We start from the raw sequence: 115,343 nt of genomic DNA, 5'->3' as shown, positions 1-115,343 counted from the left end.
CGATAACGGCCCCTCCAACGAAGATAAGGAGTCAGCGTGATGCGCGTCGCACTGGGAAGTGATCACCGTGGTGTCCAAGTCAAATCACGTTTGATCCAGGCCTTACAGCAAGCCAAGTACGAAGTCTTCGATGAAGGCACTTTGGGCGATCAATCTGTTGACTATCCAGACTTTGCCGAAGCGGTTGCCAAACGTGTCGCCAGCGGCGAAGCACAACGCGGCATCTTGATCTGCGGCACTGGAATCGGCATGGCCATCACGGCCAACAAGTTCCGCGGTGTCCGAGCAGCACCCTGCTATGACGAAGTCATGGTTGAAATGAGCCGCCGCCACAATGATATCAATGTTCTTTGCTTGCCTGGTGATCTGATCGGCGATCGCTCCATTGATGACATGGTCTTGCGATGGCTACAGACAGAATTCGATGGAGGCCGCCATGCTGACCGGTTGGCCAAGATTGACAAGATCGAAGAACAAACCACGGCCACGCAAGACATCTCTAGCACATGATCGCCCACTGGGATGACCTGATTGGTAATCCACAACTGAAGCCTCGTTTTTCTAACGCCATCGGGCAACAACGACTTGGCGGCAGCTTGCTGTTCACAGGTCCACCTGGAATTGGAAAACGGAGTGTCGCCACCCTGCTCGCTCGCACCTTGCTGTGCGAGCGATCCCAACCGAAGGACATGTCGCCATGCGGTGAGTGCCCCGCCTGTGCTCAAGTGGACGCCGAAACGCATCCCGATGTGATTCGCGTCCGGAAACCAGATGACAAAACGCTGATTCCAATCGACCTGCTGATCGGTGCTCCAGACGTTCGGATGCAAGAAGGCTTTTGCCGCGATATTCGACTGAGTCCATACGCTGGAAAACGCAAGATTGCGATTCTTGAAGACGCAGACTTCTTAAACGAAGAAGGCGCCAACTGCTTGCTGAAAACTCTGGAAGAGCCGCCCAATGATGCTCTGATCATCCTGGTTGGCACCAGCGAACAAAAGCAACTTCCAACGATTCGATCGCGCTGCCAAGCCGTTCGCTTTCAACCGCTTTCAAATGAACAAGCAATTCAGCTCATCATCGAAAAGCATCAGATCGAAGCTGGCAATACAGATGTTCAACAAGCCGTGGAAATGGCAACCGGAGACATTCCCGTTGCACTGCGTTTCCTAGATGCTGAAACGCGAGAATTCGCAAAGACGCTCGGCAACACGCTTTCCAAACCAGCACCCGATCCGATTTCTCTGCGCCGACTGATCAATGATCGAGTCGAACAAGCCGGCAAAGAGCCACGCGTTAAACGCGCCGCGCTGCGCGATATTTTCTCCATCTGCATCCAACATTATCGGCGCCTGGTACGGCACGAAGCAAGCCACTACCAGTCGCGGCCCATCACGCTGGCGCGGCTCGACCGCAGTGTTCGTGCCGTGCGTGAACTCGATCGAATGGCCAATGTCTCAACGCTGATCGATTGCTTTGCTGCCGACATCGCCGCCGGAACCACCGGCGACCGCGGAGACATCGGTTCCTAGTGCTCTGAATCCCTTTCCATCCGCGTCACCGATTGCGATAAGCTCCATCCCTGAATCCGGAATCACCTGTCACCAATTGATCCAGGACCAGGATCCAGTGTCTTTTCCAAACGCGGCTTTCCAGCGAATCCATTCCGCGACGCGAGTCCCAGCCCAGCAAAGCTTAAACTCCAGACAACACTTGATGATTTTCGGAATCAGAAACCAAGTACGTGTCCTGAGTCACATCGACTGCACTACCGGCCGGAATCACTGCCACTCCATGAGGGCGTTTTAACCGGTAAGGCGTCTGCAACAGTTCGACGAGATTCTTGCGTTGATCGATCCGGCGAATGGCATGGTTTTCCGTATCGGCGATCAGCACGCGTTGCTGAGAATCGAGCGCGATTCCCTTGGGGCCGCGAAACTCTGCTTCAAGCGGATCGCCTCCGTCACCTCGAAAGCCCTTCTCGCCCGTGCCAGCGAAATGCACAATCTTGCCGGTGACGCGATCAATGCGCCAAATACTATTGCCTTCACGCAAAACCAACCAAATAGACTTCGGGCCAATCGCTAGAGAACGTGGGCCAAAAACCGGTTGCAAGTTGGCCGTTCGATGACTGGTGGGCAACGCTCCTCTGCCTGTGCCGGCAAGGTTCCGCACCAGTCCGCTGCGCAAATCGATTCGCCGCACGCGATGATTCAAGGTGTCGGCAACAATACAGCCTGTTGGATCGAGCACAATACTGTGCGGCTGATTAAAACGCGCCTGCGTCGCAATGATGTTGTCCCCACCGTAACCTGGCTTGCCATTACCAGCCAAGGTGATCACCACACCGGTCTTGGCATCAATGCGACGGATGCAATGATTGCGAGTGTCAGCAACAAAAAGGTTCCCCCGTGAATCGGCGCGAATCTCATGAGGCGCATTAAACGTCGCCGATAGAGCGGGCCCTCCGTCACCGCTATAGCCTTGCTTGCCAGTGCCAGCGAATCGACGAATGGTCCCCTGCTTGCGAGACAGTTGCCAGATCGAATGATCATCAACGGTACTAAAATAGATCCAGTTCGGCGTCACCTCAATGCCGTAGGGATTCCTCATCGCGATCTCGAGTGGATCACTGGGCTGATCAGCGCTTGGTGAATCACTGGACCCTGTCCCTGAAAAAACCTCCCAGCGGATCCGCGACGCGTCATCGGCAAGGCTGACGCCCGTGGCAGCCATCGAGGCCATGGCGACCAGACCGGCCTGAGATAAAGAGCGTTGCCCAAACGTGCGTCGCGAAATCATTTCACCTGCTCCGTGCATGAACTGGTGCAACCACCAGCGTAAGAATTGAGTGCTAATGCTCGACAGTCTACTCGATTCTAGACGGCTTGTTGATCAGAGAGAGTGGAACCGATGGCTGCGTTCACAAGATGAAAGGCGATCTAACAGGTCGCCCAAATACACCGTTAGCCGACGGTGAGGCAAACAAAAACGCCAGCTTGGCTGAATGACCAAGCTGGCGTGAGTTGTTTGACGAATCAGCGATGAAGCGGCAGATTCTGCGATCAGGAAAACCGGATTACTTTTTGCTAGACAGCGAGGTCGCTGTGGTCTGCGTGTAATTTGACTCGGATTCCGACTCTGATTGCGAACCTTCTGAAGCGGCGTTCGCCATGCGAGTGACTTCGCTGACAACCGCTTGGGCAGCACGCAATTCCAGAGGCGAGAACCAGCGGATGTTGCCGGTGTACTTGCTTTCGGCCTTGTTCATTGATGCCAACTTTTGCCAGGACAGGTCGTCGGTCAGGTGCCACGCAGCAGCTTGTGCAGTGTTTTGAGCAATTTGACCGCTGCCCAATGCTTCGCATAGAGCGTGCACGCGACCGTCCTTGGTGACTTTGTCCAAGGGGATGATGGTGTAAGCCATCTTTGGGTTGGGATCGGGACGACCATGCTCCAGGCAAACGGTCGTCAGAGCGCGTTTGAACTCGCGTTTGGGAGCAATGCGGAACATGCCGCCTTGCATTCCCATGCCGCCGCCGCCCATGCCACCCATGCCGCCGCCCATGCCACCGCCCATGCCGCCGCCCATACCGCCGCCCATGGCTTGACCGCCGCCGCCCATGCCTCCCATGCCGCCGCCCATGCCTCCCATGCCGCCGCCCATACCGCCCATGCCACCACCCATCCCGCCGAACTGGCGATTGATTGGTACACCGGCGAACTTCTCAGGAAGCTTCACCGTCAGTGGCTTATCGGTCTTATTGCGAACGATCAAGTTAGCCTTTTCAGGTCCCAGGGGGATGAACTTAACGTCAACCTTGCCTTCTTCCATGGCATTGAACAAAGTAGCCGAGGCTTCAGCTTCTTGCTTGGCGGGAGCTTCTGCTATTGCGACCACAGAGCCCAACGCAAACGAGCAAGATAAAAAGCCCGCAAACAAACGGCGAGTGATCAGTTTTCTGGAATGAGACACGTTCAATTTCCTTGTGCGATGAGGCCAAATGGAGCGTCTTGTTGGGCTCCGTTTCGCCGTGGAATTGGGGATGCAATCACCGATTAGTCAGCAACCAAATGGACAATGCTTCAAATCGTCTGCCAGCGGTTACCGGAGGTGAAACAGAACTTATGAGGAAGAAGGCGTTTGATTTGCGTCCCGAATTCCCCAGGGGATTTTCGCAAATCTTTCCTCAAAGTCACTTTCAGCATAGTTCGGCAGCATGCCCACACCAAGTGAAAAGCGTCCTGAAGAAGTTTGGGAAACACGGATTTTTCGAAATTTCACGATGCGGTCAGGCAGTTCCCCGTCGCCAACCCCGATCTTGACGGTTTTGACGGTTCGTTCCATGCCCTTCTGAGGTCTTGATTTCCCAATTCGGGGCGGCTGGAGAGACTTTGGTGGAGTGGCAGGCGGGGCGGGCGGTGGAAACAAAAAGCGGTTGGACTTCTCGAGTGATCGAAAGCCCAACCGCTTGTGCAAAAACCAAAGCACGTGGTCGCCCACGGAAGACAAGCGAACTTTCATCTTCGTGGCACAATCCCACTCAAAGCAGCATCGAGCTGACTGTCGAGCCAACTCGAGCTGGCAACACCTGTTTTTCGGCAGCCAAGGAAAGTTCTGTCGAGTTGAAACGACCAATCCGCAGTCCGTGAAGCAGCCTGAAAATGGTCGATTCACCTGGGCTAACTTTGCCGCTTCAACAAACGTGAGACGCCGCCTCTGACCGCCGTCGACGGCCGCGCCCACACCTCGTCCCGAGCGAAAGCATGAACCGCGCCCAGAAATCCCCACCGCTTTGAAAACCAGACCGAAATTAGCCCGAACGCAAAGCCTAAGGAACCCAGGAGCCCTGCGAAAGCTAGGCAACTCCGCAGCAACCGGGACCACCCCAGCAACCGGGACTGTCCCCATCCTGAACTCAAGAAACGCCTGCGGACAGCCTCGCGAACACATGTCCTCGCCGCATCGACCACCGGGACTGTCCCCATCCTGAAATGATTCGCAACCGGATTCGCAGCGGGGACTGTCCCCATCCTGAAATTGATTCGAGGCGGGGACTGTCCCCGCCTTGAAGCAATGCGAGGATAGACAAATGGCGAAGTATGGAGGCCCTGCAGGAAAGGGGAAGCTTCCGGCAACGGGGACTGTCCCTGTCGTGAAAATCATGCCGAGACGGGCTGATCCGGCCACGCCCCGGTCGGCCGGGACTCTAGAACGCTCGATTCCATCCCAACTCAACGGGGCACTCACGGCGGTGATCCACTGCTTTGACGACGCCCCGCTGCCAGCAAGTACAAGTTGTCGCACCCCTTGTCCCAGGCCCTTCGCCCCCCGAATTCCCTCACTGCACAGGACACGACTGAATCTTTTACATCACCGTTACAAACTTTGGTCGTCGGCGTGACAGAGCAGCCGCCTGCAACCGATAGAATTCCTGCACCTTTGAAACGCCGCATGCTACTGTCGTGCGGGCGTGACCAACCAGACATCATGCAGGAAGTACACCCCATGGCCAACGCGATCGAGCCAAAAACTGAGTCTGAACAAGACCCGGTTGCTCTGGAAAATGAACTCGACGGCGGACCGACTCAGACAACTCTGAGCCCCCCTACTCAAGATGACGTTGTTGACCCATTGACTGAGCCAGCAGACGATCAGCCTAGCAAACGATCAGCCACTTCAACTGAGCCGCCAGCTTCTTCGCGCCGCCGCAAGAACAATATTTCTTGGGCCGCTGCCATCTGGCTGACGCTGGCTCACGTGGTCGTCATCGCCGCAGCCCCCTTCACGTTCACCTGGGCTGGATTCTGGACTGCCGTGGGATTTCACTGGCTAACCGGGAGCATCGGAATCTGCCTGGGCTATCACCGACTGCTGACCCACTCAGGAATGAAAACCAAACCATGGCTGCGTTACACCTTGGCAACCATCGGCACCATGGCCGGTGAAGGCTCGCCACTAAGCTGGGTCTCTGATCACCGCAAACACCACAAGTTTAGCGACTTGCAAGGTGACCCGCACTCGCCTCACGACGGCGGCCTGTGGAGCCACATGTTCTGGCTGGCCTTCCACACCTACGATGACGATCGCGAAGCGTACATGAAAAAGTGGGCTCCAGACTTGTATCGAGAACGCGGCATGCGAATGCTGGACTACTTGTTCCTGCCACTGCACATTCTGAGCGGTCTGATCCTGCTTGGCATCGGCTGGGCAATCGGTGGCCCAAGCTTGGGTGCTTCACTGTTGGTCTGGGGACTGTTTGTCCGCTTGGTCTTCGTGTTGCACGCCACCTGGATGGTCAACAGTGCCTCTCACATCTGGGGCTACCGAAACTACGAAACCACAGATGACAGTCGCAACAACTGGCTGGTTGCAATCGTCGCTTATGGTGAAGGCTGGCACAACAATCACCATGCTTGGCCACGTATGGCAAAGCACGGCCACCGCTGGTGGGAGTTTGACATCACCTGGCAAGCCATTCGTGTCTTGCGAGCATTAGGCCTGGTCTGGGACGTGGTGGATTATCGTACCGCAGCGGAAAAGAAAGCCAAGCAAGAAACGAACAAAGCAGCGAGCTAAACTCCGCGGCTTCGGTGGGGTGCGTGCTTGTCACGCACCCTTTTTTGATGCGTCTTGAGTGCCTTGGGCTGTTCGCCAGACCACCCTTGGCCTGCGTTTTACATCTGCGAATAAGCCGCAGGCTGCAAGACAAACAGGTCAATCTTGCTGACCGTGCCCTTGTACTTGGCGACCTTCTTCAAGACCTGCCAATCGGGATGCACCCGAAAAGCATCCCAGGCTTTGCCACGAGCTTCTTCATTGGGATACACCGTCAAGTAAGTCAAGTTGGGTGTCTGAGGTCCGATCAAAGCCTGGCCAATGAAGATCGGCGTGATGCCACAATCCAAGAAGATGGGTACTTCGCCGTTGTTGAACATCTCAACCTTAAGATTCCCGCGACGCTCGTTGGCACTTTCATACAAACGCAACTCATAAACGCGATCTTTGTTCTCCAGCACATTCTTCTCCACCGTCACCTCCGGCCAACACTTCATCCCCACCAACAGCTCGCTTGAAATCCTGGCAAAGGGAGCGTCTCTTGGTTCTCGATTGAGATAGCTTTCCGCATCGGCCTGATAGCGTTTGTCACCCTGCAGCTCCATGGCAACCTTGGTCATCTGATCAGCACTGTCGTAGGGAATCGTGACCACAACGATTTTCTGCTCGTTCTTATCCGCAGGCGCTTGCGTGAAAACACCGACGGGACGGATGCCCTGTCGGTTCAGGGCCGGCAAAAGCGCCATACTCAAGTATTGGTCAACCGCCTTGGCGTCTCCGTTTTCGCCCAAATGATAGGTGCGAACTTCAACGTACTGCTGCTTGGCGTCCGATTGTGCTTGGGCCTTCGACCCCACCGCAAACACAGACAAAGCCGCCAGAGCCACGACCAGGGGAAATCGAGAAACGTTCATATCTAGGAAAGTCCATCAAGTGATGCAAGAAGAAAACGACCAGACTCAGCGCTGATCACCGTTTCCAATGATAACACGCAGGCCTCTCAAGTTGGCCAGCCTCCATTCGCAGACGCCAGAAGAACTGTCCGCTGGACAACAGCCGAAACCATCACGGAACTCTTCACTCCGTGCAGCAAATCGCAATCAGGATCCCAGGGCAAAATCGGGGCGCTCCCCTGGATGGATTGGCTAAAAACTGCCATCCTGCACTGCGCCCCAAGTGACGGCAGTTTTTGCCTTGAACGTTTCGCCTTGATTCTTCACTGCTTGCGGCGTCTTTGCGGACGTCCCTACTTCACCAACACAGCCATCGAGACCATCACATGATCGGGTTGGAGCCAGACATCCTCAGTCAATTGAATCTGTCCCTGCAATTTGCCGATGCCACGCAGTGGCTGAGCTCGCTCAGCTGGAATCATTGGCTGCCGCTGGCTGAAGCCACCGCGGGCAGCGCCGAAGCCACGGCCGAATCGCTCTTCAGCATCGGTGGCATCATGACCCTACTGATGCTGGTCTTGCTGCAAGCCGTACTGGGCTTTGACAATCTGCTTTACATTTCCATTGAAAGCAAACGTGTTCCCGAAGAACACCAATCCAACGTGCGCAGATGGGGCATCGGCCTGGCGATTGTATTTCGCATCGTCCTGCTGTACATCGTCCTCGCGCTGCTGGAGATCCTGGAGGAGTCGTTCTTTGACTGCAACACCAAGGCCATCACGATGCAAATGAGCGGCCACGCACTGATTGTGATCGGTGGTGGAGCATTTATTCTGTGGACCGCATTGAAAGAAATCTATCACTTGCTGGCGATCCCGAACCTGGACCAAGACGAACCTCACGCAAAGAAAGGCAACTCGGTCGGCAAAGCCATCGCCTTGATTGTCACCATGAACTTGGTCTTTTCATTCGATTCCATCCTCAGCGCCAAAGCGTTGACCGACAACAAAGCCATCATGGCCGTCGCCATTGTCATCAGCGGCTTGCTGATGATCTTCCTTGCCGATCATGTCTCCGCGTTTCTCAAGAAGAATCGGATGTATGAAGTCCTGGGCCTGTTCATCCTGTTTATCGTAGGCGTCATGTTGGTCAGCGAAGGTGGTCACTTGGCAAAGCTAGAACTGTTTGGCTATCACGTCGAAGCAATGGCCAAGAGCACGTTCTACTTTGTCTTGTTCGTCTTGATCGTGGTCGACGTTGTCCAAAGCCGGTACCAAAAGAAGTTGTTGATGCAACAAGAGCGACTGCGTGAAGCCGTCACAGAGGAACCAGGACCCACTGAATCCAACGAGTAACCTGACTAAGCCAACGAGGAAGCAAATGCCGCCAACGACAACCCTGTGCTCAAAAACATCGAGCCACGCGTGCGGCGGCTGATTTCATTCCCCGGAAACATTTCAAAACACTGCCTGGTAAGATAGACTCACCAGCCCATTCACTCCCCTGCCCCATCCTCACACATTGACGCGACGATCGCGTCCAGGAGCTCCCACATGCGGCACTTCCTCGCTTCAGTTGTTTGTTTGGCAGCGGCCACATTGATTGGCTGCAATCAGTCGTCTGATCTTCCCGAATCGCCAACGGAATCGGGTGCGCCGACGGAAACAGGCACACCAGCAGACGAGACCTCCACCACCGACACACAGAAGACCGGTATGCTTCGCCACGCAGTTTTCTTTGCCTTCAAGGACGAATCGACTCCGGAACAAGTCCAAGAAGTCGTGGATGCCTTTGCAGCCCTGCCCAGCAAAATCGACGCGATCACGGATTTCCAGTATGGCGTCAACAACAGCCCCGAAGGCTTCAACGATGGATTCACTCACTGCTTCCTGCTGACCTTCGCAGACGACGCGGGCCGCAAGACTTACCTGCCGCACCCAGCACACAAAGCGTTCGGAGACGTCCTGCGTCCCCATATGGAAGACGTGTTTGTGATTGATTACTGGGGTGACCCTAGCCAACAGCATCCAGAGAAAGCATTGCAGCACGCGGTGTTCTTTCAGTTCAAAGCTGACGCGGACCCAGCCAAGATCAAGGAAGTCGAAGACGCGTTTGCAGCCTTGCCTGGAAAGATCGACGCCATCAAGGCCTTTGAATGGGGCCAGAACAACAGCCCAGAGAAACACGACGACGGGTTCACCCACGCCTTCCTTGTCACCTTTGACAGCGAAAAGGGACGCGAGACGTACTTACCACACCTGGACCACGAAGCGTTCGTGAAACTGATCGGCCCCGTGCTGGAACGACCTCGCGTGCTGGACTTCTGGGCCTTGAAACCGGGTGACGAAAACGCACCCGCCGCCGAGTGAATCAAGTCAGGCAATGCCTCAACCAGGAGACAAGCAACATGCTTCATGCAGTGATTATGGCAGGTGGTAGCGGAACGCGTTTTTGGCCAGCAAGTCGCAAACTTGTGCCGAAACAACTGCTGCCACTGGCCGGCGAAAGCACCATGATCCAAGCGACCAGCGAGCGAATCGAATCGCTGATCCCCAGTGATCGCCAAATGATTGTGACAAACGAAATTCTGGTGGACGCAATCGCCAAGCAACTGCCCAACATGCCACGGGAGAACTTAGTCGGTGAACCAGCCAAGCGAGACACGGCACCCTGCATCGGCTTGGCTGCGGCGCTTGTCGCAGCAAAAGACCCCGAAGGCCTGATGGTCGTCATGCCTTCGGATCACGTGATTGGAACCAACGACCAGTTTTGCGATGCCATTAGCGCCGCCGAAACGTTGGTCAACGAAGATCCCACTCGGATCGTGACGTTCGGCATTCAGCCCACGTATCCCGCTGAATCGTTCGGCTACATCCAGCGCGGCAGCGAACTCGATTCAAGTCACCAACTGGCGCCCAGTTTTGACGTCGAACGCTTCCGCGAGAAACCCGATCGCCAGACGGCAACGCAGTATCTTGAGTCAGGCGACTTCTATTGGAACAGTGGAATCTTTCTATGGAAAGCCTCCACCATTCTGGATGCTCTGAAGCAAAACCAGCCCGCAATGTTCCAACACATCCAAACCATCGCCCAAGCGATCGGCACTCCGGAATACGAGCAAGTGCTGAAAGACGAGTTCTGTGCCATCGAAGGCACGAGCATTGATTACGCCGTGATGGAAAACTATCCCAATGTTTGTGTGATTGAAGCTCCATTCAAATGGGACGACGTCGGCAGCTGGCAATCACTGGGTCGTTTACATCCCAGTGATCCAAGTGGCAATACGGTGGTGGGCGATCACCTAGGCATCGACACCCGTGACACGATCGTGTACTCCAATCCAGACCACACGGTCGTCACGATCGGCGTCAAGGACTTGATCATCGTGCAAACCGAAGGAGCGACCCTGGTGGCTCCCAAAAGTGAAGAAGAACGGGTTCGCGAGGCTGTCAAAGCGCTACAGTCCTCCGGCCGTGATCACTTGCTGTAGTCAATCATGCCCTGCGAGAGAGTCACTGAAGTGGCGGGATGCCGCTTCGCCTGGCCTCGTGAGGTGATTTCCCGTCGCGCATGACGGAAAACCAGGGCTCGACGTGACAGTGGGCGCAATTTCTGAGCCAGGTGATTAAGATACAACGCGCTAAACGCCGAATCTAAACTCACCGCCTCTTCGGCTGTTCCATCGGTTCGGCGGTTCAATCGGCAATTTCCCGAGAATCGCTCGCCAAGCCACCTTCGCCCCTTCTGGATCCGTCATGCGGCTGCACCTGATTTTGCTCGCCTCCCTGTTGATTTTGGTTGCCTCACCGCACGCGGTGGAGGGCCAGGCCCCTGATGAAACTCAGTCGCCGAGAGCAGAATTGGTACGGCAACTGGATTCCACGGCCTCGGCCGGTGGTCGAGATCGCGCCTTTGCAATTGGCGCCCTGGCTCGGATCGGAAGCTGGTCCGAAGTGGACCATTGGCTGGCCACCTACAGCACCATCAAAGAGAACGACAAACTGGCCGAAGCAGCCGAATTGATTGGCAAAGACACCCTGCTGCGAATCTCACTGCATGACGGATTAACGGATGGTGGCCGAGCGGGATTGGACAAGATCCTGCAAGGCACGGACGACTTTCTGCACGATCGGCAACGTCTCTCCGCAGCACTGAAACAACTCGCTGGCGACAGCGTCGATGAAACTCTCAGTGCTCGACGCACATTGATCAGTGGTGGCAATGCCTCCATCGAAATTCTCTTAGAAGCGATCGGCCAGGGAATCCAAGGCAATCAGTACAACCAAGCGGTGGGATTGCTCAAGAGCTTTGGTGAACAGTCCGTCAATGCAGCCGATCAACTTTCCACCTACGGCAACGAAACTGTCCGCGGCAACGTCTTGCGCGTCCTGCAACGACTCTCATCAGAGGCTGCGGTAAACAATTCACTCAGTGCCGCGTTTGCGGTTGATGCCAGTGACAGCGAAACTCAAGTGGCTCGGGCACTGATTGGCAACGGAATCACACGTGACCTCGCTCGGCAACAACTCGTGCGAGCCCTGAACACGGCTCAGCAAATTGCCGACAACACGCCGCGCGATTTGAAACCAGCCATGCTGTGGTCGGTCAACGCACAACGTAGCGCCGTGACCGAGGCAGCAAGCACCGAATTCTTCTTGCGTTATCGAAATGTCTATGACGCCGCCCAACGTCTGCGACGCATTGGCGAGCTACCCATTTCCGATCAACGCCAAGTGTTGGCCTGCGACTTGGCTTACCGGTTGATCGCCGATCCACAATGGGGCGACCCGGATCAAATCAAAACGGTCCAGGGCCTGTACCCTGGCCAGCTGACCACAAAGAACTTGCTGGCGGTGATGAGTCAGGCCAAAGACAACATGCCGGCCGTGCTTGGCATCCTGCGTTTATTGCAAAACACCATCGATCCGGCGAACCCACGCGACTACTTGGTTCAAGAGTCCGGTGGTGGATCAAGTGCGTTGGTCGATCTGGTGTCCAACCCGTATCCCATCATTCGCTTTGAAGCAGCAGCACTGATCCATCAGGTCTTGGAGCAATCCCCGGAGTTTTCATTCCCACGCCAAAGCTTCTATCGCAAGACGCTTAGCGAGATGTCTGCACTGACCGAGAAGCCGATTGCCATCGTGTTGGAGACTCGCCCTCAAGTGATCAGCATCGAAGAATCGATCTTGGCCGAAATGGGATACCACGTGAAATCTGCGTCAAGCATGACACAGCTTGAAAAGCTCGTGGGCCAAGGCGGCGACATTCGCTTGATCGTCTGCAAGCTCGCACCGCCAGACGGAAGCTCCATCGAAGCGGTGGATCGGACTCGGCGACTTCCTGCAGGTCGCCTTGCTTCAGTCATTATCTTCCATGACGACACGTCGCCGCAAAAGAGCATCGACCGAGTGCAGTGGCAGCTGAATGAAAATCGCTGGCAAGCGAAGGATGCCGCCGGCGTTTACCTCATGGATCTCCCCGGCTCAGGAGCGGCGTACTATCCCGTGCTGACCGATCAAGTTTCCTTCCGTCGCGTGCCCGCCATGACTGAGGTGCAACGCAAAGTTTTCCAGCGTCTCGGCACTGACGCCCTGCAAGGCGCTCAATCAACCCCATAATGACATGGGTCGCTACGCAGCGACGCCGTTTTTAGCTATGGTGGCAATGACTGCTGCGACGGAGGCGTGTCCTGAACACACTGGCCCCTCAACACACTGGCCCCTCAACACACTGGCCCCTCAACACACTGGCTCCTGAACACACTGGCCACTTTGCCGGATCTCCCCCTCAGGGCGGCCGGCCTTCGGGGCTTTCTGAGGTTCTACGCCATGGTCACGACGCTGCTGCGTTGACGACTCGTGAAGCGCCGGACAAAATGAACCAAGGAATGGCGATTTTTCAATGATTCTTTGCCGCTCGTTGCGGTCCGTTGAAGACAGCGCTCCATTCAATCGACGTGCCGATGCTAGGTAATGCTTCAAACAACCGACAAGACGCCGCCCCAGCGGGGATCATCGGCACCTGCGATGCGATGCGGAAAGTGTATCGCATCACGCGGCGAGTGGCCGTTAGCAACGCCTCAGTCTTGATCCTCGGTGAAACCGGTGTGGGAAAAGAGCTGATCGCTGGCGCCGTTCACCAACTTAGCCACCGTAGCGGCCGACCTTTCGTTCGAGTGAACTGTGGTGCTCTAAGCGAAAGCCTGCTCGAAAGCGAACTCTTTGGGCACGTGCGTGGAGCCTTCACCGGAGCGGTCAATAACCGTACCGGTCGCTTTGAAGCTGCCGAAGGCGGCACCATCTTCTTGGATGAAATCAACAGCACCTCACTGACACTGCAAGTCAAACTGTTGCGTGTCTTGCAAGAAAAGGAATTCGAACGCGTTGGTGACACCAGCACGCTCCGCACCGACGTTCGAATCATCGCAGCGAGTAACCGTAACCTGATGGACGAAGTCCGGGCAGGACGCTTTCGTGAAGACTTGTACTGGCGACTGAACGTCGTGCCCATCGAGATCCCACCGCTGCGTGATCGTCGCGAAGACGTGCCAGCATTGGTTTCGTTTTTCCTGGATCACTACAACGAATTGAACGATCGCTATGTCGCTCATATCGGCCCAGGCACGATGGAGGCAATGCAGGATTACCACTGGCCGGGAAACGTCCGTGAACTGCAAAACTATATCGAACGCGCCGTGGTGATGGCCGAGACCGATGAACTGCTCATCGACTTGCTGCCCGAATGCGTCACCTCTGGCAATCCCGGCACCATCATGTCCCCCTCCGGTGAACAACCCATTGACCTTGATTCGGCAACCAAATCGATGGTGTACATGGGGTTGAATCAAGCCGGCAAAGAATCCAACGATGTCTATCGAGAAGTCGTTGATCATGTCGAACGTGAATTGATCGCTCAAGTCCTGCGAGACTGCGGCGGCGTTCAAACCAAGGCCGCCACGCGCCTCGGCATGAACCGCAACACGCTGCATAAAAAGATCAAAGAGCTCGGCCTGGACGGATAGCCCAGCCAACAAGGCCACTCACCAAGAGTGGCGTCTCGTGTTGAAAATGCGCAAGCGGCAAGCTGCCACGGCGTGCGACGCTACTGCAACGCCTGTGCAATCAGCGCGATCGCAGCGCTTTGCATCGGAATGCTCATGCTGGGAAGCGCCGAACCATCTGCCGCCACTTGGGCTGGCGAAAGCGGCAAATGCACAAACAGGCACTGAGAGCGACCGCCTGTCATCGCCGAGAAATGCTGGCTTAGATACAACGTCGCGTTGCACAAAAACGTGCCCGCGTGATGCGAGATCTTTGACGGGATTCCAGCGTCACCTAATCGCTGATGGCAGGTGTGCAAATCACAATTGCTGCGGTAAGCGACCGGCCCATCAACTTGCAACGCGGTACCATCGGAACGTGTGTTGAGCCCGGTGCTTTCAAGTTGAACCACGCTGGCACCGGGGGACTGCCCGAGGTGAATCACGGTATCGAACCCTTGACTCAGATCGGCCTGCAAACGCTCTCGCATGACGGCCAAGTCGACCGGATAGCGGCGTGTAACCAGCTCCAAATCGCCGTCGTACCAGCTGGTCAAATCAATCAACGCCAACCAACTGGAATTCTCTTTCCAGCGATCATACGGTTCAAAGGCAGTTAATAAGATTCGAGTCACGAAGGTTAACCATCAGAAAAGAAACACAGTGCTGTCACCAAGCTCGTCGTATCAAACGGCGCCGAGACTTCAGGCCGCCCATCTCGGGCAACCCAACCTCGATGCGTCATGCTTGGAATACGGTTTCGCAGTTGGTAACAAGATAGTTTACCGTTAAGTGAAGGGTCGTGCTCAAACAACGTTGCAGCGATTGTTCCGATCATGTGGATTGGCTTCGCGGTTGGCCGAACGCCGAATGCTGACCGGATAGATGCAATCGATACAAAAGGTAAATGAGGAAGATTTGAACGACTGCGATGACCAACGGCGGCGTGCTGCGGACTCCAGTGAGACAGCTCTGCAGCCAGCCTCGCTCACGCTGCTGCTGAGCCACCATCAAGGCGCCCACCGAGCGTTTTTCGACCGGGTAAGGCAGAAACCAGTACGTCGTGTCCTCCCAGCCATCTGCTGTCCGCCGAAAACCCGTTGGCGATTGAGCGTTGGAATCGGCCGATGCGTCTTTGATGGTGAAATCAACTTCATCGCGAAACCGCGAAGGCGCGCATCCAGAAAACAAGCAAACAGCGCTGAGCGCAACGGTGAGAATTAAAATCTTGGCAGGGAACATGCCCTGCTTGAGTAGCAACCCTCATACCGGCCACCCAATCCAGCTAAACAAGCGTTTTTTGTCGCGTCCACACCCATCGCGTTGCGTCTAGACCACACCGGCATGTTGCCAAAATGCAACGTCCCAGCAAACCAGTCGCCTCAAGGCAGTCGAGCAACGCTCCCCAGCGACAGCACCAGACGGCCATCACCAGACAGCAGGACCGAAGGCGTTCCATCCTTGGCCGGGAAGACGCGTCTTGCCTGGGGTGGCTCACGCGTCAGCCGCTGTTGGTGGAAGAGTGATGCCGTTAATAACCCAAGCCCAGTCGCAGCATGAATGCGGTGCCCAGATTCAAGTTATCCTGCGGGTTGTAGCGATACACAATTTGACGTTCAAAGGCGACACCCAAGTCAAAGAACCAGGATCGCTGGCCTGCTCGCATTCGCTCCGTTGGCCCCCACTCCCAGCCACCACGAAAGCGAATGTCGTTGTAGTCGAACTGATCTTCACGCCCATCGTCACGATCAATGGTCCAAGAACCTCCACCGTATTCGCCTTCCAAGTACCACCAGACATCGTGCGTCCCGATCGTCGCGAGGTAACGTGCGTACCGTGGTTCAGGAAAGAACAGATCGATCTTGGTTCCTGGATTGGGACGACAGAACACACCGAATGCTGGCAACATCTTGATGTCCACGCGATCGTAGTAAATGATCCCCAGCTTAAACGTCGTGGTGGGCGTGAGCCGGACGACACCGAGTCCCCGTCCCCGAAACAGAATCCCGTCGGAGCGTGCCAGATTCCACTCCGAAAACGAACCAACGCTGAACAACAGTTCAGCACCGATGATCTGATCCGGATTCGAACGCCAAGAGAAATCCAAGGACGCACCATAAGTGCTGCCTGGCAAGTCTGCACCGGTGGAAGCCTCGGGCCCAGAAAACGTATTGACGGAAAACGCTGGAGCAATGTACAGCGGTTGCTGTGACCACAGAAAACTTGGCCATGCAAACGCTAACGCCACGTCGGTCATGTTGATCTCAACACCATTGACCGAATTGCTGTCGTAGATCCAGGAGTGACGAAAACGCAGTCGCTGGACGATCCGTGTTGGATTGAATCCAGAAAATGCCGGCATCGGTGTTCCATTGATGCCTCCTGGGAACAACGTTCCAGGCATCGCACTGGGATAGATCGAGTTAGCACTATCGTAAGGTGCTGGCGGATAGCTTGGCGGATAAGCGGGCGACGGATAAGCGGTTCCACCCATCGCAGGAGCTGGCATCACGGATCCGCCGACGTTGGCGGGCGCTGCAAGGGGAACGCCTGTAGGACTGGCTAGGCCGCCGAAATTAATCAATGGCGGCGGTTGAGTTGCCAAGCCGCCATAAGCTGGCGCTCCCGGAACAGAATACGGTGTTGCCGGTGCAAACATTCCACCGCTGCCTTGACCGGGACCAAACACCGTTCCCGTTGGCATGCCGCCTGCCGCAGGAGCCCCCAGAGTCGTTGGTGCCTGGGCTGGAACAGCATAGGGATCAAACGTAGAAAACGGTGGCGGGCCCGCACTGATTGCTGGTCCGGCGGGCGGTACAGTATTGAATGGTGTGGTCGTGATCGCAGGCTGTCCGGCGGGCGCAGCAACGCCGCCTGGCACCAAGCCCACTTGCGCATGGGCGATGCCACCGAACAACTGCGTTGTGAGCATTCCGACCAAGAAGACACAAGCGACCAAACAACGGACCAAGGCACGGCCGGATCGCTTGCTTCGCTGTGGACGACGCCGATCTGTTTTCGTTCGTGATGCAATCAAGGATGAATTCATACCGTTAACAATCAACGTTCGACTGCATGCCGATTTCGCTGAGAATAGAGGTGGATTGACACGAGTGATTTCTTCTGGAGCGAACTGCCCCGGATTCAAGGTTTCCCTGGTGGTCACGATTCCGTGCGTTCAGAAAGACTTCAACTCCAGTGTCTTCACTGCCGTTAAGTGCAGTGGCACACATCAGCGGGAATAACGGTTCAAGCACGGGCCGGTCAAGATCGCCCCGGCATTAGATCCCTGAAACTTGAGCCTTTTTAGAAAGAATCAGCAAATGAGGGACCGCCCTAGCGACGGAACCAATGCTTGCGCTTGACGTTGCAAGGCCGAGTGAGGTCAAAAAAGGGCGACATTCGCTTGGCTTGAAACAAACTCATCCATTTGTGTAGCCCCTCGCTTTCGATCAATTCCGTCTCGGCCCGACTGCTAGGAACCACCCAGTAAAGCTGCAGAGCAACACCTGGAGTGGCCTCTGACACCAATGGCTGGGTGTCGCTGGACACAGTGGACATCAAAACCACACAGTCACACAGCACGTGCTCCGCTTCCCAGCCCGGCATCTGTTCACATCGCAGCACGGTTCCGATTCCGAACTTGCCGTCATGATCGAGCGCCCCCTGCCCCGCTGCACTAAGAAACCGTGCCGCAGCGTTATCGTGATGAGTGGTGTACAGAACCAGCTCGGACCGCAAGAGACGCCGATCCGTCGTTCCAACCAAATCACGAACGTTCAAACCGTTGGTGACCATCGTGGTAAAGTCGCGCCCCTGACGAGGTGAAAAGCAGTCCACCGAAAGGCCAACTTGGCCAGCAACCGAGAATGCCTCCGCCGACCCCAGCAATCGTGTTAATGCGTCGCTACGCAGTCGCCCAACCGCTGCTTGATCAACTTCGGATCTCTCGGGTGATCGATCCGCTGGGACCCGCCATCGATTCGACGAAGTCGTTACCGGCGTTTCACTGGAGTCTTCACCGGCTTGCTCGCGACGATCTCGCCAAGAGCTACTTTGCGCCAACGGGGACTCGGCGGCCAGAGTTTCAGGTGACTGATCACCAGCCTGCTCGGCGGCCAGAGTGGTTGCTAAGCGAGCTCCCGAACCCTGGTCCTGGCCTTGAGCCTCACCAGGACTCAGCCCCAAAGCACGCAACGTGGGCGGATTCGCGGCCGCCTCTGAACTTGAAAACAATGGCATTTCAGTCTCAGACGCTTCCTGCTGGCCGCGCTGCTTGAGTTCCTGATGCAAGCGATCGATCAGTTCGGTCTGAGCTTGCATCTGCTGATGCATGGCCTGAAACGTTTCACGCAGCGAATGATTCTCACGGGCGAGCTGTCCGGTTTGCTCGCGCAACGACTGCAATTCCTGATGCACGGGACTTAACAGTTCCGTGATCGATGACGCGACTTGATCACGCACCTCGGCTGCTGGATCACTTGCCCGGGCTGCTGGATCACTGGGCCCGGTAACTGGATCACTGGGCAGCGTCGAAGCAGCATTGGCTGGAAAGGTTAACGAAGTCACCGTCCCCGCGGCAATCCACACACCTTGATCGGAACGAATGGACGATTGCTGGCGCAAAACGCGCGCGTCAACATAGACTTGCAACTGCTGCAGAGAGAACGGCCCTTTTTCGCCGTGTTTCGTCCTGATATACCACTGTTGACTCATACATAAAACGCCAAGCTACATTCTGGTGCTGGTTCCTTTGGTCAATGCCATGAAGGCTGATTCCAAGTCAAGTTCTTCTTCAGAGAATCGTTTCAGATCCACATCGTTCTCAATCAACAGTTTGGCAAGATCCCCGTACTGCTGGACGTCTGGTTTCAAGACCACGCGAATCGCGGCATCGCCGGGCTGACACTCCTGGACCTTTTCGTGATCGCTCAACAAATCGTTGATCAACGAGAGTTGTGAAGTCTCGTTTGGTGTAATGACCAGCACAACGTATTGCCGAACCATTCTCAACACATCGGTGACCTTGGCGTTGTGAACTAGAACACCTTTGTCAATGATGCCAACTTTGTTACATACATCAGCAAGCTCAGGCAGAATGTGACTACTGACAATGATGGTTTTTCCCATCTGGCCAAGCTTTCGAAGCAAGTTCCGCATCTCGATCCGTGCTCTCGGATCCAAACCCGACAAGGGTTCATCAAGCAATAACACCTGAGGATCATGCAGCAGGGTTCGCGCCAAACCGAGCCGTTGTGTTTGACCTCGAGAAAGCGTATTGGCGAACGCGTCACGTTTAAAATCTAAGTCAACGATCTCCAACATTTCATTGACGCGTCGACGGCGATCCTCGCCCATGATGCGATAGGACGCCGCAAAGAACTCAAGGTATTCCACGACGGTCATGTCATCATAAACGCCGAAAAAGTCGGGCATGTAACCAACCAATCGGCGAATTTCCTTCGGAGCGGTGTGAACTGAATGACCACACACGTAGGCTTCACCGGAAGTCGGTTCCAGGAGCGTGGAAATGATCCGCATGGTGGTTGTTTTTCCAGCACCATTGGGTCCGATGAAACCGAACAAGTCACCGGCTTCTAAATCCAAATCCACCCCGCGAATCGCGAAGGCATCACCATACTTTTTTGTTAAATCGACTGTTTTGATCACGGCTAGCTCGGAAAGTCTAAATTAATCGAGTCGTGTTTCGCGAACGGGCAGAACAATGCGGACAAAGGAGATCGTTTGGCCAGCGGGAATCAGGGACTCTGATTGACTGTGATCTTTGATGTGCAAATCGTAAACCGGTTGCTCCGTACGGCCTATCAAGAGGCAACGATCACCGGCCAGCAATGAAGATGCATCCCAGCGACTGAGCACGTCGTCGCGCAAACCCGTGTACAGTTCACCGCCAATCAAGTCATAAAACATCAACATCTCGGCAACTCGAGTCGGATGATTGAAATCACCCGCCTTCCAGGCCTCGGTTTGCATGCCCTCTTCGCCCTGCGAAGATTGCTGAGTCAATTGCCAGCGGTAGTTCTTCCGCCGCAGCTCTTCCAAACCCGGAATCCCTTGGCCGGCCAAAATCCTGGTCGGCAACTTATAGGCAACGTTCCCGTAGACCAAGACTGCATCCACCAAATCAACCGGCAGCGGGTTGGTCAACGTCCCACGCAAAATCTCACTTTGCGGACGCCGAGTGATTTCCAGTGAAGGATCCACTTTGGTCTGGAATGCCGTCTGTGAAATCACAGACTTACTGCTCCGCGGAGCCAGCACCAGTCCCGTGAGCGAAGAAGTGATTTGACGAAGATCTGCATCGCTGGAAACGTTGACTCCATAACGTGGAAAACCAATCGCATCGGTCGACAGAGGAATCCCACCGAACGGTCGCCCCACGAAGCCGAACGGATAAGCCATCGATTCAGCAACCGCCGGTGCGACGTCGGCCTGATCGGAAGCGGAACTCGGACCGCTGACCGACCGCGTCACCGTTTCATAGTCGGCTCTCTGGCGAAATCCGACATCGATTTGTCGCGCCTGATGTGTGTAAATGGATGACCACACCAAGGATCGTCCCTGTCCCTGTACCAAATCAAAATCAGTGATCTGCAACTGATTGGCACGCAACGATTCTGACTGAGCATCAACTGGGATGTCGCCCTGAACATTGCCCTGATTATCGGATGGACTCTCGCCGGCCCCTGAGGTTTGCGTCGCCAATCGTGGTCGAGCTTGGAAAAGCAGCAATCCGGAAAGCACGACGCAAACGAGCGGAAACGTCAGCCAACCCAACAGCGGTCGCCCAAAGAAACGATTGATCAACAGGTAATCCAATGGACCGATCAAGGCCACCAACACCAACACGATCAACGAGAGAAAGGCAAACGAAACCGAGGCTTTGATGGGAAACTGTTCCAGCGTCGATCGCATCTGGCCTGCCAAGTCGTCAAACGACTGTGACGTATTCAACTTGCTCAACCCGTCTTGATTATCCACATCCAGCAAATCGCCTGAAATCCGAGTCAAGCACTGCAACCGTTCGGGCCAAGTGTCAAACGGGGCGCGATCAAAGTCCGCCGTGATCGCCGTTAACACTCCAAATCCGTACACGTAACTGGCAACCAAGGGAGCCGAGACGCGACGAGTGGTCTTACCAGAGACCAACATGCGACCGCGTTTTTTAGGCAAACGCACACCTTGGAACTCCGACAAACGCGTCGAACTGACGGTGAAGGACTCGAAGTCTGCGGGATCATATCGATCCATTCGAAGGTCCGAGAGACCGATCGCATCTCCAATCCAGGGCGCGACCTTCAGCAACTCGGGCGCGTACTGCCCCAAGCAAACCATGACTCGACCGCCCTGCCCTATCCAACGGAACAATGCCTCATGCTGCGCGGGCTTCATCTGCTGCAAAATGCCCAACCCTGAACTGTTGATCAGCACCATGTCGACTCCGGAATAACCCACAGCCGACCAAGGCAATGAAGCGGCTGACTGAACGTTGGTCACCGCAACCGAACCCAGCTTGTCAACCATAACGTTCGAGGTCCCAAGCTTGTCGATCCCCAACGGATCACCGATCGAAACCACCCACGGTGTTTGCGAAGGGATCAGCGCAGGGCCCCGCAAGGGGTTGCCCGCCTCTGGGAACCGAGTCTGCACCACCACTTGCTCAGCAGATGAACTCAGGTCGCTTGCCGATGCCTCGTCTGAATCACTGTCACCGTTGGAGCCAGCGGCATGAAGGGCCAAGGGTGCCGCTTCAACACCGACCGCGACGTAACCTAATTCTCGGCCGGCATCGACCGCGACGTCAAAGGGAGGATAGCTGCTGTAGCTAACGTCATTCCCGTCCCCATCTCGCGTCACGATCCGCAATTGGCCACGCTGCCAATCTTTCGATGCCTGATCCTTGGATGACATCCGGATGGCAGTCAAATGCCCCAGGCGATAATGGCCCTCGATCCCAACCACGACGCCTTGTGAATCGCTAACGGCACGTTTTGATTGCGTCTCTGGCTGCTGAGCAAAGGCAATGCCGGCAAAAGCCAACGCAAAAACCAAGCAGATCGATCGAGTAAACAATGGAATCACAGAACTAATCAGATGATGAACACGAAAGTAAAGGCAATTCTAAATGACTGGAACCGAGTCAGGGCTTCTCCGAGTCAGGACACTCACAAACCAACTTGCTGCAACCGGGACAACCCTGGCCGTACTTGGATGTCAGTGCTGCGTTCAGATCGATGTCGGCCACGTTGGCGATGGTTGTCAGCCAGGCAATCACGTCGGCAAATTCCTCCGCCAGATTCTCCCGATCATCGCCGCGCAAGGCTGACGCCAGCTCTCCGACTTCCTCCATCAACCACATGAAGGTTCCCTCAACCCCTCGCGCAACGTCTTTCTCGTAGTACATCTGACGAATGTGTTGTTGCAGGTCGGAAAAGGTTAAGTCTTTTGAATCGCTCATTATCGAGAAAGTTTAGGAGAAAGTGACGAATTTCATGCAGCAGTCGGGCCGACGTCAACAGCTTAGTCGGACAAGCCCAAGCTCGATCCAACATTGTGATAATCGCCGGCAGCTAATCACAGGAGGAAATCAGCCGCTTTACGGATCACTTCATAAACTCAGCTCACCAAGCAGGGCTAGCCGGACCAGGCAGGGCTCCAATCAGTGACCGCCGGCCCGAAAAACGCGGCCTCAGAACAACCGATGGCGTGGACCTTCGGCGGCCAGCGACCGCACATTCCGAACAGAACGCATCACTATCGGTCCAGTACAGCGTCCTGAAGGTTTTGGTTCCGAGGATTGAGCCTGATTCTGGCCAAAAACCGATCTTCATCTGCAGCGGCAACGGACTGCCTGGACGATCATGCAATGCTGGCAGCAGAAAAGAGCCCTGGCCAATTGCCCGGAAAAACCCTGCCAGCAAGTGGATCGTTGCCGTTTAGAAATAAAACCGTTCCCGGCGACGATCCCGGCGGCAGATCTTCTAACCGGTATGCAGCAAGCGAGCGGGTGACAATAATAACGAAGATTCCGAAAATCTCCGATGTTGCCAACCCAGCTCTCCAAGCTACCTAAACTGGCGTCCGATCCGGAATTTGGCCCCACATCGAATACGATAAGGCGACCCGTTGTCTGAACCCTCCCAACCAAAATCCGAAGCGTCTAACGATCACGCCGCCGCCCAACAGCCGGCAGAGCAATCCAAAAACGATTCCGGACGCAAATCGGCAAGCTTTCACCGATACCCGCTTTATGCGCCGCGTTTTTGGCACGGAATGCGTCCCAAGACTTGGTGGCGTTTGCTGCGTGATGGCAAATTCCGAATCTACCCCAGTCGCTGGGGATTTCTGATTGGCATCTCCTTTGCCACCCCGTTCAACACCTTAATGGCGTGGGTGCAACAACTGTTTTATGGTCGCAAGCTCAAACAGACGCAACTGCACGGCCCACCGGTGTTCATCATTGGGCACTGGCGCAGCGGCACGACATTGCTGCATGAGCTGATGGTGCTGGACGAACGTTACAGCAGCCCATCAACATTCCAGTGTTTTGCACCGCATCACTTCCTGATCACCGAATGGATCTTTCGTCGCTTCTTCAAGTGGATGCTGCCAGGCAAGCGTCCGATGGACAACATGGCGGCCGGCTGGGATCGTCCTCAGGAAGACGAGTTCGCGCTGATGAACCTGGGCATGCGATCACCCTATCGCAGCATTGCTTTCCCGCGACAAGACCCCATGGATCTGGAGTACCTGGATTTTGAAGGGGTCAGTGATGAAGATGTTCAGACGTGGATCGACGGCCTGCGTGGATTCTTAAAAAGTGTCAGCTTCACCACCGGTCGTCCTCTGGTCATCAAGAGCCCCACGCATACCGGGCGTTTGGCTGCACTCGCCGAAGCATTCCCCGAAGCTCGTTTCATTCATGTCGCGCGTGATCCACGAGCGCTGTTCCCATCCACGGTTCGACTTTGGCACAGCTTGGCTGATATCCAAGGTCTACAACCTCCCTTCCGACCGGAAGACGATCCAGACCGAGACCAGCCAGAGCAAAGCCGGCCAAAGCAATATGTCGTTCAATGCTTGAAGAAAATGTACGACGCGTTCTTGCCTCAAAAGGAAGCTCTACCCGCCCAACGCATCGTCTGCATTCGCTATGAAGACCTGATCGCTGATCCAGTAAAAACTCTGGAACACATTTATTCATCACTCCGGTTAAGTGATTTCCAAACCGTGCGTCCGGTGATCGATCAGTGGGTGAAGAACGAGCACCGATCGTATAAAACCAACAAGCATCAGCTTTCCGCTGAAGATGAACAGATGATCCAGAAAGAGTGGAAACACTACTCTGAAGCCTTTGACTACTAACGCCCAGTGGACGAACAACACCATGCGTGCTGCCTGCCCGAACACCTCCGTCACACTAAACCTGCTGCTCGTTTTGGCCTGTGTCCTCTCGGGATGCAACTCCGAAACCGCCCCCCCAGCCAAAACGCCATCACAGCCAGTCGCGTCACAGCCCGCCACCAGCGCCTCTGAAACGAATGCTGCCGACACGCATCGGCAACTGAGTGACGAACAGCTTGCTGCCCTGCTCCAAGCGCGGCTTCCCGATGATCAGCTTTCCCAAGGCTGGGTACGCCTCTTTGATGGCGTCACCTTGATGGGCTGGCAGCCACAACCGAACGCCAATTTCCATGTCGAAGACAACGCCCTCGTTGCAGACGAAGGCAAACCATGCCTGCTGACCACCGATTCCAGTTGGAAGGACTTTGAACTGCAGGTCGAATTCCAAGCCGAAACCGACACCAACAGCGGCGTCTTTGTACGAACCCCCGCCACGCAAACCGACCCCGCGAACAACTGCTATGAGATCAACATCGCAAACGATGAAAACCCCTTTCCAACCGGCAGCATCGTCAAGCGTCAAAAAGTAGACGCCACAGCCGCTGGTCCACAAACACCTGATCAGTGGCGGCAGATGACCATCATCGCCAAAGGCGATCAAATCACCGTCAAACTGGGCGATCAAATCGTCTGCGAGTACCAAGATCCCAATCCGCTGCCCGCCCGACAGATCGGACTGCAATATCGCTTTGGGCGGATCGCCTTTCGCAATGTCCTGATTCGGCCGCTCGACTTAGAGTCCCTGCTGGACGCCGAACTGACACAGTGGAAACAGTACCCCGAGATGCCAGGCTCCTTCACCATCAATGAAGACCAACAACTGCACGTCCAAGGCGGACGCACACAACTGGAAACAAACGACCGCTATGGCGACTTTACTTTGCTGGCCCGCTACAAGATCGATCAACCAAACATGAATAGCGGCATCTTCTTTCGCTGTATTCCAGGGGATGAAATGATGGGTTACGAATGCCAGGTCAACAATGACTATGAAACGTCTCGCTTACAGCCAGCCGATCACGGCACCGGTGGCATCTTCCGCCGCCAAGAGGCTCGCTTCGTCGCCGGAGACAACGGACAATGGGCAACCGTGCTCCTGCAAGCGAGCGGCAACAAGATCGCCGCCTGGGTCAACGGCATTCAAGTCAGCCAGTGGCAAGACCAACGCGAACCACATGAAAACCCACGCAAAGGCCTACGCACCGATCCGGGCACGATCATGATCCAAGGACATGACCCCGGCACCGATGTCCTGTATTCACATCTGGAGATCAGCACGCTGTAACCAATCAACAGCATGCGCACGGAACAATTGTCATCATTTGGGCCTGTCACAGATCAGGAAGAAGAAACACACACAGGCCCAGCGACCACAGAGTTTCCTTCCGGCGTGATCTCTGCGCCTCCGTGTTTTAACATTTCGAGTCCGGAGAATTGAGCCGACACGGCAAACGTTTGTCGATCAATCGGCCCATCTTGGCAGCGAACCGGCGCGCACCATTCGTCAAACCGTCCGACGAACACTCTCTGTCCCTATTCCCAGGTCCTGCCCAAACATTGCCCCTGCCTGCAATCGTAGTGAAACCAAGAGTAAACCACGAAGCACGCGAAGTGCACGAAGGAGGAGGACAAAATCATCCTCCCTGGACTGTCCCCGAATCGTCAATGTGCAGCAGAGAACACTTGCTCTCCGGTCGGTGTGCCCCAAACCGCATGTGGAACACCTACGGCGTTCGGCAGGTTTGATGGTTCCAGTGACCCAAGGTGCGCTTCGCGACCTTGGGCTGTGAAAATGGAACACCTACGGCGTTCGGCAGGCCAGGCTGACGTTCCTTCGAAGCACATGATCAGAGAAACGCCCAAGCAACCTGCCAAATCCAAGGCGGTGGCTTTCACAATCGCATCCAGATTTCCGAACGCCGAAGGTGTTCTACCCCATAGCCCAGGGTCGCGCAGCGCACCCTGGGGACAGGCCCCACACACATCGTCTCCGAACGCCGAAGGTGTTCTACAAATGGAGCTGGTAAGCCCATGAGAACACAAGCAAGTACAAGGCATCTCGCCCAAACCCTTGCACTAGAAAACTGACACCAGCGCCGCTGGCCATGCAAACGCTCATAATCTGCCGGGGACAGTTCACCGAAACTTGCAATCGTCGCAAAACCGGGAATGAACCACGAAGGACACGAAGAGCACGAAGGAGGTAATCACAATCATCCTCCGCTGCAAAAACTGTGACGGGCGTGTGCAGTTACATGAAACGCTTGAGCGGTACATCATGAAACCGCTCATGGAGATTGCCGAGCGGGCGCTGGATCAGCTTGAGCGTTGGCAGGACTTAGAAGACTGGGAGCACTGGCGGCAAGCGGTCCAAGTGGCGATTGTGCAAGCGGAAAGCTCGAGCACGCTGATTGAGAGTTTTCAACGCGGGGTGATGGTGCTGGATGACGAGTGGCTTAGCCGAGTGCTCCAAACGATGGAGTTGCTCGACGAGCTGCGGCCAGCCAACCAGGAGCGACCACCCCCATGATTGACAACAACGGGGCCACGACTGATGAGCAGAAACTCGAGCCGATGAAACTCGATCCGGCTAGTGGCATGCCATTACCAAATCTAAAGCCCTCAAAACCAAGCCATTTCAATCCACCGGGCCAATCAAACGCACTCTCACCGCGTCAACACACTGCCAAGTCGTCAAACGCACGGCCCTTCTAACCCAGCCGCCCAATCAAAAACGCCTTGGACACCCAAGTAAAACCAGGCAACCCATCAAGGCTCAAACTCCGTCCCCACATCAGAACTCGGTTCATGGCTTACTAAGTCCAGTAGATTACGAGTTGCGTGGTCATTCAATCGCTTCGTTCGTCTTGTCCTCGTCCGTCGGTTTCGGCTGGAAGCCCAAATCCGGGACAGCGCCGAGAGAAGACTTGCCGAGCGATGAGCCATCCAAGTTATTACGAATCTCATACGAAACTCTCATTGACCTTCTTAAACGTTGGAGTCTGCGCAGCACAGACCTTTGCGTAGATTGTTCTGTCGCCGTCACGAGCGACTCAATAAAATCAATTTCTGCTTTCTGAATCGCAAATCTATCATTCAAAACTTGCTGGTACCAATTGCCTGAGCAAAACACAATCACTAAAGCGGCCAAAGCAGCGGAGGACACAAGCCTGTGTATCAAGCCAAGTTTAACCTGCGCATACAACCATACTAGGGAAAGAAACGCGAATGCAACTAAACCGACAACCAAAATCATACCACGACACCACCTTTCCCTAACGTCCACAAAGCTTCAAACCACACTCTGGGATCGCATTGTTCTTCACATAGTCGATGCAGTTGTTCCAATACCACGCAAAGCCGCTTTTCTTAATACTCTTCATGCAATGCAATATTTCATTCGGTGTAGCATCAAAACCAGTCTTATTTCTACCTGGGCCATGCCTCAATCTGTTCCCACTACGACAAAGTGATTTGCATCCACGAGGCTTGAATGACGACTCCCACTGAGGTGGCCCGCCCAACCAATTCCAAAAGTCCCTTCCAACGAATCTAGTTTCGGCGGTACGTTCCAGTCAAATGGAACCGTTCCATCATGCGGGCCAATCATATTAGGTTGTGTTGGTAAACCATCGCTACCTAATACACCCCACATAATGAAACTGTGTGAGCCGCACTTGTTGGCAAGGGGACGACACAGCGTGCCTGGGTCAAACTCTCGCCAACACCATTGAAAACCGTGGCTTCGATTTACAATGTTGCCATTTTCACATTTTGAAACCGCTCTTTCATATCTTTTTCCATTGCAACAGCCAAAACGAGGATTTCTAACATTGTCTTCATATCTCAACGATCCGCATGTACGCCGAACTTGATGCCCTTGCAAACCAAGGGGATCTAAGTAACTGGTGGGCGACGAATTGACGAATTCGTGCAGATTCCATTGGCTGCCGTTAAACCCAATCGGATCTCTTCCACAGAACCTTCCTGACTTTGGATCGTACATCCGTGCGCGGTAGTGATAGAGGTCCAGGTCCTCGTCCCACTCGCGGCCGGTGTACGTGTAGCGGTTACTCAACTGGCTGCTGCCGCGAGAGACGCCTCCGCCATCGAAAATCGACACGCTGCCGTAGGCGTCGTAGCTGTAACGCTCTTTGACGCTCCCTGTGTGGTTGGTCAGCGCGATCACGCTGTACTGTTGGTTGCGGTGATAGAAGTGCTTGCCGCCACCGGCATGGCCAATGCGCACTACAGGCTCGTCGATGTAGCTTGCATACAGGTATGCAGTACGTCGGGCTGGTCGCGGCCGCTCCGGACGCGTAATCGACGACGGTCTGTTGGCCGTTTTGGACGTAGACCGTGGCCGCGGTCCCATCGTCTCGGTAAACACGTCGGCCCAAGGCGTCGAACTTGTACTGAACATCCGCCATGCCGTCCCCGTCGGTATCGGCCAAGGACAACCGGTTGTCAAAGTCCCAGCTCATCGCCAGGGCGTTGCTGCCTGGACGAAGCACTGCCGGGATCGAGGTCATGTTCCCCTTGGCGTCATGGGAGACACTTTGTGAGGCCACTGTCAACAGTTCGTGAGCCGAACCGTGAGTGCGACTTTGCACGCTAGCGTTTTCGGTGTAACTGGTCCAGTCACCGACAAGAGACAGGTTCCAGGACTGATCCAGGTTGCTGTCATCTCGCGACCAGTTGACCAATCGGTCCTCGTCGTCGTAACCAGAAACCCCGACATCGAACCCATAGTTGCTCATCGTGCCGGTGATGGTTTCACTGGTCTTGTTCTTGTTGGCATCCCAGCCATAAGAGAGGTTACCGATCGAAGCACCAGTGAAACTGATCCCCGAGAGCGTGTTGTCGGTATTGTAGGCTCGAGTTTCCACGACGCCATTATCCAAGGTACTGGTCAGTAAACGCCCGCCATGATTGGCGCGTGTCCTTATGGTAGCAGAGTTTCGTGCGCCGATGGGCGAAGCATCTAGAACACCGACAGCTTTCGGTATCGACGGAGGGTGCCGCGTGTTCATTGGTGCGTGCAAGCACGGCAAGTTACGATTTTTGGTGCGTTTCTAGTCGAGCCAACGCCGACTACTTCGTCGCCGGCAGCACGGCGCGGAGTGATCGAGGTAGCGGAAAGTGCACGGACTCTTCACGAACCGTGGCCACTTCCACTGTGCCATCAAAGTTCTCACAGAGCCAAGTAATCGTGTCCTGCACGACGTTTTCTGGCGCGCTTGCTCCAGCGGTGACCAACACGCGATCGTCGGCACTGAAATCACTTAGCGAGAGCCCTTGCGGACCATCAACAAGAAAGGACTTGGTGATTTTTTCGGCAGCAAGCTCTCGAAGCCGTGCGCTATTGCTACTGTTTTGACTGCCAACGACAACCACGGCATCAACGTCCTGGCAGAGCTCGCGGACGGCATCCTGTCGGTTCTGAGTCGCGTAACAGATATCACCTTTGGCAGGGCTCTCCAAATCCGGGAACCGCTCTCGCAAACGGGACAGGATGCGATTGGCATCATCAACGCTCAGTGTGGTCTGTGTGAGGACGGCGACCTTTGAATCATCGGCCACTTCCAACGAGTCCACTTCATCAGCTTCTTCGATCAAGACAATCGCCTCGGGGGCCTCACCCATCGTACCGATCACTTCATCGTGTCCCTCGTGGCCAATCAAGAAAATGGTGTATCCACTTTTGGCATACTTGATCGCTTCCAAGTGCACCTTGGTCACCAGCGGGCAGGTGGCATCGAGCGCGTGCAGGTCCCTGGCTTTGGCTTGGTCGCGGACCGCAGGTGAAACACCATGAGCGGAAAACATCAGCACCGAACCATTGGGCACCTCGTCGACTGAATCGACAAAGACAGCTCCTTTTTCACGAAAACTATTCACGACATACTGGTTGTGGACGATTTCATGGTACACATAGACGGGCGTACCAAAATGTTGTAGCGCCAAGTCCAAGGAGTCGACCGCCATATTGACTCCCGCGCAAAATCCTCTTGGGGCTGCCAATACAATTTTCATGATTCGTCATTCCACGTCTTGTAAGTTCTGGAGCACATCCGTTGAAGTCGCCGCTGAAGCCGCAACCGGAGTGGGAGGAATCGCCCACAGCGGCCCCCCGATCCACTGACGCCGCCCAGGCAGCGGCCCCCGCTAAGCAGCAAGCAGCGATGAGCGTTGCGTCGAGCGAGCGGTATTGTCGCCAGCTGGCAACTTCCCATTACGAAAACTTTGTCGTCGCCTCCGTTCTGCTGCCGGCGGCCATGCGAGCTCCATTCTACAGCCTGTACGCGTATTGCCGCACCGCTGATGACCTTGCCGACGAATCAGCCAGTCCGGAAGCCGCGTTGTCCGCACTGGATCGTCTGGCCCAAGATTTGGACAAAACCTTCGCAGGCCAACCGCCGCAACGCGAGTTCTTTCCCGCCTTGCACGCGACCATCAAACAGTTCGCGATGACGCGTGAGCCCTTTGATGATCTGTTATCAGCGATGCGCCAAGACCAGACGGTGACGCAGTACGAAAGTTATCCGCAACTTCTCGATTATTGTAGCCGATCGGCATCCCCCGTCGGACGCATGGTGCTGCAACTGGCCGATCTCCGCGAGGGCATCGCGGTTGAGCAGTCAGACGACATTTGCATTGGCTTGCAACTGGCGAACTTCTGGCAAGACGTCGCTCGAGATCATCAAATCGGACGCATTTACCTGCCGGAACAAATGCGAAACGAGTTCCAAGTCACTCCCGACATGCTCCTGCAATCCAGCACCGCTCCGGAGCTCAAGCGCTTGCTGAAACACCTTTGCCAGGATGCCCGGGAACGTTTTCAACGTGGTATGTTGTTGGTCGAATCGCTCCCGCGTTGGCTGGCATCGGACGTCCGTTTGATGGCGCAAGGTGGCGTGGCGACCCTGGATGCAATTGCCAAGATGGACTACGACGTGCTGCGGTGCCGCCCAAAAGTCAGTCTCTGGAAACAGACAAAATTATTGATGCGGGCAGTGCTAGGACGAATGCTTTGAGCAACAACACCGTGAATCTTCCGCAAAGCTACCGCAGCGTCCGACGCATTACTCGGCGCAGTGGAAGCAACTTTTATCGATCCTTTGCCTTGCTGGCCAAAGAGAAACGCAGCGCGATGGAAGCGCTCTATGCGTTTTCGCGCATCACCGATGACTTAGGTGACTGCAACCAACCGCTGGCGCTACGCAACCGTTGGCTGGAGCACTGGCGTCAGGCCACGGCGCTCAACTTGATTCGCAATCCTAACTCCGATCAAGTCTTACTGCCACCGGGATTGCCTGATCGCACCGACGATTGGCCGATTGATTTAGTTTCCCATGCACAACAGATCATGCCTGCGCTCGCAGACACGGTGCAGCGTTTCAATATTCCGTCACGTTATTTGCTGGAAATCATTGACGGCGTTGTCGCGGATCAGCAGAAAACTCGCTTTGACACCTTTGAGCAACTCGAACATTACTGCTATCTGGTCGCTTCCTCGGTAGGCTTAGCCTGCCTGCATATCTGGGGCTTTCGCGATCCACTGCCCGAGCAAGCCGCCATTGACTGTGGCGTTGCCTTTCAGCTGACCAACATTGTTCGCGACATCAGCGAAGACGCTCAGCGCGGCAGAATTTATTTACCACGCCAGCATTACGCGCAACATGGCCTGCACGAAGATGACCTGCTTCATCCACGTCAAGATGATCGCCTGGCCTGCTTGATCGAAGATGAACTGAAACGCGCCGAAGCCTTGTATCTCAGTGGCTGGGAAGTCTACCACTCGCTGGAACCCGACGGCCAACGTGTCTTTTCCATGATGTGGCGCACGTACCGGAAACTGCTCGAGAGACTGAAAGAGAACCCACGGCAGATTGTCACACGCCGAATTCGACTGACATTCCTTGACCGGCTGACGATGGCCGCCAATCATTTCATCCCCCCTCTTTATCGCCGCCTTCCCTGCCCGCCTAACGAACTGAATGCTAGCAATCCAGCGAGCACCGTTGTTCGCTCTCAGGCAACACCTAACGACACGACCCCTAAGAATAAGGATCAGCAGTGAGCTCGGTCGACTCTCGAGACCAACCGCAAGTGGTCATCGTCGGTGGTGGACTGGCTGGGCTTGCCGCCGCTGAAGCTCTCAGTCGTCAATCGGCGAACGACGGTGCCCCAAATGTTGAAGTGGTGTTGTTGGAATCACGCCTGCAATTCGGTGGCCGAACAGGATCGTTCAGCGATCCCAACAGCGATCAGCAAATTGATTATTGCCAACACGTGGCAATGGGCTGCTGCACGAACTTCCTGGACTTGATGCAGCGCATGGACTTGCTCAAGTTCTTTCATCATCACCAGGAACTCAACTTCCTACACCCCGACTACCAAGCCTGTCGATTCCGTCCAACGAATTGGCTGCCCGCACCACTGCATCTGTTGCCAGCCTTCAGCAAACTGCGGCATGTCAGCACCCGCCAAAAAGCTCAGATCGCCAAAGGCATGTGGCGATTGTTTCGCACGCCCTCCCATCAGCTTGGCAACATCAATGCTCAGCAGTGGCTGATTGATCAGGGACAAGACGCCTCCTGTCGCGAACAATTCTGGGATGTCATTCTGATCAGTGCACTAGGCGAAGCACCACAACACGTTTCGATGCAAGCGGCGCGGAAAGTGTTCATCGATGGTTTTGCAGCAACGCATGCAGCCTGCGATCTCTACATTCCCGGCAAACCGCTGGCGGAACTGTTTGGCCAAAACCTGATTCAGAAACTGACGGATCGCGGGGTGCGTCTGATCAAGCGAATGTCGGTGCAGAACATCAGCCACCAAGGTCATGTGATCACCGCGCAGCAGACCTGGCAACCGGACGCGGTGATTTGCGCCGTCCCCTGGCATCAACTGACAAACCTGTGTGACGACGATTCACTGTGTTACGCAAGCGGAAATCAGAATGCCTCGGCGGAGCGACTGTCACCGAAACAGTTTCCAACCTCGGCAATCAGTGGCATTCACCTGTGGTTTGATCAACCGATCACCGAATTGGATCATGCGATCTTGGTCGGCACTCAGTCCCAATGGCTGTTTCGTGATCCGACCAATCAAAATCCGTCTGCCGATGGCGAGCACTATTACCAAGTCGTGATCAGCGCCTCAACAGCGTTGCGGGGGGCAGACCAGCAGCAGCTAACAGAGACCATTTTGGCAGAATTAGCCACCATGTTTCCCCAGACGAAACAAGCGCGATTGCTGCGTCATCGCCTGGTCACCGACCCCAAGAGTGTGTACGCGTTGACCTCGCAGGTCGACCAGTCTCGACCACAAACCCGCACACGCAACGAGCGTTTATTCTTAGCTGGTGATTGGGTGCAAACAGGTTGGCCAGCGACGATGGAAAGCGCGGTGATCAGCGGCCGGCAAGCAGCCCAAGCTTGCCTGGAGAGCTTGGCCAAAAAGAAAGCGACCTCATCACGCACGATGAAGTCGCTTGTCGTTCCTCAGCAACAGCCCAAACTTCTTTCTCGACTGCTGATTCGCTCCTGATCGCGAGCCGTTACAACTTCTTAATCACGTCGGCGATGGTTGCGGGATCGGCTTTGGCTTTGACCGCGTCGTCTTTATGAACGACCTTTCCGTTGCGATCAATGACAAAGGTCCAACGTTTCGCGGTGGCAGTGCGCAGCAATTCCGTTGCGCTGCCGTCAATCACTTTCTTGACGACTTTGTCGCCCAGGTTCACTGGGACGCCAAACGCGTTGGCAACTTTGCCATCACCATCGGCCAGCAACGTAAAGTTCAGCTGATGAGCTTTCTTAAAGATCTGATGGTTTTCGACAGAGTCACCACTGACACCGATCACTTCGACACCTGCGGAGGCCAACGATTCCATCTTGTCCCGATAGCCGCAGGCTTGCGCCGTACAGCCGCCGGTCATGTCGGCCGGATAGAAGTAAACCACCAGGATCTTTTTGCCGACATGGTCACTGGACTTCCAGAGTTTGCCGTGATCGTCCTTGGCTTCAAACTTCGGCGCGTCATCGCCAACATCAATCGCATGCGAGGGCGCGGAACCTACAAACAGAATCGATAACGAAGCGATCAGGCCAGTAAACAACTTCAGTCGCATGACAGAGTCCTTGATTGGTGGGAGGCAAAAGGTGGGAAGGAAGCTTGATTGTAATCCCTCACTCAGATCGAAACCCGACCGGTTGGCAACTCAGCCGTTTTACTTTCCTTTTTTGGGTCGGCGACCGCGCGGCAACGGTTCCGGATAGGTCGCCAAAATGGCTTGAAGACGCTGTAAAACATCAGGAGATTGACCCGCCACGTTCACCTGTTCGACTTGGGAATCCTGGTAGTCGTACAACTCGTACTCGGCTTCCTGGTCGCTTTGTCCGGCCCGTTTCCACTGGACCAGACGATAGCGATCGGTCCGTATCGCGCGCCCCATCATTTGTTTAGGGTAGGCATGGAAGGCGTGATCGCGAACTCGCTGACCAGGATCCTTCAGCACCGGCACCAGTGAGACGCCGTCGATCGGCTGCGGCCCCGTTGGCGCGGGCAAGCCAGCCAACTCTGCTAACGTCGGAAACAGGTCAACACTTTCTGCCAACTGGCCGGTTGCCAGTCCTGGAGAGGTGATTCCCGGAGCCACAATCAGAATCGGAATTCGATTGGCCTGTTCATAGTTAGTGTGTTTTGTCCAGACACCTAAATCACCAAGATGAAACCCGTGATCGCCCCACAGAACAACGATGGTGTTGTCAGCCAGGTCGAATCGATCGAGCGCCTGGATCACCTGACCAATCTGAGCATCCACATAGGCGGTGCTGGCGTAGTAACCATGGATAAGATTGCGTTTCAATTCGATGGGATAGTTCTCGTGAACCTTTTCCGGGACGGGGCTGTAATTGGCAATTTCGCCACCACGCTTGTGTGCGACGGCAGGCGACTTAGCAGGCAACTTCTCTGTTTCTGGTAGCGGCAACGCCTGTGGATCAAAGAGGTCCCAGTACTTCTTGGGTGCACTAAACGGCAAGTGTGGCCGAGCAAATCCTGCCGCGATAAAAAACGGAGTCCCTTCTTCGTCACGGCGTTTCTTGGCAGCCATCAAACGATGAATCGTCTCCCTGGCAACTCGCCCATCAGCGTAGGCTTGATCCGGCACATCGGGTGATTCATAAGCCGCTCCACGAGGCAAGGACTTGATTCGATCCAACTGTTGGTTGGTAAAGAAAGCCTCTTCGCGAGTTAACTTGCCACCTTCTGTGCTGGCCGGATCAGCGTACTCGATCACCTTCTCTTTGAAGTGTTCAACGGAAAATGATTCGGGGTCGCCATGATTGCCATGTCCAATGTGAAACACTTTGCCCAGCGATTCCGTCCGATACCCATGGGCAGCAAAATGCTGGGGCATCGTGACCGCCTGTGGAAGGATTCGCCGTAACTGGCTACCAAGCCCATACAGTCCGGTGCTGGTTGAGTGTGACCCCAACATCAGAGTGAACCGCGACGGAGCACAAACCGCCTGATTGCAGTAAGCCCGATCGAATCGCATGCCGCGCCGTGCAAGCTGGTCCAAGTTTGGGGTCTTGGCATGCGGGTCTCCATAACATCCCATCGCTGGCTTCAGATCATCCACCAACAGCAGTAAAACATTGGGACGAGCAACGCTTGCCGAATCCGCATCGGGCTGCTGCGCCGCACCGACGGTGACAAAACAAAACGTGTAGCAAAAGGCAAAGAATGGAAACGAACGCTGGTTTAAACCACTTAGCATTGAATCGCTTGGTCAAAAGAATACGAACAGCATGATGCTCGACAGCCACCCGAACGTCCGTTTTTGCGTCCCGGCCGACTGTCCGTGAACCCTCATTACACTCGATCGACCGCCGCTGTGCTAGGCAATTCCTGTTCATCCGAAGAAGAGATTTTGTCAGCAGCCAGCGCATTCGTTCCGATCTGCCAGTCAGGCGAGGCGAGCCGCCTGGGGCCTGTCGACGCGGCGTCTGGACTTGGCTCCCGTCTGGACTTGGCTCCCGTCTGGACTTGGCTCCCGTCTGGACTTGGCTCCCGTCTCACACTGGCCTGTTCGGCCGTGATGAATCCAGGCGGTTGCAAGCGGCAGGCTGCCGCTGCTCCGGGCGCCACCTTGGCGTTGAATCTGACTACAATGTCGGGCCCGTGTCTCTGCTGCTGCTTCATTTCACTTGGATTCGATTCATGTCATTGCGTTTGCTGGCCTCGGCGCTGAGCGTGCTGTTCCTCTTGCTGACCACGTCACCTTTCACGATCGCTGATCCGCCGACTGGCAAGTCCGATCAACGCATGAATGTGTTGATGATCTGCGTGGATGACCTGCGTCCTGAGCTGAACTGCTTTGGCAAGAGCTACATTCACTCACCGAACATTGACCGATTGGCAGCATCGGGGCGGGCCTTCACACGACACTATGTGCAATCACCGACCTGTGGCGCGTCACGCTATGCGTTGCTGACGGGCACTTATGGTGGATCAAACAACGACGCCTTGTTTCGTCGCGCCGCCCAAATGGACAACGGCACGGACATCACTCCCAGCATGCCGGCGTGGTTTCGCAACAATGGCTACACCACGGTGTCAGTTGGCAAGGTCTCGCACCATCCTGGTGGCCGTGGTGGAGCGGACTGGGATGACGACACCAAGATCGAGATGCCCGAGTCGTGGGATCGGCATCTGCTACCCAGTGGTGATTGGCAGCACCCGCGTGGGGTGATGCATGGCTTGGCTAACGGCGAGATTCGCAAGAACGCCAAAGACATGGACGTCTATCAATCCACCGAAGGCCCGGACGAAATCTATCCCGATGGCCTGATTGTCAACGAGGCACTGGAGCAACTTGACCAATTGTCAGCCGACAAACAAAAGCCCTTCCTGTTGGCCGTTGGCATCATCCGTCCGCACCTTCCCTTTGGCGCACCTGCCAAATACATGCAGCACTATCAGGATGTGAAACTGCCAGCGATCGAACATCCGGCAAAGCCGACGGGCAAAACCACCTGGCACGGATCAGGCGAGTTCATGAAATACAATCGCTGGGGGCGAAATCCAAATACCGATGCAGAATTCGCTGACTTAGTACGCCGCCACTACGCAGCCTGTGTCACGTATGCAGACGCACAGGTTGGCAGATTGCTGGATCGATTAAAAGCCAATGGGCAAGCGGAACGAACCATCATTGTGCTATGGGGTGACCATGGCTGGAACCTGGGTGAACACGCCATTTGGGGCAAGCACTGCCTGTTCGAAGAATCGCTACGCTCGCCGCTAATCATCCATCACCCAACCATGAAAGGCAAAGGCAAACCCAGCGACGCAGTGGTTGAAACCATTGACATTTTCCCCACGCTCTGCGATCTGGCTGAACTGCCCGAGCCCAAGTTTGCGCACGGCATGTCGCTGACTCCGTGGTTGCAATCACCACAGAAACCGGGCTTTACCGCCATTGCTTATCGCAACAATGCGAAAACCATCCGCAGCGACACCCATCGAATGATTGCTCATCAAAACGGTCATGTGGAACTTTATGATCACCGCAGCGAAGCCGGTGAAACGAACAACATTGCGAAGAACAATCCTGCGCTCGTCAACCTGCTGAAGAAAGAACTGGCACGTCGCTTGGAATATCCGCGGGGAAAAAAGAAGCCCAGTCCCAAAGCGTTTTCCTGGGTCAATCCTTTGCCAGCGAGCGCTCATCCACAGCTCCAACATCACACCTTCCCCAGCAAACTTGTCGGCAAAGACGTTGGCTACGTAACGCTGCTGCCCGAGAACTACGACCAGTCCAATCAGCGATATCCGGTGGTTTACTACCTACACGGTGGCCGCCCGGGCGGAGAAACCAAGAGCATCAAACTTGCCGATCATCTGGTCCGGCTGAGTCAAGAAAACCAGTTACCGCCGATGATCTATGTGTTTGTCAACGGTGGCCCGGTCAGCCATTACAACGTCCCCGATCAAATTGGCAAAGCGGGTGCCCCGCAAGCGTTGGGAGCGGACGTGTTTATCAAAGAGTTGATTCCACACATCGACAAGAATTTCCGCACGATCGCCGACCGAAAAGCGCGCGGACTGGAAGGATTTTCGCAAGGCGGTCGAGGCACCATGCGTCTCTCACTGCGTTACCCGGAGCTCTTCTCCAGCGTTGCCGCTGGTGGCGGGGGCTATGAAACAGAACACAACATCAGCCTTTCACCCGATGGAGCCGAATCGCCCCATCTGAAATTCGCAATCGGGGACAACACCTGGGATCTCGCTCGATCCTATGCCAAGCAGGCCAACGCTCCCAAAATCAACTTGATGATTTACGTTGGCACCAAAGGGTTCAACTATCAGAACAACTTGCAGTACATGAAATTTCTGAAAGAGCAAGGCATCGAACATCACGCCCTGGTTGTTCCTGAAGTGCCGCACAGTGCGACAGGCATCTACGAGAAACAGGGCTTAAAGATCATGAAGTTTCATGCGGAGAACTTTTCAGCCGCTCCTTAGCGACAAAAATTCTCGATCAGCCCCACCCCTTTGATTCCCAGTTGTTGCAACATCTGCGCAGCGGTTGCAACGTCTTGATCTTGGGTCTGCCGTTGATCTTTGACCATGAAGCACGAGTCCAGGGACGTCGCCAAACGACGTGTGACGGGTGATGCAATCGGCCCAGCATCGAACAACACTAGGTCAAACTTGCCACGCAAGCTTTCGACCAACTGATCGACTTCCAGAGGAGTGACGGGATCTCGCTGCGGGTGATTGGCTTCATCGAGCAACGGGATCAATGTAAAGCGATCTTGGATCGATGCAATCGCCACTTCCTCCAGGGGTTCACCACTGCGAAGCGCATCTAACCAATCTGACTCGATATCCAAACGCAAAGCGTCCACCAAGTGTGGGTTCCCCGTGTCGGCATCGACCAAGGCAATACGCAGCTCATTGGCGGCGGCGGCCAAGACGGTTCCGATGGCGATCGTGGACCGCCCTTCCCCGCGATTGACGCTCGTGATCAGGGCACTCTTGAGCCCATTTTCAACCGCCGCACCCAGCTTTTGTGCGAGTGACTGAAAGAAAGTCGGATCGAGAAAGGTGTCAATGGCTGAACGTGGAATATCAAACGCATCCACTTCCCAGCCAGCTCCGGCCCACTTTGATTCCACCAACACGGGCTCTGACGCCTGCGTGGCGGATTCCTGCGTGGCGGATTCCTGCGTGGGGCTCTCCAACTGCCCGTCGGTCACAGGTTGATCGGCAACGGTGTCGGTCGTTTCGAGAGCCGACGGCAGTTCACTGGAGTCAACTGAATCGGCTTGTTGGTCCGCTGGAGCGGCTTGAACTTCGTGAGTGTCCGATGGCGTCGGCTCGACTGCCGCATCCAGTGGCTCCATCGTCACACTGTCGATGCGAAGGACTTGATCCGACGTCTCGCTAACCCAAACTTCACCGCTTGGGCTGGGTTGAGACGGATCGACCACCGGCTCCAGGTGCGGACGAATCTCCGTTGGATTCATGGTATCAATCACGAAGATTGAATCATCGTGCGCGCCAGCATAAAGGTTGGCGACATCGATCACTGCTGGCTCCGGCTTGTGAACCGCTTGCGCGTCCTCCGATGCAGGTGCTTCCTGCTCTGGCTGAACGTCTGGTTTTGCTGCAGCCGGCGCTGATTCTGTTTCGACCGGTGTGGGGGCGGGTGATTCGATGGTCCACTCAACCTGCGCCGACTCTTGATTGGCGATCACGATCGGATTGTCTTCTGACGCGGCTGCCTTGGCTGGACTAGCAGATGGCCGACGACGAGCGTAGGCGCCGATAAACGACTGCTTGGTATTCATAATGTCTTAGTCAGTGAAGTCGATTGGGAAGAAGCGTGTTGCAAATCGAGTCGCTTAACGTTGTTCGATCGTACGACGAAGAAAATCTTCAATCCCATTGGGTGTCGTGCTGTAACGGATTCCTGAATGACTGGAAGGCGAAACTTCGGCGGGACCAGCATAGGATGAAAGCGTTGAACTGTGGCCGGCAGTGCTCACCGAAGGATCCACCAGGCCGGTCTCGTTGCCTGGGCTGGAACTCATGATGGCTCCGGCGGGAACAACGTAGCTTGCATCAGGATTTCCATTGGCGGGTGCGGTTGCTGGCTGAAAAACAGATTGATGTCCGAGGATTTCCTGAGGTTTAACGCTGACGCGCTCTTGCCTTGTCAAGGGTGACTCAGTCGCTGGTGCTGGTCCAGGAACGTCTTGCTGAGCCATCACGTCGGGCTGTTGACCTATTGCTTCGGTGGGAATACCCATGGTTGCAGGCAAGTCATTGATGTCGTTGGTTTCCTTCGGATCCAAGGAGACGCTTGCGTTGTCAGGTTGATCGCCATCGTGAGACGAATTCATGATGCCGTTGCGTCCAAAAATGAATGCACAGGGAATCAAGATTAAAAACACGGCTGCTAACATCACGTTGGTCGACGCTCTTCCGGATGAGCCACTGGGACCTTTGTTGGTCAACCATCGCTTGACAGTTGCCAGCACTGGCGTTTCAGCCTGGTGACCAGAAGTGACTGCGGCAGGCGTTTCGCGGACCTGTTGGTCGGAGTTCGTGTTGCTTGCGGATTGGCTGGCATTATCGGCCGCCTCAACATCACGTCGGCTGACTGGCGAATCCACTCGCTGTTCATCCCAGAGCCGGGAGGCCGAGTCAAAGCCTCGATCGGAGCCATCTTCGTCAGCTTGCTCTTGCCGCGAGACCGCCGTGCGATCCCATGGCGGTGCTGAATCCGCCGCAGGCATCTGGGCAAAGGCGCGATCCACCGAGGGCACATCCGGCTCAGCGGATTGCTCGGTTGTGCTTTGAGCTTGCTCGGCAACCTGTTTGGCATTGGCGACATGCGACTGCGGTGCATTGTGCCCGTTATCGTAACGGTGCTGCAGCGCTGCAATCGAACCAGGCACGAGTCCCGAACCGGGCACGGGTTCCGACATTGGCCGAGCGATCGATTGAGCAGACCGATCGGGCAACTGAAACAAGGTTGGTGGGAAGCTACCAACCCGAGGCCCTTGCGAAGCCGCTGCGTTGACAGCAGGCGGGGCTGGGTTCACGGCAGGCGGAGCTGGGCCATCGGCAACTCTGCCGGCTTCCTGCGTCAAGGCCTGTGAGGGACGACCAAGTTGCCCAACACGAGGCGATGCCGTTGAATGGCGAACTTCTTGGTTTTGGGGCGAACGTTTCGTTGCTGTAGCGCTGTCGTATTGCTGTTCCATCAGTGCAATTCCAGGACATTCAATCCGTCAAAGGAGGAGCAGTCTTCAGGTGAGGCATCATGCGCCACCCTCGGATTCCCGTGGAAAACCGCCGTGTTCTCCCGAAAATCGGCTGCAAAAGGCGACCTTGGTCTGACGCGGCGAACGAGCGCACCTCTGGCGGACCGTCCCGTTACGGGATGAATCACGCGGAAGCGATGCGAGGGCTGTCCAGTTTGTTAACAGCCCCGGCGGTTGCGGTTGACCTAAATCGGCGGTTTTGGAATAGCTAATTTCAACCCACTAAGACAAGGCGGAAAACACTCAATTTTGATCTTACGCTTCACTTTTCATCCGCTGCTGCCCACGCCATGCTCAGCGAGGCAATCCAGCCAACGATCCATTTTCCCAGTATGGCTTGAGGATTTCCTGGAATCGGCGACAATAAAAGCTACCTAAACAACTCACTTCTACGTGCTTCACCATGCTTCAGCCCAATCCCACCGTCAGTCATCTTCCCGAACTGGTACGCGAGCGAATCCTTCTGCTCGATGGCGCCATGGGCACAATGATTCAGCGTCTAAAGTTGGATGAGGCGGCCGTCCGCGGCGAACGATTTTCCGGGCATCACAAAGACTTAAAGAACTTCTCTGATATCCTCTGCCTGACCCATCCTGAAAAAATCACGGCAATTCACAGCGCTTACTACGAAGCCGGTTCGGACATTGTCGAGACCAACTCCTTTGGTGCCTCACCGCTTGGCATGGTGGAGTTTGCTCTTCCCAATGAATTGGTCAAAGAGATCAACTACGCTGCGGTGGCCTGTGCTCGAAAAGCGGCCGATGAGTGGACCGAGCGGACGCCCGAGAAACCGCGATTTGTGGCAGGTTCCATTGGCCCCACAACGATGCAGCTTGCGATCAGCACCAATGTCGATGATGCGGCTTGGCGTCCGACCACCTTCACAGCGCTGCGGGACAGTTACCGGGCTCAGGTCGAAGCATTGGTCGACGGCGGAGTTGACATCCTGCTCCCAGAAACCGCCATCGACACGCTGAACTTAAAAGCGTGCCTGTTCGCGATCGAGGATTTCTTTAACGCCGGCGGCCGTCAGGTTCCCGTCATGATCAGCGGTACCTTTGGTGACGGTGGACGGACGTTCGTCAGTGGACAATCCGTCGAGGCCTTTTTTACCGCAATTGAGCATTTCCCCATGTTCTCTGTGGGCATGAACTGCGCCCTGGGCCCCGACGTCATGCGGCCACACATTGAACAATTGGCCAATGCCACGCCCTGCCCGGTGAGTTGCCACCCCAACGCAGGACTGCCCAATGAAATGGGACAGTTTGATCTAGGTCCCAAAGCGATGGCGGACATCGTTGGCGAATACGCTGACAACGGCTGGGTGAATATTCTCGGTGGCTGCTGCGGCACAACGCCGGACCACATTCGCGCCATCGCAGAGCGGATTGAAGGCAAAAAGCCCAAACAGGAAACCCCAGGCCCTGTCTACACTCGGCTGTCGGGCCAACTGCCCATGGTCATGCGCCCGGAAGTCCCCTTCACGATGATCGGCGAACGCACCAACGTTACCGGAAGTCGCAAGTTCGCTCGTTTGATTCGTGAAAAAGACTACGAAACCGCCGTCGAGATCGCGCGGCAACAAGTCGAAAACGGCGCCAACATCATCGACATTAACTTTGATGATGCGTTGCTTGATGGTGTTGAAGCAATGTCACGATTCCTGCGATTGATCTCCGGTGACGATGTCACCGCAGCGGTCCCTGTCATGATCGACAGCAGTCGTTGGGAAATCATCGAAGCCGGCCTGCAGAACGTACAGGGCAAAGCGATCGTGAACTCGATCTCACTGAAGGACGGCGAAGAAGCCTTCCTGAAACGCGCTCATCTGGTCCGTCAGTATGGTGCCGCCGCCGTGGTCATGGCCTTTGACGAAGTCGGCCAAGCGGCAACAGAAGACGAGAAAGTGCGGATTTGCAAGCGAGCTTATGACCTGCTTGTCAACAAAGTCAACTTCCCGCCCGAAGACATTATCTTTGACCCCAATATTTTGACGGTCGCCACCGGCATCGAAGAACACAACAACTATGCCGTTGACTTCATCGAAGCCGTCCGTCGAATCAAGAAAGAATGCCCCGGTGCGAAGGCAAGTGGCGGCGTCAGCAATATCAGTTTCTCGTTCCGTGGCAACGACCGCGTGCGTGAAGCGATCCACAGCGCATTCCTCTTCCACGCCATCGAGGCTGGCCTCGACATGGGCATTGTCAACGCTGGACAATTGGAAGTTTACGAAGAGATCCCCAAGGACCTCTTGGAACGCGTCGAAGACGTGCTGCTCAATCGCCGCGACGACGCAACCGATCGATTGTTGGAAATCGCGGAATCCGTCAAAGGCACCGGCGGCAAGAAAGCGGCCGAAAACCTTGAGTGGCGCGATGCTCCCGTTTCTGACCGCATCAAATATGCGTTGATTAAAGGCATCGATAAGTTCATCCAAGAGGATGCTGAAGAAGCTCGCCAAAGCGTGGAGCGATGCCTCGAAGTCATCGAAGGCCCATTGATGTCCGGCATGCAAGTTGTCGGCGACCTGTTTGGGGAAGGCAAAATGTTCTTGCCCCAAGTCGTCAAATCCGCCCGCGTGATGAAAAAGGCCGTCAATTACCTTGAACCATTCATGGAACAAGAAAAACGTGACGCTGGACTCGAAGGCTCTTCGTCACGTGGCAAGTTTCTGATCGCGACCGTCAAAGGAGACGTGCACGACATCGGCAAAAACATTGTCGGCGTGGTGCTGCAATGCAATAACTTTGAAGTCATCGACCTGGGAGTGATGGTCAGCTACGAAGAGATCCTCAAACAAGCCGTTCAACACGGCGTGGACATGATTGGACTCTCGGGCCTCATCACCCCTAGCCTTGACGAAATGATCACCGTTGCTCGCGAAATGGAACGAGCAGGCATGCAGATTCCATTGCTGATCGGTGGGGCGACGACAAGCGCTAAACACACTGCGGTAAAGATCGCACCGTCGTATCAATCACCGGTTGTCCACGTGCACGATGCCAGCCGCAGTGTCGGGGTGGTCGAAAGCTTGCTAAGCGATGAACTGCGACCCGACTTCGTCAGCGAGAATCTCAAGCTGCAATCCGATCTTGTTGCCAGCTATCAGCAACGTGAGCAAACTCTGGTGCCATACAAACAGGCGCTCGAGCAACGCTTTGCAACCGACTGGGCAAACGTTCAGATCGATACACCTGCGTTCACAGGTGCACGTGTCCTGAGTGACATTTCGATCGAAACCCTTCGCCCATATATCGACTGGTCCCCCTTCTTCATGACCTGGGAATTGAAGGGCAAGTATCCCAAGATCTTTGATGACCCAAGACTTGGCGAACAAGCCAAGACGACGTTTGACGATGCCAATCACTTGCTGGACAAACTGGCCGCAGAAAAGCTGATTCAGACTCGCGCTGTTTACGGATTCTATCCGGCTGCCAGCGTGGACGATGACGTGATTCTCTACACCGATGAAAATCGCAACGAAGAACTGACCCGGTTCCATTTCTTGCGCCAGCAATGGCAGCGGAAAGGACAGACGGAATTCCGTAGCCTAGCAGATTACATCGCGCCGCTCGACAGCGGACGCCAGGACTATCTGGGCGCCTTTGTCGTCACCACAGGTATCGGAGCGCACGAACTGGCTGACAACTACAAGGCTGCTGGCGATGATTACAACGCCATCATGGTGCAGGCCGTCGCCGACCGCTTGGCAGAAGCCTTTGCCGAATACCTGCACAAGCAAGCCCGCCAGGACTGGGGCTTTGGCGCAACAGAAGGGCTTAGCAACGAAGAACTAATCAAAGAGAAATATCGTGGCATCCGGCCCGCCGCAGGCTACCCAGCTTGCCCCGATCACACAGAGAAACAAACTCTGTTTGATCTGCTCGATGCGACGAACCAAACCACCGTCGAATTGACCAGTTCGTTTGCCATGATGCCGGGCGCCTCGGTCAGTGGCCTGTACTTTGCGCACCCCGAGGCGCGATACTTTGCCGTGGATCGAATCACCAAAGAACAGGTCGAAGACTATTCCAAGCGAAAAGGTCAAGCACTGACTGACACCGAACGCTGGCTGACTCCCAATCTGGCTTATCAGCCACAGTAGTTCGTGCAAAGGGCTAGCCGTTTGCGGATTTAGCGACTGCGATGGTCATCCAGACACTCTCCAGCGTGTGCCCACAAGGACACAGCGTGCCCATGCGGACAGTCCCCAGAGGCTTGATCGGTGAATTCGATAAATTGGTTTCACTGATCGAATGATACCGCCATTGGGCAGCGCGCAATTTCGTACACTGGCAGCTGTTCCTCATTCTGGCGAGCTGGACCAGCAAGACTGTAAGTACAGCCTCTCGATCCGTCGCCACAGTAAAAAAGGCATGTCATATGAGTAGTTTGTTTGAGCGCATTGGTGGCAAACCAGCTGTTGAAGCAGCAGTCGACTTGTTCTACGAAAAGGTCTTGGCCGACAATCGCATCAAACACTTCTTTGAAGGTGTTGATATGAAGCGTCAAGCCAACCACCAAAAGATGTTCCTGACCTACGCCTTTGGTGGCGCACCAAACTATCCCGGCAAATCGATGCGACAGGCCCACCAACGCTTGGTTGATGACCTGGGCCTAACGGACGAACACTTCGATGCCGTGATTGAGAACCTGGGTGCCACGCTCAAGGAACTTGGCGTCGCCGATGATCGGATCGGTGAAGCCGCAGCCATCGCGGAATCGACTCGCAACGACGTGCTGTGCCGGTAGTCGTCAGTTAACCCAATCCAGCCGCTGGCATGAAACGCTAGCGGCAGGTTGTGCTTTGGCACGACGTGCCAGCGGTGGGCGACCTGATGATTGATGTTGTGTTCAGGCAGACCGGCGGTGAACGCCAACACCGCGATTCGACCCGCTGGAGCACATTAAATGACTGCGTTTAGGGCAAGGACTTTTCATCAGGCTTGGCCACGGCAGCCTGTGAGAGAAACTCGATTAAATCCGCCATCCCCTGTGGTGTAATCGATGCCTCAAAACCTTCTGGCATGATCGAACGCTGCGTGTTCTTGATGCGTTCAATTTGATCGTTTGCGATGACATGCCTCTGGCCTTCTCCGACGGTCAATGTCAGGCTGTTCGCCGTCTCGGAAACAATCATGCCGCTGATCACCCGCCCGTCAATCGTCAACACGTTGTACTGCAGGTACTGTGGGTTCACTTCCCGATTCGGATCCATCACATTGACCAGGATCGAGTCCGCTCCGCGCGTCACGGCGGCAAACAGGTTCGGGCCGATGGCATGCCCCGATTCACCGAGCTGATGACAGGCAGCACACTGTTTCTGAAAGACCACACGGCCGCGATCATGATCACCCGTTAGATCTGCAATCACTTGATAACGCTGCACAACGGCCTCACGTGATGCTTCACGCTTCTGCTGAAAAATTGCTTTTGCACGCCTGGCCAGCCCGGCATCGCGATGACCAACCAGTGCCGCGTGCGAGGCCAGCGGTACATCCGAATGATCAATTTGATTGCCTTCGATTGCCGTGAGCAAGGCATCGACGCGCGTTGCATCAGCCAGCAACCAACCGATCGCTCGACGCCGTACAGCGGGACTCCACGACGGCCAACGCTGCAACAGGACGTGCTGAGCATCATCGGCGGGCAATTTTTTGATTGCGTCAATCAAAGCGATTTCCAGCTCAATCGGTTCCGGACGCTGCAACAGACGAACAAACCGATCGGCAATCCGTTCGCGGCTTGAACGCAAGTTGCTCAACCGCTGGACGGCCTGGACTCGAACGCGACTCTCTGACGACTGATCCTCTGCGACTGCCAACGCCAGTTGGACCAGCGAGTCGATTCGCTGCTGAGTTTGATCCGCCAGCGACTGACTCACTTGCGGCGACAAGCGTTGCAGACTTTCCAACAACGCCAAGTCAGGATCGCCAGCGAGCAAACTCTGCAAGACCGACGTTGCCTGCGGCAAACTCAATGTTTCGCGGTCCGCACTGGCAACCAATTGATTGACCAAATCAGCTGGCAAAGGCGTCTGCGCCCCCTCCATCATCGCAATCAATAACGGTGCCGCCTGCCCGGCGGCCGAACTGAGGACGGCTGCCTGGATCCACCGATCACGCGGTGTTTGCAGCAAGATCTGGGCCAGGTAGTCCGCCCGTTTTTGGAACGACCACTGGCCCAGTGAAAAGGCCAGTTGATAACGCAATTCCAAGGAGGGATGGTTCAGCAACGCAGCGACCGCAGCTTCCAACCTGGGGAACTCAGGCTGTGACTCGGCACACCGAAGTGCGTGCCGAATGACGTTCGGATCGGCATCACCTAGCGCCGTGAACAGATCTTCAGCGTCCAGCGAAGCGAGCCCCTGCAGCGCGTACATTGCATGCATGCGTCCCAGTGCGGAAGGCGAGGTTCGCAGCAAGTGCTTCAGTTCTGGCACTGCGGAATCATCCTGACGTTGAAACAGCAACCGCGCTGCCGTTTCTCGATGCCAAGCATTTGAGTGTGCTAACAACTGCACCAACTCTGGTGTGCTGGCGAGCATCAGATTTGGCGTGACACGATGTTTGTAGCCGTTGGGTACGATGCGATAGATCCGCCCTCGGTCTCGCCCAGCATTCAGATCCAAGTGGCGTTTGATCTCGGGCGGCAAACTCTTGGGATGCTCAATCACTTCGCGATAGACATCGACAACCGTCAAAGCACCATCAGGGCCACAGGCAAACTGCGCCGGGCGAAACCAAATGTCGCGGCTGGCAACCAATTCAGAACCCTTGTCCATCCGCGAACCAGAAAACGGGACACCAACTTGCGTCATCAACTTACGATGAATCAATTGACTGCCCACGTCACCAACAATGGCTTGGCCTTTGGTCGCTTGCGGCCACGCGTCCCCACGATAGATCGTGACCCCGGTCGCACCAGTGAAATAGCCTGTCGCTCGACCTCCCCCTTCAACCGGTCCACCAACCAAGCCCGCCACCCGCAAACGGGTTCGCACTTTCCGCCAAGGCTCAACGGGACTGATGCGATACACCTCCGCCTGTGGCCCGTCGGTGGCAATCGACAGACGAGACGGCGGCGCCTGGTTGGTCGTGCCACGGCGAAAGTACCGCTTCTCATACATCACTTGCTGCAGATGGTCACTATTACTTGAAACGAACTTGCGTCCCCAGTCGTCGAAACACATGCCATGCTGTGCGCCGCCGCTGGTTCGTTCGAAGGAACCATCACGAGGATCGAACGCCAAGTCATGCCCACGCACATCAACGGCTGTGCTGATGTGATCATTGAACCGCCGAACTCGTCCACCGGCGGTTCCGCACGCCAAGTGAATTCGGTGATCCAGGCCCCAACGGAAACTGTTGACCAAGCCTTGAACATTGGACGTGGAAAACCCCGTCAGCACCGTTGTCTGCCGATCAGCGACGCCGTCACCATCGGTGTCTTGGAAGTAGTAAACATGGGGTGCGTCGGCGACAAACAACCCGCCATCGTAAGGAAAGATCGCCGTCGGCCACAGCAACTGATCGGCAAAGACGGTTTTGGAATCGTAAATTCCGTCGTCATCGGTATCGACTAAGCGTGACACGCGTGAGAGCTTTTCATCCCGATGCTCGCTATAGCCGCGCATCTCGCAGACGAACATGGCTCCCTCCGCATCCCACTGAACTTCAACGGGTGTCGCGATCAACGGCTCGCTGGCGATCAATTGAATCTGGTAGCCCTCCGCAACTTGAAAGTCAGCCGCGGTTTGTGACGGATCCGTCGGCATGATTCGCGGCAATTGGCTCGCAAAATCATCCCCTGCAGCGTGGGCTGCCAGCAGAATCAACAAGACTGCGATGCAATGAATCCGAAACACAACCATTCTCCAACTCTTCACAAGCTCGCTCAATGTTTCATCTCAACTGATTTGCAGGCTTACTTTTCTGGTGCCTTGACATCCAACAGTGTCTCAATCGCACCGATCAAGATGGCTTCACTTTTAGGCGAGACGCGTGAGGCACGTGCACTGGTCTCGTAACCGCCCTGGGAGTAAGCAATCTCTGTCCCAATATATCCCGGACCATAATCCCCGTACGCAGCCAGGGTGACGTTCAGGTCTGGACGCATCGCTTTGGCGGCCAGTTGAAACTCCACAAAGAGCTCACCAGGCAAATGCAGGATCCGAATGTCTCCGAGCTGCAAACAGCTGACATCGATCTTGTGTTCTTCCTGACAGCGTTTTAACCAAGCGAGGTCTGCAGGAGTGTTTGCGACAACGGCGGGAGTTGGATCGGACAACAATTCCAACAAGGCGTCCTTGTTCAAGTGTTCAGCAGCAGGCAGCGCCACGGCGACAGATTGCAAGTTCACCGCGTCTGCAGGCAGCGGCATCGGCTTTGCAGATTCCACTGCCTGTTGCATTGCAGAGGCCAGTCGCCCCGCCAAGACCAAACGATTCGCCTTGTTGCCGTCGTTGTACTTTCCCGCACCAATGTTTCCACCCGCACCATTGAAGTGCATGTGAAAGGTCTCCGGTGCATCTTCACCGCGAATGATTCTGGCCAGGCCAGGAAAGTCAGGGCTGGGGACTCCGGTGCGATAATAGCTTTGTGGGTGACAGGCATAGTACGTCAGGCTCGCCACCGGCTTGTCGCCAGCGTAAAAGACAACGGCGTTCAAATCGGGGTCAATGGTGCCCTCTGGAACGGCTCGTAGTTTGGGGTCTCGGCAAGTGGTGTAGCGAGTTGCGTAGACTTTGCCGTTGTCGTCCAGCAACCGGCGATTACTGGCGACTTGCTGGACTTCTGCGGTTCCGAAACCGATGTGAGTCACTTTCGTTGCCGAGCCAGCGGCTTGCCGAACGGCCTGTTCCAAGGAACCCAAAAACTGGCGTGCATAGGAATTGTCGAATGGGCCCAGGCTGGCCGAACCGACGTGGTTCAAGATCGCTTCGGCGGTGAAGTCACATCGCGGCGCATCATGCTGATGCAAGCAGTGCAATGCGACTCGCCCAGGATCGGTGCCAGCCGCCTCGGCCAGGACGTTTCGGAACGCATCATGAGCTTCGTTAGAGATTCCGATCCAATCCATGGCGCACAAGACAATCGGCTGACCGGCCCCCTGAATGACCAACCCCTTGCAACGCAAGCCAATTTCACCGTGTCTTCGCACAGGATCATAGGCCAGCGGAGCACCGACCGGTGGTGTGGCATCCAAGTCAAATGTGGCAATCCGGATCTCGGTGGCAATACTTTCGCCAGATTCCGGGGTTTGACTGGTGGGCTGTGCCTTTGAAGATGGCTGCTGCGCCGCGACTTGGCCAGCGGTCATCGCCACCGAGAGCACCGCCAAAATCGCGAGAGAAACCAGACTGAAAACCGAACGCCTGACCGCCTTCAGCGGGGTCACCGCTGCGACTGGCAACCGAGCGGTTGGACATTTGATGCGGGAGCGGGATTCATGGTGTTTCAACATCGAATTGCCTCTTCAATCGCGACTTGCGGAGTAAAAATCGATTAAACTGACGTTCTGATCGCGTTTACGTTAACAGCTTCCTGAGTGCAGTGGTTTGCGTCAGGAAGCTCCGGCCAAACATTTTCATTGAATAGAAATCACTCATTCCCCATCCACGGTAGGCAAACACATGACCGAAATGAACAACCCCAATCGTCGTCATTTCCTAAAAACAGCGTCGGCTGCTGCGGCAACGGGCGTCGCTGCGACATCGCTGACCGGACTGGGGTCGGTTGCCAGCGCTAAAGATGCGGCTGCACCCACAGCGGAAACACTTGTCAGCAAGCTGTATGGCACACTGTCAGAAGACCAAAAGTCGAAGGTTTGTTTTGCCTGGGATCATGCCGATCCTAAACGGGGACTCCTCCGCACCCGTGTCCAGAACAACTGGAACGTGACTCCCTTCGAGATCAACGGCAAGTTTTACAATGACGATCAGCGTGACCTGATCACATCGATCTTCGAATCCATCATTCATCCCGATTGGCACGATCGCTACTACCAGCAACTGGACGATGATGCCGGTGGTTTTGGCAACGAGCAGTCGTTGGCGATCTTTGGCAAGCCTGGCGATGGCAAATTTGAAATGGTTCTCACGGGACGCCACATGACGTTGCGTTGCGATGGCAACACGACCGATAACGTCGCCTTCGGTGGTCCGCTGTTCTATGGTCACGCTCCGGAATTCAACGAAGGCCACAAGCACACCGACAACGTGTTCTGGCACCAAGCCGTTGCTGCCAACAACGTGTACAAGATGCTAGACGGCAAGCAACAAAAACAAGCCTTGGTCGCCCGCACTCCACGTGAACAATCCGTCTCTTTCCGTGGCCAGAACGCAATCCCCGGATTGTCTGTCGCTGACATGTCTGCGGATCAAAAAGAAGAGATGCAAAAGACGCTCGGCCTGCTTGTCGAGATGTACCGCACCAGCGATCAAGCCGATGTGATGTCTTGCCTGAAAACACAAGGCGGACTCGATGCCTGCAGCCTGGCCTTCTACGGTGACAGTGACATGGGCAAGGACGGCGTTTGGGACAACTGGCGTCTCGAAGGCCCCTCGTTTGTCTGGCACTACCGCGGCAAGCCTCACGTGCACGTTTGGGTCAACGTCGCCGACGATCCAAGCGTCAAACTGAACGCCTAAGTGTGACCGAGGCATTTGCCAGAACAACCGTTACCGACCAAGCCAGTGCAGTCCCCTGCACTGGCTTGGTTCGTCTTATCCCATGGCTCGCTTTTCAATTCGCGACCTCCCTCACAACGACCGCCCAACGTTCAACATGCGTCTCGCTCCCCACATCACTGCTTTGCTGCTGACCTTCACTGCCTGCCTGGCTGGCCTTTTCAACCACCACGCTGCGGACGCAGAACAACCGCCGAACATCGTCTACATCATGTCAGACGAATTGGCCTATTACGAACTTTCTTTGATGGGCAATCCTTACATCAAAACACCCAACATCGATCGCTTTGCCGCCGAAGGCCTGCGATTCACCAATGCCTTGGCAGGCGCACCGGTTTGCGCTCCGTTAAGGTGCAATCTGATGACTGGCAAACATGCTAGTCACGCATCCGTGCGCGCCAATGGTGGTGGAACACCGCTGCGAGCCGAAGAGAAAACCATCGCCTCGCTGTTGAAGCCTGCTGGCTACGCCACGGGCGGATTCGGCAAATGGGGATGCGGTGGCCGCGATTCAACCGGAGTGCCGGAGAAACATGGCTTTGACACCTTTTTTGGCTATTACGATCAAGTCCACGCACATGGCTTTTATCCCGCGTACTTGATCGAAAACAGTGAAGAAGTGCCCCTGGCTGGCAACCACGGCAAACGCGACGGCGAAACCTATTCGCACTATCAGATCATGGATCGAGCGTTAGAGTTCATTCGCAACCATCAAGAGCAACCTTTCTTCTGCTACTTACCCATCACACCTCCACATGGTCGATACGACATTCCCGCTGATGATCCAGCTTGGGAACTCTATCGTGACGAACCATGGATCAAAGACCCTAAACTAGGCCAGGATGCGAAAAACTACGCAGCTATGGTCTCCATGGTCGATCGCAATGTTGGCGAAGTGGTTGCGTTGCTCAAAGAGTTAAACCTGGAAGACAACACCATCGTCTTCTTCGCCGGTGACAACGGTGGCCAAGATCGCTTCAAAAGCAAACAACATCCACGTGGCTTCTTTGGTCCAAACGTGAACCCCAAAAACGGCGTTGAATTCCGAGCCGGCAAGGGATCGCTGTACGATGGCGGTTTAAAGATCCCTTCGATGGTACGCTGGCCAGGAAAGATCGAACCTGGCACCGTCAGCGACTTGACGTTCTATCACCCCGACTTGCTGCCGACCATCGTTGAAATTGCTGGCGTCGAAAGCCCCCAGGATATCGACGGGATTTCGATCGTGCCCACTCTGCTTGGTGAACGCGCAGCAGGTCGTCAGCAAAGGCTGCATGATTACTTGTACTGGGAATTCCGCAACCAAGTCGCTGTACGGATCGGGAACATGAAAGGCATTCAGCCCAAGACGAACTCCAAATGGGAACTGTATGACTTGTCCGCTGATCCGTCGGAACGCGACAACCTTGCCGAACAACAGCCTCAACTGCTGGTCAAAATGCAAGCCATCGCCCAGGAGGCGCACCAGCCTGTTCAACCCGGCACCTACAGCGACCCTGATCAAAAACGCCACCAGCGAGACCGTCAAACCAAGAAATAGTGCATCTCGCTTGATCACCGTTCTGCTTGCCTTGGCAACTGCTCTGTCCGCAAACCCCGCATTTGCAGAACGGAATGGTTCGTAGACTGCGTGCTTGCACGGCAAGCTAGTTGCGTGGGTTGTTTTGGGGATTGGTGCGTGCAAGCACAGCACCCTACAGCTTGTTGGGCATTGGTGCGAAGCGTGACAGGCGTTCCTCTCAACAGCAATCCTGACCCGTGCAGCCGACTTCACCGCCCTTGGTCACACGTGGATGCCGCTGAGCCTGGGCACCTGTGCAGGCAAACGGCTTCGCATCTTCGGGATGAACGGGCTCGGCAGGCGAATGAGTCACGAAGTCCTGCGCATAAGGCGGGCTGCTGATCTTGTTGAAAGTCTTTCGGCACACGGCAGTGCGCACGCCGCGTCTAAATTCATGTCCATCGTCGTCGCGAACACTGCTATAGGGCCCACGATACATCACGGCATCGAAGTGTTCCCAACACGCTTCGTCAGGAAATTTGTAGGCGATCACCGTCGCAGACCGAAACTCGATGCCTTCAACGACCTGCCACGGCAGGGGCTGATACACAGGCATCTCGACACCTTGGAAACCTGCTTCAACAAAGGCATCAAGGAAGACTTTCTCTTGGAAAGCGCCACTGATGCAACCGCTCCACAGATAACCATCATTCTGCATTGCCGGTGGAACGTGCTCATCACTGACAATATCGCTGATCACGGCTCTGCCGCCGGGTTTGAGGACACGAAAGATCTCGCGAAACAACTGCTGCTTTTCATCCGCATCAACCAGGTTCAAAACACAGTTACTGACGACAACGTCAATTGAATTCGAAGCGATTAGCGGCGTCTGCTGGCGCATGTCGGCGACAAAACGCTCGTACCGCTGCAGGGCTTCTTCGCTATCGATTGGCGACTGCTGCAAGTACAGATCCAGGCGATCGCGATCCACTTGCAGATCCTGAATCCTGCCCTTCACAAAACGCAGGTTGTCAAAGCCAATTTGCTTGCTGACTTCAGCCTGGCTTCGGCGTGCCAAATCCAGCATCTCATCATTCATGTCCACGCCAATCACACTGCCCTGGGGACCGACAACTTGAGCAGCGATGAAACAGATTTTGCCACCGCCACAGCCAAGGTCCAGAACGGTTTCCCCGGCGCGAACCGACTTGGATGGATCACCACACCCATAGTCGCGGTCGATGACCTCCTGGGGAATGACCTTTAGATACTGTGGGTCATAATCGACTGGGCAGCACAACTCGGGTTCGCGCTGGGCGGCGGCATCCGAGTAACGCTCTCGAACAGCCGTTTCAGGATTGAGCTTAGACGATGGTTTGGGAACAGCATTCATAAATTCGTTCAAAGAGAAAAGGGACGCGAACGTTCATCAAGCCTGGTGCATGGTCACCCATATGGCTCCTGCGTCAGGTCAACGCTCCACCACAACTGCTGCCGGCACCGGCGGTGCAGCCATAACAGTGGTCCGCCACCGAAATCGGACGGTTGGCAAATGCGTCCAGGCTCTGGATGTCCCATACCGTGACTGCCTGGGAATCCTGAGCTGGCAATTGCGGTGGATGCAACTCAATCATCTGATTGAAATCACAGTCATAGATTTCGCCATTCCAGGCAATCGAAACTAAACTTCGACACATCACCGATCGGGCTGCGGCGGGATTGAAATTACTTTCCAGCAAGTTCATGTACTCAGGGAGTCGACCTCGCTTGGCCAAGAACGTGGCATAGCGTTTGATGGGCAGGTTCGTGATCGTCAGCAAGCGATTGAAACGAATGCCATAGTGTTCCCACAAATGATGCTGATAGTCCGCCTGGAGCTTCTCTTGGTCGGGCGGCAACGAAGGCCCCGTCGGATTGAAGACCAAATCCAGCGTCAGCTTCGATCCCCCCTGACCATAACCCAGTTCATTGAGCTGTCGCAGACCGGCAAGACTCTTTTGGAACACGCCATCACCGCGTTGCGAATCAACGTTGTCTTCCAAATAACAAGGCAACGAGGCCACGACATCAACGTGTTGGTCGGCCAAAAAAGGAGCCACCCACTCGTAACGGGGCTCCTGTAGAATCGTTAAGTTACAACGATCGATGACTCGCAAACCTTGGCGACGAAACGTCTCCACCAAGCCGCGAAAGTGTGGATTCATTTCCGGGGCACCACCGGTCAGATCGACGAGGCTCAAATCGTTTGCCCGAGACGCTAATTCAACAATCCGCTCAGCAGTCTTGGCGGACATGTTCTCCCGCGTCTTGGTTGGGCCGGCTTCAACATGACAGTGCGTGCACGTTTGGTTGCAAAGCTTGCCCAAATTGATCTGCAACTCGGTCACCGCATGACGCGTCAATTCAATGGAGTGTGCAGCCAAGCCATCGGCAAAGGGGCGCACCACACCGGTTGGTAAAGCGGCATCCAATACCGGCAAAAGCGTTCTATCGGTCAAGTTTACTGTCCGTTATTTTGAATGAATGCGGATTCTATCCGTAAGGATGCTCATTTCAGACGCTGTCCCGCCAGCCACCCTTATCGTATCGAGACTCACGTGCCTTTACATCACATTCAGCACTGGATCGCTGGACAAGCCGTCAAGTCAGCAGACAACGCAACCGCGTCCACCCAGCGTCCTGAGGACAATGAACCTTATGCGAAAGCCTGTGCCGCATCCACCTGCGAGGTCGAAGCCGCCGTGGCAGCTGCCCAGGACGCTGTAGAAAGCTTTCGGCAAACCTCACCCGATCAACGTGAATCGATTTTGCTAAACGCCGCGAAATTGATTCAACAGCGCAGCGATGCGATAACCGAAATCCTGATCGATGAAATCGGCTCCCCCATTAGCAAAGCCAAGTTAGAGATCGCAATCTCCATCGGGATTTTAAAAGCGCACGCGTCGCTGCCACGTCGAATGACAGGTCGCACCTACCCAGACGACCAAACCGGACGGCTCAGCTTTGCCAAACGCCAGCCATTGGGCGTTGTTGCTGGGATCACTCCCTTTAATGTCCCCTTGATCAAAGGCGTCAAGCATAGCAGCGTGGCGCTGGCCACTGGCAATCCGTTTGTATGGCTGCCTTCGCAACAGACTCCAGTCTTGGCCAACGCCTTGGCAGAAATCTATTCAGCAGCGGGGCTCCCTGAGGGCGCGTTGAACATGATCCACGGAGACGGGAAACAGATCGGTGATGCGTTGACCTCGCACCCCGGCGTGCGCATGGTCAGCTTCACAGGTTCAGCCGCCGTTGGCAAACACATTCAAGCGGTTTGCGGACAGCATGGCAAACGCCTGACCCTGGAACTCGGTGGCAGCAATGCTTTGATCGTCCTGGCCGATGCTGATCTAGATGCAGCGGTTCACGCGGCTGCTTTGGGAAGCTTTCTGTACCAAGGACAAATCTGCCTTGCAACCAGTCGGATCATTGTGCACCAAGCCGTGGCGGTAGAGTTCCGTGACAAGCTTGTGGCCAAAGCCAACGCCCTGCCCTACGGTCCGCTGACCGATCCCAGCACCGTCATTGGCCCACTGATCAACCAGGCATCCAAAGCAAGCGCGCAACAAGCCATTGACGATGCCATGGCAAACGGGGCGACGGTCGAATGCGGCAACCGGTGGACTGGCAATCGATTGCACCCAACGATCTTAAGCCAAGTCAACGCATCGATGCGCATCGCACAAGCAGAAGTCTTTGCACCCATTGTCAGCCTGCAGACGGCGGACGACTCTGAGCACGCGCTGCAGCTTGCCAACGCGGGGCCCGGAATGCTGGTTGCTGCCGTGTTCGGATCCAATCTGCAACAGGTCTTCGCGCTGACGGACCAATTGGAAACGGGCATGGTTCACGTCAATCAGATGACCATCCAGCAAGACCCGATGGTTCCCTTTGGAGGCGAACCACCAACGGGGTTTGGCCGCGAGGGCGTCGAAACGGCCATCGACGACTACACGACCTGGAAGTGGGTGACGGTGAAACCTTGAATTTGTGTTTGCCGGTTCGCGCGAGCCCCCGTATTCTTGGGGCATGAAAATCTCTCAAGAATTAGCCGATCGGGTCATGCGGCTGGTGGTCTCCCCCGAGTATCGCCCCAGTAAACCCAAACAAATCGCCGCCATGCTGCAGCTAGAACCCGATGACTATCGGGAACTGCGGCGCACGATTAAGCAATTGGTTCTGGAAGGGCGTCTGCTATACGGCGGCAACCACTTAGTCATCAGCACCGGAGCCATCGGCGGCCCTCAAGATCGCGTGCGCGGAGTCTTCCGAATGGCCGCCGGCGGCCAGTTCGGTTTCGTTCGCCCCGGCGACAGTGGCGATGGAGCGGTCAGCGAAGACATCTTCATTCCGCCCGGCCAAACTGGCGGAGCCTTGGAAGCTGACCAGGTCGAAGTCAAAGTTCGACCATCACGACGCGGTGGCAATGAAGGCGCTGTCGTGGAAATCTTGCAGCGTGCCAGACGACAATTCACCGGCACGTTCCAGATGGTGAATCAACGTGCGGCGGTTTATCTTGATGGCACACCTCACGAAGAGCCCGTCTTTATCGGCGACGTGCGTGGACTGCCACTGGAACCGAACGACAAAGTCTTTGTCGAAGTCGTGTCCTTTCCCGATGAACGCCAGGAGGGCGAAGCGGTCCTCCTGGAACGCTTGGGCAGCAATCGCAACCCTGGCATCGATACCCTCACCATCATGCGCCAGTATGGGTTGCCCGATGAGTTCCCCGAAGAAGTGATTGCCGAGGCACGTCAGCGCGCCGACGAATTCGAAGCCAGCGATCCCAAGGAGAACCGCAAAGACCTTACCGATCTGTACACGCTTACGATCGACCCCTTTGACGCCCGGGACTTTGACGACGCGATCTCGTTAGCCAAAGAAGAGCAAGGACGCTGGCGGCTGTGGGTGCATATCGCGGATGTTGGGCATTTCATTCACCCCGGTGGCCAACTGGACCAAGAAGCCATGCGGCGGGCGACCAGTGTTTATTTACCAGATCGCGTGATCCCCATGGTGCCGGAGATCATCAGCAATCACTTGGCCAGCCTGCAACCTGACAAAGTTCGCCTGACAAAAACAGTGGAGATCGAATTCGATCAAGCTGGCGTTGTCCTGAGCACAGAAGTCTACAACGCCGTGATCCGCAGCGACTTGCGGTTGCACTACGCTGCTGTTGACCAGTTCCTAGAGCACCCTGAAAACTTCATCGAAAAATGGGGCCATGAAGCCTGTGACTTAGTCAGCCAAATGCATGATCTGGCAATGACGATTCGTCAGCGGCGTTTTCGCCGTGGAGCCATCTCGATGGACATGCCAGACATCAAGCTTGATCTGGATCGCAATGGTAAAGTCAAAGGCGCACACAAAACCGTCAACACAGAAAGCCACCAAATCATCGAAGAATTCATGCTGTCCGCCAACGAAGCAGTGGCAACGTTTTTAGATGATCGTGGCCTGCGATTCCTCAGGCGGATCCACCCCTCGCCTGAACGCCGCAAACTGCGACAACTGTCGATGTTTGTTCGCGACCTGGGACTGGGCATCGACACGATCGAAAGCCGATTTGAAATTCAAGCGGTTCTTGATCGGGTTGCCAAGACATCGCTTGAGGATGCGGTCAACTACGCCGTACTCAGAAGCATGAGCAAAGCAGTCTATGGCCCGCAGACCGAAGGACACTACGCGCTGGACAAGGCCAACTACTGCCACTTCACCAGCCCGATCCGTCGCTTCCCCGACTTGACGGTGCATCGCCTGATCGATCGCATCCACCAAGAAGTGCCAACTCCCGATGATTCGATGGGCACCTTGATTAAACTGGGACACCACTGCAGTGACCAGGAACGCAACGCCGCTCAGGCTGAGCGTGAGTTGACGATGCTGAAACTGCTGCACTTCTTGAAAAAGAATCTTGGCGAAACGATGACGGCGGTGGTCAGCCGAGTCTTTGCCGACGGCTTTCTGGCACGCTGCAGCAAACTGCCGATCGACGGTTACGTTGGCATCGACCAACTGACGGGCGACAAGTATCGCTATGAACGCCGCGGTCAAATGCTGGTCGGCCACAAGGCCCACAATCGCTATCGACTGGGCGATCAGCTAACCGTCAAAATTGCTAAAGTTGACCTGGTCCAAAGACAACTGTTCTTGCAGGTCATCAAGAATCACTCGGTCGGCAAAGGAAAGCCAACCGATCGGCGACAGGGCAAATCAGACCGACAGAACAACTCGGGACGACCCTCAGCGTATAAAGCCAAGCGAAAAAAGGATCGACGCCAAAAAGGCAAACGCAAAGGCCGCTGAGAGTTGCCCGACAGATGCCTGGCGCTCACACCGCCACGGCGCGGGGAAATCCGCGGCAACCAGCCCGATGACGACCCCTACGGCTAAGCCCATCCCCGCCTCTGCAGGTGGACGGGCATCCCGATCGCTTAATGTGCCGTGTCACCACACCGGCACCGATTAGTGGGGCTTCTCGGTCGAGGTGCAAAGATTCTGGCACGTGGTCCTGGAAGACTTGCCTCAATTCGCTACACTGTTTTGCGTGAAGTGACGCGAGGTCATCCCAGGCGGCAAAGTTGCCGTGTTGGGCGAAACCCAAAGCCGCTGCTTCACAACTGATCGTTGACATTTTGGCCCCGCTCTGTGATCGCTCGCCGTTGGCTTGCCGAACTCCGTGCATCAAACCATCCGCCCTGGGTGTTGGTGACAGCTATCGCGCTGAAACCCAACCTGATGGCGTGATCGAGGTGTGCGGACCGGTTACCGCCTGGGCGTGACGACGGTCCTTTGGCTGATTGCCAAGGACCTCTCTGAGACCTCACTGCCTGCCAGACTTCTGGCTCAACGCTTCCTGGCCGGACTTTTTCCGGCCGGATCAAAAGGCCGTTTAGGATCTCAGCACAGCGAACGCAATGAAGGGTGATGGGTGCAGCGATCATTCGCACACCAAAGGGACCGGCCGTCGGTTCCTTTGATAGGTGATGCGAAACCGCGACCAATCCCCATCCGCCGTCTCCCTTAAGGCTCGGGCCATGACAGCCAGCGAATCAACCTCTACTGCAAACTTAGCGACAACTCCTTTGGATGCCTGGCATCGCGAAGCGGGGGCAAAGATGGTGCCCTTCGCTGGCTACGAGATGCCGATTCAGTACGACTCGATCGTCAAAGAGCATCAAGCCTGCCGCAGCGCGGCCGCTCTGTTTGACGTTTCACACATGGGCCGCTTGCGATTCGACGGTGCCTCCAGCGAAGCCCTCCTGGATCGACTGCTGACACGTAAAGTGACCGGCATGCCCGTGGGCACGGTGCGCTATGGAATGGTTTGCAACGAAGACGGTGGCATCCTGGACGATGTGCTCGTTTCTTACCTGAAAACCCCCAGTGACTCGCATTACCACCTGCTGGTCGTCAACGCATCGAACCGGCAAAAGATCATTGATTGGATCACGCCACAGCTAGACGACTTTCCCGATGTGACGTTCTCCGATCGCACGGAATTAACCGCGATGATCGCAGTGCAAGGTCCGCTGGCGATGGAGGTTTGCAAACGCCTGTTCTCGTTTGACCCCTCTCGCTTGAAGTACTATCGAGCGACCATCACCGACCAGTTCTCCAAACCGGCCATTGTCAGCCGCACCGGCTACACAGGCGAAGATGGACTGGAACTGATCGTCCGCGCCGAAGAGGCGACACGGGTTTGGGAAAACATCATGCTAGCCGGTCGCGACGCAGGCTTTGTCCCCGCTGGCCTGGGCGCCCGTGACACACTTCGCATGGAAGCAGGCATGCCGCTGTATGGGCATGAACTGAACGAAACCATTAACCCGATCACCGCTGGTCTAAAATTTGCCTGCTCGCTGGGCGACCGCAAATTCATCGGTCGCGACGCCATTGAAGCGGCTCTGGCTAACGGCCCCAAGCAACAACGCATCGGGTTATTTTTGGATGGCAAACGTCCTGCACGCGAAGAAAGCCCCGTGCTCTGTGAAGGCAAAGTCGTTGGCAATGTCACCAGCGGCGGCCCTTCACCCACTCTTGGCCGCCCGATCGCGATGGCCATGGTGGACACCTCGGTGGCTGAAAACGAACACTTTGAGGTCGACATTCGCGGCAAATTGGCGGCCGCGACGCGTACTTCTTTGCCTTTCTACCGCCGACCGGCCTAGGCGGGTCGTGACCGAAACCAACTCATAAGCAACTCCCCATTTATCCCACGATTAAGGACGGAACAAGTGTCACGCGACAAAACCAAACTGCTGTATGCCGAGACTCACGAATGGGTCGACGTGGCGGAAGAAAACGGTCAGCAAGTTGCCACCATCGGGATCTCCGATTTCGCGATTGAGCAACTCAACGACTTGGTTTACATGGAACTTCCCGAAGTTGGCAAAGCGTTGGATGCTGGCGACGAATTCGGTGAAGTCGAATCTGTCAAAGCGGTTAGCCCGCTGTACAGCCCGATTGCAGGTGAAGTCACCGATGTCCACGAAGGCCTGCCCGATGAACTGGACAACTTGAACTCTGACCCCTTTAATTTCGGTTGGATCGTGAAGATCAAAATCACCGATGCTTCGGGGCTGGAATCATTGATGGATTACGCCGCCTACCAAAAACAGTGTGCCGAGTCAGGCTGATTTCGCGTCGACGAATGTGTCGCACAAACCTCTGGCCACTCGGTCAAATCAAGCATCGCGATCCTGATGCTTTGAATGTGAATTGATGCTGCCAGGCCTCGCCGCCACTTGGTGCTCCGGCAGCATGGATTAAAAGGGTCGCAACATGGCTTTTGCGGATCAAAAGCCAACACCACCGTCACGATATTTTCGAGCGTGCTCTTTCAACGGAACTAAAGCGGGCTCATTCGTTTTCCTGGTTAGGATTCAAGTCCTCTGGTTTTATGAACGGATACCTTTTTCATACCGACGATGATCGTCGTGAAATGCTGCGTTCGATTGGTGCCGAATCGGTGCAAGAGATCATCGATTCGCAGGTCCCCAACGAACTGCAAATGCAGCAGCCCCTGGAGCTCCCACCGGCTGCCGATGAGTGGGCGCTCGAATCGGACATGCGTGGCCTGGCAGCTCGCAACGCCTCGGTTTCCAGCCACCTTTGCTTCATGGGCGGTGGAGCCTACGACCACTTCGTTCCCGCAGTGGTCGATGAGATCGCGTCTCGTGGCGAGTTCTACACCTCGTACACGCCTTATCAAGCCGAAGTCAGCCAGGGCAACCTGCAAGCGATGTTCGAGTACGAAACGCTTGTCAGCGAGATCACCGGACTGGATGTTAGCAACGCCAGTTTGTACGACGGAGGCTCGGCAGCCACAGAAGCTGTGTTGATGGCGTTGGCCAGTGTTCGCAAACGCAACAAAGTCATCACCAGCGACGCCGTTCACCCTCAGTATCGCCAGATCCTGGAAACCTACCTGCACCAGATCGGCGTCGAACTGGTCGTCGTCAGTGCCAGCGAGCAAGGCACCAGCGAAGCGATCATCGAAGCCCTTGACGACCAAACCGCGTGCGTGCTGATCCAGCACCCCAACTTCTACGGTCGCCTCGAGGACGTTGAAAAGATCGCTGCTGTCACACATGAGCAAGGCGGCTTGCTGATTCAGTCCTTTGACCCCATCAGCACGGGCTTGCTGAAACGCCCTGGCGACATGGGCGTTGACATCGCCATCGCTGAAGGCCAGTGCCTGGGCAACCCCTTGCAATATGGCGGCCCCTATCTGGGCATCATGGCCTGTCGCCAGGAGCTGATGCGACGCATGCCCGGCCGGATTGCTGGTCAAACCACCGATCGGCGTGGCAATCGCTGCTGGGTTCTAACGCTGCAAACGCGTGAACAACACATTCGCCGTGAAAAGGCCACCAGCAACATCTGTAGCAACCAGACGCTGCTGGCACTGCGAGCGACGATCTACTTAAGTTTGCTGGGCCCTCAGGGCTTGAAGGAAACGGCAGAGCACTGTGTGGTCAAAACGAATTTGGCACGCGAAAAGTTTGCTGCGAGTGAGCGTTTTGAAATTGTCCATCCACAACCGGTCTTCAAAGAGTTCTTGGTTCGCGACCTGCAAGGCGATGTCGCGGGGCTGCTCAAGCACGCCCAAGGCCAGGGCTTGCTCGCTGGCGTGCCGATGAAGGACCTGGATTCGCGTTATGAAGATTGCTTTTTAGTCGCGGTGACAGAAAAGCGAACCGAAGCAGAACTCGATCGCTTGATCGAAACCCTGCAGAGCGCTCCCGCTGGCCGCGCAAGCGACGCCACGGCATGCGATTCGTCAGACAACATCACCGTTCAAAGCGTCTAACCTGGAGTCCCAAACATGCGAAATCAACAAGCTACCAAACTGCTGTTTGAAATGAGTCGTCCGGGCCGACGCTCTCATCACTTGCCCGCCCTGCCTGCTGGCAGCGAAACCGTGACAGACCTCCTGCCTGCGGAACAATTGGCCGACGCCCCGCCACCACTCCCTGAGCTTTCCGAAGGTGACGTGGTTCGGCACTTTGTCAATCTGTCAACACAGAACATGAGCGTGGACACACACTTTTATCCACTGGGCTCATGCACCATGAAATACAATCCCAAACGGAACGAGCGGATGGCTTCGTTGGGTGGGATTGTTGACGTGCATCCGTTGCAAGACGACGAAAGCATTCAGGGCATGTTGCAATTGCTTCATGAACTGCAAGGCATGTTTGCTGAGATCTCGGGTTTGCCCGGCGTCTCCATGCAACCTGCAGCCGGTGCTCATGGTGAGTTAGCCGCGCTGTTCGTTGCTGCGGCCTACTTTGCCGACAAAGGCGAAACGAGTCGCAAGGTGGTTCTGACCGCTGACTCGGCTCACGGCACCAATCCAGCCAGCGCTCAAATGGCTGGTTTTTCAACCAAGACCGTCAAGAGTGGCCCCAACGGGTTGGTCGACGTCGAAGACTTGAAAAGCAAACTTGGCGACGACACCGCAGTGTTCATGTTGACCAATCCCAACACCTTGGGCTTGTTTGACGCTCAGGTCCAAGAGATCGCCGACCTTGTTCATCAGGCCGGTGGCCTGATTTATCTTGATGGCGCCAACATGAACGCCATCTTGGGAATCACTCGGCCCGGAGATTTTGGTGCAGACTTGATGCACTACAATCCCCACAAGACCTTTTCCGGCCCTCACGGTGGCGGCGGCCCTGGTGCTGGCCCGATTTGTGTTCGTGATTTCTTGGCACCCTACTTACCGGGTCCAATCGTTGAAGAGCACGCGGGCGAATTCCGCTGCGTGAACCCAGCCAAGTCGATTGGCCGCGTTCGGAGCTTCTTTGGCAATGTTGGCGTGCTGGTACGAGCCTACGTGTACATTCGCACCTACGGCAAAGAAGGCCTTCGCAAGGTCAGCGAAGATGCGTTGCTCGGCGCCAATTACTTGCTCAGCAAAGTCAAGCACTTCTTGGATGTGCCACATGGCGATCGCTGCATGCACGAGTTCGTTGCCTCAGCAAGCCGACTGAAGAAAGAAAAGCATCTTTCCGCGATGGACATCGCCAAACGCATCTTGGACTACGGCTTCCACGCGCCAACGGTTTACTTCCCGTTGGTTGTCGATGAGGCCGTGATGGTGGAGCCAACGGAAACGGAAAGCAAAGAGACCTTGGACGCCTTCGCGGAAGCGTTATTCCGAATCACCGAAGAAAGCGATGACCTGATTCAGGATGCTCCGCTGTCGACCAAGATCAGCCGCCCCGACGATGTCACCGCGGCTCGTCGCCCCATTTTACGATGGACGGATCCGGCGTCTTGATCGCTGGCTATCGAGATGAGCGAAGTTGATTTAAACCGACAAGCTGGTCGGCTGCTGGTCGATCTTGACGGTCCAGCAGCATGGAACATGGCCGTTGATCAAGCGATCATGGAATCCACCAGCGAGGCGTCTACGGCGGCGACACGTTCGTCTGCCAGCGGCCCGGCGGCGACGCTTCGTTTCTATACCTGGCAGCGTCCGACGCTGTCGCTAGGTTATTTCCAATCGCACCAAGACGCATGGCGGTTCTTTGGTGCCGATGTCGACGGTGGCTCGGTCGATGCACTGGGAGTCGACGTGGTGCGTCGCAGTACCGGTGGGGGCGCGATCATGCACCACCACGAATTGACCTACAGCCTCACCCTGGCCACTCCGGTCGGTCAACGAGGCGCCCGACAGGACCTCTACCAGAGCATGCACGCCATCATTGCGGAGCTGCTTGCAGAAAACGGCATCACTTCCGCGGCGTATCGCAACGATCGGCCGATCCACTTTGATTCCGAGTCCTTCCTGTGCTTTCAGCGGCGCACCGATGAAGACCTCGTCGTTTCGGGCTACAAAGTGCTTGGCAGTGCCCAGCGTCGCGGCCGAGCATCGCTGCTCCAGCACGGCAGCCTGCTGTTTCGCACCAGTCCGCAGACCCCGCAATTGCCGGGGCTGGAAAACCTGACGGGCCATCGCCAGACCTTTGACGACTGGGTGAATCGGATCTCTGAACGCGTTGCCGCTTGCCTGAATCTCTCACTTTCGCCTGGCAAACTGTCCGCCACAGAACAACAACGGGCAGAGAAAGTTGCTGAGCAACGGTTTCGAGACAGAAACTGGTTGCAACGTCGCTAAAACGACACCCAGTCTGCGAACCGAATGATGTATAATGAAGTTTCGGTGATCGCCGCGTTTCTGCTATTCTACGCTTTCCCGCACCATGCCAACGGAGCGCGTATAGCATCACCCAGCGCTGGTCTACTGCGGCTAGCATTCGTCAGACAACAACTTGGATTAATGCCGTAGCCAGTTTTGATCGATCAACAAGGTATTCAATGGAAGTCAAGCTAAAAGTGCTCACTGGAAATCATGAAGGCACCATGATCCCGATTGCAGGCAACCAGTTTTTGATCGGGCGTAGTGATTCTTGCCAATTGCGTCCTAAAAGCGACTCCATCAGCCGCAAGCATTGTGTGCTGGTCATTCGCGAAGGTCGTGTGCTTGCTCAAGACCTCAAGAGCCGCAACGGGACGTATGTCAACGGCGAGAAGCTTTCCACCGAGCGAGCCAAGATCCTGTCCAGTGGCGACAATCTGCGGATTGGCAAGCTGAATTTTGAGTTAGTCATTGAACACGGCCTGAAGAGCGCCAAGAAACCTCAAGTGGCTGACGTGGGTGACGCGGCTGCCAGAACCGTTGAAAACGCTGACAGTCGATTCGAAGAAATCGATGTCACCGACTGGCTGGACGAAGCCGACCAAATCGATCGTGTTCGCAAGTTAAGCGATCCCGACACCCGTCAGTTCACCGTCGCCGACCTAAAGTCATCGGGCCAGGAAGCGGCAGGAGATGACGATAGCGATGAAAGCACCGAACTCTCCAGTGACGACACGAGCTTGGTCCAACGCCTGCGTGAACAAAAGAAAGCCAAAAAAGGCAAACTGCCAGATCACCTGCGTTCGAAACAGCAAGGCGATAACTCAACCAATGCAGCAGATGACGCGCTAAGAAAGTTCTTTCGCCGTTAACCAACTCTCCAGCAGACCTCGTTAAGGAAACAGTGGATGCCGGATCACCCCCCCATCCCGAACGCGGGCCAACGACACGAGACGGCTAGCACCGATCCCTCGGGGGCTGTCGCTGGGCTTGACTCAGTCGCTTCCTTGGATCCGGCCGGTGCGCTCGCCCGACGTGTGCTGGCCAATGAATCCAACGCGTTCGCAGCTCTGATGCAGCACTGTCACGGATTTGTGTTCGCAATCTGCTTTAATATTCTTGGCCATCGGCAGGACGCCGAAGACGCGACCCAAGACACCTTTTCACGCGTCGCCAAATACTTGCATCGCTGGGATCCAGGCCGACCGTTTAAACCTTGGCTTGCCAGAGTCGCAGGCAATCGCTCGCGCACTCAACTGGCCAAACGAAAATCGCACACCTCGCTTGAAGCCATCGCCGACCCGCACGGGCAAAGCGGTGAACAGGTTTCCGATGCCAGAGCCATCGGCGAAGAGATCTGCCGCGCGGTCAGCAACTTGAGACCTCGCCAACGTGATGCCTTTGAATGTTTTCACATTCAAGGGATGAGCTACGACGAAATTGCCAAGCACCTTCAATGCCCCCTGGGCACCGCGAAGACGCTCGTCCGTCGAGCACGCCTGGCAGTAACCGACCAATTGATTTCTCGAGACGTCGTTGCCGGACAACGAAACTCCGCAGAGCATCTTCCTAACAGTCACCGGGAGAGCATGAATCGATGAACTGTGAACAATTTCAAGATCGCTTAGATGATTGCTTGGACCTGCGCCAGGACCCGACAGATGATCGGCACCTGAACGACCATGCAGGCCACTGTCAGCGCTGTCACCAAATCCTCCAGATCTGGCAGGCTGCTAACCTGTGTTTTAACACCCCGGCAGCCTGTACAGCGGACGTTTCATCCAGCCAAACCGTGACGCTGGCAACACAGCCGACCAGAAACCGCCAACGGACCCTGCTGGCGTGCGCTGCAGCGATCCTGCTGATCGCCTTGCTGCCACAGGCAAATCGTGTCTGGAGTCCCGCAGGCACGACGATGACCGCCAGCGTCCCACCGGACACGCTAGACCAAGCCACGCTAGACCAAGCCACGCCAGAACAGATCACAGCCGCGGGCACTCCAGCCCCCAACGATCACAGTGCTGGCAACCACGGCTACACCCCAGTTCAAACAATGTCAGGGCAGACATTTGCTGGCCACCATCCAACACGCAACCTACAATTGACCGACCCACATTGGTGGAACGGCTCGTTGCAGGAAGGGCGTCAGTGGGTCGATCAAGCCCTCCCCACCGTACAGCCCGCGGTCGACTCGATGGGCGAACGTGTGGCGACGATCGGACGCAGATTCAAACGCCTGATGGCCAGCATTCTGCTGCCACCAGATCAACAGCCAAAGCAAGAATCCCCCCACGCAACAGGCCGCGTGCCCTATTCACCACATCGACGGCCACTGTTCTTGGGTGACGAATTGAATCATCGATTCGTTGCCTGACGCAGACGTATCCATTGAGTGTCATGAAACATTTGCTTATCACGCGACTGCGTTTGCCAAACCGAGTCTTCGGCTTGGCACTGTTGATTGTCACCGCACAACTGCTTGTCGCCACGCCTGTGGGCGCCGAAGAGCTGGTCACCCTGCGCAGCGGATTGACCCTGCAAGGCTCAACGACGGACATCCCCTCGCTAAACCAGAATGCCTTTGAGTCCAACGGAGGCATTCCAGCGATCCGCCCCATTCTGCTGGTCGATGATGGGCTTCGCCGAGTCTACGTGCATCGGCGCGGGATGACCGTTGGTGCTCCCCAGCAGATCGGCGGCATCCTGCAAACGGTTGAATTCGATCAACCGATCCCGACAGCAGGCAAGAAAGTCCAATCGATGGGCGACATCATTAGAGCATCGCCGTTTAACGAGTACGGCTGGCGCACCGTTGTCGTTCGCGGCCCCAATGGATTACCGCTCAGCATCATCCAAGGCATCAGTTCCATCAACGAACGCTACGCCAAGATCGAAGCACTGAAAGCAAAGCCTTCGCTGATCTGGGACATGCGTGTGTCAACCAAGGCGATCCAGCCGCAAACGCTACAGAAAATCTTTCGCAAGAAACTCGACCAAAACGATCCCGATGCACGGCTGGAAGCAGTCCGATTTTTCATGGCGTCGCAGCGTTACCGCGCCGCCGAAGAAGAACTGACCCGAACCATCAGGCAGTTCCCAGAACTAAAAGACATGCAGGACAACTTGGCAGGCATCATCGAGCAACAAGCGTTGCGTTTGGTCGATGAAGCACAGCGTCGGATGGAAGTGGGACAAACTGAATTCGCGCGCAGCATTCTAGAACGCTTCCCAATGTCCGCAGTCGGCAAAGTCCGGCGGCAAAGCGTTCGTGACATGATCGATGAGCTTAATCAAACCGACCAGCAAGTCAAAGCGATCGCTGAATCACTGCAGGCAGATATCGCTCGCCTGCCGGCCGCTCAACAGGCGGCTCTCCAAGGCATACTCAACGAGATCGTCGCTGGATTATCACCCAACACCCTGGCGCGGCTAAGCGACTACATTCGCTTAAAAGATGCCGACACCGTCAGCCTAGAGAACCGCACCGCCCTGGCTGTTGCTGGCTGGCTAATGGGGTCAGGGTCGGGCGAACAGAACTTGGTGATCGCCACTTCGCTGGTCAAAGTGCGCGACCTCGTTCACGAATACCTGGGCTCTGATGACGCGAACAGGCGACAAGCGATCCTGAAAGAGATCGACGGCCTGGAAGGCAGCCAAGTGAATTACATCGCGCGACTGTTGCCTCAACTGCTGCCCACACTGCCCTTCCCTGAAGGCTCAGCTGACCCTGCTATCGAAGGCTTCTACCGCATAGGCCAGGAAAGCGCTCGCGGTTCGCTCACGTTTGAAACCAGCATCGGAGGCGAAGGGGTCGATTATGTGATTCAGCTACCACCTCAATACGATCCTCTGCGCGAGTATCCCTGCATTTTGGCGCTACCGCCCCCAGGGCTGCCCGCAGAAGCCGAATTGACCTGGTGGGCTGGTGAGGTGGCTGCCGGAAAGACTCAGCGCGGTGGCCATGCAATGAGAAACGGCTACATCGTTGTCTCGCCGATCTGGTCGCGCGGAACTCAGCGCAAATACGAATACACTCGCCGTGAACATCGAGCCGTGCTGGCGGCGCTGCGCGATGCGATGCGACGAGCATCGATCGATTCGGATCGAGTCTTTTTGACCGGACACGGCGAGGGAGCCACTGCGGCTTGGGATATCGCACTGGCTCACCCTGATCACTGGGCGGGCATGATCAGCATCAATGGCGAACCATCGAAAACCATTCGCCATTATTTCCCCAATGCTCGCCACGTTCCCATGTACTTCTTGATGGGCGGTTCATCGGGTCCAACCCCGCCGCTGATTCGGATGGGAGCGATTCTGGACGACTACATGAACGTCAACAATGATGCGACGGTCGTGATGTATCGGGGCCGCGGCAGCGAGGATTTCTTCGAAGAGATCCCCGAGCTGTTTCGCTGGATGAACGCCAGCACACACGTCAGACAAGCGATCCCGGACGAACTTGACGTCGTCACCATGCGCACCGGTGACCAGTATTTTTGGTGGCTAGAACTCGGTCCGCTGAAGCCCAATATTGATATTGAACCGGTGCTATGGAACGCCGATCGAATCACGACAGGCAAGATCGAAGCAGCGATCCGCGGTGACAACTTGGTTCGCGTCGCTTCGCTGCCATCGGATTCCTTTCGCTTGCTGTTTCGTCCCGGCATGGGATTGGACCTCAATCAACCCATCGAAATCCGGCACGGATCAAGCTCTAGCAAGATTGAGTTTGATCAAAGCATTGTCCCACTTCTGGAAGACACACGAACCCGATCCGATCGCAAACGTCCCTACTGGTTCTCGTTCAGCTATCCGCCCCCCAAGTGATTCCCGTCGCGATGGCCATCGCTGTGCTCTTTCGGCGTCGCCAATGCTCTCACACAGACGCAATCTTCCCGCGTCACGTTCGATCAGCCGAACGAGCAGAGCTCTCCAATGGAGCGGCCAGTTGTCTTGCTGGCGCTTTGCTAGAAAGAGACTCATACGCCACCTGGCAACACCGACAGGGGCCACCGGAACCACCCCCTCGGGCCACTTCCGGGCCTAGCAACTTGCGGCTAGGCAAATCAGCGACAGCAGAAATCCCTGTATCGGTGGACAGTGAGCCGACAAGCGGTGACGTCCAATCGGCACCAGGAACAGCCTTCGGCGACGATTAGGTGCACGATTCCCTCCTTATCGAGACGACTAAATTTTGAGATCCTGAAAGCTAGACGCAACTGACCTCGGACGCGACAATAAGAGGTCCCTGGAAAGCGTTGTCTGGCACGACACCCACTTTGCCTTGACGACCGACCCGCTGTTACAATGGATTGCCACAGCACACGCAAGACAGTCACCTTGAATCAGTCTTTAGCCCCGCCTTCGAATTCCAACCCTGCCGAGACTGCTGGTCCCAAACAGCGAGCTCGGACAGAGAAGCCGCGCGCGGTTGGCTCGGATCGCGGGCAACTGATCGCTAGCTTGCTAAACCCAGCGATGGACGTCAGGGATTCAGACTCTGTCACGCTTGCGATTCATGACTTTCATCGAATTGGCCTGCGTCCCAGAGAGTCTCGGCTGCCGATCATCCGCCAGGCAGCCTCTCGCGCGTCACGTTCACTGGCGATGCGACAGTTGTGCGACCCCAGCATCAAGGTCGAGAAAGAGCTCACAGAAGTGGCGGTTGCAACGTACCGTTTGATGGATCCTCGGCAGCGTCCCGACCATCGCAGCAGCGCACATGTGGGACGCATTCGTCCCAGTGATTTGGAAACCATCGCCGCTGCGAAGTTCGCTCCCCTGAACACCGCTGGTCCACTGACCGTCGACCCAGAAACTCAAAAGTTAGATGGCGTGGCACCAGCCCAGCCAGAGACCAGCGAAACGCAAGCGGCAGTCGAGCAACCAACACAAAAGCGTTGGCAGAAGATTCGGAGCGGGATCCAAACACCGCAAGCTGTTTTAGTGTTCACAGTACTGCTGTTGGCAACTGCAGCAGGCCTCTGGTTCTGGGGACGACACTACTTGCTTCAGCAACAGCGTCAATCCGAGCAGCTGATTCAACATCGCATCAGCGATGCCTTGTAAGCAAATCCCGACATCGCGCAAACACAACGAAGCCCGCTTCGCCCTGTTCTTGATTGCGTCTATCTAACGCTGGCACGCACCAATCAAATCGCAGCGCACCGTTGGACCGAGATAACGTGGATTTTCCGCATCCGCACCACCGGATTCGAAGATCTTCAAAGCAGTGGTGCAAGCACGCACCCGACAAACACAATGCCACAGAAACGAGGCAATTGCTGGCACCCAACGAACCTTCGCTGCTGCGGGTTTCGGCACTCCCTCAGGATGCAGATGGGCTGAAGACCTGCAAAACACGGGGCTTCAAACTTGACCGCTCTCCGTTCGCTTTGCCGCCCGGTACAATAGTTGGACTCTCTGTTCCACACTCCTTCCAGGCTTTCGCTGATGTCTGTTGCTACTGAAGTTCCGACCGCAACCAATCTTCGTGACTTGATCGATTCGGGCTGGCGTTCTCAATCGGTGAAGCAGGAACTGAAGAAGAATTTTACGGAGATGTTGGCTTCGGGCAAGGATCTGTTTCCAGGCATTGTCGGCTACGAAGACACCGTGATCCCGGAAATCAATCTGGCGATTCTTGCCCAGCACGACATGCTGTTCCTGGGTGAGAAAGGGCAAGCCAAGAGTCGTTTGATGCGGATGCTGACACGCTTCTTGGACCCTTGGGTTCCCTACATTGACCATCCTGAATTGCCAGTCCACGAAGACCCCTTGGCACCGATCACTTCGCTAGGCAAGCGGATCGTCAAGGAACATGCACCGGAAGAGGTTCCCATCGCGTGGTGGCATCGCGACGATCGTTACAGCGAACGCCTGTCTCCGGGCACCAAGTTCGCAGACATCATCGGTGAGATCGATCCGGGGAAACTAACAGCTGGCGTCAGCCTGGGAGCCGAAGAAGCATTGTCATTTGGTTTAATCCCACGCATGCATCGCGGCATCTTTGCCATGAATGAGCTTCCAGAACTGGATGACCTGGTACAGGTTGGCCTGTTCAATATCCTGGAAGAACGTGATGTTCAGATCCGTGGCTACCCCATTCGCTTTGACATCGACATCGCGATTCTTTTCTCGGCGAACCCTTCAACGTACAACCGTAGCGGCAAGGTGATTCCACAATTAAAGGATCGGATCGGCACAATCATCCAGACGCACTACCCGCTACAGCGTGATCAGGGCATCGAGATCTTGCAGCAGGAGGTTGCTGCGGAGATGGACGGCGAGTACCCCGTCCAGGTGCCGTATTTCATGTTTCAGCTGATTGAAGAGATCACCGAACAGGCTCGTAAGAGCAAGTACATTGATCAGCAATCGGGTGTTTCCGCTCGATTCTCGTTGGCTAACTTTCGCACCATGATCGCCTCTGCGCGACAACGAGGGATCATTCACAACGAAAAACCGGCAGTGCCTCGGATCAGCGACCTTGGCCACCTGTATGCAAGTTCACTGGGCAAACTTGAACTCGATTTGATGGGCACGCATCAGATGAGCGAGAAGCAGGTATTGGATGCGGTCGTCGCGAAGGCCATTGAAGTAGTGTTTGCTGAATATGTTCAACAACATGGCCTGGGTGAGATCGCCGAGATCTTTCGTGGAGGCATTCGCATAGAGGTTGGTGATTTGCTGCCCAGTTCGGACTATGCCGAACGTCTGAAAACCGTGCCGCCGGCTTGGAAACTCGCCTTTGAGGTCAATGCCAGTGACAACGAAGCCGTCCGAGCGAGCTGCGTTGAATTTATCCTGGCTGGCCTCTACAGCTTGGATCGTATTAGCCGTGCTCAGCGACACGGCAAGATTGAATACGAACTGTAACCCCTTGTCCTGCGTTCGTTCGCAAGCAGACCGATTTCGGATCATTCATCCTACGAGCCATCCATGCCATCCAATCACTCTGATCAACCGGGACAGGACAGCGGTCCGTTCGATCGTCCAGAGAGTCGCCCTGCGGTTGGCGGAATCGTCCACGCCTATCAAAAGTTTGACCCACGATCGTTTCCGCCACCTCAACAAGAGCCGCCCGACTTAGTCTCGCCAAGCTTTGAACAGGCGTTGATGTATGGTGAGTTTCGTGACCTGACCGAAGAAGAACTGGCCCGCGCCGTTCGTCTTGATCCCAGCCAGATCAAAGGCTTGGGACCTAGCATCGATTTCTTGCAGGCCATGCTGGAGGAGCGCAAACGCAAGATTTTAGAAACCTATGAAGCGCGTTCTGTGGTCCGCAAAGCCGCCAAAGCGTTTGACAAGAGCACTAAGGACGTCCAGGTGCCCAAGAAGATGCGCGATGCTTTCTCCACCGCAATCAAATACCAGCAACCTTACTTGATGGAATCGCTGTGGTACCGCGCCGAATCCCTTGGTGGCAACCTGCCAACGCAGTTACTGCGGATTCACACTGCGATGGTAGACAAGCACGAGATCGAAGAGATGGCCAGTCGGTATGAGTTCACCGGCAATGAATCCATGTCTGTGCCACAGGCCTTGGAGATCAAGAAAGAACTCGAAGCGATCGATGAGCTGCTTGAACAACTCAAGAAGGCGGCCGAGACAGCACAGATTGGCTTGATTGACATGGATCAGCTAAGTCAATTCGCAGCCGCACAAGACATCGAACAACTCGAAGACATGCGGAGGCAAGTCGAAAATTTGATCCGTGAACAAGCCGAACGCCAGGGCTTGCAACGGGACTCGCAGGGACACTTTCGATTGACGCCGCAAGCCTACAAGATCTTTCAAGGGCGTTTGCTGGAGAAAATCTTCAGCGATCTAGCGCCCTCCAAGAGCGGTCGGCATCAAGGCAACGTGATTGGCCAAGGGGCGGTCGAACTACAAACGACCAAGCCGTATGAGTTCGGCGACAGCTTGGCCAACATGGATCTCACGCAAACGGTGATCAATAGCCTTGTCCGCCAAGGTGACTCACGGCCCTTGCGACTACACAGCGATGACATCGAGATTCATAAGACTCGCAATCATCCCAAATGTGCCACCTGTGTCATCATGGACATGAGTGGATCGATGCGATACGACGGACAATACATCAACGTCAAACGCATGGCGTTGGCTCTGCAAGGCCTAATCCAGTCCGAGTATCCCGGCGACTTTTTGCGTTTCATCGAAATGTATACGTTCGCCAAACTGCGTGCTCCCGGTGAAATCATTCACTTGATGCCCAAGCCCGTTTCGATCCATGATCCGTGGGTTCGCCTCAAAGCCGACTTAAGTGATCCGGAAATGAGCGAACACCAGATCCATCAACACTTCACCAACATTCAGCGTTCATTGCAACTCGCTCGGCAAAGCCTGGCTAACTGTGACACACCGAATCGGCAAGTCGTCTTGATCACCGATGGACTCCCGACAGCCCATTGCGAAGGCGAATGGCTGTACATGCTGTACCCACCGGACCCCACGACCGAGCAAGCAACGATGCGAGAAGCGATGCTGTGTGCCAAAGAAGGCATCACCATCAATATCTTCTTGATTCCCAGCTGGTCGCAGAACGAAGAAGACATTCGTTTCGCAAATCGTTTGGCTCAATCAACCAATGGCCGAGTGTTCTTTACCAGTGGCAACAACTTAGATCGCTTTGTGCTTTGGGACTACGTGCAGAATAAACGCGAGATCATTCAGTAGCCCGGCGAAAGCAACCTGCTGCCGTTGGCTTCCCGCCAATCGCCTTGTTTCGATCGGCCAGGTCGCGTGACCACCGTTGCCAAACAAGTCGCGCCAGCAGGTGTGACTCGTCCCATCGCCAGCGCGGTCAGGCTTTCGATCACGGTCCTGTGATCCCGCCCGTGGCAACAGGGACACAGCGTTACTGTGCGTTCGCCTGCCGAGTCCGATACCAGGAAAAGAGCACGATCAGAGCAAAGCCCAGCATCGCTCCGCCGCCAAATCCCTGCGTTGCCCCCATGCCGACTCCGATCGACTGTGGGTCAATGGCCACCCCCCGTGGCCGATAGATGATGGCTTCGTAATAGCCCGGCACCCACGTCCCCACCAGATAGCCCAGCAAAGCGCCCAGCACCGCTCCGCCGAATGCACAAACGGCCACAATCCCGATCCACCACAGCATCAGTGTTGGCGTGATGGCCTGTGGTTCCCCCGCGGCCACTTGATAGGGATTCGCTTGGGAAGTTTCATTGGAGTCGTCAGAAGCAATCATTTTCGTCGAGCTCAAAACCAGTTCACGGCAAGCGAAGCAACATTCAATCGGTGTCGCACCTTCTGATGAGACGATCGCGACACCCCATTGGTTTTCAAAACCGAGCCAGTGAATCCACTCAGCCCAGTGAATTCAAGCCGCTCAGATTCACCACAGCATGAAGCCCTCAGCATAGCTCCCTGACCGGCGGGGAACCACAAACGCCAGAACAATCAATGGCCCCCAGCGAAAGTGAAGCCCCTGGAAGGTCGGGCCGATCAAGTTGCTGGAATGAGCCGCTTCGATCGTGACGAGACCGTTGTCTGCGGAGGCAAAATGCCGGATTTCTGGGGGTTTCCCGCTTTGCACGCCAGTTTGACGTTGCTCAGTCAGAATCAATTTAGGTAAAGCAACGTTAATCATTGAAGATCTCACCACAATCGCTGCGCGGTTGGCAGTGAATTCGCGTCAAAGCAGCGATTCACACCGTCACCGAAGGGCAACGTAAACATCGCGAGAGGCAGGGATGCTCTGGCCAAAACCGCTGAATATTGGAAACAAGTCGTACCGCACACTGATGGTAGCAGTCTGCTGCCTCAGCATGCTGCCTGTCGGCTGCCGCTCCGGTCGGGGTCTGCAATCGGTTGTCACTGTACAAGAATCGGGCCCCATGGAGGCGGAAGTCGATGCACCTCGACAGCGCCTCGCAGGTGCCGTTCTGCCGGCGAAAACACGCAAAAGCGAAGGCATGGGCTCGCGCATCGCTGGTCGATTTGCCACCTTCCGCAAAGGCCCATCGCCCACCAATCCAGCCGTCCTGAGGGACGACCCCACCGCTGAACAAGGCATGTTGGCTGGCGAAAAACAGGCCAGCAATCCACCGAACCGCTCAACAGACCCCCTGCCTGATTCGGTTGCCAAAGAGACATCAGCCAACCAACAACCACCCTCCACTGCCGTTGCCTCAACGGAAACCCGTTCCGCCCCGGCGCAAATGAGCCTCAGCGACACCGAAGCGGCTCATCAGGCAGTTGCTTCACAGCCAACAACAAGCAACCAACCAACAACAACCACGCCGATCAAGACGAACCAGTTCGCTGCCAAACCTGCCAGCGAATCCGTTGCCCAAGAGACACCTTCGGAAACGTCCAAGAACCAAACGGATGTCGCCATTGATGACTTGGACGTCGATGTCGATGAAATCAACTCCCTGATTGCCGATTCCGATCAAGCGTTTGCTGAGGCAAAACGTGATCCAGCGACCGCCAATCCCATCATCGCCGCTGCGAACATCGACCCCAGCAAGCTGGCCCAGCCGAGCGACACGGCCGGCCCCAAAACCACTCTCGACCAGCCGGATGCAGCACTTGTCACGACATCGCTGTCTGATTTGGAAGCCGCTGGAGGCACGTCAGCACGTCGCACCGAACACCCTCACTCGCTGCTCAAAGCACTGCGAAAACAACTCGCTGACTTGCCGAAACTGCCCGAGGCTGACCTCGCTTACGCAGGCCCTGCACCGCGTCGAATCCATTTAGTTGCCCGGCAAACGTCACCCTCATCGCTCGAACAACTTGCCAACCAGATCTCTCAGCAATTAGCTGGCAACGAAAGCAAGCCAGCAGCGACATCAGGAAACAGCGATCGTTCCAGCGAGACGACGGGTCTGGGAATGCCGATCCTGCCCACGCCATCGGTCGCCCGAAGCACGATTCCGGAGCCGGAAAATCAAACCGGTTCCGACAGTCCAGTGGCCGTGTCGACGGAACGATCACCGGTTCAAACGGCCTCGCTGGAGGTCGCTGCGGATCCGAACAGCGTGATCCCAGCGGTCGCCAAAGTGGCTTTGCCGCACACGGACTCGCAAGACAGTGCCGCCAAAGCGGGCTCGCCGACGTCCGCAACCTTTCAAGCCAACAGCGAACACCTGGAACTGATCCAGTCCCTGTTGGCTCGCGCTGCTCAGCCCACAGCAGATGAAACACCACAGCAACGACAACAGCGCTGGTTGCTGACTCAGTCGTTACAGGTCTTTGCTGGCAAGTCAAACGACCAGCTAACAGGCTTTGATGAACTGGATCCCCAACACCAACTTGCGTTTGAGCATCAACTCAACGCGCTAAAGCTTTTGATGGCAAGTAACCCATCGCCTGAGCAATTGGCGTTGGTCCAAGAAGAGTTCCAACTTGCCGCCAAACACTTGGCTCAATCAAGTGGCAAACTCAAACTATCCAATTTAGAATTCTGCCAGCAGATTGAATCGTACGGACGCTTCATTCCTTTCGAAGGCAACCGATTCGCTCCCGGTCAACAGGTCTTGTTGTACTGTGAAGTCGATCACTTCGTGGCCGCAGAACAAGACGGCATGTTTGAAACTCGCATTCAGGGACAGTTTCAAATCATTGACGCGGACAACAACGTGCTGGTCGATCAAGCATTGCCACTGGACACACAACTTTCCAGGAATCGGCTTCGCGACTACTACGTTGGCTATCACATGACGCTGCCACGTCAGCTGCCCACGGGCAGTTATCGTTTGCAGGTCACCTTGGAAGACACGGTCAGCAAGAACAAAGGTACGCGTGTGATCCCTTTCGAGATCTTTTAACACACTTCACTGGCAAACGGAGTTGCCATCATCGGTCGATGACCACACGGGCGTGTGTCATCGCTGCGGTGGCATCCAGGGTGCTACTTGACGCGACTTCTGCTCTTTGGATCGCTGAAAGATATCAACCAGAGCCCAGTCCAGACTCACACCGGTTTGTCTGGACAATCTCACCGCCTCTTGCTGTGCTTGCTGGGATGTCAGCGCGGTGGGTTGCCGACTGGTCGTCAGCCGTCCTAGCAGGCAGGAAAAGGCCACCAGCAAAACCAGTGCCGCCAGGCTCGCCTGCCAAACTCGCACACGACAACGGCCGAGCAGAAACGATTGTTGGAATCGATTCAGCAACTGGTCGCGGTGCTGAGTCTTTTCGATGGAATTGGTACGCACGCAATGCGCAAGATTCCCCAAAGTTTGCTCTAAGGAACGCACCTCTGAAGTTGCCCTGTGTGGCAAATCCAAGTCTTGGAAATCATGTTCAATGGCATCAAATGGCTGCCACGGTTCTGGTTCACGTTTCATCATGCCCCTCCTCCGACCGAAGCGTCGGCTTCTTGGTCAGCGAGTTCGGCTGAAGGCTCTGCCTGCATTTGTCCACTTAAACGATTGGAGAGTTTCTCCATCGCATATCGATAACGACTAGCTACCGTCGATGGCGAAAGCTGTAAGATGTGGGCAACTTCAGCGAACGTCAACTGCTCCCAGATCTTCAACACGATGACTTCGCGTTGTTCCCCAGGCAGTCGTTCAAGAGCCTGCCAAACCATGCGGCGCTGATCATCCAGCTCAACGACATCCACCATTGATGACGAAAGCACTTGAGCGATCATCCCCAGAGCAGACCAACGCTTCCGGGATCGCAAGGTGATCAATGACTCGTTTCGAACCATCCGCAACAAGTAATGCCAGGGTTGATCAGCGGACGTCAATAGCTCCGGTCGCTGGGTGACCTTTAAGATACACCCACTGACGGCATCTTCAGCGTCATGTGCCCGCTGAGTGATGGACAGTGAATACCGCACCAAGCGATCACAGGTCAAATCGTACAGCTGCGACATCGCCAACGCGCGATCACTTTCCTCGCCGTGCTCGGAAAGAAACAACGCCAGTTGTCGCACTTGCTGGTTCAGATCGAATGGATCCACCGATGGTTGGTCACCGCTCATTTCACACTTTACCCCGCCGTCGTACGGATCGGATGATCACCGCAATCGGCTGCTGTTTGTGATGCTTCATCGATACCCGGCAATTGCACCAAGCAGCGAAGATAAGAAAGATGAGATCACAGAAATGCCGATCAGCCGTAACCTGAGCCCAATTGTTAGGCGTCAGCTAAGAGCCTGATCGATGGCCCATCGGCAGCCCATGACAGCATTATGATTGATCGAGCGCCCCCAATTGTTAAAAAAAGCGTCAACTTTCCCGGAACACCACCCAAAACCCGCAAAATCAAGGTCGCGACGATCCGGCCAGCGGCTACCAAAGCATGTCGGCGATGAACGCTTGCGTTTGCGGCTGAACAAAGTAATTGAGATGGTGCACTCGATCGTTCGTGCCGAAATCCAGCGTTCGCTCATCTGCAATTTTCAGCTGATGCCCTAGCTGAACCATCGACCGGGTGTCCACCACCAGATCGTTTGCCCCGGGAAACAATGCATCCGCTCCGGTGTCCAACACGCGGTACAAGTTCCAAAACTTCCAAGCCGGTTCGTTCGACTGAAAGTCACTGATGATCGCGTGATAGCGATCCGCCGATCCACTGCCAATGTCTAGCAAGCGTAACAATTCGGGATTGTTGCCCACTCGAGACATCGCAAACAATCCCGGAATCATCGCCACCACACCATCGATCACCGGCGTGCGACTGCCCAGCCCTGTCAACGAGGTCACGACCTTCAAGACCGCTTGCACGAAACCGAACATCGGCACCGCCATCCCCACCCAACCGGCTGCCGTAGTGATCGCCGCAGAGATCTGAGTCAGGCAATTCAACGTCTCGCGAAGTTGTGCTGGCGATGCTAATCCGGTCCCTTCAAGCGGGCTGCCAGCGACAACAACCTTTTCACAACGTTCTGCGTGCGGATCGAAGACTTCACACCACCAACGCGCGACCAGACCACCGCGTGAGTGACCGACCAGGTCAAGCTTTGCTGTGCTGCCTGCGATTTCACGCTGCAAATCCATCGCATTGAACATTGGACCGACAGATAACGTCGGATGGTCAAACGCATACACGTTACCATCGTAGACTTTGATCGCTTGATCCAACCAAGTTTGTTGCGATGACGATTCCGAATCGACCGCAAACCCTTCGAGCATGTTGTCGCTGTTGCTAAAGGTGCCATGAATCAACACCAACGCACGTCCCGAGTCGGGCAAGGCAGCCTGGGTCCACGTTCTGGTTTCTGGATTCAACCGAGAAAGCCCCCGTCGTGGTGTCAGCCGCTGATCTTGTTTGGCCAAGAAACGGGTGATCTGCGAAGGCGCAAGACGCTTGAACTCGAACTCCAATGCATCCACCGCGTCGCCACCCGATCGGCCGCGCATTTGTTGTCGCATTGGAGGCAGCGCTCCGCCAGAACTTTCTTCCCACTGCAAGATCCCGTCACAATCCACCAGACGCAGACAAACACTGCCGCCCACGGCAACGTCGTCGCGACCACTGCTTGCGCGAACGCGTGCATCGCGTTGAAAACCGTGCAACGAACGAACCTGTGAGTCGCCAAAGGACTCGATTGCTAACTGCTGAAAAACCTGTTCCATCTCATTGACTCCTCTGTTAGAGATCGACCGGGTATCCCGAAGGCGCTTGTGCAATGGTCTGCGTAGGAAACGGCAGCGGTCTGACGGCGTTGTTAAGCAACGGGTCTCCTTCGCGGGCGCTAACCAGATCGATCATCGCTCGGAACGAATGGCTATGTCGCGGTTGAAAATGCAACTGGCCTTCAGCAACCGCTTCGCCAAAGCCTTTTTGTTCCGTTAAAGCGACCGTTTCGATTGGCACCAAGCAACCTTGTTGCACCCAAGCACGAATCTCTGAATACGTTTTTCGCCCGGAAACCCAATGCATTGGGTCATCACGCATCGCATCGGTGTCATCGGGCGACGGCACCGCGTCCGTCATCACGTCCATGAAGTCCTGATGCGCCCGAACGTCTTTCCAATAGCCTGCAAACACATGCCCGTTTAGCAGGAACAGAACGGGGTGAATTTCGATCCATTCCATCGCGGCAACCAGCAGCAAAGCTAAATCAACGCAAGTACCAAACCCACCACCAATCGTTTGGCTAGGCGTTCGCAGTCGCTGCCGAAACGCTTCATAGGAGGGCGGCGGATTGATATAACCCAATTGATACTCCAGCAACAGCGCCGACCAAATCGCACGCACTTGGCAATCCACTCCTTCCCAGCGATCAGCCTCCTGAGCTGAAGACTGATAACTTTGATAGCCATCAAATCCCACGCTGACTCGATCGGCAAGCGAGCGGAGGTACTTATGCGCGACTTCGACAATCTGATTGATCTTCGGATCTCGAGGCTGAACAAAGGATGGCAACAGACTGATCTGCTGATCTTCCAGCGACCAATGATCGGCGGGCGAAATCCAGACTGGATACGCGTGCCGAAATGCAACTTGATCATGCCAGGTCAAATCGACGAACAAGCTGGCCTGCGTGCGTTCGGAGATACCGTGAAACAGTGACGCCGGTAACGGCAAATGAACAGCCCGCTGGCCGATGCAGCCTCCCTCCGGACCGCCATTGCAAGCACGTTTTCGTAGCCCGCAGGACAAATCATAACGATACGTTTTACGATCCAAGGCAAACCGCGTGTGAAACGGATAGGCCTGCATGCCAACGATCAGCTTAACAGAGACCTGCAAGTCTTCCACCGCACCGATCTCGCTGGCGCGATCGGCAACGAATCGCACCGCGAGTGATTCGAATAAACTCTCGCCGTTATGCAACGCAGAGAAATTCAGCTGTGCCTTTGGCCTGACAGTGACCTGAATCAGATCGGCAGCTCGATCAAGCTCCGGATCGGCTCGCCGCAATTGAGACAAACCCGACCTTCTCTGTCCCGTTTTAGTCGGTGACTTGGGGACCTGCGTGCGACGTTGCTGCCAGAGCTGGTAGTCGTCAAATCGTTTCCCGCCGATCAGCGACTCCGCTGACCATAGGTTCATGCCACTGCCGCGAAGTCGCAGCCGATCACTGGACAACGTTTCCATGGCCGAAGTGAACGCGATCAACAGATTCCACTGCGACTCCACCGCCGCACGATAGAAATGCAAAAAGAACAGTTCAGCGATCGAAGAGCTGTACGTATGCTGCATGCCCACCGCCGCAGCGACGCCGCGTTTCAAAGTCATCGGTGCCAATCGAACGCCACTGTCGAAACTATTGAATCCAACAAAGATGGGTTTGGGTGAACCCTGCGTGAGCAAGTCCGCGATTCGTTCCGCACGACACTCCTCGGGCTGGCCTGCAGCATCGCACAGATTGAATCCATCACGCACGTCATGACTTGACATGCCTAAGACCGATCGAGCACTCCGGTTGTCAACCGCTGAGACATGAATCACGTCCGGCGACGCGGACTTGAGACCCTGCTTGATCTGCTGATCGGTGGGCTGTGTGGTTTGGCCGATTCGCGTAATCTGTTGTGGATCAAAGCTATCGGCCAGTAAAGCTTGTTCGGCTGCTAAATCGACCTGAGCTGACAAACTCTGCGGCACACTCGCCAACCAGGCACATTGCTGCGGGACTCGTTTGGGAATCCGGCGGCCGGTGCGCAGATGCCGAACCACTAACAGGGACAGGCCATTGCGAAAGGTCTTGGATGCTTCCGCCAGGGCGAATTCCCAGGGCATGATCCGTGACTCCCACCAACGATCACGCTCTGACCACGGCAAGGTGACCTGAACCACGCCTTGGACGTTTTGCAAGACCTGTTGATCGATGCCCAGTTGCGCCAAATCCTGCTGCAACCGGCACACCTGTCGATCGTAAGCGCTGCGATCATTCAACCAGCGATGGCGTTGGCGAACCACATAGTTCCAACGCATCGCCACGGCTTTGAGAACTTCATCACAGCGGACGCGACAGAGGACCGATGCGGGGGTACTGATCAGGACTTCGGCCATCAAGCAAGCCAACGAAATAGAAGTGGGGCGATTTCAATTCGCCGGAGTCCGACTCTGGTTCCACACCAATCCCTTCTGACGATCCATCCAGAGCGACACCAACGCGAGCGATTATTCCAATGATGCAGGCAGTGAAGACACCTCTGGTCGAGGCAACTTGAGACAGCCCCAACAAGCCATGCCTGAGCAAGGCACACGAATGTGATGGGAAACCAGCACCGCCATCATGGGTAAGCTAGCTTCGCCAATGAAGCGATCACCCAACGGGTGCACCAGTTCCCCAAAAAACGAGGGACCTTGCCAGCAGAATAGCTGCATTCCGATCCACCGGTACAACCGACCGCAAGCTCTGTGCTGGGCGGCAAGCTCTGTGCTGGGCGGCAAGCTCTGTGCTGGGCGGCAAGCTCTGTGCTGGGCGGCAAGCTCTGTGCTGGGCGGCAAGCTCTGTGCTGGGGGGGCTTAGTGTTTGGCGGCAAGCTTGAGCACAAACTGCTCTAACAAGAAACGATCGCGACCACCGGCGCTATGTGTGCCTTTGAGACGCAAGTCAGCATCGAGCAACCAGGGCAACAATTGAGCAGCTCGGGCGCGTGTCATCTGTTTCATATCCTTGACCGCTTTGCTGACTTCGTTGGGACGAGTGATGCCGGCGCGATTGAGTGATTCTTCCAGCCGCGCTGCGCGGCCGGAGCGTTCGGCAGCCAAGTGAGCCGAAGTGGCCAATCCCAATCGCCGAAGCGACCAAGCAATCTGTGGCAACAAGGCGATCGCCGGTTGCCCTCCGTCGATCAACTTATCTAACTGCTTCAACGCTTCTGCGGCGTCACCGGCGGTGATCGCATCAATGATTTGCCAAATGGTCTTGCCTTGCCAGCCGGCGACGACATCACGCACCAAGGCTTCGTCGATGGTGCCACCAGGATCCAAGTACAGTGACAACTTAGCGATCTCGGTATCCAGCATCCCCATGTCATGACCGAGCATCTCGATCAAGGCATCGGCAGCGGCCGCATTCATTTTCACTTGATGGCGTGGCGCCATGTACTTGGTCAGAAACGAGCGGCGATTGGCTGCGGTGACACCAGACTTTTGTCCCGTTTCGCTATAACAACAAATCAGGTGCTGTTGCTTGTCGAGCAGTTTGTAGACCTTGGTATTACTGGCCAGGGAATCCAACTGCAAAATCAAACGACAGGCATGCGGTCCGCCAGCCAGATAGGCTTCGATTTCGCTACGGCTTTTGGAAAGGAATTTGTCGGCAGCTCGCACGACAACAGTGCGCTGCTCGCCCATGTCAAATAATGAGGCAATGGAGAGCTCTTCAACGACATCGCTCCAGCGGACGGCGTCGCCATCGTACCGGGTCACGTCCCCCTGGCCGGTCAACCGCATGGCAACCCAGGAAACCAAGGCCGGATCGGCACCATACACACCCGCCACATCAAAATCGATGGGCTGGTCATCCTTGTGGGCGTCAAGAAACTCGAAGGCGTGCGTTTTACTCATGTGGAATACTGTACCAAAATCACCGGCAAACAGACAGTCTCCGACAAGCCGGCGATTCCCCCAGCATTCCCCCAGCATTCCCCCAGCATTCGCCCAGCATTCGCCCAGCATTCGCCCGCGATTCGCCCAGTCAGCCTGCTATAAAAGCAATTTCTACAGGCCAACATCGACCTTCAGGCCAGCGGAGACAGACCGCGTCGCCCCGGTTTCACTGGGCAGCAAAAGACGCTTCGGCAGTGGTCGATCCAGGTTTGCCTCGGCAGTCGTCCGTCTCGACGGAGGCCAGCCCTATACTTCTGTCAAATTTCTTAAACAAATCCAGACGCGATTGCCATCCATCAACCACTTGCCGACGCCAACGCAGGCCGCGACTAGCGTTGAACGCAGAACCGACAAACCCAGCAAATCCGCATCACGATGGGCTGAACGGTCTTTCATCCACACAGCTTTTCACAACAGACCTTTGACTCCATGGCTGAAAGCCGCAATCCAAACGAATCCACAGCGCAGCATTTGATCCGGCTCAACCGCGATCTCATTGCGTTAGAGGAACTTGGTTTGAGCTTATCGATTGGGTTGCCCGCCCCCTACGCGGGAGAGCTTCGTGAGCTAAACGAAAGGTTGGCTCTGTATTCTGGAATCGATCAATCCGCCCCGGCCATTCTTCGTCAGTTGCCAGGCACGACCGACAGGTATCGAGCGTGCTTGGAGATGCTTAGTGCGTCCGCATCCCCGGAACAGATTCTCGACTCACTGGTTGAACCACCGATTCGCCATAGCCGTCCCCCGCGAACATCGCTGCCGGACTCCGTGCCTGTGGTGATCTTGATTTTGTGCTACGCATGTTTGCTTGTCGTCTGTCACTCTGCAGCTCCGTTCATTGAACGGGAGTACATTGACATGGATCAGTTCCGCGCGGGGCACGGCGTTGTGAAACCGGACTTCGTCACGCAAATTTTGATCAAGCTTTATCACTGGATGCCGTACTGGCAGTACGCCATCCCTGGGGGTCTGGCCCTGTTTGTGATCTGGCGTTGGCTGCGCAAGAGTCCGTCCCGCCAAAACACACCGAATGTTTTTGATCGCTACGCCGCTCAGGCTCAGCAACTCAACCAGCTGACTCAATCTGACGTCTCCAAACCGCTAGCGTTGGAACGGGTCAGTCGCTGGAGTGCGTGCCCGCTGCCGCCCCTGTTGACGGAGCTTGTGGAAACAGCGGAGGATCGCGAGCCAACGCAGCCATCAGATGATTCGCAAAACCTGCAAGCGCTAAGCCAGCTTTATCGCCGTCAAGCCGACCACATGCTGACGTTGTCCAGCTTTAGCGCATCGGCGTCGCTGATCCTTGGCGCTCTCGCGGTGGCACTGGTTGCTTTGTTGCTGTTCATTCCCTGGACTTCATTGTTGAACCTCCTGACAACGGAGGTGGGAATGTAATGAGTAACCCCATCAATCCCTCTCCCAACGACAACGCCTCGCCAGCATCCGCCGAACCCAATGCCTCGGCCACGCTAGAGCAACATCTTGCCAAAGTGATGCAGTCACGAGATGAACTCGCCGAACGCTTAGAAGAATGGTCCGCTGGACTCGGACAGGGCGCACTGTCAACGCAATGCCGATCATTAGGCAAAGCCATTCACAGCGGAGAAAGCGTGACAAAGATTGCACAGAACTATCCCAGTTTACTGTGGATTCTAACGCTGGATCAGCCTGCGGCACAAACCCGAGGCTTACTGCGGATGGCAGAGCATGAAGCCTTGCAAGCGGCAACGACCAGCAGACGCATGCGAGCGGTGGCCTACCCCTGCAGCATTGCGGTCGCAAGTTTGGGGCTGTTGGTCTTTCTAGGCACATTTGTCCTGCCACAGTTTCGCGAGATGTACGATGAATTCGAACTCTCGTTACCGGGGATCACCGAACTTGTTTGCTCTGTCTCGGACCTGATGATGATCAACCTGACAGCGACCATCGGCATGGTGGCTCTTTTTCTGACCGGCATGATCTTTGCCGCCTATCGCTGGGCAACAGCGCGGCCCAAACCGCGACTGGTTAACAACAAACTTTGGCTGCCGTCAGTCAGCGAGAATCTGTCGCAAGTCTGTTCACAGGTTGCGGAACTCGCTCGACAGAATCTAGACACCCCTTCCATCTTGGCGATTGTCTCAGCCAGTTGCTCCGAACCGCTGATTCGCGTGGAGATCGATCGCATTGCCGCATCGGCCCAGCAAGTCGGGGAACGGATCGCCCCGAGCAACCTTCGTTCATCGCTACCAAGCAACGTCCTCTATGCCCTGCGTCCCCGCACCAGCGACCAAGGCCCCAACATTGCACTGCTGCAACAATTGGCTCACAACTACCATACGATCAACACCTCGCGGCGTGAAACGCTCACCCTGTTGCTCGGCCAGAGCCTGATCATTCTCACTGGGATGATCATCGGCATCACCGTATTTTCCATCCTGGCTCCAATGCTGTCCCTCATTACCAGCCTTTCATAGAGGGAGCAAATCAGTGAGCAAAGTCCCCTTACGTGTCACCGTCGAGAAAGTTTTCGAAAAGCTACCCGGCGTCCAAGCTGGCAACTCTCGAACCAGCAAGCAGCGCTGCTTGCTACGACTGCTTGCCACAGCGCATCAACAACAGCTCTCGCCGGCCATTCTGACCAAGAACTTGGCGGAGGAGTATCCAGGCAGTTATGGACACAAGCTCCAACAGCTTCACCGCTGGCTAAAAGCAGATGGTTCGATGAGCGCCGCCGTCCGGCACACTCCTGGAATCCTTAGCGAGTCCGATACCCTGGCGGTGCTGTGCGGCATTGAAACTCAGAACATTGAACCGACATTCAAAATCCTCACCGACTCCAATCGAGACGATGCCGGCAATGGCGCCCAAGCACCGGTGACCAGTAAGGTTGGCTACTTTGTGTTTTTATCCTGCACGATTTCGATCGCCTTGGCGTTTTCGATGTCACTGGTGCTGCCAATGATTGCTTACATGTTCGAGGAGTTTGGGCTCGAAATGGGATTCGGACTCGAATCGCTGCATGCCTATCACGTCCTGGTCGGGATCGCACTGCTGTTTTTCATTTTGGCAACGATTGCTGTTGCCTTGCTGCAGATCCCGGACATCAAGCGGTTCATGACTCAGTCATTCTTGGCAGACTGGTTGCCATCGATTCGCAGCAACCGGCAAGCGGGAATTGCGAGAATTGTTTCCGTGCCGCTGAGCCAAAATCAACCTCTTCGTCCCACTTTGTTGGCAGCGGCCCAATTCCATGTCAGCGCCAAGTGGCGAAAAAAGTTGCTCCATGTCGCAACGCAACTCGAAGACAATGCTGATTTCTGGTCGCTCGCCAACCAGCAGGGCATACTGCAACCAAGCATTTCCAAACAGATGCGTTCCATGCAGACGGCGCAAACGCAGTCCTGGACCTTGCAAACCTTGGCCAATCAACGGGAAATTGAAACCGATCGTTCGGCGATTGGATTCATCAATGGCGTTTTCAATCTACCGACAATCATCCTTGGGTTTGTCGCCGGCTGGTTGATCCTGGGAGTCATGTCATCACTGACCAATCTCATCATTTCACTGAACTAATGTCCGCTTGTATGCATCCTTGCCGCACCGGCCATTGCCGCCGAAACGGAACAACGCTCACCGAAGTGATTGTTGCCGCTGGAATGGTGATTGCGATTGCCAGCGTCATGATCCCGCTGATCGTCAGCGCGTCACGATTGCGAACACAATCGCGTTATTACCAACAAGTCACCGACGACCTGTCCAACCAGATGGACCGACTGGTGGCCTTACCCACCGACCAGCGCGAACAAGCTCTGGAGCAACTAAAACCGTCCGCACACGTTTTGGAAAACTTACAGGCTGCCACGCTGACCGGTGAAACCAGCACCGACAGCAACGGAACCACGCTCACGCTTCGCATGCAGTGGCAACGCCCCGGTGACCCTCCACCGATCCAGTTGACCGCTTGGCTAGACTGCAATCCGGAAACGGGACAGCCGCCTAAACAGAGCCCCGAACAATCACAACCAACTCGCGAAACAGCGCCGGAGGCCAATCAATGAATCGCCAACAGCGCACCGCATTCACGCTCCGTGAAGTCATGTTTGCTTTGTCGATTGGCAGCTCGGTCATGATGACATCGATGGCCATGATTCATCGTTCCATGAACGAAGCCTCCAGTGCACGTCGTCAACAAAACGATGATCGGCAATTTTTTGCGTTTAGCAGACAAATTCGCGACGACATTCATCTGGCAAGTAAGGCCAGCCTGGAACAGAACAGCGGCGACCAGTACCAACTGACACTGCAATTCCGAGACGCGACGGAAGCGGTTTACCACTGCAGCGACGACCTGATCCTGCGCAACAGCATGCAAGGCGAACGACGCATCAGCCAACAACAATATCGCTGGCAACAACCCAAACAAGTGACCGTTGAACTTTCCACTGACCCGCAAATGGTGTCGCTCACTTTGTTTCGTGTTCCCACAACCATCCATGGCCAAGCGACTCCAACGTCCAAGACGCCACCGGTTTGGCGACAACTCCAAATCACGGCGGGACTTCGTCTCAAACATGTTGCTGGAGACATTCAGCGATGATCATCAACCACCACACACACACGCGGCAAAGCAATTGCCCGCAGCCACAGGGGCCACGTTCACGACGCGGTGCCATCATGTTCTGTGTCCTTGCGTGCCTGGGGGTTTCGTTGGCAATTGTCACGCTCATGGTGCGTGGCGCGGTTAGCGAACGACGGGCAACTCGGCGCCGACATCAAATGAACCAAACCGAGCGATTGCTAGATGCCGGCATTTTGCGTGCCGTGCAACAGCGTCAACAGAACCCCAGTTATCAAGGCGAATCCTGGACCGTGAAGCTTCCTGAACCGCAGGCTGATCAGCCGGCCAGCATTCAAATCAGGATCGAAAACGGGGTCACCCATGTGACCGCACAGCTAGGTGAACGACCTTCAATCACTTCCAAATCCTTTCAATTTAAGACGAGTGAATCGGAATGAAACGCAACGCATTTACCTTGGTGGAACTGTTGGTCGTCATTGCGATCATCGGCATTCTGGTTGGACTGCTGCTGCCTGCGGTCCAAGCATCGCGTGAAGCGGCTCGCCGAATGAGCTGCACCAACAACCTGGCACAGCTTGGACTGGCAGTGCATCACTTCGAATTTGCCATGGAGCATTTGCCCGCCGGTTCAACCAACCCCACCGGGCCCATTAAAAACGTCGTGGATCCAACACAGATTGAAATCAGTTGGGTTGGCTACATTCTGCCCCATTTAGAACAACAACGCCTTGCCAAAACGCTGGACTACAACAAGAGTTGCTTTGGCCCTGAAAACGCCCAGGTCCGGGAGATCGAACTCTCGGCGCTGCGCTGCCCCTCCAACCCACATACAAGCGGCGTTGATGAGACGTTCAACCAAGCGGCCGTCTCCGATTATGCCGCTTGCTATCACGCCGACGAAGCTCCCATTGATCAAGACAACAATGGCGTGATGTTTCTTAACAGCAAAATTCGTTACGCCGACATCTCCGACGGGGCTTCAAGCACTTTTCTGCTGGGTGAACATGTCGGTGATTTCCAGAACCTGGGCTGGCTATCAGGCACACGTGGAACACTACGCAATACCAGCAGCCTCAATGCCATGACCTTTGAGGAAGCCATGGCCTACAAACCCGAACCACTGGAAACAGGAGGCTTTGGCAGCGTTCATAACGGTGGCGCTCAGTTTGTGCTCTGCGATGGCGCGGTACGTTTCATCAGCGAATCGATCGATCCAGAGATTTATTCGTACTACGGCGATCGTGCTGATGGTGCGATCTACCAAGAGGCGCATTAGAAACACGCCGTGATTGTGTTGGCGAAGCTTTCACGCTTTCAGTCGCTCAGTCGACAACATACACGACGACTGAGTTGTGCGCATTTTGCACCACGCCGGTGCCACTGACAAACACAATGCGATCGCCGCTCTTTAGCGAGCCTTCGGCTTTGGCCCAGTTACAGACCTGTTCACGGATTTCGGCCGGCGGTCCCATGCGGCTCATCGCGACCGGGCGAATGCCCCAGAACAAGTTCATCCGCCGCAGCGATGCCGATCGATCGCTAACAGCCAAGGTTGGAATCAGGCTACGCGACCGACTCTTGACCCAAGCGGTGCTACCGGACTTGGTTGCAATGATGATCATCGCGGCCTCAATGGATTCGGCCACCACGGTCGCCGCATGAGTCACCGCGGCAGTGATGGGATGAACCAGGTGAGTCGGGTCACTGGCCTCGAGACGCTCTTGCAAGGCGGTTCGTTCTGACAGCGTCTGTTCAGTGGTGCTCAAGATCCGAGACATCATTTGCACGCTTTGCAACGGATAGTCGCCTACAGCGGTTTCGCCGCTCAACATGCAAGCATCGGCGCCATCGAGAATCGCATTGGCAACATCACTGGCTTCGGCGCGCGTTGGACGCACACTGTGATGCATCGACTCTAGCATTTGCGTGGCAACAATCACTGGTTTGCCCATCGCGTTGCAAACCTGAATGATTCGCTTTTGAGCCACCGGGGTTTGGGCCACATCGATCTCCACGCCCAAATCACCGCGTGCGACCATCACCCCGTCGGCCGCTTGAACAATGTCCTGAAGATTTTCCAATGCTTCAGGCTTTTCAATTTTGGCAATCACCATGGCTTCGCTTTCATGTGCCGTCAGCACATTCCGCAACGACATCACGTCGCCCGCATTACGAACAAATGACAGGCTAATGAAATCGATCTCGTTATCGGCTGCCCAGATCGCATTTTCAATGTCGGCGCGTTGCAACGCAGACACGGACAGTTGCACGCCGGGCAAGTTAATGCCTTGACGACTGCGGACTTCACCGGCGGCCGTGACTCGGCAGACCGCATGATCGGCGTTCACCGATTCGACTTCCAAGGCAACCTGACCATCAGCCAGCATCACGTGATTGCCTGGTTGTAACTCGTCAATCAACTTGGGGTAAGTTGATGTCAATTGATCGTCGCTTTGCGGTGCTCCTTCCTTGATGAACGTGAGCGTCTTTCCAACATCACACTGGAGGGGATCACAGAACAATTCCCCTAAGCGAATCTTTGGCCCGGCTAAATCCAACAGAATCCCCACATGGCAGCCAACCTGTTTGGAGGCTTGGCGAATCGCCATCACTTTTTGCTCGTGATCGGCAATCGATCCATGAGCGGTGTTAATGCGAAAAACATCCACACCGGCACGAATCAGATCCGCTAATTGCTCGGGCTGCTGACATGCCGGCCCCACCGTGGCAACGATCTTTGTCTTGGAGTCTTGTAAAACGGGACCGTGCATTAAGTTCACTTAGAATAGATGGAGGCAACGCGGTGTTGCGAGAAGATGCAGCCAAGCTGATCACAACTGGCAAGTCGAACACTGGCAGACGAGCGAGCTTACGAATCAGCTGCCGTGATAGACGCTTGTTCGCGGCCCCAACGTCTGCCCTCGCGGCGAACCGTGGCCAATCATCGCGAAGACCAGCGTGGCTTGCTGATCATCAGACGTTCCGACAACAGGCAGTGTGTTGATTCGATGATATGTTGTAACCTCTGGGGACAAAACGTCAAAGAAACCGTCCGCTCGGTCAACCTAATTGCCCTGCGAAAGGCCGGATGAGAGCCACTACAATGTATCGCAGTCAATTTTTTCCTTTTAGCTGGAATTGCAATCGTGCCCGAGACATCTCCTGTCGTGTTGGTCACCGGTGGATCGGCCGGTCTTGGGAAGATCATTGCCAAGACGTTTCTAAATGCCGGCTACCGAGTGATGATTGTTGGTCGTTCGACGGAACGACTTCAAAACGCAGCCGATGAACTCGATGGGGGCGATCGACTGGCCATCGCGACCTGTGATGTGAGCGAATTGGCACAGTGCCATGAACTGGCCGAACAGATCAACACCCAGTTCGGCCGCCTGGACACCCTGGTCAATTGCATTGGCACCAGCGATCGAGGTGTGGTGACCGAGTTGACGGCCGATCGCCTGAAACAGCTTTGGCAAGACAACGTGTTGACGACGCTGCACTGTAGCCAAGCGATGCTGATCTTGCTGGAGCAATCCCATGGCAGCATCGTCAATATCGGCTCGCTGGCTGGCAAAGTCGGCGCCCGCTACCTGGGTGGTTACGTGACCGCCAAGCATGCTCTGACCGGACTGACCCAACAAATGCGACTGGAATGGCGTGATCGAGACGTGCACGTTGCGCTCGTCTCTCCGGGTCCAATCCGGCGTCCCGATGCTGGCCAACGCTATGCTCAGCACAACAGCGAAGCACTTCCCGAGAGCGCCTCGGCACCGGGCGGGGGAACAAAAGTCAAAGGCTTGCCTCCAGAAACCGTTGCCGCAGCGGTTCTCAAATGTGCCCAACGAAAAAAAACCGACCTAGTCCTGCCAGGCCACCTGCGTTGCCTGATCGCAATTGGCAACGCATTCCCCCGCCTGGGCGACTGGCTGCTCCTGAAGTTCAGCCGGTAAAAAGCAGGAAAATCGTCGCCCCGCAGCAACAAACCGCACGACATCCGAACCATCCGAACCGTTCCAGGTTGCTGCCGTGATCGCCAGCTTGTGTCTAACCGCATCAATCACAAGAAATCGGATGTCCAACCCAGTGGTTTCGGGGAAGTACTGTAGTAGTGGAAAACGCTGTTTGGATTGACTTCCGAAGTCTTTACACTAGTCTCTAGTGATAGGCGACTCACTCGCCCCCCGCCTCTTTCCCCTCCGAATTCGCTCCTCGATTTGTTCGCTGAACGGCCAGGAGCATCCCAATGCGCGCCAAGTTTTCGACTTGGATTGACGCATGAACCAGCCACTGCAAATGCGATTTGTTACTCTCCCCCCTTCGTCATGCTGCAAACTTTCCAGCATCTTCATTGCAATCGCGTTCCTGTTGCCGACCGCAAACGCGCCAAGGACCAGTGCACAAACGGTGTCACCGGAGGCCCCTATTGCCAGGCCCCTGTTGGTGATCCCCGGTGCGGGCGCCACCGCAACAGAAACCGCGACCGATCAGCAAGACGAAATCGGGACCATCGAACTGCCCGCCGAACAAGGTCCAGCGATCAAATTGGTGCCGCCACCGGCTGAGGCAGTCGAGACACTTCCACCGAACTCCGTACGGTTTTCGTTTCTAGGCATGCCCTGGCGAGATGTGATCGGCTGGATCGCCGAAGAAACCGGCTCGGCATTGCATGTTGATGCGATGCCCCCGGGTTCCTTTACCTACAACGACCCGCAAGTCTTCTCGCATGACGACGCCATCGCGCGAATCAACTTGTTCCTGCTGCCTCAGGGCTACACCATCATTCGCAGCGGGAACTTGCTATCAGTCATCAGTTTGACCGATCCTCGTGGGTTACAGCAACTCGACGCGCTGGCGCCACTGGTTACGCCGGCTCAACTGGAAACGAAGAATCGGCACGACGTGGTCAAATGCCTGTTTCCGCTGGGGCCTCTGAAAGCAGAAGATGCCGTTGAGGAACTGACGGCTGTCAAGCTGATGCTGCCGCCGGCTGTGTTCAACAAGACCAACCAATTAATGGTGACGGAGACTGTTGATAAACTGCGGAGCGTCAAGGCAATCTTGGATGCCTTTGAACCGAGCAAGCTGGATAACGGCACGATTGTCAAGAATTTCCCTCTGAAGTACATGGACGCAGAAGACATTTTGACGGTTGCCAGACCTCACCTTGGATTGGCCACTGGCGAAATGATCGGCATTGATGTCAGCCTTTCATCCGATCCCGATGGCAAGTTCATCTTCGTGACCGGAATCGAAGACAAGGTCAAACTCGTCGAACAGCTGATTCAAACCCTGGATCTCCCGGGCCCTGGAGACGAAGAATCAGACGCTGAACTCGTCCTGCGAACGCACAAGGTCGCAGGCGGCAACGTCGACCTTGCCTATGACGTTCTGCAAACCTTGCTTTCCGGCCGAGAAAACGTTCGCCTGTCAAAGGACGAAACCGCTGGCACGGTCGTTGCCATGGCCAGCGAAGCCGTGCAACGCGAAATCGAACTAACGGTTGAAAAGCTAGCCGCAGACGCAGTCACCTTTGAAGTCATTCCACTAAAGAACATCGATGCCTTCACGGCGGTTGGACTGGTCGAACAGATGTTGGATCTTTCGGTGATCGATAGCAGCAGTTCATCGTCATCGCGTGATCGTGATAGTCGCGATGCTCAACCCACCGTTGAACCACCACGCTTGGACGCCGACATTGAGAATCACCGACTGTTTGTTCGTGGCACGCCGACTCAAATCACTCAGATCAAAGAGATCATCGCGGGACTCGATCAGCCTTCAACCGCCAGCGGCGGCAGCGATGAAACGATTCGCATCATTGGACTTTTCGGCCAAGAGGCGAAACAGACATTGATGTTGGCGGCACGCTTTTGGAGATTGCCGAATCCAATCATCCTGTATGACGATCCGCTGGGTCACTCGACTGAGCCTCGCGAACGAGTTGTCAACCAGCCCACCGAAACCGCTCCTCGGCCAGCGATCTCCGAATCGATCCAAGCGACTGCGACGGGCAATAGCCCCTATGTCACGACCTCCACCCTGACCACGACGGCAGCGGCGAGTGTCGATTCCGGAACGGTCTTGAAATCGCCTTCTCTGGATATCAAGCAGACGGCGATTAACTGCCAACTGACCCGCCGTGGCTTACTGGTCCAGTGTACGGATGCTGAAGTGTTGAACCAGTTTCTGTCACACGTGGAAACCTTGGCTGGCCCCAGTGGTCAAGCGGCTTCGGAACCCGTTGTTTTCTATCTGAAGTACACGCGTCCCGAAGACGCCATTCGGATGCTGGCCGAACTGCTTGACGGAGGAGATTCGGTTGCCAGCGCTGGCGAAGGATTAGTGAACGGGATTGTGATGTCGGGCACAAGTTCGTTTGGCAGCTTGATTTTAAACCGAGAAGGCACCTTAACGTTGACAAGCGAATCCGCAACCGTCGTTGCTGACTCAAGACTGAATCGATTGATTGTGCAAGGCACCAGTGCTGATATCCGCCGCATTGAAGACTACCTGAAGATCATTGAAAAAGACGCCAGCATCACTCAGATCAAAACCTACGGCCAGTCGCATGTGATTGAACTGGAGAACAGCATCGCCAGCGAAGTCGAAGCGGCTTTGCGACAAGCCTTTGCCGGCCGGGTGGCTGAGAACAAACAGCAGGCCCCCGCTGGCCAAGGTGGTGCCAAACCTCAGCCTCAACAGCGCCCCAATCCCGAAGGCGACAAAAAGGGCGATGCAAAACGCCCCGCTCCACAGCGAACCGCCAGTCAACAGGCGCGTGACTTGGCTCCCAAAATGACCCTGGCCGTCCACGAGGCCAGTAACTCCCTGATCGTCACCGCTCCAGACGACCTGTTCCGCGAAGTCGAGGACTTGGTCAAAATCATTGACGGCCGTGGTGAACAGACCGTTGAGATTTTGATCCCGAAGAACAATCAAGTGATCGACGAAGTCTTGCAACAACTGATGACCGGCCAGGCTGTTTCTCGCCGCAGCAGCACACGTTCCAGCACCAGTCGGCCGACGTCCAGCTCGAACACCAGCAAACCTCGGACAGATCGCTAAGCTCCATTGGATCTTCGCGAACTTTGGTCACAAGCTTCTGTACTACAGCCAACCACTGAAACATGTTCCGCTTTGACAGTGTCGATGACCAGCTTGCTGGCTTACGCGTTTTCCTGACTGCCGTGACTCTGGCGGCCCTGGTGTTGCTAGGCGAGACGAATGCCTGGGGACAAGCAGGCTTGCGTGAGTCCTTGGAATTGCTTGACCGCGACCAAAACGGCTACCTGGACCCAGAAGAAGTCACTCCGCTCGCCAGACCCTATCTCGAGCGGATTGCCAAAGCCCGCCGACTGTCACTGAAACGCCCCAATCGAATCGACCAACTGCAGGAAGCGGCGCGAATCTATTACGCGCTGCAAAACGGCGTCGCCGGTGAAGATGTTCGCCCGGAACGAGAAGCAACCTTAAAACGCTTTGGCCCCGGACTGGATGATTTGGTGGTTCCACAGTTCGGCGAAGGACCGGTCAAACACCCCTATGAAATGCGTGATGTGTACGAAGCACGCAGCACCATCCGCCGCTTAGATCGTGACGAAGATGGCAAGCTGGACCGCCGGGAAGCGTATCGCGGTAAGTGGACGCATCGCGACCCCTTCAGCATGGACTTGAACAAAGACGACTTGCTTAGCGAACAAGAACTGGCCCAGCGCTATGCGCGACGTCGGCAACTAAACAGTGATGCCGGTGAATTAGTCAAACGAGCCGTGCGTGTTGGAAATGGCATCGAACGATCAGACGACCCCGGTAAACGAGAGCGAGAAGAACGCGAACGACGTGACTGGTGGCGCACGGGAGGCAATCGATTCTGGCTGACATCGGCACTGATTTCCCGCTACGACTCGAACAAGAACGGTCGGTTAGAAGAAAACGAAACCATCGATATGAAACTGCCCGTCGGCATGATTGATGTCGATCGAAACGGTGAACTCACTCGCGATGAGCTGTTTGCCTATGTGCAAAAGCAACAAGACCAAACAGGCGGCCAAGTGGAAGGGCTTCCCAGCTGGTTTTACGAGTCCGATGCGAACCAAGATAAACAGATTGAACTGACCGAGTACGCAAAAGAAATCAATGAAGAAACCGTCAATCAGTTCTTGGCCATGGACGCAAATGGGGACGGTTTCCTGACGACGATGGAAGTGCTGTCGTCGAAGTCAATGATGGGCGGTGTGTTTTCCAGCGAAGATGCCGAACTGCTACCACCCAAGAAAACCATCGTTTCGGAAATCGAAATCAGTGAAGACTTCGTCATTCAAGACCTGAACGTCCAACTCAACATCACCCACACGAGCACCGGGATGCTCGATGCGTTCTTAACCGGTCCTGATGAGACAAGGATCGAACTGTTCACAGCCGTTGGCGGCGGCGACGATCACTTCCAAAAAACAACCTTCGACGACCAATCTCGTTACAACATCGTCAAAGCCAGACCTCCCTTTGAAGGCAACTTTCAACCGGAAGGTTTAATCAAACGACAACCCGGTCTGTCAGCCTTTAACGGCAAGTCCATCAAAGGCACGTGGCAGTTGTCCATCGTTGGCACTCGTAGCGAACGGTTTGGCATGCTGCACCATTGGTCCATCATCGCCACCCCTGACAAGGTGAACCTGCCAGCGACCGGCGAACCAAACGCCGAGGACGAACAAGCCAGCGAAAAAGCCACGCCTGCCATCTCAACCAGTGCCGTCTCCTTCACCAGCGAAAAGCCTCAGTGGTCCGGTGAAAATCAGTCGGCCTACAAAAATCCATCAAGCAGCCGCTCCATGGCTGAATATTGGACGCCGGAGCGGAAAGCCGAGTACGCCGACAAACTCCGCAAACCTGATGCCGCCAAATGGGACTCCATGAGCGATCGGGAGCGCCAAGCGTTCAACGAACGACGCAATCAAGCAATCGCCAAAATGAAAGAAGAAATGCGTCAGTTCAAAGGCAAGGATACGAAATCTGGCAAAGAGAAAGACCGCGAAAATCCCAAGGAAATCTTGCAAAAACGATCGTGAATTGAGACTATTTCCACCGGATTTAAGTCTGGGCACCAACTTCACCCGCTCACCGCTTGCCAATCTTCGCTGCGGTTTAGAAACTAGGTCGACCTGCGTTGGGAACGTTCCAACGACAGTGATCCTTCCTAGCTTCCTCTTTCGGCGGTCCCGATGTCTGCTTTTCCAGAAATTCCAACGATTCAATATGAAGGCCCTCAAAGCGATAACCCCTTGGCATTTCGCTGGTACAACCCAGAGGAAGTGATTGAAGGCAAAACGATGAAGGACCACTTCCGGTTTTCCATCGTTTACTGGCACACCTTCCGTGGAACCGGAAGCGACCCCTTTGGACCTGGCACCGCAGTGCGTCCTTGGGATGACGGCACTGAAAGCGTCGAGAACGCACAGAACCGCGCTCGGGCCGCCTTTGAACTGTTTGAAAAACTGCAAGCGCCTTACTACGCCTTCCACGATCGTGACGTCGCGCCTGAAGGAAACAGCCTGAAGGAATCCAACGCGCATTTTGATGCCGTCGCCGATGTACTGGCTGAAGAACAACAGCGCAGTGGCGTCAAATTGCTGTGGGGCACTGCCAACATGTTCTCCAATCCGCGTTTCATGCACGGTGCTGCCACAACGTGCAACGCAGATGTGTTTGCCTTTGCCGCCGCGCAGGTCAAGAAAGCTCTGGAAGTCACCCATCGCCTAGGCGGCGAGAACTATGTTTTCTGGGGCGGCCGAGAAGGCTATCAAAACCTTTACAACACGGACATGAAACGAGAACTGGACCACTTGGCCAAGTTCTTCCACATGGCCGTCGACTATGCCAAAGAAATTGGCTTCACCGGACAGTTCTTGATCGAGCCGAAACCCAAAGAGCCCACCAAGCACCAATACGATAGCGATGCGGCTGCCTGCTTGAACTTCCTGCGGGCTTACGACTTGACCGATCACTTCAAGCTTAACTTGGAAACCAACCATGCCACGCTGGCGGGTCACACCATGATGCACGAACTGGACTATGCCGGTGCACAAGGTGCCTTGGGAAGCATTGACGCCAACACAGGTGACTTGCTGCTGGGCTGGGACACGGACCAGTTTGCAACCGACTATTACCTGACCACACAGATGATGTACTACATCCTCAAGCATGGTGGACTGGGCAGCGGTGGCGTGAACTTCGACGCCAAAGTTCGCCGCGAGTCCTTCGAGCCGATCGACCTGTTCTACGCTCACGTCGGTTCGATGGACGCCTACGCGAAAGGATTGAAAATCGCTGCGGCCATGCGAGCCGACAATGCGCTGGAAAACTACATCAACGATCGCTACAGCAGCTGGGACAGCGGCATCGGTGCCAAAATCGAAGCCGGCGAAGTGAACTTCGCGGACCTGGAAACCTACATGCTGGAAAAAGGTGACGCAGATGAAAATCAGAGCGGCCGCCAAGAGCTGATCGAAAGCGTGGTCAATCGCTACATCGATCGGGTCTAACTCCAGGCATCAAGTGAAAGCGGCAAGGCACAAACAATCGGCAGACCGCCGGTTCGCGCCCTTGCCGCAATTTGACCAACGCGCAATTTGACCAACGCGCAATTTGACCAACGCGCAATTTGACCAACGCGCAATTTGACCAGCGTACTCGCGATCAGCGCGCTGATCAGACTGGGACTGTCCCCAGCGATGTACTCGGCGATGTACTCGGCGATGTACTCGCCACCAGTCGCTATCAAGCTACATGTCCGAGATGATCTCGTACCAGACGGCCTCGGTGACTGGCATGGGCAGTGTGATCCGCACGTTGCCAATCACCGGACCGCCCGGAGTCGCAAGCTGCGTGCCGGGATAGTTCACCACCGCTCGGACCTCGACAGTCGGCCGTTTGGCGGCCTGCTGATCGCCGGTCACGCCTTGGCTGACAGGCAGCACCCAACGCTGCAGATTGGGAACGCCTTCGTATTCCCATTGCTGTGGCAAGCCAAGCGGGAAGGTCAGCTTGGTTGAATCTTTGACATCGGTCCTTAAAGTCAATTGCCGGCGATTGCGTTCATCCTGGACGGATTGGACCTGGGGCAATTCATCCAGCGAGACCGTTTGCCATGGCAATTCCATCGGCTCGGTCTGTTCGGCTGTCGCCAGATTGCGAAAGTCATGTTCAGGGTAGAACTTGGCCAGTGGAACGAGGTGTGGGGCATCAGCCTCTGCCGATTCCTTGTCGCCCGAACTGAGTTCGACCTGTCGCCAAAGAAACTTGGCATCGAACTGAGTCACAAACTCAATGGCTTCCATCTCGGCGCTACCGGGCGCTGCATGAGGCAAGAAGCCGATGCGATTGGGATGCTTGGCATCGAACAGGATTTCGACAATCGGCTTGGCTCCCGAAGCGAAGGCGGGATAGTGAGCAAACAGATGCATCGTCATCGGATCGTCCCCGATGGCATCGACCGGTGACAGCGAGGACGGCGGCCGCGGCTTGGCGTCGGCCGATTCGTCAAGGGTTTCCCGAATGGTGATGGTCAATCCGGTTTCGCTGGGCACATCAGTGGGCGCCTGCAACTCGGGAACCTCCGGCTGCGCAGCACCCGCGACAAGAGGTCGGACGGAAATCCCCACGGGCGTGTAGTTGGAACCCCAGCGGTTCTCGCCAAGCGTCGCGTACCAAGAGGGTTCGATCGACAGCAGTCCAATGCGTCCTTTGGCCTGCAGATGTTGAACTCGCATCCCCTGGCGATGCCCAAACGCTGATCCCGCAAAACCGTTGGTCTTCAATTGAAAATTCGAAGCGACTTCCACTGCGTCATGACGTGGCGCGATCCAGACGCAGGTGCCCTTACTATCGTATCCTACAGGCATTGTCAGAGTGTTTCGTCCGTGCAATGGATGCCATTGGGAGATCTTGCGATTCACCAAGGTTAACGTTTCATCAACTGGATAAACGCTCGATTGCGCGGAGACTCCACCGCTGGAAGAGCTGCTGCCCGATTTCACCCAGTCCTTGGGATGATGCTGCTGCAGCACTAAATCGTCATCCAGATAGACCAAGGCATGGTACCCTTTGGCATCTGATTTGAATTCAACGTGCACGGTATGCTCTCCGGTTGGCAAAGCACAGGATTCAAATTCACTTGGTGGTTCAAGCGAATTGATTCCCTGCGTCGCCAAACGCAAATCGAGTGCAGCATCATCGGGTGCAAAGTACTTCCAGCTGCTAACGTTTGAGGAAATACTTGGCAAGATCCGCGCATTCAATTGTGCAGGGTCGGTCACGATGAGTTCCAAACTGGACAACCGCATCGTTTCGATTTCAGCTTTTAGTTTTGGAATTTCTTGTCGGGCGATCCAAACGGGCAGCCAACTGGCGACTGCTGCGATCAACAACAGCAGCTCTAACAATCCAAACCTGAGTCGAGTCTGTTGCTTGCGATTGGTTTCAGCACCTGAGCCGTCCGCATCGGTGATCGGCTGATCATCCTGTGGTCCGGGAGCATTGATCTGTGACGCTTGATTCATCGCAGTCCTTCCTCCAACGTTTCGATGTTGCCTTTGGCCCAGTCGTCAAACGGCTGTTCAATTTGCTGGCTAAACAGGTAAGCAGCAAAGCCTTGATACAAGCCTGGCTGGGGCTTGCCGGATCGATCCACGGCCTCTTCTTTGTGACGAATGCGAAACAGGCAAATCGCTTCATTCGCATTAAAAACGCGTGTCTGCCCGGGTTCAACAATCGGCTCGACAAGCAATTCATTGATGTCATCCAGCCCCAATTCATCGGAGGCACTGAAGCTGCTGGAACCACCGCCCTGACGGTAGCAGATTGTCCACTGACCATCGGATTTAACCATCGAAACCATGCTGGTGATTTCTTCTGGTTCCTGATTACCGCCTCCGAACAAGCCGCCACTTGATCCCCCCGCACTGTACGGAGAATCAGGACGAATCAATCCGCGATAAGTGCGTGAGCGACCGTCAAACTTTGACGGACAATACACACGAAACTTCCACACATGAGCCTTCTGGACGCCGGGCGGGATCTCCTCGGGCAGGAAAGGAATGCCCATGACTGCAACCTGCTTGGGATCATCAATCTTCAGCAGCCCCACCCGATCGTTCAGCTCTTGATGAACCCGTTGCAGATGGAACCGTTGCAGGTTGTAATGGATCGTGAATCCAAAACCGATTAGCGCACAGCCGGCGAGAACCAACCGAATCACGTCGCGAGAGGAACAGCATTGGAAGGGCAAGGATGTGGCCTGAGGTTAGAAGTCTTCACATCAGCAACGCGAACGAGGTGTTGCGTCAACCAACAGTGTAACAGTTCGCCCAGTTGCCAGCGGTTTGTTTGCACAACATCCTCCCAACGCTAGCGCCTCGTAGCTGACAACCGATTAAACTATCTTTTCCCGATCCATCAACCGGCTGCTGACCTTTCGCTGACGGCCTCGGCACGCTCCCTCCTTCCCCGACCTGTAGCTTCATGAAAACTCGCTGCCTTCCCTTGCTGTCCTTTCTGCTGGCTTTGCTCCCTTGCCAGAGTGCCCCCCAGCACGCCTGCGGCGAACAGCCCAACATCATTTTGATCTTGGTTGACGACATGGGCTATTCGGACCTGGGGTGTTTCGGCAGTGAAATCGACACACCCAATCTGGATCAGCTGGCGGCCAAAGGGATCAAATTCACGCAGTTCACCAACTGTGCCAAATGCGAAACCACGCGCACGACCTTGATGACCGGGCGTTACCACACCGAAGTCAAAGGCAACTCACGAAACAGTATCACGATCCCAGAGAACTTGGGCTTGGCCGGGTACCAGAGCTTCATGGTTGGCAAGTGGCATATCTTTGACACGCCGCTTGAGCGAGGGTTTGATCGCTACTTTGGCTTCTTAGAAGGTGCCAGCAATTTCTTTACAGGTGAAGGCACCAAGGGCGGCAGTTCATACAAACTGGAAGATCAAGACTATCCGATCCCCAAACACTTCTACAGCACCGATGCCTTTACCGACAAAGCCATTGAGTACATCGATCAACGTGATCGCCAGAAACCATTCTTTATGTACATGGCTTACAACGCACCACATTACCCGCTGCAAGCACCGAAAGAAGATGTCCTAAAGTATCGCGGCAAGTACAAGCAAGGCTGGGCGAAACTGCGACAACAGCGATACGCGCGAATGAAAGCACTCAACATCATTCCCGCTGACATGAAACTGTCCCAGCCCGAGCCTGATGTTCGCTCTTGGGATTCCCTGACAACTGCTGAACAAGACAACATGGATCTACGCATGGCCACCTACGCGGCCATGATTGACCGCGTGGACCAGCAAATCGGTCGCTTGGTTGGCAAACTGGATGAAGAACAGATCACCAACGACACACTGATCGTCTTTCTCAGTGACAATGGAGCCTGCCCCTTTGACCGAACCCGCCAACCGACCTTAGACAATGATTACATGCCTTGGGATGGCCGGTCGTATTACTGTTATCCCAAAGAGTGGGCCAATGCTTGCAACACGCCTCTGCGGCTTTACAAACAGAACCAGAATGAAGGCGGCATTTCGACCGCGATGATTGCTCATTGGCCCAATGGGATCACCCAGCCTGGCACGATGAACCGCCAGCGTGGGCACCTGATCGACCTGCATGCAACCTTCCGCGAACTGGCCGGGACAGATTATCCCGCCGATTTTCAAGGAAATCAGATCGGTCCCGCAAGAGGGATTAGCTTGGTGCCCTCGTTCTCTGGAAAGCCCCGCCAGCAACACGAGTACTTGTATCAGAACTTTGCCGAAGCCAAAAATGCTCTGATCAAAGGCCCGTGGAAACTTGTCGATTACAAGTACTTGTACAACCTGGAATCAGATCGCATTGAAAGCAACGACCTGTCAAAAAGCAACCCGCAGAAGTTTGCTGAGATGAAAGCCGAGTTTGCTAAGATCGACCAGGAGGTCAACCAAGGCCGCGCCATGAAGCGAATCAACAAATCGAAATCGCCCAAACGCAAATAGCAACAGCGCGGCACTGTTGCCTTTCTTTCAAAACCTGTGCGCGCGGCAAGACGCCGCGTGGACGTGTTAGACGGGTTCGATCTTCTTTCTGGCCCAGGCGGCGGCGCCTTGTACACCGGCATCGTCGCCAAGCTTGGCCGCGACGACTTTGAAACGGTCGCGGTACACGCTCATCACGTGATTCTTAGCGTGGTCCTCGACGGTTTTGCAAATCAAGTCTTCCATGGCTTCGACCAGTCCGCCGCCTAATACAATGGTGTCAGGACACAGCATGTGAATGACGTTGACCACACCAAAGCCAATCGTCTCGGCGGCTTCGACCACCAAGCGTTTAATGGATTTGTCTCCGCGAGCAACCGCTTCGGAAATCGCACCGCTGCGAATATCGGAAAGATCAGTGCCGGCAATCTCCGCCAAGATCGGAGCATCACCGCGATAAACGGCTTTGGCTGCTTCGGCGGCGATGGACAAACGACTGGCTTCGGCTTCCAGCGTTCCAGTCATTTTGATGCCACTCGCTCGGGTGCTGCTGCTGATCCGCGTGTGGCCGATCTCCATGCAGCTGATACCGTCGCCTTGCAGAATCGCGCCTTCGTAAACGCAGGCCCCGCCAACACCCGTTCCGGGGAACAGCCCCACGGAACAACGAGACTGTTTGGCAGCACCGAAACAGTATTCGCCATACAAGCCGGCATCAACGTCATTGAGAACGACGGCGGGGCAGCCGAAGGTTTGCTTTAAGAAGTCACCGACTTTGACATCGTCCCAGCCCAAATTAGGCGTGGTCAGGATGGCTCCATTGTTCAAATCCACTGGCCCGGGACAGCCAATGCCGATCCCCAGCAAGTTGTCAGGGCTGAGATCGTTTTCGCTCATCAGCCGTTCGATGGTCGATCCAATGCGCTCGATGCCGCTATCGCTTCCCTCGCGACCTTTGGTTTTTCGACGCCGACGACCAATGATCGTCCAGTCATCGTCAAACGCAGCGGCAAGCATCTTGGTCCCGCCAAGATCGAACCCAATCCAATATCCTTCCGTTGCCTCTGCCATGATCGCTCCCACAAACCTGTATTCGTTCGGCTACACTACACTATCTTGTCACCCTGAGACGTCCTTTGTCAGGGGCAAGTGTTCAATTCGCCGCCATTAGCCCTCCTGTGGTGGCATTCCACCCCAAGCATTTCCCAATGGCTGCTTTCCCTCCCCAGGAAAGTCCCGGGAGAACGGCTAGTGGAAAATACCTTGAAATAATCTTCCGCTCTCGCGCAATTATCGGTCATGGCACATCGAGTTCTGGTGTTGCCGCACGCAACGCATGAATGTGCCTCATAACCCCGACGACCCGAACGAGGACAAAGCAAGCGCCATGGGCGGTGCGCGAGCAGGCCCAGAGGACCATTCCAACCAGCCCCCAGCGGGCCAGTTAGCGTGGCAAGCCAGCTTGGCGGATTGCGAAACCGGACTTCGCCGATTCCTGTCCGCAAAGTTACCGCAACCGGCAGATGTTGACGATTGTTTGCAAGTGATTTCGCTTGCCGCGATGACCAACGATCGAGAATTGACTGAACCAGCCCGCCGAGCATGGCTCTTCAAAGTCGCCGCCAACCAGGCCGCCCTGTGGTGGCGTAAACAGAGCACTACGAATCGTGTTTTGGAAAAGCACGCCAGTTATGAACGCAGCAATCAAGACTCTGATCAAAGTGCCCCCTCCAAATCACTCGAACAGACCGAACTCTCTGAGGCCCTTTGGCAAGCGATTGAAAAACTGCCCCCCGAGACAGCCAGCATCATTCGCTTGCGAATCATCGATGAACTGACGTTTCAAAAAATTGCCGACCGACTCTCGCTTCCCCTGGGAACCGTGTTGACGCGAATGCGACGAGCGATGGCGCAACTGAGAACGGAACTCAATCGACTGAGCAAGCACAACCCGCAAGACAAGTAATCACCCAACGAAACGGGCCACACCCAAAAACCGATGTACCAAACCGAACGCCTTCACGACCAAGCCTTGGCCTACCTGTTGGACGAACTTTCGTCGACAGAGCGGCACGCGTTTGAATTGCGATTGGACCAACCTGAGGCGGCCGATGCGTTGCAACAGGCCAGCGAACTGGTGTTGAAGCTCTCTGAGCTGCCTTGGGATCAACCGCCAGCGGCGGAACAAAAAGCTCATTCCACACAAAACGCCCCACCGCCGAGCAAGATCTCGCCAGCACGGACTTCGCGTCACTGGAAACGATTGATCACCCTCGCTGCAGCAGCACTGATCATGACCACGCTGGCCGTGTTGGCCCAACAAGATGACAACCAGCAAGCAAACCGATCAGCCAGCCAATCAGCTATTGGAAAAGCACGCCGCCAACCAACGGCTGACATTCAGTGGCAACTTGCCATGCAACTGGCGGATCCTGCCGTACGTTGGAACCAGAAAGACAGCGTCAACGAACTGACCAGCCAAACGCCACAAGCATCAGAGTGGCCAAACAGCTTCAACACCGCAACGGACGACGCCTTAGCGGACGACTCCGCTGAATCCGACTCGGCCGACGAGTCACTCGACTGGATGGTTTTAGCCGTCCAAGCGCAACTGGAATCCGGAGAGCAAGATGAAAGCTAACTTAGTCCCCTGCTCCGTGATCGCTGCCGCTGCATTGACATGCCTGCTGATTGTATCCCCGTGCCTGGGAAACGATCCGGAGACAAAACGGGGAAGCGTCCAGTCAACGACTCCGGCGATCCTGCTTGCCAATCAGGTCAAGACCAGCACCAAGCCACCGGCCGACAAGAGCCCTGGCAACGGCAACCGAACCACCAATCGGCAGCCAACGGGCAACGCCAGAGCGGATTTCAAGACCATTGAACACAACGTCACCGAGATGGTTCATCGCCACCTCCCAGAGCTGAAAGCTTTGCTGGAACAGCTCAAGAAGAAAGAACCCAAGCAGTATGAAGCGGCGGTTCGCAACCTGGCCAAGTCACAGCGACGCTTGCAGATCGCTGAGAAACGCGGCAGTGAAGTGTTCGAATTGGAAGTTCGATTGGTGCAAACACAGACGTCCATCAACTTCCTGATCGCCAAGCTACGGGTGCGTGACAAAAGCGCCGATCGCGAGGCCTTACTGGCTGCAACAAAGACACTGGCTGAACTTCAGCTCAGCAAGTCTCAACTGGAACTTTCCCAGATGAACGCTCGTTTGGCCAAGTTGCAAGAGGCTGCCAACCACGCGGAAGCTCGCATTGAGCAACAAGAGTCGGCCTTAGAGCAAGGTCTTGAATCGTCCTATCAATCTTATCTACGCAAAGCCGGACGCAATTAAGCGTCTTGTTTTCGTAGCTTTTCCCAATTCCCCTTCCAGTCATCCCACCTTCGAATCGAACCGATGAAGCATCTCTCCAAACGATCCCGATTCATGTCGGCGATTGCGGCGATTTTGTTTTTCTGCATGGCCCCTTGGTTGCATGCCGATCCAAACGAACCCGTTGCCAATCGTTCGTCGAGTGAAACCCAACCGACAGCAAAAATGTCGGTCCGGTTTGCCAACAAGGACACCCAGGAAGTGCCCAACTTCCAGAAACACGTGATGCCGCTGCTGGGCCGCATGGGCTGCAATGGGCGCGCCTGCCATGGTTCTTTTCAAGGTCGCGGCGGCTTTCAACTTTCCTTGTTTGGATACGATTTCGCCACCGACCACGATGCCCTGCTGGCTGACAACACTGGCCGCGTGGACACCGATGACATCGACGAAAGCTTGATCCTGGCCAAACCCATTGACGCCGACTACCACGAAGGCGGCAAGCGAATGGATTTGGACTCCTGGCAATATCGAGCGCTTCGCAAATGGATTGCGGAAGGAGCCTCGTTCGAGAAGACCGATTTGGAAGAACTGCAAGCATTGAAGGTCGAACCAGCTGAAATGCAGTTCACTCAAAGCAAGCAAACCGCACAATTGAAAGTCATCGCGCACTGGAAAGACGGCAGCGCCGAGGACGTCACTGACCTGTGCCGCTTCAGCAGCAACAACGACGCGGTGGCTGAGATTGACGAAAATGGCTTAGTGACTTCGGGTGAAACCGGCGACACACATGTGGTTGTTTATTACGACAACGCCGTCACCCCCGTCCCGGTTCTCCAGCGAATCACAACCCAACTGAGCGACCAGCAACAATCGATCGCCAAACGTGTTTCCAAGCAACCGATCGATCAGCTGGTCAAACAGAAACTCGACAAACTTGGCATTGTTCCCTCCGGACAATGCACCGATGCGGAATTCATTCGCCGCGTTTCCCTGGATATCACGGGCATGATGCCATCGGCTGATGCCGTGAAAACGTTCTTGGCTGATGCGTCTGCTGACAAACGCCAGACGCTTGTTGAACAACTCCTTCAATCACCAGGCTATTCCGCTTGGTGGGCCACTCGTCTGAGCGACTGGACTGGCAATAACGAAGCACAACTGACCAACGTTCTGCCCGTGCGCAATGTCGCTGGCAAGCTTTGGTTCACTTGGATGCAAAAGCGTTTAGAGGACAACCTGCCCTACGACAAAATTGTCGAAGGCATCGTCAACGCAAACACCTCCGAAGCCGGTGAAAGTTACGAGCAGTTCTGCAAGAACATGACCGAGATTTGCAGTGGTGATTTTGATCAGTTTGCTGATCGCCAGAGCATGCCCTATTTTTGGGCAAGACGCAATTTCCAGAAGCCAGAGGATCGCGCCATTGGCTTTGCCTACACCTTCCTGGGTGTTCGCATCGAATGTGCTCAATGCCACAAACACCCCTTCGATCAATGGTCGAAACAAGACTTTGATGACTTTGCCAAACTGTTTGCCCCAATCCGTGCAGGCAATGCAAACATCATTCAACCCGAAAACCGCGACACGCGCCAGGCGCTGTTAGACAAAATCACGGGCGGCAAGAAACTAGACAACGGTGAACTACGCCGCCAAATCTATAGCGCTGCACGTGACGGAAAAGTTGTGCCCTTTGGTGAGTTGCTCGTCAACACCCGTGGGATGACCGACCAGCAAAAGAAACAGCGTGCCGCAGCCAAACGCAAAGGTCGCAAATTGGCTCCAGTGAACATTCCAACCGGCAAGATCCTGGGTGCCGAACAGGAACTGAAACTGGACGCAGATCCACGCCCGGCACTGATGGATTGGTTGCGAGATCCAAAGAATCCCTACTTTGCCAAAGCCATCGTCAATCGCGTCTGGGACAATTACTTCGGGATCGGCATCGTCAATCCAACCGACGACATGAATCTTGCCAATCCACCCAGCAACGCCGCTTTGCTGGATCACTTGGCGAGCGAGTTCATCGCTCATGACTTTGATCTGAAGTGGTTGCATCGTGAAATTGTGCTCAGCGATACCTATCAGCGCAGCGCTGAAACCAATGCGACCAATGCTGCCGACGTCGAAAACTTCTCGCGTCACATGCCGCGTCGCCTGCCAGCTGAAGTGGTCTATGACATGGTCATGCTGGCCACGGGATCGTCACAGAAAGCGTTGCAGATGCGTGGCGAATTGACCTCCATGGCAATCGCTGACGGAACCACCGGAGCTCGTGGCGGAAGCCAGTTTGCGTTGGAAGTGTTTGGCAAATCCATTCGCGAATCGAACTGCGATTGCGACCGCAGTGACTCACCGAGCTTGCTGCAGTCGATCTATTTGCGAAACGATCAAGAGATGTTCCAACGGATTGCTGATCGCAACGGCTGGGTCGCGGAGGTCTGCAAGGACTTGGGAGTCCAAGGCCCCAGCGGTTCGGGTAATTCACAACAAGCCCTACAAACGCGGCAAGCCGAAGGCCTTCGACGCCAAGTGGTCCTGCGAGTCGCCAGCCTTTCGAAACAGCTTGCCAAGCTGCCTGAAAGCCGTCGTGAACCTGCGATGGAACGAGCCAAACTGGCCTATCGCAAACAGACCGCCAAACTGACAAAGGTCTATGAAGTCCCAAGCTTCAAAGACTTGCTGAAGAATCCCAAATCCTGGTCCGAACTTGTTCAAAAGTCCTCCTCCGGTTCGTTGGACGACGGCAAAGTTGCCTCACTCGAAGGCGCGGTCCAGGAGACCTATCTACGCACCCTTAGCCGCTATCCCGACGACGAAGAAGTGGACATTGCTGTCGACTACATTCGTGAATCGGACTCGCCAGCAAAGGGCATCGAAGGTTTGGTTTGGGCGTTGGTGAACACGAAAGAGTTCATCATCAGCCACTGACCTGCCAATCCCCTGATTCAACCAACAGCCGCTAGCACTGCCGGCGGCTGATTTGCACAACATTCTCAACCGCTTATTTTTTATTCTTTGGATCGAGACGATGAAACTGCATCAAACCTGCGATGGCGTTCGACGACGTGACATGTTGAAACTCGGCACGCTGTCAATCGGCGGTCTGACCCTGGCTGGCTACAACAAGCTACATGCCGCTGGTAAAGTTGCTCCCGGCGCCGCTGAACGAGCGATCTTTATTGAACTTCCCGGGGGTCCGTCACACATGGACACCTTTGACCTCAAACCTAACGCGCCTGATACCCATCGAGGCAGCTTTAACCCGATCTCAACCAACGTTCCTGGAATTCAGATTTCAGAGCACTTGCCTAAACTGGCGGGCTGCATGGACAAGTTTGCGATTCTTCGCGGTGTCAGTCACACCTTGGCGGCACACCGTTTGGGTCGCGAGTACGTCAACACTGGAACCAAGCCCATCCCAGCACTGGAGTACCCCAGTTTTGCCGCTGTGATGAGCAAAGAGAAGCCATCACCCACCGAGGTGCCTGACGCCGTCGCAGTGCCCAAGGCCAGCCAAGGCCCTGGGTTCCTTGGAATTCGCTACTCTCCGCTGGAAACCAACGGACAACCTAGCTTTGGACGTCCATTTAGCGTCCGTGGCATTTCACTCCCCGGTGGCGTGGGCATTGATGAAGTCAATCGCCGTCAAAGCCTGCTGAATAAACTTGATCGTCGCTTCTCTGAACTGGAAAAGAATGATCAGTTGCTCGATGGCTTGGATCGTTTTGGTGATCAAGCTTACTCAATGATCACCTCTCCCAAGGCTCGTCAAGCGTTCGATATTAGCCAGGAACCCGAAAGCTTTGCTCGCCAGTTCGGCGAAGATTCCTTCGGCCAGAGCTGCCTGTTGTCGCTGCGATTGGTGGAATCAGGCGTCCGGTTCGTCACCGTTCAATTAGGCGGCTGGGACACTCACCGAGATAACTTCACCAAGCTGAAGGACACCAACCTGCCACGCCTGGACGCCGGCCTGAGCGGACTGCTTAACGGCCTGGAACAACGCGGCTTGCTAGAGTCCACCGCAATCTACGTGACCGGTGAATTTGGACGCACTCCAAAAATCAACACCCGCACCGCTGAAGGGGGACGGGACCACTACCCTCGCTGTATGTTCATGCTGATGGCCGGTGGTGGTGTCAACGGCGGTCAAGTCATCGGGGAAAGCGATGACACCGCATCAGGTCCGCGTCACGAAGGCATCTCGCCAGACGACGTCGCCGCCAGCTTCTACAAGAACTTGGGCATCGACCCCACGCTGGAATACAACAGCAGCACCGGCCGGCCGATCACGCTTGTTCGCGACGGCCAAGTGATTGATCAGCTGTTCAGCTAACAAGCAGCGCCGCAACGATTCTCCATCCGCGCCGGGTGTACCAGTCATGGTGCATCCGGCGTTTTTTTGCGTCTGTAGCTGAAGACGCGAGCACCGCGTGAAATGTCAGAGTCAACCCCCGCCGTCTGATCAATCAAATCAAAGCTGCGTCGCAGGATTGGCTTAGCTGGCGTGGCTCGGCATTCTACACAATACCAGTCGGCTAGGAGAAAAGGAAACCACGAAGGACACGAAGAGCACGAAGACGAGACAATCAGATCACCAATCGCTTGAGCCCATCCTTCGTGGTTACTAACTCCCAGCTGACAGCAACGGCATCATGGAATCCCAGAATCAACTCCCGCCGTCCGATCAATCAAACCATAGCTGCGTCGCAGGATTCGCTTAGCTGGCGTAGCTCGGCATGCTACACACCACCAGTCGGCCAGGAGAAAAGGAAACCACGAAGACAAGACAGTCAGAACACGAATCCCTTACTCCCATCCTTCGTGCTCTTCGTGTCCTTCGTGGTTACCAAATCCCGATGACCAACTCCCGATGACCAACTCGAGATCCACCGCCATGCACCCCACTGTCAGAATCGACGCGGGATAGAAACCGTGGTGCTAGACCACTTTGATTGGCGCATAAAAAAAGGCGGCCTTAGGCCGCCTGGATAGGAGAAGGGCCATGGTGAAGCCCTCCCTGCCTCACCATGGCCCATCAGTGCTGGAACGATAGGCACCGATCGTTCCACCCTCCCAATCCATGGTACAAGGAGTATCGGCATCAACATCGCTGACGCTCTAGCTGTTTCCGTAGAACCAAATGTTTTTTCCGCGGATTCGGAATATTTGCTAGCAAAAGCCCCTAAGTGCCTACACCGCACAACCCTCCACCGCTGGGGGCTATTGCCATCCGCCAGGACCGCCTGAGCTGCCATGACCTGACGACCTAGCCATGACCTGACGACCTAGCCATGACCTGACGACCTAGCCATGACCTGACGAACCGGCTGCCAGCCAGTCAACAACCTAAAGCGTGCTAGCGATCGCCGGTTGCCACATGAAGGCGGCATGCCAAACAAAAAGGCCGTCTCACATGGCTGTGAGACGGCCTTGATTTTGCAGCGGGATAGGATCCCGCAAATCAACACGTTCCGGCAAGATGTTCGAAAAACGCGAATCCAACACAGCAGCAGGGGCTACTGAAACGGCTCTTCGAACAACGATGTCAAGGGAGAGAAAACGGTCGGACAGGTGTCGGGCCGCGTTGAAGGTTGGTGGGGCGTCAAGCCATCACGACTCTGGCTCCCGCACGGTGACCGCACTGACTCGGAAGGTCAATCAGATCACCGGTTCAAATGCATGGCGTTCAGCTGGCTGGCTGAGCGTCGCAAGCTGGGGCGTCGCAAGGAGTTGATGCACAGCCTTTGTCACATGTTCCACAACCGCCACGG

At 55.4% G+C, this 115,343-nt stretch carries 89 protein-coding genes (2 of these 89 cut by a window edge); 53 read left to right on the top strand and 36 right to left on the bottom strand.

Features of this window, described 5'->3' with window-relative positions:
* The 3 genes in view from SV7mr_RS03010 to SV7mr_RS03000 are tightly spaced (each overlapping or abutting the next) and all read left to right on the top strand, a layout consistent with a single transcriptional unit that may run on beyond the window.
* Positions 1-40: the final stretch of a Sua5/YciO/YrdC/YwlC family protein gene (locus SV7mr_RS03010; protein ID WP_145269089.1), read on the top strand. The gene continues 1,121 nt to the left of window position 1, outside the view; only the last 40 of its 1,161 coding nucleotides appear in the window; the start codon falls outside the window, past its left edge; the stop codon is at positions 38-40.
* A complete protein-coding gene (gene rpiB, locus SV7mr_RS03005) occupies positions 40-510 on the top strand; it encodes a ribose 5-phosphate isomerase B (RefSeq protein ID WP_145269087.1) in 471 nt (156 codons plus the stop codon). The genes SV7mr_RS03010 and rpiB overlap by 1 nt, the downstream gene beginning before the upstream one ends.
* On the top strand, positions 507-1,532 hold the full coding sequence (locus SV7mr_RS03000; RefSeq protein ID WP_145269085.1) for a DNA polymerase III subunit: 1,026 nt from the start codon (positions 507-509) through the stop codon (positions 1,530-1,532). Before rpiB ends, SV7mr_RS03000 begins: the two co-directional genes overlap by 4 nt.
* Positions 1,533-1,695: 163 nt before the next feature.
* Here SV7mr_RS03000 and SV7mr_RS02995 read toward each other — a convergent pair whose 3' ends face one another.
* From SV7mr_RS02995 to SV7mr_RS02980, 3 genes are all read right to left on the bottom strand, one after another.
* Complete coding sequence (locus tag SV7mr_RS02995) at positions 1,696-2,802, bottom strand: NHL repeat-containing protein (protein ID WP_419188020.1); 1,107 nt, start codon at positions 2,800-2,802, stop codon at positions 1,696-1,698.
* Positions 2,803-3,079: 277 nt separating this feature from the next.
* On the bottom strand, positions 3,080-3,976 hold the full coding sequence (locus SV7mr_RS25030) for a hypothetical protein (RefSeq protein ID WP_419188019.1): 897 nt from the start codon (positions 3,974-3,976) through the stop codon (positions 3,080-3,082).
* A 150-nt stretch (positions 3,977-4,126) separates the two neighbouring features.
* Entirely contained in the window at positions 4,127-4,348 is a 222-nt protein-coding gene (locus SV7mr_RS02980) for a hypothetical protein (protein WP_145269081.1), read from the bottom strand.
* A gap of 1,107 nt (positions 4,349-5,455) precedes the next feature.
* Between SV7mr_RS02980 and SV7mr_RS02975 the strand changes: the two genes are divergently transcribed.
* A complete protein-coding gene (locus SV7mr_RS02975; RefSeq protein WP_419188018.1) occupies positions 5,456-6,580 on the top strand; it encodes an acyl-CoA desaturase in 1,125 nt (374 codons plus the stop codon).
* Between the two features lie 98 nt (positions 6,581-6,678).
* On the opposite strand, the gene SV7mr_RS02970 is transcribed toward SV7mr_RS02975, so the two are convergent.
* Positions 6,679-7,473 (bottom strand): NIPSNAP family protein, encoded by a 795-nt coding sequence (locus SV7mr_RS02970; RefSeq protein WP_145269079.1) that lies wholly within the window; start codon positions 7,471-7,473, stop codon positions 6,679-6,681.
* A gap of 365 nt (positions 7,474-7,838) precedes the next feature.
* Here SV7mr_RS02970 and SV7mr_RS02965 point away from each other — a divergent pair, with 365 nt between their 5' ends.
* The 5 genes from SV7mr_RS02965 (at position 7,839) to SV7mr_RS02945 (ending at position 14,476) form a co-directional block, all read left to right on the top strand.
* Entirely contained in the window at positions 7,839-8,807 is a 969-nt protein-coding gene (locus SV7mr_RS02965) for a TerC family protein (protein WP_473163670.1), read from the top strand.
* Positions 8,808-9,005: 198 nt separating this feature from the next.
* The gene (locus tag SV7mr_RS25880) at positions 9,006-9,821 is read left to right on the top strand and encodes a Dabb family protein (RefSeq protein ID WP_473163669.1); all 816 of its coding nucleotides are present in this window, start codon (positions 9,006-9,008) and stop codon (positions 9,819-9,821) included.
* Positions 9,822-9,859: 38 nt separating this feature from the next.
* Positions 9,860-10,942 (top strand): mannose-1-phosphate guanylyltransferase, encoded by a 1,083-nt coding sequence (locus SV7mr_RS02955; RefSeq protein WP_145269078.1) that lies wholly within the window; start codon positions 9,860-9,862, stop codon positions 10,940-10,942.
* Positions 10,943-11,207: 265 nt separating this feature from the next.
* On the top strand, positions 11,208-13,073 hold the full coding sequence (locus SV7mr_RS02950; RefSeq protein ID WP_145269076.1) for a hypothetical protein: 1,866 nt from the start codon (positions 11,208-11,210) through the stop codon (positions 13,071-13,073).
* Between the two features lie 413 nt (positions 13,074-13,486).
* Positions 13,487-14,476, top strand: coding sequence for a sigma-54 interaction domain-containing protein (locus tag SV7mr_RS02945; RefSeq protein ID WP_419188440.1), 990 nt, complete (start codon positions 13,487-13,489; stop codon positions 14,474-14,476).
* Between the two features lie 80 nt (positions 14,477-14,556).
* Here the strand turns inward: SV7mr_RS02945 and SV7mr_RS02940 are convergent, their stop codons facing one another.
* The 7 genes from SV7mr_RS02940 to SV7mr_RS02910 form a co-directional block, all read right to left on the bottom strand.
* Positions 14,557-15,129, bottom strand: coding sequence for a pyroglutamyl-peptidase I (locus SV7mr_RS02940; protein WP_145269072.1), 573 nt, complete (start codon positions 15,127-15,129; stop codon positions 14,557-14,559).
* Between the two features lie 199 nt (positions 15,130-15,328).
* The gene (locus tag SV7mr_RS02935; protein ID WP_145269070.1) at positions 15,329-15,736 is read right to left on the bottom strand and encodes a hypothetical protein; all 408 of its coding nucleotides are present in this window, start codon (positions 15,734-15,736) and stop codon (positions 15,329-15,331) included.
* Positions 15,737-16,025: 289 nt separating this feature from the next.
* Positions 16,026-17,543 carry a hypothetical protein gene (locus SV7mr_RS02930; protein ID WP_145269068.1) on the bottom strand — a complete coding sequence of 506 codons (1,518 nt, stop codon included), beginning with the start codon at positions 17,541-17,543 and terminating at the stop codon, positions 16,026-16,028.
* Positions 17,544-17,830: 287 nt separating this feature from the next.
* Complete coding sequence (locus tag SV7mr_RS02925; RefSeq protein WP_145269066.1) at positions 17,831-19,210, bottom strand: suppressor of fused domain protein; 1,380 nt, start codon at positions 19,208-19,210, stop codon at positions 17,831-17,833.
* Positions 19,211-19,225: 15 nt separating this feature from the next.
* Positions 19,226-20,164: an ABC transporter ATP-binding protein gene (locus tag SV7mr_RS02920; protein ID WP_145269064.1), complete on the bottom strand. Its 939-nt coding sequence runs from the start codon at positions 20,162-20,164 to the stop codon at positions 19,226-19,228.
* A gap of 21 nt (positions 20,165-20,185) precedes the next feature.
* A complete protein-coding gene (locus tag SV7mr_RS02915; RefSeq protein WP_145269062.1) occupies positions 20,186-22,597 on the bottom strand; it encodes a hypothetical protein in 2,412 nt (803 codons plus the stop codon).
* 58 nt (positions 22,598-22,655) lie between these two features.
* Positions 22,656-22,976, bottom strand: coding sequence for a MazG nucleotide pyrophosphohydrolase domain-containing protein (locus SV7mr_RS02910; protein WP_145269060.1), 321 nt, complete (start codon positions 22,974-22,976; stop codon positions 22,656-22,658).
* A gap of 336 nt (positions 22,977-23,312) precedes the next feature.
* On the opposite strand from SV7mr_RS02910, the gene SV7mr_RS02905 reads away from it, so the two are divergent.
* The 4 genes from SV7mr_RS02905 (at position 23,313) to SV7mr_RS02890 (ending at position 27,449) form a co-directional block, all read left to right on the top strand.
* Entirely contained in the window at positions 23,313-23,588 is a 276-nt protein-coding gene (locus tag SV7mr_RS02905) for a hypothetical protein (RefSeq protein ID WP_145269058.1), read from the top strand.
* A gap of 53 nt (positions 23,589-23,641) precedes the next feature.
* Positions 23,642-24,880 (top strand): sulfotransferase family protein, encoded by a 1,239-nt coding sequence (locus SV7mr_RS02900; RefSeq protein WP_419188016.1) that lies wholly within the window; start codon positions 23,642-23,644, stop codon positions 24,878-24,880.
* On the top strand, positions 24,870-26,204 hold the full coding sequence (locus SV7mr_RS02895; protein ID WP_419188015.1) for a 3-keto-disaccharide hydrolase: 1,335 nt from the start codon (positions 24,870-24,872) through the stop codon (positions 26,202-26,204). The genes SV7mr_RS02900 and SV7mr_RS02895 overlap by 11 nt, the downstream gene beginning before the upstream one ends.
* A 993-nt stretch (positions 26,205-27,197) precedes the next feature.
* Positions 27,198-27,449, top strand: a complete 252-nt coding sequence (locus tag SV7mr_RS02890) for a hypothetical protein (protein WP_145269054.1) — start codon at positions 27,198-27,200, stop codon at positions 27,447-27,449.
* A gap of 315 nt (positions 27,450-27,764) precedes the next feature.
* On the opposite strand, the gene SV7mr_RS02885 is transcribed toward SV7mr_RS02890, so the two are convergent.
* From SV7mr_RS02885 to ispH, 4 genes are all read right to left on the bottom strand, one after another.
* The gene (locus tag SV7mr_RS02885) at positions 27,765-28,175 is read right to left on the bottom strand and encodes a hypothetical protein (RefSeq protein WP_145269052.1); all 411 of its coding nucleotides are present in this window, start codon (positions 28,173-28,175) and stop codon (positions 27,765-27,767) included.
* A 189-nt stretch (positions 28,176-28,364) separates the two neighbouring features.
* Positions 28,365-29,042, bottom strand: a complete 678-nt coding sequence (locus SV7mr_RS02880; protein WP_419188014.1) for an RHS repeat-associated core domain-containing protein — start codon at positions 29,040-29,042, stop codon at positions 28,365-28,367.
* A complete protein-coding gene (locus SV7mr_RS25020) occupies positions 28,990-29,808 on the bottom strand; it encodes a hypothetical protein (RefSeq protein ID WP_419188013.1) in 819 nt (272 codons plus the stop codon). Before SV7mr_RS25020 ends, SV7mr_RS02880 begins: the two co-directional genes overlap by 53 nt.
* A 205-nt stretch (positions 29,809-30,013) precedes the next feature.
* Positions 30,014-30,955 carry a 4-hydroxy-3-methylbut-2-enyl diphosphate reductase gene (ispH, locus tag SV7mr_RS02875; protein WP_145269048.1) on the bottom strand — a complete coding sequence of 314 codons (942 nt, stop codon included), beginning with the start codon at positions 30,953-30,955 and terminating at the stop codon, positions 30,014-30,016.
* Between the two features lie 41 nt (positions 30,956-30,996).
* On the opposite strand from ispH, the gene hpnC reads away from it, so the two are divergent.
* From hpnC to hpnE, 3 genes are read left to right on the top strand one after another with little or no spacing between them, the layout of a single operon-like run.
* A complete protein-coding gene (gene hpnC / locus SV7mr_RS02870; RefSeq protein ID WP_419188012.1) occupies positions 30,997-31,956 on the top strand; it encodes a squalene synthase HpnC in 960 nt (319 codons plus the stop codon).
* Positions 31,953-33,002, top strand: coding sequence for a phytoene/squalene synthase family protein (locus SV7mr_RS02865; RefSeq protein ID WP_145269046.1), 1,050 nt, complete (start codon positions 31,953-31,955; stop codon positions 33,000-33,002). The genes hpnC and SV7mr_RS02865 overlap by 4 nt, the downstream gene beginning before the upstream one ends.
* On the top strand, positions 32,999-34,474 hold the full coding sequence (gene hpnE, locus SV7mr_RS02860; protein ID WP_145269044.1) for a hydroxysqualene dehydroxylase HpnE: 1,476 nt from the start codon (positions 32,999-33,001) through the stop codon (positions 34,472-34,474). The genes SV7mr_RS02865 and hpnE overlap by 4 nt, the downstream gene beginning before the upstream one ends.
* A 10-nt stretch (positions 34,475-34,484) precedes the next feature.
* Here the strand turns inward: hpnE and SV7mr_RS02855 are convergent, their stop codons facing one another.
* Entirely contained in the window at positions 34,485-35,057 is a 573-nt protein-coding gene (locus SV7mr_RS02855; protein ID WP_145269042.1) for a peroxiredoxin, read from the bottom strand.
* 99 nt (positions 35,058-35,156) lie between these two features.
* On the bottom strand, positions 35,157-36,710 hold the full coding sequence (locus tag SV7mr_RS02850) for a sulfatase (protein ID WP_145269040.1): 1,554 nt from the start codon (positions 36,708-36,710) through the stop codon (positions 35,157-35,159).
* A gap of 443 nt (positions 36,711-37,153) precedes the next feature.
* On the opposite strand from SV7mr_RS02850, the gene SV7mr_RS02845 reads away from it, so the two are divergent.
* Positions 37,154-39,460, top strand: coding sequence for a sulfatase-like hydrolase/transferase (locus tag SV7mr_RS02845; protein ID WP_145269038.1), 2,307 nt, complete (start codon positions 37,154-37,156; stop codon positions 39,458-39,460).
* Here the strand turns inward: SV7mr_RS02845 and SV7mr_RS02840 are convergent.
* On the bottom strand, positions 39,457-40,791 hold the full coding sequence (locus tag SV7mr_RS02840) for a P-loop NTPase family protein (protein WP_145269036.1): 1,335 nt from the start codon (positions 40,789-40,791) through the stop codon (positions 39,457-39,459). The genes SV7mr_RS02845 and SV7mr_RS02840 overlap by 4 nt on opposite strands.
* 54 nt (positions 40,792-40,845) lie before the next feature.
* The gene (locus SV7mr_RS02835; RefSeq protein ID WP_145269034.1) at positions 40,846-42,213 is read right to left on the bottom strand and encodes a hypothetical protein; all 1,368 of its coding nucleotides are present in this window, start codon (positions 42,211-42,213) and stop codon (positions 40,846-40,848) included.
* A gap of 463 nt (positions 42,214-42,676) precedes the next feature.
* Here SV7mr_RS02835 and metH point away from each other — a divergent pair, with 463 nt between their 5' ends.
* Together metH and SV7mr_RS02825 are read left to right on the top strand one after the other, a co-directional pair.
* The gene (metH, locus tag SV7mr_RS02830) at positions 42,677-46,378 is read left to right on the top strand and encodes a methionine synthase (protein WP_145269032.1); all 3,702 of its coding nucleotides are present in this window, start codon (positions 42,677-42,679) and stop codon (positions 46,376-46,378) included.
* Between the two features lie 278 nt (positions 46,379-46,656).
* The gene (locus SV7mr_RS02825; RefSeq protein ID WP_145269030.1) at positions 46,657-47,025 is read left to right on the top strand and encodes a group I truncated hemoglobin; all 369 of its coding nucleotides are present in this window, start codon (positions 46,657-46,659) and stop codon (positions 47,023-47,025) included.
* 169 nt (positions 47,026-47,194) lie between these two features.
* Here SV7mr_RS02825 and SV7mr_RS02820 read toward each other — a convergent pair whose 3' ends face one another.
* A complete protein-coding gene (locus SV7mr_RS02820) occupies positions 47,195-50,161 on the bottom strand; it encodes a PVC-type heme-binding CxxCH protein (RefSeq protein ID WP_419188011.1) in 2,967 nt (988 codons plus the stop codon).
* 38 nt (positions 50,162-50,199) lie between these two features.
* Positions 50,200-51,738: a hypothetical protein gene (locus SV7mr_RS02815; protein ID WP_419188010.1), complete on the bottom strand. Its 1,539-nt coding sequence runs from the start codon at positions 51,736-51,738 to the stop codon at positions 50,200-50,202.
* A gap of 169 nt (positions 51,739-51,907) precedes the next feature.
* Between SV7mr_RS02815 and SV7mr_RS02810 the strand changes: the two genes are divergently transcribed.
* Both SV7mr_RS02810 and SV7mr_RS02805 read left to right on the top strand, forming a co-directional pair.
* Positions 51,908-52,924 (top strand): DUF3500 domain-containing protein, encoded by a 1,017-nt coding sequence (locus tag SV7mr_RS02810; RefSeq protein WP_419188009.1) that lies wholly within the window; start codon positions 51,908-51,910, stop codon positions 52,922-52,924.
* An 82-nt stretch (positions 52,925-53,006) separates the two neighbouring features.
* Positions 53,007-54,503 (top strand): arylsulfatase, encoded by a 1,497-nt coding sequence (locus tag SV7mr_RS02805; RefSeq protein ID WP_419188008.1) that lies wholly within the window; start codon positions 53,007-53,009, stop codon positions 54,501-54,503.
* A gap of 199 nt (positions 54,504-54,702) precedes the next feature.
* On the opposite strand, the gene SV7mr_RS02800 is transcribed toward SV7mr_RS02805, so the two are convergent.
* Positions 54,703-55,857, bottom strand: a complete 1,155-nt coding sequence (locus tag SV7mr_RS02800) for a methyltransferase domain-containing protein (protein ID WP_145269026.1) — start codon at positions 55,855-55,857, stop codon at positions 54,703-54,705.
* A gap of 73 nt (positions 55,858-55,930) precedes the next feature.
* Positions 55,931-56,962, bottom strand: coding sequence for an arsenosugar biosynthesis radical SAM (seleno)protein ArsS (gene arsS, locus SV7mr_RS02795; RefSeq protein WP_145269024.1), 1,032 nt, complete (start codon positions 56,960-56,962; stop codon positions 55,931-55,933).
* A gap of 99 nt (positions 56,963-57,061) precedes the next feature.
* On the opposite strand from arsS, the gene SV7mr_RS02790 reads away from it, so the two are divergent.
* From SV7mr_RS02790 to SV7mr_RS02725, 14 genes are all read left to right on the top strand, one after another.
* The gene (locus SV7mr_RS02790) at positions 57,062-58,489 is read left to right on the top strand and encodes an aldehyde dehydrogenase family protein (protein WP_419188007.1); all 1,428 of its coding nucleotides are present in this window, start codon (positions 57,062-57,064) and stop codon (positions 58,487-58,489) included.
* A gap of 43 nt (positions 58,490-58,532) precedes the next feature.
* Positions 58,533-60,809, top strand: a complete 2,277-nt coding sequence (gene rnr, locus SV7mr_RS02785; RefSeq protein ID WP_145269020.1) for a ribonuclease R — start codon at positions 58,533-58,535, stop codon at positions 60,807-60,809.
* Positions 60,810-61,540: 731 nt separating this feature from the next.
* Positions 61,541-62,674: a glycine cleavage system aminomethyltransferase GcvT gene (gcvT, locus tag SV7mr_RS02780; protein ID WP_145269018.1), complete on the top strand. Its 1,134-nt coding sequence runs from the start codon at positions 61,541-61,543 to the stop codon at positions 62,672-62,674.
* Positions 62,675-62,740: 66 nt separating this feature from the next.
* Complete coding sequence (gene gcvH, locus SV7mr_RS02775) at positions 62,741-63,142, top strand: glycine cleavage system protein GcvH (protein WP_145269016.1); 402 nt, start codon at positions 62,741-62,743, stop codon at positions 63,140-63,142.
* 263 nt (positions 63,143-63,405) lie between these two features.
* Positions 63,406-64,818 carry an aminomethyl-transferring glycine dehydrogenase subunit GcvPA gene (gene gcvPA / locus SV7mr_RS02770; RefSeq protein ID WP_145269014.1) on the top strand — a complete coding sequence of 471 codons (1,413 nt, stop codon included), beginning with the start codon at positions 63,406-63,408 and terminating at the stop codon, positions 64,816-64,818.
* 15 nt (positions 64,819-64,833) lie between these two features.
* A complete protein-coding gene (gcvPB, locus tag SV7mr_RS02765) occupies positions 64,834-66,294 on the top strand; it encodes an aminomethyl-transferring glycine dehydrogenase subunit GcvPB (protein ID WP_145269012.1) in 1,461 nt (486 codons plus the stop codon).
* Between the two features lie 15 nt (positions 66,295-66,309).
* Positions 66,310-67,134, top strand: a complete 825-nt coding sequence (locus SV7mr_RS02760) for a lipoate--protein ligase family protein (RefSeq protein ID WP_145269010.1) — start codon at positions 66,310-66,312, stop codon at positions 67,132-67,134.
* A gap of 200 nt (positions 67,135-67,334) precedes the next feature.
* Entirely contained in the window at positions 67,335-68,027 is a 693-nt protein-coding gene (locus SV7mr_RS02755; RefSeq protein ID WP_145269008.1) for an FHA domain-containing protein, read from the top strand.
* Positions 68,028-68,063: 36 nt separating this feature from the next.
* The gene (locus SV7mr_RS02750; RefSeq protein WP_145269006.1) at positions 68,064-68,756 is read left to right on the top strand and encodes an RNA polymerase sigma factor; all 693 of its coding nucleotides are present in this window, start codon (positions 68,064-68,066) and stop codon (positions 68,754-68,756) included.
* The gene (locus tag SV7mr_RS02745) at positions 68,753-69,529 is read left to right on the top strand and encodes a hypothetical protein (RefSeq protein WP_145269004.1); all 777 of its coding nucleotides are present in this window, start codon (positions 68,753-68,755) and stop codon (positions 69,527-69,529) included. The genes SV7mr_RS02750 and SV7mr_RS02745 overlap by 4 nt, the downstream gene beginning before the upstream one ends.
* A gap of 23 nt (positions 69,530-69,552) precedes the next feature.
* Positions 69,553-71,985 (top strand): carboxylesterase family protein, encoded by a 2,433-nt coding sequence (locus SV7mr_RS02740; protein WP_419188006.1) that lies wholly within the window; start codon positions 69,553-69,555, stop codon positions 71,983-71,985.
* A 513-nt stretch (positions 71,986-72,498) separates the two neighbouring features.
* Positions 72,499-73,227, top strand: a complete 729-nt coding sequence (locus tag SV7mr_RS02735; protein WP_145269002.1) for a hypothetical protein — start codon at positions 72,499-72,501, stop codon at positions 73,225-73,227.
* A 384-nt stretch (positions 73,228-73,611) separates the two neighbouring features.
* On the top strand, positions 73,612-75,036 hold the full coding sequence (locus tag SV7mr_RS02730; protein WP_145269000.1) for a magnesium chelatase ATPase subunit I: 1,425 nt from the start codon (positions 73,612-73,614) through the stop codon (positions 75,034-75,036).
* 63 nt (positions 75,037-75,099) lie between these two features.
* Entirely contained in the window at positions 75,100-76,857 is a 1,758-nt protein-coding gene (locus tag SV7mr_RS02725) for a vWA domain-containing protein (RefSeq protein WP_419188005.1), read from the top strand.
* A 181-nt stretch (positions 76,858-77,038) separates the two neighbouring features.
* Here the strand turns inward: SV7mr_RS02725 and SV7mr_RS02720 are convergent, their stop codons facing one another.
* Entirely contained in the window at positions 77,039-77,389 is a 351-nt protein-coding gene (locus tag SV7mr_RS02720; protein ID WP_145268998.1) for a hypothetical protein, read from the bottom strand.
* Between the two features lie 147 nt (positions 77,390-77,536).
* Complete coding sequence (locus SV7mr_RS02715; RefSeq protein WP_145268996.1) at positions 77,537-77,791, bottom strand: hypothetical protein; 255 nt, start codon at positions 77,789-77,791, stop codon at positions 77,537-77,539.
* A gap of 247 nt (positions 77,792-78,038) precedes the next feature.
* Between SV7mr_RS02715 and SV7mr_RS02710 the strand changes: the two genes are divergently transcribed.
* Positions 78,039-79,976, top strand: a complete 1,938-nt coding sequence (locus SV7mr_RS02710; protein WP_145268994.1) for a hypothetical protein — start codon at positions 78,039-78,041, stop codon at positions 79,974-79,976.
* Positions 79,977-80,033: 57 nt separating this feature from the next.
* On the opposite strand, the gene SV7mr_RS02705 is transcribed toward SV7mr_RS02710, so the two are convergent.
* The 5 genes from SV7mr_RS02705 to holA form a co-directional block, all read right to left on the bottom strand.
* A complete protein-coding gene (locus SV7mr_RS02705; protein ID WP_145268993.1) occupies positions 80,034-80,498 on the bottom strand; it encodes a hypothetical protein in 465 nt (154 codons plus the stop codon).
* Positions 80,495-81,139, bottom strand: coding sequence for an RNA polymerase sigma factor (locus tag SV7mr_RS02700; protein ID WP_145268991.1), 645 nt, complete (start codon positions 81,137-81,139; stop codon positions 80,495-80,497). The genes SV7mr_RS02705 and SV7mr_RS02700 overlap by 4 nt, the downstream gene beginning before the upstream one ends.
* A 310-nt stretch (positions 81,140-81,449) precedes the next feature.
* Positions 81,450-82,736 carry an esterase/lipase family protein gene (locus SV7mr_RS02695; RefSeq protein WP_145268989.1) on the bottom strand — a complete coding sequence of 429 codons (1,287 nt, stop codon included), beginning with the start codon at positions 82,734-82,736 and terminating at the stop codon, positions 81,450-81,452.
* A 16-nt stretch (positions 82,737-82,752) separates the two neighbouring features.
* A complete protein-coding gene (locus tag SV7mr_RS02690; protein ID WP_145268987.1) occupies positions 82,753-85,119 on the bottom strand; it encodes a hypothetical protein in 2,367 nt (788 codons plus the stop codon).
* 459 nt (positions 85,120-85,578) lie between these two features.
* Positions 85,579-86,625 (bottom strand): DNA polymerase III subunit delta, encoded by a 1,047-nt coding sequence (gene holA, locus SV7mr_RS02685; protein WP_145268985.1) that lies wholly within the window; start codon positions 86,623-86,625, stop codon positions 85,579-85,581.
* 471 nt (positions 86,626-87,096) lie between these two features.
* On the opposite strand from holA, the gene SV7mr_RS02680 reads away from it, so the two are divergent.
* The 7 genes from SV7mr_RS02680 (at position 87,097) to SV7mr_RS02650 (ending at position 92,504) form a co-directional block, all read left to right on the top strand.
* Positions 87,097-88,062 (top strand): hypothetical protein, encoded by a 966-nt coding sequence (locus tag SV7mr_RS02680; protein WP_145268983.1) that lies wholly within the window; start codon positions 87,097-87,099, stop codon positions 88,060-88,062.
* Positions 88,062-89,123: a type II secretion system F family protein gene (locus SV7mr_RS02675; protein WP_145268981.1), complete on the top strand. Its 1,062-nt coding sequence runs from the start codon at positions 88,062-88,064 to the stop codon at positions 89,121-89,123. The genes SV7mr_RS02680 and SV7mr_RS02675 overlap by 1 nt, the downstream gene beginning before the upstream one ends.
* A gap of 13 nt (positions 89,124-89,136) precedes the next feature.
* Entirely contained in the window at positions 89,137-90,222 is a 1,086-nt protein-coding gene (locus SV7mr_RS02670; RefSeq protein WP_145268979.1) for a hypothetical protein, read from the top strand.
* Complete coding sequence (locus tag SV7mr_RS02665) at positions 90,222-90,707, top strand: hypothetical protein (protein WP_145268977.1); 486 nt, start codon at positions 90,222-90,224, stop codon at positions 90,705-90,707. The genes SV7mr_RS02670 and SV7mr_RS02665 overlap by 1 nt, the downstream gene beginning before the upstream one ends.
* The gene (locus SV7mr_RS02660) at positions 90,704-91,246 is read left to right on the top strand and encodes a PulJ/GspJ family protein (RefSeq protein WP_145268975.1); all 543 of its coding nucleotides are present in this window, start codon (positions 90,704-90,706) and stop codon (positions 91,244-91,246) included. Before SV7mr_RS02665 ends, SV7mr_RS02660 begins: the two co-directional genes overlap by 4 nt.
* Before the next feature lie 77 nt (positions 91,247-91,323).
* Positions 91,324-91,665 (top strand): hypothetical protein, encoded by a 342-nt coding sequence (locus SV7mr_RS02655; protein WP_419188004.1) that lies wholly within the window; start codon positions 91,324-91,326, stop codon positions 91,663-91,665.
* Positions 91,662-92,504: a DUF1559 domain-containing protein gene (locus tag SV7mr_RS02650; RefSeq protein WP_145268971.1), complete on the top strand. Its 843-nt coding sequence runs from the start codon at positions 91,662-91,664 to the stop codon at positions 92,502-92,504. Before SV7mr_RS02655 ends, SV7mr_RS02650 begins: the two co-directional genes overlap by 4 nt.
* 46 nt (positions 92,505-92,550) lie before the next feature.
* Here SV7mr_RS02650 and pyk read toward each other — a convergent pair whose 3' ends face one another.
* Positions 92,551-93,999 carry a pyruvate kinase gene (pyk, locus tag SV7mr_RS02645; RefSeq protein WP_145268969.1) on the bottom strand — a complete coding sequence of 483 codons (1,449 nt, stop codon included), beginning with the start codon at positions 93,997-93,999 and terminating at the stop codon, positions 92,551-92,553.
* A 375-nt stretch (positions 94,000-94,374) separates the two neighbouring features.
* Here pyk and SV7mr_RS02640 point away from each other — a divergent pair, with 375 nt between their 5' ends.
* The 4 genes from SV7mr_RS02640 to xylA all read left to right on the top strand — a co-directional run bounded on the left by SV7mr_RS02640 (position 94,375) and on the right by xylA (position 101,766).
* Positions 94,375-95,178, top strand: coding sequence for an SDR family NAD(P)-dependent oxidoreductase (locus tag SV7mr_RS02640; protein ID WP_419188003.1), 804 nt, complete (start codon positions 94,375-94,377; stop codon positions 95,176-95,178).
* A gap of 325 nt (positions 95,179-95,503) precedes the next feature.
* Entirely contained in the window at positions 95,504-98,293 is a 2,790-nt protein-coding gene (locus tag SV7mr_RS02635; RefSeq protein WP_419188002.1) for a secretin N-terminal domain-containing protein, read from the top strand.
* 62 nt (positions 98,294-98,355) lie between these two features.
* Complete coding sequence (locus tag SV7mr_RS02630) at positions 98,356-100,293, top strand: proprotein convertase P-domain-containing protein (protein ID WP_419188001.1); 1,938 nt, start codon at positions 98,356-98,358, stop codon at positions 100,291-100,293.
* Positions 100,294-100,446: 153 nt separating this feature from the next.
* Positions 100,447-101,766 carry a xylose isomerase gene (gene xylA / locus SV7mr_RS02625; RefSeq protein WP_145268965.1) on the top strand — a complete coding sequence of 440 codons (1,320 nt, stop codon included), beginning with the start codon at positions 100,447-100,449 and terminating at the stop codon, positions 101,764-101,766.
* Here xylA and SV7mr_RS02620 read toward each other — a convergent pair.
* Genes SV7mr_RS02620 through SV7mr_RS02610 form a run of 3 tightly spaced genes read right to left on the bottom strand, consistent with a single transcriptional unit; the run spans position 101,763 to position 104,510 of the window.
* Entirely contained in the window at positions 101,763-102,005 is a 243-nt protein-coding gene (locus SV7mr_RS02620) for a hypothetical protein (RefSeq protein ID WP_145268963.1), read from the bottom strand. The two genes, xylA and SV7mr_RS02620, sit on opposite strands and share 4 nt — an antisense overlap.
* A 1-nt stretch (position 102,006) precedes the next feature.
* Positions 102,007-103,782 carry a hypothetical protein gene (locus tag SV7mr_RS02615; protein WP_145268961.1) on the bottom strand — a complete coding sequence of 592 codons (1,776 nt, stop codon included), beginning with the start codon at positions 103,780-103,782 and terminating at the stop codon, positions 102,007-102,009.
* The gene (locus tag SV7mr_RS02610) at positions 103,779-104,510 is read right to left on the bottom strand and encodes a hypothetical protein (RefSeq protein WP_419188000.1); all 732 of its coding nucleotides are present in this window, start codon (positions 104,508-104,510) and stop codon (positions 103,779-103,781) included. The genes SV7mr_RS02615 and SV7mr_RS02610 overlap by 4 nt, the downstream gene beginning before the upstream one ends.
* Positions 104,511-104,743: 233 nt before the next feature.
* Here SV7mr_RS02610 and SV7mr_RS02605 point away from each other — a divergent pair, with 233 nt between their 5' ends.
* Positions 104,744-106,273 (top strand): arylsulfatase, encoded by a 1,530-nt coding sequence (locus tag SV7mr_RS02605; protein ID WP_145268957.1) that lies wholly within the window; start codon positions 104,744-104,746, stop codon positions 106,271-106,273.
* 66 nt (positions 106,274-106,339) lie between these two features.
* Here SV7mr_RS02605 and SV7mr_RS02600 read toward each other — a convergent pair whose 3' ends face one another.
* A complete protein-coding gene (locus tag SV7mr_RS02600; RefSeq protein WP_145268955.1) occupies positions 106,340-107,323 on the bottom strand; it encodes an ROK family protein in 984 nt (327 codons plus the stop codon).
* 265 nt (positions 107,324-107,588) lie between these two features.
* Here SV7mr_RS02600 and SV7mr_RS02595 point away from each other — a divergent pair, with 265 nt between their 5' ends.
* From SV7mr_RS02595 to SV7mr_RS02575, 5 genes are all read left to right on the top strand, one after another.
* Complete coding sequence (locus SV7mr_RS02595; protein WP_145268954.1) at positions 107,589-108,218, top strand: RNA polymerase sigma factor; 630 nt, start codon at positions 107,589-107,591, stop codon at positions 108,216-108,218.
* Between the two features lie 33 nt (positions 108,219-108,251).
* Positions 108,252-108,893 (top strand): hypothetical protein, encoded by a 642-nt coding sequence (locus SV7mr_RS02590; protein ID WP_145268952.1) that lies wholly within the window; start codon positions 108,252-108,254, stop codon positions 108,891-108,893.
* Positions 108,883-109,593 carry a hypothetical protein gene (locus SV7mr_RS02585; RefSeq protein ID WP_145268950.1) on the top strand — a complete coding sequence of 237 codons (711 nt, stop codon included), beginning with the start codon at positions 108,883-108,885 and terminating at the stop codon, positions 109,591-109,593. The genes SV7mr_RS02590 and SV7mr_RS02585 overlap by 11 nt, the downstream gene beginning before the upstream one ends.
* 63 nt (positions 109,594-109,656) lie before the next feature.
* Positions 109,657-112,500 carry a DUF1549 and DUF1553 domain-containing protein gene (locus SV7mr_RS02580; RefSeq protein WP_419187999.1) on the top strand — a complete coding sequence of 948 codons (2,844 nt, stop codon included), beginning with the start codon at positions 109,657-109,659 and terminating at the stop codon, positions 112,498-112,500.
* Between the two features lie 100 nt (positions 112,501-112,600).
* Entirely contained in the window at positions 112,601-113,905 is a 1,305-nt protein-coding gene (locus tag SV7mr_RS02575; protein WP_145268948.1) for a DUF1501 domain-containing protein, read from the top strand.
* Between the two features lie 1,353 nt (positions 113,906-115,258).
* On the opposite strand, the gene SV7mr_RS02570 is transcribed toward SV7mr_RS02575, so the two are convergent.
* A protein-coding gene (locus tag SV7mr_RS02570) for a hypothetical protein (RefSeq protein ID WP_145268946.1) crosses the window boundary here: on the bottom strand, positions 115,259-115,343 show its 3' portion. The gene runs 572 nt beyond the window's last position; only the last 85 of its 657 coding nucleotides appear in the window; its start codon lies beyond the right edge, outside the window; the stop codon is at positions 115,259-115,261.

Origin of the sequence: Stieleria bergensis, assembly GCA_007745635.1 — a bacterium.
GTDB lineage: Bacteria > Planctomycetota > Planctomycetia > Pirellulales > Pirellulaceae > Stieleria > Stieleria bergensis.
This window is presented reverse-complemented; position numbering and strand designations above follow the sequence as displayed.

Excerpts from the sequence above, each read along its gene's own strand:
- SV7mr_RS02955 (WP_145269078.1), top strand. The coding sequence starts at position 9,860 with ATGCTTCATGCAGTGATTATGGCAGGTGGTAGCGGAACGCGTTTTTGG.
- SV7mr_RS02970 (WP_145269079.1), bottom strand. The coding sequence starts at position 7,473 with ATGAACGTTTCTCGATTTCCCCTGGTCGTGGCTCTGGCGGCTTTGTCT.
- SV7mr_RS02680 (WP_145268983.1), top strand. The coding sequence starts at position 87,097 with ATGGCTGAAAGCCGCAATCCAAACGAATCCACAGCGCAGCATTTGATC.
- xylA (WP_145268965.1), top strand. The coding sequence starts at position 100,447 with ATGTCTGCTTTTCCAGAAATTCCAACGATTCAATATGAAGGCCCTCAA.
- SV7mr_RS02815 (WP_419188010.1), bottom strand. The coding sequence starts at position 51,738 with ATGTTGAAACACCATGAATCCCGCTCCCGCATCAAATGTCCAACCGCT.
- SV7mr_RS02655 (WP_419188004.1), top strand. The coding sequence starts at position 91,324 with ATGTTCTGTGTCCTTGCGTGCCTGGGGGTTTCGTTGGCAATTGTCACG.
- SV7mr_RS02605 (WP_145268957.1), top strand. The coding sequence starts at position 104,744 with ATGAAAACTCGCTGCCTTCCCTTGCTGTCCTTTCTGCTGGCTTTGCTC.
- SV7mr_RS02635 (WP_419188002.1), top strand. The coding sequence starts at position 95,504 with ATGAACCAGCCACTGCAAATGCGATTTGTTACTCTCCCCCCTTCGTCA.
- SV7mr_RS02720 (WP_145268998.1), bottom strand. The coding sequence starts at position 77,389 with ATGATTGCTTCTGACGACTCCAATGAAACTTCCCAAGCGAATCCCTAT.
- pyk (WP_145268969.1), bottom strand. The coding sequence starts at position 93,999 with ATGCACGGTCCCGTTTTACAAGACTCCAAGACAAAGATCGTTGCCACG.
- ispH (WP_145269048.1), bottom strand. The coding sequence starts at position 30,955 with ATGAAAATTGTATTGGCAGCCCCAAGAGGATTTTGCGCGGGAGTCAAT.
- SV7mr_RS02950 (WP_145269076.1), top strand. The coding sequence starts at position 11,208 with ATGCGGCTGCACCTGATTTTGCTCGCCTCCCTGTTGATTTTGGTTGCC.
- SV7mr_RS02710 (WP_145268994.1), top strand. The coding sequence starts at position 78,039 with ATGGAGGCGGAAGTCGATGCACCTCGACAGCGCCTCGCAGGTGCCGTT.
- SV7mr_RS02995 (WP_419188020.1), bottom strand. The coding sequence starts at position 2,802 with ATGATTTCGCGACGCACGTTTGGGCAACGCTCTTTATCTCAGGCCGGT.
- SV7mr_RS02835 (WP_145269034.1), bottom strand. The coding sequence starts at position 42,213 with ATGGAACAGCAATACGACAGCGCTACAGCAACGAAACGTTCGCCCCAA.
- gcvT (WP_145269018.1), top strand. The coding sequence starts at position 61,541 with ATGACAGCCAGCGAATCAACCTCTACTGCAAACTTAGCGACAACTCCT.
- rnr (WP_145269020.1), top strand. The coding sequence starts at position 58,533 with ATGAAAATCTCTCAAGAATTAGCCGATCGGGTCATGCGGCTGGTGGTC.
- SV7mr_RS25880 (WP_473163669.1), top strand. The coding sequence starts at position 9,006 with ATGCGGCACTTCCTCGCTTCAGTTGTTTGTTTGGCAGCGGCCACATTG.
- SV7mr_RS02740 (WP_419188006.1), top strand. The coding sequence starts at position 69,553 with ATGAAACATTTGCTTATCACGCGACTGCGTTTGCCAAACCGAGTCTTC.
- rpiB (WP_145269087.1), top strand. The coding sequence starts at position 40 with ATGCGCGTCGCACTGGGAAGTGATCACCGTGGTGTCCAAGTCAAATCA.
- SV7mr_RS02930 (WP_145269068.1), bottom strand. The coding sequence starts at position 17,543 with ATGAATTCATCCTTGATTGCATCACGAACGAAAACAGATCGGCGTCGT.
- SV7mr_RS02760 (WP_145269010.1), top strand. The coding sequence starts at position 66,310 with ATGAGCGAAGTTGATTTAAACCGACAAGCTGGTCGGCTGCTGGTCGAT.
- SV7mr_RS02730 (WP_145269000.1), top strand. The coding sequence starts at position 73,612 with ATGTCTGTTGCTACTGAAGTTCCGACCGCAACCAATCTTCGTGACTTG.
- SV7mr_RS02945 (WP_419188440.1), top strand. The coding sequence starts at position 13,487 with ATGCGGAAAGTGTATCGCATCACGCGGCGAGTGGCCGTTAGCAACGCC.
- SV7mr_RS02805 (WP_419188008.1), top strand. The coding sequence starts at position 53,007 with ATGGCTCGCTTTTCAATTCGCGACCTCCCTCACAACGACCGCCCAACG.
- SV7mr_RS02690 (WP_145268987.1), bottom strand. The coding sequence starts at position 85,119 with ATGGCCGAAGTCCTGATCAGTACCCCCGCATCGGTCCTCTGTCGCGTC.
- SV7mr_RS02615 (WP_145268961.1), bottom strand. The coding sequence starts at position 103,782 with ATGAATCAAGCGTCACAGATCAATGCTCCCGGACCACAGGATGATCAG.
- SV7mr_RS02885 (WP_145269052.1), bottom strand. The coding sequence starts at position 28,175 with ATGATTTTGGTTGTCGGTTTAGTTGCATTCGCGTTTCTTTCCCTAGTA.
- SV7mr_RS02845 (WP_145269038.1), top strand. The coding sequence starts at position 37,154 with ATGTCATTGCGTTTGCTGGCCTCGGCGCTGAGCGTGCTGTTCCTCTTG.
- SV7mr_RS02650 (WP_145268971.1), top strand. The coding sequence starts at position 91,662 with ATGAAACGCAACGCATTTACCTTGGTGGAACTGTTGGTCGTCATTGCG.
- SV7mr_RS02700 (WP_145268991.1), bottom strand. The coding sequence starts at position 81,139 with ATGAGCGGTGACCAACCATCGGTGGATCCATTCGATCTGAACCAGCAA.
- SV7mr_RS02660 (WP_145268975.1), top strand. The coding sequence starts at position 90,704 with ATGAATCGCCAACAGCGCACCGCATTCACGCTCCGTGAAGTCATGTTT.
- SV7mr_RS02595 (WP_145268954.1), top strand. The coding sequence starts at position 107,589 with ATGAATGTGCCTCATAACCCCGACGACCCGAACGAGGACAAAGCAAGC.
- SV7mr_RS02840 (WP_145269036.1), bottom strand. The coding sequence starts at position 40,791 with ATGAATACCAAGCAGTCGTTTATCGGCGCCTACGCTCGTCGTCGGCCA.
- SV7mr_RS02925 (WP_145269066.1), bottom strand. The coding sequence starts at position 19,210 with ATGAGTCAACAGTGGTATATCAGGACGAAACACGGCGAAAAAGGGCCG.
- SV7mr_RS02695 (WP_145268989.1), bottom strand. The coding sequence starts at position 82,736 with ATGGAACAGGTTTTTCAGCAGTTAGCAATCGAGTCCTTTGGCGACTCA.
- SV7mr_RS02600 (WP_145268955.1), bottom strand. The coding sequence starts at position 107,323 with ATGGCAGAGGCAACGGAAGGATATTGGATTGGGTTCGATCTTGGCGGG.
- SV7mr_RS02850 (WP_145269040.1), bottom strand. The coding sequence starts at position 36,710 with ATGCTAAGTGGTTTAAACCAGCGTTCGTTTCCATTCTTTGCCTTTTGC.
- holA (WP_145268985.1), bottom strand. The coding sequence starts at position 86,625 with ATGAGTAAAACGCACGCCTTCGAGTTTCTTGACGCCCACAAGGATGAC.
- SV7mr_RS02980 (WP_145269081.1), bottom strand. The coding sequence starts at position 4,348 with ATGGAACGAACCGTCAAAACCGTCAAGATCGGGGTTGGCGACGGGGAA.
- SV7mr_RS02890 (WP_145269054.1), top strand. The coding sequence starts at position 27,198 with ATGAAACCGCTCATGGAGATTGCCGAGCGGGCGCTGGATCAGCTTGAG.
- gcvPB (WP_145269012.1), top strand. The coding sequence starts at position 64,834 with ATGCGAAATCAACAAGCTACCAAACTGCTGTTTGAAATGAGTCGTCCG.
- SV7mr_RS02705 (WP_145268993.1), bottom strand. The coding sequence starts at position 80,498 with ATGATGAAACGTGAACCAGAACCGTGGCAGCCATTTGATGCCATTGAA.
- SV7mr_RS02745 (WP_145269004.1), top strand. The coding sequence starts at position 68,753 with ATGAACTGTGAACAATTTCAAGATCGCTTAGATGATTGCTTGGACCTG.
- SV7mr_RS02675 (WP_145268981.1), top strand. The coding sequence starts at position 88,062 with ATGAGTAACCCCATCAATCCCTCTCCCAACGACAACGCCTCGCCAGCA.
- SV7mr_RS02725 (WP_419188005.1), top strand. The coding sequence starts at position 75,100 with ATGCCATCCAATCACTCTGATCAACCGGGACAGGACAGCGGTCCGTTC.
- SV7mr_RS02965 (WP_473163670.1), top strand. The coding sequence starts at position 7,839 with ATGATCGGGTTGGAGCCAGACATCCTCAGTCAATTGAATCTGTCCCTG.
- SV7mr_RS02800 (WP_145269026.1), bottom strand. The coding sequence starts at position 55,857 with ATGAATGCTGTTCCCAAACCATCGTCTAAGCTCAATCCTGAAACGGCT.
- SV7mr_RS02750 (WP_145269006.1), top strand. The coding sequence starts at position 68,064 with ATGCCGGATCACCCCCCCATCCCGAACGCGGGCCAACGACACGAGACG.
- SV7mr_RS02715 (WP_145268996.1), bottom strand. The coding sequence starts at position 77,791 with ATGATTAACGTTGCTTTACCTAAATTGATTCTGACTGAGCAACGTCAA.
- SV7mr_RS02755 (WP_145269008.1), top strand. The coding sequence starts at position 67,335 with ATGGAAGTCAAGCTAAAAGTGCTCACTGGAAATCATGAAGGCACCATG.
- SV7mr_RS02630 (WP_419188001.1), top strand. The coding sequence starts at position 98,356 with ATGTTCCGCTTTGACAGTGTCGATGACCAGCTTGCTGGCTTACGCGTT.
- SV7mr_RS02585 (WP_145268950.1), top strand. The coding sequence starts at position 108,883 with ATGAAAGCTAACTTAGTCCCCTGCTCCGTGATCGCTGCCGCTGCATTG.
- SV7mr_RS02590 (WP_145268952.1), top strand. The coding sequence starts at position 108,252 with ATGTACCAAACCGAACGCCTTCACGACCAAGCCTTGGCCTACCTGTTG.
- SV7mr_RS02575 (WP_145268948.1), top strand. The coding sequence starts at position 112,601 with ATGAAACTGCATCAAACCTGCGATGGCGTTCGACGACGTGACATGTTG.
- SV7mr_RS02580 (WP_419187999.1), top strand. The coding sequence starts at position 109,657 with ATGAAGCATCTCTCCAAACGATCCCGATTCATGTCGGCGATTGCGGCG.
- SV7mr_RS02810 (WP_419188009.1), top strand. The coding sequence starts at position 51,908 with ATGACCGAAATGAACAACCCCAATCGTCGTCATTTCCTAAAAACAGCG.
- metH (WP_145269032.1), top strand. The coding sequence starts at position 42,677 with ATGCTTCAGCCCAATCCCACCGTCAGTCATCTTCCCGAACTGGTACGC.
- SV7mr_RS02665 (WP_145268977.1), top strand. The coding sequence starts at position 90,222 with ATGTCCGCTTGTATGCATCCTTGCCGCACCGGCCATTGCCGCCGAAAC.
- SV7mr_RS02935 (WP_145269070.1), bottom strand. The coding sequence starts at position 15,736 with ATGTTCCCTGCCAAGATTTTAATTCTCACCGTTGCGCTCAGCGCTGTT.
- SV7mr_RS02855 (WP_145269042.1), bottom strand. The coding sequence starts at position 35,057 with ATGCGACTGAAGTTGTTTACTGGCCTGATCGCTTCGTTATCGATTCTG.
- SV7mr_RS02975 (WP_419188018.1), top strand. The coding sequence starts at position 5,456 with ATGCTACTGTCGTGCGGGCGTGACCAACCAGACATCATGCAGGAAGTA.
- gcvPA (WP_145269014.1), top strand. The coding sequence starts at position 63,406 with ATGAACGGATACCTTTTTCATACCGACGATGATCGTCGTGAAATGCTG.
- SV7mr_RS02825 (WP_145269030.1), top strand. The coding sequence starts at position 46,657 with ATGAGTAGTTTGTTTGAGCGCATTGGTGGCAAACCAGCTGTTGAAGCA.
- SV7mr_RS03000 (WP_145269085.1), top strand. The coding sequence starts at position 507 with ATGATCGCCCACTGGGATGACCTGATTGGTAATCCACAACTGAAGCCT.